The following is a 115,343-nucleotide window of genomic DNA, read 5'->3' as shown; positions in this document are numbered from 1 at the left end:
CCGACTGCGGCGCTACTAGCCAATATTACCACCTATCCAAGTTGGCAAGCTACTGTTCAGTTGCCTATTGGGACAACATTTGAGTATAAAGCAATCAAAAGAAACGGTAATAATGTTGTTTGGGAGAGCGGTGCTAATCGGACCTACACTGTAGAAGATAGGGATAATGATATCCATTTTAATTTTAATAACTAAAACCGAAACAAAGCGTTTATGTCTGTTGTCGAGCATAAACGCTTTGTCTAATGTATTGGTTAGGAGAGGAACAATTAGAGCCAAATGCGTGGTAAGAAAAGTGTGTAAAGTTAACTTCTTCGCTGAAGGACAAAGTAGCGGTTTGATGACCTGGAGTGAAAAAGGAGACAACTAAGCTAACAGACACTCGAACGGAAGCTTAACTTGAATAAAATCATCCTAGTATTTGGTTTAATTAAATGAGAATTGAGGAAGATACATATAATAAGTAAATAAAACGAAAGGAGTGAAAAGCGATGATGGATACGTTCAAAAAAGGGTTAGCATTAGGGTTAGGATTAGCCGCAACGAGCATTGAACATGCGGAACGTGTAATTGATGATCTTGTTAAAAAAGGAGAAATGACGAAGGAGGAATCAAAGGCGTTTTTTAATGAGTTTTACAAAAAAGGTCAAGACACCCATCGCAATATCCTAAGTGAATTAAATGTAGCAACCAAAGATGATATCAATCGGTTAGAGGCACGTTTAGCCAAATTAGAAGCTCAAATCAATCAAGAACAGTAATGTTGTTGTATTAAGGGGGAGATATGATGTTCGAAAAAAGAATGCGCCATTTGCAACGCTATAAAGATATTATTGTTGCTTTTTCCCGTAACGGTCTAGGTTTTTTACTAAAAGAATTAGGCTTAAGCGATTTACATCTGATTCCGAAACGGTTATATAAAGAACGAAATCCTAAAGCAGAGCAGAAAACATTAGGTGAACGCATCCGCTTAATTCTTGAAGAGCTAGGGCCAACATTTATTAAATTTGGTCAAATTGCTAGTACACGGCGTGATCTTTTCCCGGAAAATATTATTCAAGAGTTAGAGAAATTACAAAATCATGTCCCCCCTTTTTCCTATCAACAGGTCTATGCCATCCTTGAGCAAGAGCTTGGCTCCTCCCCAGAGCAACATTTTCTAGACATAGATAAAACCCCGTTAGCAGCTGCTTCAATCGGACAAGTGCATCTGGCTACATTGAAGACAGGTGAACGTGTGGCGGTGAAAGTACAACGTCCAGACATTGAAAATAAAATCGAAACTGATTTTGAAATTATGAAAGAAATGGCAACTTTAGCAGAGTTAAGGATAGAGTGGGCGGTACGCTATCGTGCCCGTGAAGTGGTTGAGGAATTTGCTAAAACAATTAGGGCAGAACTTGATTATATTAATGAGGCAAGGAACACCAACCGTATAGCTATGCAGTTTAGTGATAATGAATCTGTCTATATTCCAAGTGTAAATAGCGAATTAACGACGTCTAAGGTATTGGTAATGGAATATATAGATGGAATTAAACTAAAAGATTTAACCGAAGGCAAAGTAACAGGATATGACAAGAAGAAAATAGCTGAGCAATTAACACGAGCGACTTTCCAGCAAGTATTAATAGATGGATTTTTCCATGCTGATCCACACCCTGGTAATATTCTCGTTTTACCAGATGAAAAGATCGCTTTGTTAGACTTCGGAATGGTCGGGCGATTAACAGAAGAGATGAAACAGCAATTTGGGACGTTATTGATTGCCCTGATGCAAGAGGACACAGGGAAAATGGTTGATGTGATGTTGGAAATGGGTGTAGCACCAGAAGCAATTGATAAAGTGGCGTTAAAAGAAGATGTTGATTTGTTAATGGATAAATATTATCGTGTCGCTTTAAGTGAAATTAGTTTAGCTGATGCAATTCGTGAGCTATTTGAGGTTGCTTATAAACATAAAATTGAGTTGTCAGCGGACTTTACCTTACTCGGTAAAACACTACTTACTTTAGAAGGGACGATTGAACAATTAGATCCCGAACTTAGTATTGTTGAAATAGCTGAACCATTTGGGCGTAAAATGTTGCGTGAGCGATATCATCCGAAACGGATCATTCAAAATGCAGTCGATCAAGTATGGGCGTTTAGTGAACTTTTTACTTCCTTACCAAAGCAATTAAAGCACTTATCCTCTGTGATCAAGAACGACAAGATCCGCATTGAAATTGTACTCCCGGATTTAAAACTGTTATTAAAAAAGATGGATCGAATCAGTAATCAACTCTCTTTCGCCATCGTTCTATTGGCTTTTAGTATTATTATGGTAGGATTAATTATTGGATCAGCGTTATCAGGGCAAGGCTCATTAATTTGGAGTCTGCCTGCGATTGAAATTGGTTTTTTTGTAGCCGTATCGATGTTTATTTGGTTATTATACTCTATCTTTAAATCGGGGAGGTTTTAGTTTCAGGCAATCAAGTAAATCATTCAAAGCAATGTGATCATAGGTACGCGTTCGTCAAATGCCTCGCTCAAAATAGATAACAGAGCTTATCTATTTTGGCGAGAGATAACGGACGTTGAGATCCTGATTCACACATGAACGAATCGGCGGGCTAGAACGAAAATGTCGCCTGATTGAATGATCGTTATGTTTTTGAAGTTTCGCTTAGGAAGCGAGCGAGAACTTTTTAATGTAATTGAAAACAAGTAAAACCAAATGGTGCAAGTTTAACTGTTGCATTTGCTCCAAAAGTCATTTCATTTCCGGAAAAGCATTCTTTTACACGTTTCCCATTCAACGCCGCTACAGCTATCGTTTTAGCTTTTGAATCATTGTTTAAAACAATAATAACTTTTTCTTGCTTTTTTTGCTTCTCATAAGCAATGACTTTTTCTTGATCGTTTATTTGTAGAAAACGAAAAGTGCTTAAATTACCAAACGCTGCTATTTCTTTTCGCATGGTTATTAACTGTTGAATAAACTGAAATAGTTGTTGATCTTGTTTGGTCTCATCCCATTCCATGCACTTCCGGCAATCGGGTTCTTCGCCACCACTTAACCCTATTTCATCACCGTAATAGATGCATGGTGTGCCAATAAAAGAGAAGAGAAAAACATATATTAAGCGCATCCGTTCTTCATCTTCGTTTGCCAATGTTAGGATACGTGCGGTGTCATGACTATCTAACAAGTTAAAAGCTACTTCACTTACAGGCTCTGGATACATGTGCAATAGATCTGTGATCTGGTTAGCGAATTGAGTGGTCGTTATCTTGTCTTTAGCAAAAAAATCAATCACACTTGTTGTAAATGGGTAATTCATTACTGCGTCAAATTGATCTCCCTCTAGCCATGGCAGGGCGTCATGCCAAACTTCCCCTAATATATAAGCATCTGGTTTGACTGATTTAACCACGCTTCGGAAGTCGCGCCAGAAGTTATGATCAACTTCATTGGCTACATCTAAACGCCAACCATCAATATCAAATGCTTCAATCCAATAGCGTGCAACCTCAAGTAAATAGTTTTTTACTTCGGGATTTTCAGTGTTCAATTTTGGCATGTTTGATACAAAACCAAAACAATCATAATTAGGCGAGGGCTTTGTTTGCACGGGGAAGTCCCATATGTGAAACCATTCCTTATATGGCGACGCTTCCCCATTTTTCAGAACATCTTGAAAAGGTTCAAAATAATAGCCGCTATGATTGAATACCGCATCAAGCATGACGCGAATACCTCGTTGGTGACATTGCTTAACGAGCTCTCGAAAAGTGGATTTATCACCAAATTGTGGATCAATCTCCATGTAATCAATCGTATCATACTTATGATTAGAAGCTGCTTTGAAAATTGGACATAAATATATGCCTGTAATACCGAGTTTTTGTAAATAGTCGAGGTGATTGATAATCCCTTGAAAATCTCCCCCAAAGTAACTATCTTGTTTAGGCGTGATTGAACCCCATGGTAACGTATGCTCCGGATTTGTTGAAGCATCACCATTTGCAAATCGTTCAGGGAATATTTGATACCATACTGTTTCCTTTACCCATTCTGGCGCTTGAAATATATCTTTTTTGTGTAAATAAGGGAAGCAGAAATAGCTCTGTATATTATTCGTTATTTCAGTATGATAGCCTTTTTCTGTCACAATCACGACTTGGTTATGTTGATCGATGCATCGAAAACCATAGCGAAGCCTTCGATGTTTTGGTGTAAGGGTTAGTTTCCAATAGTCTTTTATTTTTGATTTACCTGTTTTAAGCAAGGGTAACGTATGATATTGCCATTTATCTTCTACAAAGTCATAAGGGTCACCAAATATCAATTCAACTGTTTTCATATCATCTCGACTTGTTTCTAGCATGATTTGAATTTCATTTTCATTTTTGCCATAAACATATGGCTGAATAGCTCTATGTTTAATACCTTCCATTAACAAATTACATTCTCCTTTTCTCCATTAAACAACCCCATTAATAGTTAATGGGGTTGTTTAGTTATTCAAACATTGCCTCTAGATTAGATTTAATTTCTCCATGTTGAAGTTAACGTATCTGTCCCATCAGTTGGCGTATCGTAGGAGCGATTAGTCCCACTCTCCCAAACTACATTTCCAAGCGCATCTTTCTTAATAAATTTGTATTCCAGTGTATAATCAGCCGGAACACTTATATCGTAGTACCATGTTGGATATTGCGCTATTATTTGATTGAAAAATGGCCCAATTGCTTTATCTGTATCCCAGTTCCCTAGCTCTTGTGTATTACCAACAAGATATACAGACGTACCGTAATCAGTTACGGCCTCTTCAACGATAAACCGAACAGGTATTAATTTATTTGTTAAGATCTCAAAGTCTGAGTAAGGGTTACTTTCCTTATTACCATTTGTTACGACTTCAATGTTATAGTGATTACCTGGTATATCAGGAACATTGACTACTATTTCTGAATCTCCCCAAGATACAATACTAGCTTGATCACTGCCGAACAGTACTGTGCCTTGTCCTTCGCCAAAGCCTTCGCCGCTTATCGTAATTTCATTTCCAGCTTGCCCCACCATTGGGCCGACATGACCAATTAATGGTGCGTTTGATTCGGCGGTTACTTCCCAAACTGCTACTTCATTTGCTTTTAATTCAAACGTGCTGGCTTGCCCTTTTTCATCTATCTGAAGAGCATCCCCACCCATTAAACCTTCTAATACATCGGGATGGGTACCTTCTAATAATGATGTCTGAAGATTATTAATGGTGTAACTTTGCTCACCACTATTTACAGCAGTAACCACGACATTGTCACCAAATTTTCTCTCAAATATATAGACGTCTTCATTAAGCCAACGTTCTGTTGTTGTACCATAACCTAAAGCTGGGTTTGATTGACGCAAATGTGCTAAGTTACTTATTATTTGATAAGCTGTTGTTGTTCGATCAAAACTGGGCATTGGCTTCCTGTTTTCTGGATCAGATTCACCTGTTAAATAGTGTTCTGTGCCATAATAAATCGTTGGCACCCCGCGAGAGGTAAGTAGGACAGCCAAGGCTATATCTGTATTGGTCTTCGCACGATCTTCTTTATGGAATCTGCTCATATCATGATTATCAATAAATGTGACTTGATCAATGACTTCGTTATAGCTATTGGATGTATCTTCAATCATCGTATGAAAATCGGTCCAATCATCTTCTTTAGACATAAGTACGCCTCTAATTTGTTGGCCAAATTGAAAGTCTAGCAAACTCATACCACTCTCATTGGCAAAATAGTGATTTCTTGGATCGATTTCATTTTCACCTAAAAACCATTCACCGAATGTAAAGACAGGTTGATAGGAATAAATGTGATTGGTTAGGGTTTCTTGCCAGCCCTGTGACATATGCTTTACGGCATCCACTCTTATGCCATCAATACCTTTGTCTAGCCACAACTCTATCGATTCTTTAAGGTATTGATCGATGGTTTGATTTTGTAAATCATAATCAGCTAGATCATATAGATTTCGATAAATACCATCTTCATAAGATGAAAAATCCGTACCACCGTTATGATGGAATAAATCCATATCATTTGAGTAATTACCAATTAATGATCCATTGTCATAAATAGCTCCGTTTTCTACATAATCACTATCCGTTTTCAAGGCTGGTGAAGAGTGATTGGGTGTAAAATCCATGATTATTTTAATGCCATGGCTGTGCGCCGTAGATATTAACTCATCAAAGTCATTAAAGCTTCCATAGAATGGATTGGTTTTTTTATAGTCTCTAGCCCAATAACCATGGTAAGAGGTATAGCCTTCAGGGTGAACAGCATAAACATTCTCAACAGGCTGGGAAATCCATAATGCAGTAATCCCTAGATCAGTAAAGTAATGATCTTCTATCTTTTCTGTTATCCCTTTCCAATCACCTCCCATGTATTTATGCAAATCTGTTTCGCTATACAATGCGCCATCAGGGTTATTAGAAGGATCACCGTCAAGGAATCGATCTGTCACAATTTGATAAATGGTATCTTTGGAATAATTCACTTTATTTAGTTGGCTAGCGGCATACACATCATTTGCTAACGCTAAAAAAACCACAAATACAATACCGACAAACGCAATCGCTTTCATTTTTAGAAAAAATTTATTAAGCATATTGTTCACAACCCTTCAATTTTTGAAATATGTTGAACGACAAACGATCCTCCTTTCTCAAAAAAAACAACCCCGACTTTTTATAAAAAAAGCCGGGGTTGTTTGCAATAATCGCAAAAGCAGCGCCCTCAATTTGCAAATTAAGTTATCACAAGGTTGTTACTCTCATTATTACAAGATCAATTGACAATGTCAATAACTATTAAAGATTAATTTAAAAGAGCAGTGGTATATTTTGACGAAATCGATTGCAATCCAAAAAATTGGGCGAGGGGGATTTTTGCTTTTGTTATCACAGATCACTGTCCATAAGATACCCACTTCAAAATCGAGAACGGAGGTAAATCCTATCGGTAGGTGATAACGGACGTTAAGGTCCTGACCCACGCAACAATCAGTAAGACCATAGACTAAAACCGCACGTCCTGTGGCAACGTCTGCATGACTTACATCCTGTAGCTCTTCGCACATGAAGGTTCGTTTTATTAGCTTTGGTATTAGGAAGCAGTAGCAAAGCTAAGCCTATTCACTATTGATTATGAATTAATCCATGATGAATGATGGCTCGATACATAATTTCGTCACGCTTTTAATATAATCTGACTAAATGAAGTATGAGGTTTAATTTAGCGCAGAGTACCATCCGTAAAACGTCCTTCACAAAATGGAGAGTAGAGTAAATCTAATTAGGTGGGAGCTAATGTTCTGATCCACTCAGCTACCAATCAGTGGGCGAATAACGAAACCGCCGACGGATTGAAGATGTGTTTCATGTTTTAAAATTTTATTTCGAAAAAACGCTTGCATAAATTAATTTTATTATATAAAATGATGGCACAACCTAGTTATTACTCAATTCTCAAATTGAGGGCGCTGCTTTTGCGATTATTGCAAACAACCCCGGCTTTTTTTATAAAAAGTCGGGGTTGTTTTTTTGGGGAAGGAGGGTTGTTTTACTTTAGACTAAAGATTTAAATGGTAGCGCTTGCGCAAAAATAAAAAGGAGTGGTTATTATGAGAAATAAAAGTATGCTTATTTTTTTGATCACATTATTAGTGGCACTATTGACATTAGGTGCATGTTCTCCTGACAGAGATGATCCTACCAATGTCGATTCTAATTCAGAAAATACAGATGGTGAGGAAGTGAACAAACCTGAAGAGTTAACGGTCTGGGCCAATGATGAAGAAGAACAATTAGAAGCTATAGAAAAAATTGCTTTAGATTATGAAGAAGAGCAAGGCATTAAAGTTAATGTCGTGGCAAAATCAATGTTAGAACAGTTGTCTGAATTAGCTTTAGCTGGGCCTGAAGGTCATGGACCCGATTTATTCTTTCAACCTCATAATCAGACAGGGGATATTGTCGCTCAAGGATTATCTCACCCCCTAGATTTAACAGATGAGCAATTAGATAAATATAGCTCGGCGTCTATTGAGTCGGTTCAATATGAATTTAATGGTGTTAACGATATTTATGGTATTCCGGCTGTTATTGAAACCTATGGAATCTTTTATAACAAAGATATCATTGATGAACCCCAAACCATTGATGATTTATTAGTAGCGCTAGATGAACATACTGACCCGTCGCAAGATCAATTTGGATTTCTGATGAAACCAGATGATATATACTTTGCTTACCCTTTCTTCAGAACACATGGGTCCTATATCTTTGGGGGAGAACCAGGTGATTATGATACGACAGATATTGGTCTTAATAATGAAGGAGCCATTGAGGGCGGGGAATTATTCCAATCCTTTTTTGAGAGAGGTAGAATACCGTCATCTACTACTATCGATGTTATTGATGGGTTGTTTACTGAAGGTAAAGTTGGCGCTGTAATTAATGGGCCATGGAGTATTCCGAGTTATACAGCAGCATTAGGTGATAGCCTTGGTTTTGCGCCATTTCCAGACATTAATGGTCAACCTGCCCAAACATTAGTAGGGACAAAAGCGTGGATGGTATCCTATTATTCTGAAAATGTAGCATGGGCCACTGATCTTGCATTGTTTATGACTAATCAAGAAAATCAAGAATACTATTCTGAAATAGCTGGAGAATTACCGACTAATAGAAATGCGCTAGAAGCCATTGAAGATCCGATTTTCGCTGCATTTAGTGAGCAGATTGCTAACGGTGTGCCTATGCCTAGTACGCCACAAATGTCTCAAGTATGGGAACCTATGAATAATGCGTTACAATTTTTAGCTGAAGGCGAGGATGTTTCCTCTGTTTTAGATGAAGCAGTAGAACACATTCATAATAACATAGAAGCAAGTGGTGCCCAGTAAAATGCCCTATACCGCACTGAAAACTTATCAAAGATAAGTGTCCGTAAAACGCCCGCCTCAACATAGAGAACAGAGAATCTATTTAGGCGGGCGCTAACGGATGCTAGTATCCTGATTCACTCAATGCCCAATCAGTGGGAAAAGAATGAAAACGCCCACTGATTGATGGTTGGTTTCATCGGTCTCAGAAGTTAGACGGATGATAAATTACTAAACAGGGAGTCATCAAAATGGATAATACATTAACAAATAAAAGGGCGGACAGACATAATCCAAACATTGCGACTGTACTGTCTATTGTATTTGCAGGGTTAGGTCAGCTTTACAATCGAAGATTTCTGAAAGGGATCATTTTTATTTTATTAGAAGTGGTTATTTTAATCACACTCATTGATTCGCTTAACTATGGACTTTGGGGATTACGAACGTTAGGTACAATTCCTGGCGAAGATCATTCGATAAGATTACTCGTTTTTGGTGTTTTGTCGCTAATTGGGAGTGTTATGTTGATAACGCTGTATGTCTTTAATGTAATAGACGCAAGAAATCAAGCGAGACAAATTAAAGCGGGTTGCCTTCCAAAAGGATTTAAAGCGTCAATTATCAGCTTTTATGATCATTCATTTCCTTATTTAATGACATTTCCAGGGTTGTTACTGATGATTTTTGTCGTCATCTTCCCATTGCTTTTTTCTGTGCTGTTAGCATTCACTAACTACAGTCTTTATACTTCGCCACCAAGAAGTCTAGTAGATTGGATAGGGATTGGAAATTTTAAAGAATTAGTTACTGTTCCCATTTGGCAGGATACGTTTGTGAGTGTTTTATCATGGACGGTTGTATGGACAATCGTAGCAACCACATTACAGATCGCCTTAGGAATGACTTTGGCATTAATGGTTAATGACCCGAGAATAAAATTCAAAAAACTTATTCGCACAATTTTAATTCTGCCTTGGGCTGTCCCTGCGTTTGTTACGATTTTAATCTTTTCAGCCATGTTTAATGATGATTTCGGTGCTATTAACAGAGATATTATCATTCCGCTGTTCGGTGGAGATGGGATACCTTGGTTAAGTGATCCACTCTATGCAAGAACAGCAGTTATTTTAATTCAAACATGGTTAGGTTTTCCCTTTATTTTTGCTCTATTTACAGGGGTGCTCCAAAGCATTTCTAAAGATTGGTACGAAGCGGCTGATGTCGATGGTGGATCGCGTTTTCAGAAATTCCGATTCATTACTCTTCCACATGTTTTGTTTGCTACGGCGCCATTACTCATAATGCAATATGCGCAAAACTTTAATAACTTTAACATAATCTACTTGTTTAATGAAGGTGGACCTCCGGTGAGAGGGCAAAATGCAGGGGGAACCGATATTTTAATTTCATGGGTTTATAAGTTGACCTTTGATACGAATAATTATGCTATGGCTGCGGCCATCTCCCTGATTATGGGGATGATCATCTCATGCTTTGCTTTTTATCAATTTAGACAAACCAAATCCTTTAAAGAAGAAGGTGAATTATAGTGAATCCCAAAAAGACCTCAATAGTAGAAGTGTCAATTATGTATCTGTTTATAACCATTACTTCTATTGCTATTTTTTATCCGCTTATTTGGACGATCGGGATGTCCTTTAATCAGGGTACGAGCTTATATTCATCTTCTATCATTCCAGAAAATTTTTCTTTGGATCATTATAGATGGTTATTTAGTATAAATAGTGATTATTTGCTATGGTACAAAAATTCTTTAATTGTTTCGGTGTCAGTAACGGTTGGCAGTGTGATTATAACATCGTTAGTTGCGTATGCTTTTTCTAGATATCAATTTGTAGGTAAAAAGAACGCACTTTATATCTTTCTATTGCTGCAGATGTTCCCAGTTATGATGGCTATGGTTGCATTGTATGTATTCTTAAATATGATAGGAATGCTAGATACGCTAACTGGATTGATATTTGTTTATCTTGGTGGACAGATTCCTTTTAATGCTTGGTTAGTCAAGGGCTACATTGATACGATCCCGCGCGAACTTGATGAGGCTGCACGCATTGATGGCGCTGGGCATCTTAGAGTTTTTTGGAGTATCGTTCTTCCGCTTGCTAAACCGATATTAGCGGTTGTTGCACTCTTTAATTTTATGATGCCACTTTTTGATTTTTTGTTGCCATCTATTGTTCTATCAAGCAAGGAAAATTATACACTTGCAGTTGGATTATTCAATTTTATTAACGATCAGTTTGCTAATAACTTTACAAGATTTGCTGCTGGATCAATCTTAGTTGCTATTCCTGTAGCGGCTGTCTATTTGTATTTACAAAGGTATTTAATATCAGGCTTAACTGCTGGTGGAACGAAAGGTTAAAAGGCAAGCACCTCAGTGACTGCTAATCAGTTGCTAGGCTATTTGTTTACACAGGTAACCGTCCGTAAACCACACGCCTTAAAATAGAGAGCGGAGCTCAGCTCAGCTATTTAGGCGGGAGCTAACGGACGTTAATGTTCCGATTCACTCAAACTTCAAACAATGGGAGAAGGGAGCCCCACTGATTGAAGGTTCGTTTTTTTAAAAAAATCATAATGAACGAAGTATTTAGAGGATGACTTGTTTATGGCTGTAACGATTAAAGATGTTGCGAAGAAAGCAAATGTTTCTCCGTCTACTGTTTCTCATGTCATTGCTGATCGTTCAAGGATTAGTTTAGACACTAAAAAGCGTGTCCAAAAAGCGATGAAACAGTTAGGCTACCATCCAAATATCAATGCAAGAAGCTTAGTTGTCCGCGCTACACAAGCAATTGGTGTGGTCATGCCTACAATTACTGAAACTATTTTTCAGCATCCTTTTTTCAGTGAATTATTACGTGGCGTAGGTTCTTTAATGCATCAAGCAGGGTATTCACTTTATTTATCTATTGGTGGGGATGTGCAACAATCATGCAAAGAAGTTAAACGAATGGTTTATGGTCATCAGGTCGATGGCATCATATTACTTTCTTCCTGTGAAGCTGATCCGGTGATCGATTTTCTGATGACTGCAAATTTTCCTTTTGTCTTAGTCGGAAAACCATCTATAGATGAGTGCAAAATGACTTATGTTGATAATGATAATATAACGGCAAGCAAAGATATCACTAACCATCTCATTGATTTAGGACATCAATATATTGCTTTTATTGGTAGTTCCATTGACATAGCTGTTACTGGTGATCGACTTCACGGATACAAACAAGCGTTAAAACTTGCGACTTTACCAACATCACCCGAATACATCGTTCATGTAGAATGTTTGAACTCAGGGGAGCGAAAAGCGGTGAAACAATTGTTTTCATTAAGAAATCCTCCTACTGCTATGGTGATTGCCGATGACATCTTGAGCTTTGGTGTGATTAACATGCTAGATGAAATAGGGATATCTTGTCCAGAGAACATTTCCATTACCGGTTTTAATAATTTATATCTATCTGAAATGACTAGACCACGCCTTACCACTGTAGATATTCATATATTTAACCTTGGTGTTCAAGCTGCAAAATGTGTCATTGAGAAAGTTAAAGACCAGGATGAACCGGCGAAACGGATTATCGTTCCCCACAAAATTATTTGTCGAAGCTCAACGAAACGCCTCGACAAACGTGTGTGAAATAACGATGACTTCGGGTGGTATAATACAAAAAGCACCCGCACCATCCTGAATAAAGAATGGTACGGGTTTTATTATTATAGTTAATTATTTGAGTCTAACGCATCGGTAGCGGCATGTTCTCCACCTAATCGTCCAGATGTAAACGCATAGCCAACACCAACACCATTCCCAACATACGTATCATTGAACATGACACCTTCAGATTCTAAACCGACAGCATACAAACCTTTGATAGGAATGCGGTTGTCGTCTAGTACTTGAAAATTTTTGTTGATTACTAAGCCGCCTACAGAACCTAAATTATTGACTTCTGCAGTAATCGCATAGTAAGGGCCTTCATCATATGAAAGTAAATAATCTTCAGATTTACCAAATTCAGTGTCTAGTCCTGTTTGGGTTGCTTCTTCATAAAGCGTAAATGTATCGGTAAATAGTTTAACATCCATTCCAGCATTTTTTGCTAACGCTTCAATGGTGTCCCCTTTAAATCCATCCCCATTTTCGACCATCTTATCAAAAACTTCTTGTGCGTCATTCCATGGGGTTTCCAATGTGAACTGATCAGCAAAATCAGCATAGAACTCTGGAGGCATACCTGGCAGTTTAGGTGCTTGCACACCGCTCATTCCATCGGCTGTTAATTTATCGATTTGTGTTTTGGATAAAATAACATAATGATAAGCACCTTGGAAAGCACTTGTATTGGCAGCGGCCACTGCAGTTAATGTCGCTTCTTCATCTCTAAATCTTGCGCCAGATGGGCCAACATTCATAAAGTTTGGTAGATAAGTTAGCATTAATGGGTAGCTTGCTTGAAAAGACTCATAATCTGTTTTTAAATCATGTGTTGCTCTTGCTAGTGTTTGATGGAGCATTTGTCCACCTAAATTAATCGGTACCTTAGCTCCAGCATCCCAGGCCATGTGTAACCCTTCGCCAACGTTTTGACTTAAACCGCCATTTGGACCCTCAAATTCAAAGTGTTCTTTAACCATTTCAGGATTACCTGCGTATCCTCCTGTAGCCATCACTACACTGTTGGCATTAATTTCTAGTGTTGTCCCGTCTTTTTTTTCAGCTATCACACCAACAACATTTCCATCTTTATCTGTAATTAGTTCTTTAGCTGTTGTTTCAGTTATAATCTGACCCTCATTCTTTTCAACGGAGTTAGCCAACATGGTTCTTAACAAGCCTTCACGTTCTTCATATGGAGGTAAGACATGAAGGGGTTCATCACTATAATTAAGGAAGCTTGTTTCATAGCCTTTTTCCTTTAACCAATCATAGGTTTCACCAGATTTAGTTACATATTCTCTAATGACAGAAGCGTCTACTCGCCAATGATTATTTTCTATCCAATCAGAAATTTCTGCTTCAACGTCAATTTCTAAGTCATTCTCTAGTGAAATAGAAGAATTATAGAATTTTCCTGCCCAAGAATAGTTACTTGCGCCACCAATGACGCCTGTTTTTTCAATTAAAATGACTTTTGCACCTTGATCTGCTGCAGAAATAGCTGCTGAAGTGCCAGAAGTACCCGCGCCGATAACGACTACATCAGCTTCTAACGCTTCCGTTTCTTTCTCTGACTGATCATTTTTTAATGCTAATATATTACCATTGGCTTGAGTAACTGCGTCTTCTACAGCCTGTAATACAGCGTCACTGGCAACTGTTGCTCCGGTTACTGTATCGACATCAAGTGATTGCTCATCAACTATTAAACTTGCGATGGTTTCCATAGCTTCATCGCCTAACCCTTCAGTTTCGAAGTGCTCAACAATGTTTACTTGCTCTATTTTGTCGGCAGAAAAAGTAACTTCCACTGTAATAGGTCCGTTATTTCCATCTATTTCAGCTGTATAGGTGCCAGGCTCAAATGAAAGTTTTGCCTCATCATTAGTTGTCTCTTTGTCTGAACACCCTGTTATGACCAACATGGTAAAGCATAGGAGTAGGATAAGTACGTGTTTGAGTGAACTTCTTTTCTTCATAAAAAATCCCCATTCTAGTTTGTCTGTTGGAATTGCTGTAATGACTTTACCTCTTTAAATATGTGATATAATTCACAAGTATTTAGATACGTATCTGATTAATAAGTAAAATGATTAGAGGTCATTTGTCATTTTAGAGATAAAAAGTAGCTACCTTTTTCTACTTCATCCTAAACCATCAAGCTATTGTATGGTCAATATGTTTTTTTAAATGAGTGGGTGCCAAATTTCAAAATAATATTGGTCTCCAATTTTTATGATACCCATCGATAATATTTCATTACTCGTTTGCAACCCGTGTTCTTTCTCATGCTGAAGAACCTTATTAATCCAGGTTTCATCAATGTATTGGTCAAAAGCTAGGTTACTAGTCATTACAGTATGAACGGCTCTACAAGACGGGAACTCCTTAATATATCCGTTATGCTCCAATTTGGCCTTTTCGGCATCTTTTGATGAGATGCAAAATCCAGGGATACTGGTAATTTCACCTTTGTTTAACACATAACGAGCGGATATTCTTGCGCTTGGCATTTGTTTTGACCAGCTGTACGCTGTATTTTTGTATAAAATATCTTTTTTGTCTTCATGGTTATATGACAACCATAAAGTTGATGGCTTTGTTTTAATTTGATACTTTCCAAGTTGATGATCTAATTGCTGTAACATGTGCTTTTGTTGGTGAATGATGTCAACTTGTTGCTTTAACTGTTCTATTTCTGTCTTAAGTATTTCTTCTTTGCTATTCAATTCGTTCAACATCGCCTCTTTTTCTTGCGAGTTAATCAAGCCAATAATTTCATCCAGAGAGAAGTTAAGCGAGCGATAGGATCTTACGACTCTCAGTGTGTTAACTGCTTCTTCATCGTAAAAACGATAATTATTATGAGGATTTCTATTAGACTTTATAATATGTAGCCTTTCATAATGCCTAATCGCTTCTTTACTCAATCCAAACAACTCAGCAATCTCTCCAATGCTATACGCCATGTCTCTCCCTCCTTTCTTGTAAGTAGCTGTTATATGCATGTAAACAAATAAAAAATATGCCTTCTAACTTATCAAACGCAAACCAAGAACTGAAAGCGATCGCATATTCATTATTGAATCATATTCAAGGTAATAATGGAAGTCGATAGCTGGCTTTTATCACAGTTAACCGTCTGTAAAACGCCCCTTGGAAATAGAGAGTAGAAAGAGTGAAGCTTTATCTAGTACGGATCGTGAGATGGGTAATGGAGGAATCAATCATTCTTGTAATCTGAATCAAGTCTTGCGCAAACAAATATTTGATACACTGTCACAATGATGCCTATTAATACCAAGAGAAACAGCACAGTTAACAAAAAATTTAATCTTTGTTGATTAACTAGTAAACTGATAATCGCAAATAAAAGGTTAGTCAGACCCATAAGCAAAAGGTTACGTCCGGCAATTCGACTCACTTTTGCTTTGTCATGTTTTTTAGGGTTAAAAAAATTTATCATATCACCTGCTTTGTAATAATAAATCACACTACCAAGGCTAATGAAAAACAATCCTGCTAGCGTTAATAAAATAAAGGTATCAATCATGTTCACAACCTTTCAAAAAATGGATTTAACACAGTATACCACTTCTTTCATTATATGGTATAATCATAAAAAAAGGTTTTGGAAATATTATGGAAGGGGCGGTATGTTCATGAAGAATGCTATATTTATAATATTGTTATTAGTATTGCTTTTTATTTTTTTTGGCATGAGATATATATTAAATTGGATTAGTGATTCTAGCCTTCAAATAATATTGTTATCAATGATAATTCTTACTGTAATTGTTAAAGAAAAATTAAATATAACTTTTTTCAAATAATTCTATCTATGGTTAAATCATCTATCCTCTAAAACCCTTTGTGTCTAAATGCACAAAGGGTTTTAGAATTGATTCACACTTTTACTTTCGTTAATTATACTTGGCTTTTAAATAGACCTATGAAAATTGAGATGATAAGAATAATGTAATCGTTAATGTTTTCGCTTTTTATAGTTTAATCAAAAAAATGTGCTCATTGTACTAATTATAATTAAACAGATGATCACCTTAAAAAATTACAGAACAAACTAAAAAACAGCTATTGAATGCGCTTACAATGAGGCTAAATCCCTAATATACTTAAAGAGCAAGTAAAACAAAGTTATTGAGAGGGGTAAACACATGTTTAAAAAGGGGAAAGCATTATGGTTTTTACTAGTCGCAGTATTGTTTGCATTTTTGTTAGTGGGTTGTACAGATGGTGCTTCTGGTGAGGCAGATGCATCAGATCCAGATGGGGCAGAAGATGTTGAAACGAATGGCGACGATACATCAAGTGATGCAATTAATGTTGGGATTGTGTTGCCAACACGTGATGAGCCTCGTTGGGTACAAGATGAACAGCGATTTCAAGATGCTTTAGCTGATTCTGATTACACTACAGAAATTTTATTTAGTCAAGGTTCATCAGCTAACGAATTACAAAATGTAGAAACACTAATTAGTAGAGGGATCGATGTCTTAATTATTAGTCCACATGATGGTGATGCGGCAGGTGCAGCAGCACAAGCAGCAGCTGCTGAGGGTGTAACGGTTATTTCTTACGATCGTTTGATTACGAATACCGATGCAGTAGATTATTATGTTACGTTTGATAGCTTTGCTGTAGGGGCTGCTCAAGGACAGTATTTAGTTGACCATGCGGAAGGAACAGAGGTGCCGCTTTATTTATATGCTGGTGCATCGTCTGATAACAATGCTTTCTTATTCTTTGAAGGGGCTTGGTCAGTGTTACAACCGAAAATCGCTGATGGTACTTTTGTCATTGCAAATTCAAGTGAGGCCGAGGCGTTAGCGGATCAGTCTGAATTGTCACGGGATGAAATGGGAAGCATTTTAGGGCAAGTGACCACAAATTGGGATCCGAATGAAGCGATTAATAAAGCCCAAACCCATTTAACGTCAGCTGGTGATGACCTTAAAGGAGACGTCGCCATTCTAGCACCAAATGATGGTACGGCTCGTTCGATTGCTGATACATTTGCAGCTGATAGTGATATAACTGCGTATGTTGTGACTGGTCAGGATGCAGAAATGGCTTCTATTCAGTATATTATCGACGGTAAACAATCAATGACCGTGTTTAAAGATGTACGTCGTTTGGTCGAGGATGCAATGGGTATGGCCATTAACGTTTTGGACGGTGAGACACCAGAAACAACTGGAGCATACGATAATGGTGCAAAAGATGTTGAAGCCATGCAATCAGAAGTTATTGTTGTAGATCAAGACAACGTTCAATCTGAATTAATTGATTCAGGTTATTATGAAGCAAGTGAGTTTACCGGACTAGAGTAAACGCATTTTAAATTAATTCGAAATAGTGATAGCATGCTATCACTATTTCGTACTTTAAATGGATGCGAAAAAGGTGGGATGATGATGGCGGATTATATTTTGGAGATGCATGACATCACGAAAACATTTCCAGGTGTCAAAGCATTAAGTCGTGTTAATTTCAAGGTTGAAAAAGGGGAAATTCATTGCCTAATCGGTGAAAATGGTGCAGGGAAATCAACATTGATGAAAGTACTTAGTGGCGTATATCCCCATGGTGAATATGAAGGCGATATTGTCTATCAAGGGAAGATTCAACAATTTAATAAAATTAGTGATAGCGTTGATGTAGGTATTTCTATCATCTATCAAGAACTTGCTTTATTCCCTGATCTATCTGTTTATGAAAATATTTATATCGGTAATGAAGTTAAACATGGTGGAGTGATTAATTGGAATCAAACGATTGTTAAAGCCAAGCAAATGCTAGATAAAGTGAAGTTAAAAGTAAACCCAGAAGTTTTAATTAAAGATTTAGGTGTGGGAAGGCAACAGTTAGTTGAGATTGCTAAAGCTTTAAGTAAACATGTTAAGTTGCTTATACTTGATGAGCCAACAGCTGCTCTAAATGAAGATGATAGTGAAAATTTATTAGAACTGATCAAAGCATTAAAGAGCGAAGGCATTACGTGTATTATGATCTCACATAAGCTTAAAGAGGTAGTTGCGATTGCAGATAAAGCAACCGTTTTACGTGATGGACAAACCATTTGCACATTAGATGCGAAAAAAGGTGAAGTTGAAGAACGTACGATCATAAAACATATGGTAGGTCGAGAAATTAATGATATATATCCAAAGCGACCTGATAAACAAATGGGTGACAACGTACTAGAAGTGCATAATTGGTCTGCTTACGATGCTCAATTGGGACGTTATGTAGTAAAAAAAGCAGATTTTCATTTGAGAAAAGGGGAAATAATCGGATTGGCAGGATTAATGGGCTCTGGTCGAACAGAACTGGCCTTAAGTATTTTTGGCAACCCGAAAAACTATAAATTGAGTGGTGATCTTGTTATAAATGGTCAGCCGAAAAAGTTAAAGCATACCAGTGATGCTATTAAAGAAGGCCTGGCATATGTGACAGAAGATCGTAAAGGAAATGGTCTTTTTCTTATTCAAGATATTACGCATAATGTCTCAGCGGCTAAATTAAATGGTGTCGCTAATAAGGGCATTATTAATGACAATGAAGAAATTAAAGTTGCTGAACACTATAAGCAATCCCTTCATATTAAAGCCTCTTCAATTGAGCAATTGGTTGGGAAGTTAAGTGGAGGTAATCAACAAAAAGTGTCACTGGGTAAATGGCTATTTGTAACCCCAAATGTGTTAATTTTGGATGAACCTACACGTGGCATCGATGTAGGAGCTAAATTTGAAATTTATTCTGTTATGAATACATTAATTGATCAAGGATTAAGTATTATTATGATTTCTTCAGAGCTTGGTGAAGTATTAGGGATGAGTGATCGCATCTACGTGATGGCTGAAGGAGAAATTAAAGGTGAAGTGTCAACAGATGATGCCAATCAAGAGAAAATAATGGAATTGGCAACGCAATAGGAGGGAATATAATGAAAATTTTACATGAAGCGGGCACATTGATAAAAGATAACATTCGTGATTATGGGATGTATATTGCCCTATTTGTCATCATGCTGACCTTTAATGTGATGACAAACGGTATGTTTATGTCATCAAGAAATATAAGTAATTTACTAGATTCTGCTGGTTATATTGCTGTGTTAGCGGTTGGAATGACACTAGTCATTGTTATTCGACACATTGACTTATCGGTTGGCTATGTGGCAGGATTTTTGGGGGCAATCGCAGCTATATTATTAATGCAACACGGCTTGCCTGTTTATATCGTTATCCCTGTTATCTTATTATTAGGTATTATTATAGGTTTATTTAATGGTTTTCTTATTGCACAGCTTGGTATTCCGGCCTTTGTTGCTTCATTAGCTGGTATGCTTATTTTCAGGGGAGCTTTACTACAAGTTACAGAAGGTACTGGAACCATTATTGTGCAGAATTCTACATTTAATGCACTTGGTAATGGATTTATCCCATCACTTACTCAATTAAATGATCTCCACTTGCTTACTTTAATTGTGGGCATACTCGGTATTGTTACTTATATTTATGGTGAAGTAAAGACAAGATATGATAAGTTAAAATATAACTTTGAAGTCGTTTCATTAAGCATTTTTATTCTGAAACTCTTTTTTGTCTCAGTCATTATTGGCTATATTACTTGGATTTTAGCCGGTTACAACGGTTTTTCTTGGACCGTAATGATTGTACTGCTGGTAACAATGATTTATCATTTTATCTCAAATAAAACCGTACTTGGTCGACAAATTTACGCTGTCGGAAGTAATCCAGAAGCCGCTCATTTAAGTGGAATCAATGTCAAGAAAATCACGTATATTGTCATGGCTTCAATGTCGATGCTCGCGGCACTATCAGGTATTCTATATACAGCACGATTGCAGTCAGCAACAACCACAGCCGGTATGTTATTTGAGCTCGACGCGATTGCTGCTGCATATGTAGGAGGTGTCTCATCAGCAGGTGGTGTTGGGAAAGTTTCAGGTGCTATTATTGGTGCGATTGTCATGGCTTCGTTAACAAATGGGATGAATTTGCTTGGTGTTGGTATTTCTTATCAATATATGATTCGAGGTGGAGTACTAGCCGGCGCTGTTATCTTTGATGTATTAACACGCAAAAAAAGCTAGGAAAATCCGCATTTCCTTGTTTTATGCACATAGATTTGCATTTGGCTTCAGTCTTTTCCTATTGCTGTACTACTTTCCGAGTGCATAAATAAGTTTCAACAGGCATGTTACTGTTGAATGTCCCTCAGTGAACCTACTGGGGGCACTTTATTAAGTGGACTAAAGTCCAGTAATATTAAATTTGAATAGCTTTCACTCTTCTGATCAATGGTCTGATCTCAGTTAGGGTTCGTTTAATGGTGTAACGCTCTGCCCAAGATAACTTGGATTTGAATGCAAGGGAACGTTTTATCGCAGCTAACCGTCCGTAAAACACCCGTCTTAAACTAGCGAATAGCAGGTACCTGTTTAGGGAGATGTTAACCGCTGATTTAAACAATCAGTGGGAGAAGAACGAAAATTATTGTTGATGGAAGATTTGTGTTATTGCTAACTGTTACAGAACAGTGATAAGATAAATTTACGATTGATCAACGAAAAGGGCAAGGAGCTAAGTAAATGCGTAAAATTGTAACCGCTTTAATTATAGGTGTATGCTTATTGTTAGCTTATTTTACGGTGACATCAGTTGAGAAAGTTGTTCGATCGGATTGGCAAGAGCCTTTACCATTAGACCAAACCGATCAATCTTATCGACTTGCTTTAATTACCCAAGACATTGATACACCCTTTTGGGATGAGGTGATTGAGGGTGCTTCTTTACAGGCAAGACAAGATGGAGTGATGCTTGAGCGTTTAGGCAATTATAGTCACAATGAAGATGATTTTTTACGCAACTTAGAGCTAGCGATTCATGCAAAGGTAGATGGTATTATTGTTCAAGGGCTGGATACAGATGAATTTAAAGAACTTACTAAAATAAAAGCAGCTTTTTATAGTATTCCAATTATTACGATAGCAAATGATGTACCGATGGAAGAAAGCTTAAGAAGAACTTATGTGGGCTCGCCACAGTATCAAGCGGGACAATTACTGGCAAGGCAACTCGTTGAAGATATGGGTGTGAGTGGTGAGGTTGTGCTTTTTTATGATCAATCAGAGCCCTATTTTCAAGAGCAGCGTAAGGCAGGTATTGAAGAGGTTCTAGAACAATACCCTGGCATTAGTGTCATTCCAGCAATGACCACTGAGCATATGGATGATGTATTAGCAACGACACAGGCTTTATTAAACCACTACCCAAACGTCGATAGTTTTATTGCTGTCAATGCAAATATTGTAGCTGGGATGGTCCAAGAAATTGGTAGGAGGAGGCAAGTTGATTCCCTATATATTTATACGTTCGACGATCATGCCGATGTTGCAAAGCTTTTAGAAAAAAACAAGGTGGATGCAGTGATTCGACAAGAACCAGAAGAGATGGGGCGATTAAGTGTTCAGCTTATTGTAGAATGGTTAAATGGAGAGACCGTGCCACTTGATTTTGACGGCTACTTCACAAATATTGATATTTTGAAAGCCATTGATGCGCCATGAATACGATTCAAAAGAAAATTTTACTATTGACAACCATCGTTATCGTAATGATGGTTATGATCTGGAGTGCACTCACCTATTATAATCGGCAAACACAGGAGCAGTACAATGCGATTCTTCAACGCTATTTGCTGTTAAACGAGATTAATGAAGTTAGTCAAAATATGATGACCGATTTAAATAATTTCTTAACACTATCTTCGGTGGACCATTTAATAAAAATCAATGACAGTCAAGAACAACTGGAAACTAAAAAGAAAGAGGCCTGGCAGCTTGGCCATCAAGAAAATGAATTTGAATTAATCAATTACATCAATTTAATTGGGAGCTTATCAGAAACTGTTGAGCGCTCGATTCGTTTACATGATCAACAAGATGCTGAAGCTGCTCGCAGTGAATTTAATGATGCCTCACGGATCGCTGATTATATTTCGGAAACGACTTTAGCATTAGTGGATAAAGAATTAAAAACATATGATGACTTTTATCGAAGTATTATCCAACAATCTGCCGAGTTGAATCAACTAGGTATTTGGCTGTTATTGTTGTTAACATTTTTTCTTATAATTGTTACCTATACGCTGTCGCGTAGTATAACGCAACCAATTAATCAATTAACAGAAGCGGCTAATCACTTATCACGCGGAGAATTTAATGTTGAGATTAAAGTGAATTCAAATGACGAAATTGCTTTTTTAGCGAGAACCTTTAATCGCATGCGTCTTAACATTAATGAACTTATCTCAGAAATTCACTTAAAAGCACAACTAGAAAAGGAGCTACAAGAAAATAAATTGTTATTACAAGAAAGCCAATTTCATAGTTTGCAAAGCCAAATTAACCCACACTTTCTTTTTAATACATTGAATACAATATCAAAAAAGGCATATCTAGAAGGGGCGGTACAAACCAGTGATTTATTAGTCAATATTGCCGGCCTATTACGATATAATTTAAGGCGATTGAATCGTTCGGTCACATTGCAGGATGAAGTTACCATTTTAAAACAGTATATTGATATTCAAAAAGCACGCTTTACCGATCGGCTTCAATTTACAGAGGAAATAGATGAGCAGCTTTTATCGGTGCCGATTCCAGCGCTTACGCTACAACCTATTATTGAAAATGCGATTATTCATGCGGTTGAGCCTAGGGAAAATGGGGGGACGATTCATTTTCGTGTCTATGATGAAGATGAATTTATTCAAATAGAGATAGAAGATGATGGTCCAGGTATGCCCAAACAGAAGGCTATCCATTTGGTGCAAGGCCTTCTGTCACCGGAAGAAGGTCATTCGACAGGCATTGGTTTCACAAATGTTGTCAAGCGTTTGCGAATTTTTTACGGACGGGATGATTTGGTACAAGTTGATAGTGAACGCGGTACAAAAATAAGCTTGCGGATTCCAAAACAAAAAAGGGGTGGCATGATGTGATCAAGCTACTAGTCGTTGATGATGAGGAAATAGAGCGTAAAAGTATGCTGATGATTCTATCGAAAGCCTTTAACAATATTGACATTAAAGAAGCGAAGAATGGCAAGGTGGCAGTTAATTTAGCTAAAACATACCGACCTGATTTAGTGTTGATGGATATTAAAATGCCAGGTATCAGTGGCTTAGAAGCGATTCTGGAGATCAAAAAAGATTTGCCAAAAGTCGAATGTATTATGGTAACCGCTTATGATACCTTTGCTTATGCCAAACAAGCGATTAAATTAGGGGTGAAAGATTATTTATTAAAGCCTAGTAAAGTGAATGAGATTATTGAGATAGTTGGTCAAGTGATTGCACAGATAGAAAATGAACAGCGTTTACATGCTGAACAGTTAAAACAAGAAGAACATTTTCAAAAAGCAAAACGTGCGGCAGAACGAGATATGGTTACACAGCTATTATTTGACCATGTTCATGATATCCATTTAAGTATGTTGGTCGATGCCCTTCATATCAAAACCATTGAGCATGTATTTGTTATTGTATTTTTGCTACCCGAAGGGCAAGAACGTCAATATGCTCCTATCGTTGAGCGAATTAAACAGAAGCAAAGCATCTGGGTAGGTCCGTTATATGGTCGCCAATTTCCTGTTATTGTTGGCTACGAGGGGAAACAAAGTTACCGGGCACGAGCGATTGCGATTATTCAAGATAGCTTAAAAGTAATCGACCACCATGCTGAACATCAGTGGCTTGTAGGAGTCGGTCAACCTTACCCATCGCTTAGTGATTTAAAGAAGTCATATCATCAATCGCTAATTGCTCTCGTTGATATGACAGGATCGAGTACCCATCGTTTTTATCAAGATATACCTTCAGGAGATAATGGGTGTGATCAGCAGCTTCGTAAGTATCGAACCCAACTATTTTTTGATCAGGTGCGCTTCGGTGAATGGGATCAAGTTATTCAAAAATGGCTGACATTTATTCAATGTTATAAGAATGAGGGAGCGCCTCTTCAAAAAGCGCAACAACGCATTTTGGAAATGGTTTGGATGATGAAAAGGATTCTGGAGGACTTACATCTTGAGTTTGAGTGGGAGCAGCTTACGTTTTACGGTCAGACGTATCAAGCATTTATTGATGAGGCCAAGCATTTTTTAACGCAAATGAAAAGCCAGTATATGACACACTACCAAGCATTGTCCCTCGATCGCATGCAGCAAGTCAAACAGTATATTATTGATCATGCTTATGAAGATATTTCACTTGAACGGCTAAGTGAGCAGGTGGGTTTAAGTCCAATTTATATTAGTAAGATGTTTAAGGAAAAACTCGGGGTTAATTATATTGAATTTCTGACAGAATGTCGGATAGAGAAGGCAAAGGCGTTACTTGCCGATCCAGAAAAAAGCATTAAAGCGATTAGCTTTGAAATTGGATACCATGATCCTAATTATTTTAGTAAAGTATTTAAAAAGATGACAAATGTATCACCAAAAACATATCGAGATAAATTATGGTTGAAAGAAAATGTTTCTCAGTAAACACATATTGGAGGAACGGAGATCATGCGAGTTAAAACTTATCGAATCTGGTTTTTTGTTGTCATTTTTAGTTTAGGCATCGTTGGCTGTCAAGGTCAAGGGTCTCATCAAGAATTCCCGTTAACTTCTTCACAAGTGGATGCTTCGGATGACACAGATGAGCCGATGACAAACAAAACAATAAAAATTGGCTTGTCTATGGATACACTAGTCGAAGAACGATGGGAAAAAGATCGAGATATGTTTAAACAAGCAGTGGAAGCGTTAGGTGCTCAAATTGAAGTTAAGGCAGCGAATGGCAATGATGCTTTGCAAATTGCGCAGGCTGAAACATTAATTAGTCAAGGTGTTGATTTATTAGTGTTGGTGCCACACAATGCTGAAGCTGCAGCAACAATTGTCGGGAAGGCGCAAATGGCTGAGATACCGGTGATTTCATATGATCGTCTTGTCAAAAATGCTAATATTGATCTTTATATTTCATTTGACAATCAAGCGGTTGGTGTCTTACAGGCTCAGGCCATTACTAAGCAGGTGCCTAAAGGTAAATATGTTTACATAGGCGGTGCTTCAACTGATAATAATGCACATTTATTAAAAGAAGGTGTTTTTAGTGTACTTCAGCCGCTAATTGAAGCTGGTGATATTACGGTCGTATATGACCAATGGACAGAGGCGTGGATGCCTGCTCATGCGAAAGAAAATATGTTAGCTGCTCTGGAAGCAAACGCTAATGATATTGATGCAGTCATTGCTGCTAATGATGCGACCGCGGGCGGGGTGATTGAAGCATTAAAACAGCATGGACTTAATGGGAAAATACCGGTAGCTGGCCAAGATGCTGAATTAGCAGGGATACAAAGAATTATTAACGGTGAACAGGAAATGACGGTCTATAAACCCATTAATGCTTTGACAGAACAAGCAGCAAAACTAGCCGTTAGCATGGCTAGCGGAGAAGAGATTAAAACAGAGACAACCATTAACAATGGCAAAAAAGAGGTGCCAACCATTTTCTTGACACCGATTGCCGTGGATCAAAACAATATTGAGGAAACGATTGTCGCAGATGGATTTCATCGGTTAGAAGATATTTTACAAGAGTAAGTGTACAAGTAACCATGACATCTCCCTGTAAATCCGCTATACTAAAGTAGTAAGTGCTATGTTTGACAGCATCAGACATAGTGCTTTTTCTATGGTTTAATGTTTGATTAGCTTTCCTGATTTTTAATAACTTAACGAAGAGAAAAATCGTGAAAAGGCGATTAAAATTCAAGTGTAGGGGGAGTAGTGTGGCGGAATTATTACTTATTCTAAGCGAAATTATTGGGCCAATCTTTGTGATGATGCTCATTGGTTATGTGTTACAAATTAAGTTCAAACTAGATTTGCCAACATTAGCTAAAATCAATATATACTTTCTGGCGCCAGGCTTTATTTTTAATGCTTTATATCATGCAGAATGGTCTGGTGAAGTGTTCGGCGGTGTCGTATTATTTTTTATTGTTTTTGTGAGTCTTCTATTTATCGTTGCTCGTTTATTTGGTAGATGGTTAAAAATGAATAAAGACAAACAAACGATTTTCACCAATAGTGCAATGTTTTTTAATTCAGGCAATTATGGTGTCCCTGTTAATGACCTCGTCTTTCAAGGCGATCCATATGCGATGTCTATTCAAGTTGTGGCGCTAACTTTTCAAAATATTTTTCTATTTTCATATGGGGTATTTTCATTAAGAGCGGCTAAAAAAGGGGCGCTACGGGCGATGCTTGGTTATTTTCGTATGCCAGTTCTCTATGGTTTATTAGCTGGGATATGTTTAAATATATGGCAGGTGGAGTTACCCGAATTGATACTGATCCCGGCTAATTATATTGCTGATGCGATGATTGCAACAGCACTGATGACATTGGGCGCACAAGTGGCGATGATCAAATTTAGCTCAGGTATGTCCAAGATTTACTTTAGTTTAATGATTCGGCTGATTATCGGTCCATTGCTTGCGTTAGTCATTATATATGTTGTACAGCTAGATGGAATTACTGCTCAAGCTCTTTTTATTGCTTCAGCAATGCCTACGTCGGTTAATAGTGCGATTATTGCACAAGAATATAGTGATCATTCTGACTTTGCTGCCCAGATTGTTTTATTTTCTACCTTGGCTAGTGCGGTAACGGTCACATTTGTAGTTTATCTAGCACGGATTTTATTTTGAACGTATATTTTACGGTATTACCTAGAATAAAGAAAAAGATAGGATGGTAAACAATGACACAAGTAAAAATAAACAACAAATTCGTCAATAAATTTCGTAATGGCTATCCCCATCTATTTAAAGAGGCTATTGTTGATATTGATCAATTACAAGAAGAAGGAACGATCATTGATCTTGTTGATCAACACGATCAATTTATTGGTCGAGGTTATTATGGACGCCAAAACAAAGGGTATGGCTGGCTATTAACCAATGATAAAGACGAAAAAATTAATCAGTCGTTTTTCATCCAGAAAATAAGTGCTGCTTTAGCAAGGCGATCTAACTTTTTTGCAAGTCAAGTGACCACAGCTTTTCGTGTGTTTAATGGGGAAGGTGATGGAATTGGTGGTTTAACGATTGACTATTATGCTGACTATTTTTTAATGACATTCTACAGTGATGGTATCTATCAATTCAAGGAAATTATTGTAAACGCCATACAGCAACTGACCGTATGCAAAGCGATTTATGAGAAAAAACGTTTTGATACAGGTGGAAAGTATATTGATGATGATGATTTTGTAACGGGAGAGCGGGCTAATTTCCCAATTATTATTAAAGAAAATGGCATTCATTTCGCTGTTGATTTAAATGATGGGCCCATGACGGGGCTTTTTCTTGATCAACGGGAAGTGAGGCAAAGGATACTTGACCAGTATGCAGCAGGGAAAACCGTATTAAATACCTTTTCTTATACGGGTGCTTTTTCTGTTTATGCCACAATGGGTGGCGCTGAGAAAACAGTTAGTGTAGATCTAGCTAATCGGAGTTTACCGAAAACAATTGAACAGTTTCAAGTGAATGACTTGGATTATACTAAACATGAGATTCGCACAATGGATGTCTTTAATTATTTTAACTATGCTGTTAAAAAACAGCTCACATTTGATTTAGTGATACTTGATCCACCAAGCTTTGCCCGTTCTAAGAAGAGAACTTTTAGTGTCGCAAAGGACTACGTCAGTTTGCTTACAGATGCGATTGCGATGACTAAAGATCAAGGTGTTATCGTTGCATCGACAAATTTTAGTGGATTTAATATCGAGAAATTTAAACAAATGATCACAAAAGCGTTTCGTGAAGTTGGTGAACAGTATCAATTTGTTGAAACTTTTCAATTGCCTGAAGATTTTCGATATCACCCGCAATTTGAAGAGGGTAACTATTTGAAAGTTGTTTTTATTAAGAAAGTGGCTAATCATTGATAAATAGGTTTAAAGACATGGTTAAATATAATTATTTAAAAGACTTCGAAATCGAAGTCTTTTTTTGAATAGCTGTTAAGAAAAAGCAGCTTTCTCACTAATAATAGCTTCAAATACTTAAAAGGAACATTTTTACAAATACGAATGTCTATGGTATGTTCACAACAGAAGGAGGTTAGAGGTATGAGTCATTTATTGGAAAGGGATGTACCAATCCATGTGATTTTTGAACAATTGTTTTGTCAAGAGCGCCCCATGCAACATCAGTTATTGATTGCATTTATTAATGCGGTATTAGAAGAAGGATGGTCAGATGGTGTGGAGGAGATCGTCTATACCCAACAAGAGCAACAAAATGATGTGTTAAAGGATTACCAATTTTGCTTAGTCGTTAAAGCGCGTACGGTACAGAAAAAACATCTTGATCTGAAGATACAAGTGCGTCACCAAGATTTTTATGATAAACAATCATTATATGAGTGGGAACCGCCCTATCTTAACGCATTATCGTTAGAGAAAAGTGATCCGTTCATTAGACAAAGCTTTGTTATTAATATTTTAAATTTTAATTTGCTCCAAGAATCAATGGCTTATCACAACCTCTATCAAGTCACTAACCAACATGAGTCTGCTCAGTACAAACCAAGTCTTAACATCCACTATTTTGAGCTACCTAAGCTCTTAAATTCATATCCGAAGAAACAGATTGAAAAATGGTTGTTTCTTTTCAAGTATCTTAGCAAAAGACAGAAGCCATCATTCTGGTCGCAATTAATCAAAGAAGATCGATTATTTAAATATGCCACGGATACAGTTGAATCATTCATGCTAGAGCCGTTAAGCGGGGATCATCGTTGTTGGTATGTAAAGAAAGTTAAGCAAGACCAAGCCATATTAAAGCAAGGTATTGAGAGCGGGCAAAGAATAGAGAAAGAGCGGTTAGCCTTAAAGATGATAAAAGCAGGTTTCCAATATCAACGTATTATTGATGTTACCGACTTAACTGAACAAGCTCTTGACGACCTTGCTTTAAAGCAATATTCAAAAATAATTAGGTAAGCGGTTAATCAGTGGGCCTGTTTGAACATGTGCTGTTGCTAGGATTCGGTTCGAGTACGAATAGACATTGACACCACTTAAGCTTTCCGATAAATTATTCTGGTGTGCTTTTTTATCACGAATAACGCCCATCTCAAAATAGAGAGGTAGAGATCAGCTATTTAGGTGGGAGCTAACGGACGTGAATATCCTGATTCGCTCAACATAAATCAGTGGGAGGGGAAACGAGAACGCCTATTGATTAAGGTTCGTTTTATACTGGTGATAGATATGATGGTTAAGCCATCGTCAAAGACCAGTTTGCGAAAAGTGTGAAAGTGAAAATGTTTAAGTCCCAAATGCACGTATTGCTAACATGTGAGTCTAATTAAAGATTTGCATGAAGTAGTGGTGGAGTAAGCCAGCAAAATGATTAAAGTCCAGCATATAAACAAATAAAGTCTTGGACGAGGACAAGTTAATAAAATGGGGGATAATTAAGGGATGCACAATCAAACAGAGATAAAGATTACAACAGCTGATCCATCAGCATTAGGATTGTTTGGGTTAGCGATGGTTACATTAGTAGCCTCATCAGAAAAATTAGGATTAACAGAAGGTGTCGCGAATGTTTTACCATGGGCTTTCTTTTTAGGGGGGTTGGCCCAATTGTTTGCAGCCGCACAAGATGCTAAGCATAATAATATCTTTGGCACAACAGCCTTTGGCGCTTTCGGTTTGTTCTGGTTTGGTGTCGGGATGACCTGGTTAATCGAGATGGGGGCCTTTGGTGAAACGTTGGCGTTAACAGCTGATGCGAAACAGTTAGGTGTCGCGTTTATCGGCTATTTAATTTTCAGTGTGTTTATGACAGTGGGAGCGATGGAAACACATAAAGTTTTGTTTTTTATTTTTGTTTTTATTGATCTATTATTTATTGGGTTAGCTTTAAGTGCATTTGGCATAATGTATGATTTTACACATATGCTTGCTGCTGTTTCAGAATTAATGATCGCATTATTATCATTTTATGGAAGTGCAGCAATTGTGTTGAATACACATTTTGGAAAATCAGTATTACCAATTGGCAAACCATTCGGTGTGTTTAAATAGCGAATATTTGTCGATTAAGAAGATGCTTTTTTTGTTACAACCTAAAAGAAAGAATAAGAACTCATTCACATGAGGGAGAGCGATTGTTATGTTGCTCTCCCTTTCCATATATAACTGTCCGTAAAATACCTTTCTCAGAATAGAGAGAAGTGTCCTGATTCACTCAACTAAAAAAACAAGTGTAATTCTTCATGATTTTGATGGGATTATGCTTGTTTTTTTGATGTCTAGAACATCCCAGCCCTTTGCTTTTTTGTCAAATTTCATTTTTATTTGACAAATGACACGGTGTCATATATGATTATCTCAAAAGAAATGACACTGTGTCACATCATTTGAAAAGGAGAATAGAAGCATGCCAAAACAAACCTTTTTTAATTTAGCTGAGCAGAAACAGACGCAATTGATTGAAGCATTAAAAGTAGAGTTTTCACGCGTGCCTGTGCATGATGCGTCAATTGCAAATATTGTGAAAACCGCACAAATACCAAGAGGGAGCTTTTATCAATACTTTGTAGATAAAGAAGATGCTTTTTTGTATCTGCTAGAATCTTACGGAGAACAAAACAAAGAGCGGTTTCTTATCAGTCTTGACCGGACAAAAGGAGATTTGTTTGCTTCATTCACAGAAATGTTTGAATGGATTATGCGTGAATTTGCTAATAAGGAGCAACACCAGTTTTTTCGTAATGTGTTTCTTAATATGAATCATAAAATGGAGCAGGCATTCACCCATAATAGGAAAAAAGAAGATTTTGAAAAAGTTTTCGAAGTTTTAGAAAAATGGTTATTGAATAATCATCTAGCCATTTCTACTAAAGAAGACTTGCAACATGTTATGAAAATATTGTTAGCAGTAACTTTACATAATATAATTGAAGTTTTCGCGAAGCAATTGTCAATTGAGGACGCATACGCCAATTATCAGCTACAACTAAAATTTCTAAAAAATGGGTTGATTAAAAGCTAAAGCAGCTGAATGGTTAACAAAAAGTGAAGGGATAGAGTTTATGAGTAAACTAAAATTAGTCAATATTGATAAGTCATATCAAACAGGAAATAGTTATTTAAATGTATTAAAGCACATATCACTTGAATTCAGAGAGAATGAATTCGTTTCAATACTTGGTCCTTCTGGTTCTGGGAAAACAACACTACTAAATATAATTGGGGGGTTAGATCATTACGATTTAGGTGATCTTATTATTAATGGAAATTCGACAAAGCATTTTAAAAATAGCGATTGGGATGCCTATCGAAATCGTTCAATTGGTTTTGTTTTTCAAAATTATAATTTAATTAGCCATCAATCAGTTTTACAAAATGTTGAAATCGCGATGACATTATCAGGTGTTTCTAGTTCTGAGCGTAAAGCGCGTGCTAAACATGCACTTGAGGAAGTCGGTTTAAAAGATCACATTGATAAGCGACCGAATCAATTATCAGGTGGGCAGATGCAACGTGTTGCTATTGCACGTGCATTAGTTAACAATCCTGATATTATTTTAGCAGATGAGCCAACTGGTGCATTAGATTCAAAGACAAGCACACAAGTGATGGAGATTCTTAAAGATGTTGCTAAAACGCGATTGGTTATTATGGTCACACATAACGAGGATATTGCTGAGGCATACAGTACACGAATTATACGCTTCCTAGATGGAGAAATTCAGTCAGATAGCGATCCATTAACGAGTAGTGGAGATGAACAACATAAACAGGTTTCGAAAGCCAAAAAACGCAATAAAACGTCGATGTCTATGTTCACTGCTTTATCACTCTCCTTTAAAAATTTGTTAACGAAAAAAGGACGAACTATTTTAACGGCTTTTGCAGGTAGTATCGGTATTATCGGCGTTGCACTTGTCCTAGCATTATCAAATGGTTTATCTAATCAACTTGATGTGATGCAAGGTGATACATTAGCTAATTTCCCAATTATGATCGATACAAATGAACAAGTTGTGGACTTTGAGCAAATGGGGCCACCAAATCAAGACGAAAGTGATGATTATCAAGAATATCCTGAGGAGACAATCATTTATCGCTATGATAATTCAGACAGTTTATCAGCACATACTAACTTTCTAACGGATGATTTTCTTGATTATGTGGAGCAAATGGAAGCGGAAATACCTGAAGCAATTGACAACATTTCTTATACACGTGGTGTCGAAGTTAATTTATTAGCACAGACGAATGATCAAGTGGTTAAGTTTGAAACGATATCACAGATGACGATGCCAGGGATGGCTAATATGACCGGTGATAGTGTGTATTGGCAGGAGATGCCAACTGATCAAGACTTTATTTTAGAAATGTATGATTTAATTGGTGAAAACAGTCGGTTGCCTGAGGCAAGTGATGAGATAGCACTTGTAATTGATAGCTATAACCGAATAAGTGCCGAATTCTTTGATAAACTAGGTCTTAACGAAGATGAAGAAAGTTATGAAGTAACAGATTTTATTGGAGAAACTATCTTAAAGGTTGTTCCTAATGATCAATATTATTTAGAAGATGAGAATGGTTTTTTTACAGCAGCCAATCCAAAAACTTATGAAGCGCTATTTGAAGAAGAGACTGGGAAAGATCTTGTTATTACTGGTGTTTTAAGAGTGAAAGAAGATGCAGCAACCAGTTATTTCTCAGAAGGATTTATTTATCCTGAAGCATTAACAAACTATATTGTTGCAGATGCACAAAGCTCTGAAATTGCGCAAGCCCAAGAGGAAGCCGATATTGATGTGTTGACAAATACCCCTTTTCAAAATGACGATGCAAAAGAACAGGCGCTGATACGTCTAGGTGCGATTACAACACCAACGGGTATTGATATCTATCCAACCCATTTTGAGGGTAAGGACGAAATAAAAGCCTATTTAGATGACTATAATGCAGGTTTAGATGAGGAAGATCAAGTTGTATATAATGATTTGGCAGAGATGCTAGGAGACATTATGACAGATATGATTAATACAGTAACTTATGTCCTTGTTGGTTTTGCTGCTATTTCATTAGTTGTCTCAACAATCATGATTGGCATTATTACTTATGTATCCGTTATCGAGCGAACGAAAGAAATTGGGATACTACGAAGTGTCGGTGCACGTAAAAAAGATATTTCTCGCGTATTTAATGCCGAAACATTGATTGTTGGTTTTGTGGCAGGTTCCTTTGGGGTTTTAACCTCATACTTGCTTATTTTCCCAATTAATAATGTAATTGAACAATTAACTGATATAGCTGATGTAGCAAGTTTAAATATGGTATCATCTCTCGTACTTATCGTTGGGAGTATGATTCTCACATTGATTGCAGGCGTGATTCCAGCACGTATGGCAGCAAAGAAAGATCCGGTTGAAGCTTTAAGAACAGAATAAGAATTCATTTACATGAGACATGAGGGAGGGCGATTGTTATGTTGCTCTCCCTTTTTATTTCATCCTTCGATATCTTCCTGGTGCTTCACCATAAACCTTTTTAAAGACCCTGTGAAAGTAAGGATAATTTCCAAAACCACAATTTTCCGCAATATGCTCCAATGTCATATTGGTATAGTTCATTTGATTGATGGCTGCAGCTAATCGGATCTTTTGAGCATAGCCAATCATCGTTTGATTCGTATGTTCTTTAAATAAGTGGACAGCACGAGAAACGCTTAATTCAACATCATCGGCAACATGCTGAATCGTGAAATGACCTAGCGCGTGCTCTTCGATATAGCGCATCATTCGAGTGACAACGAAAGGTCGATTTAAAGCGGTTTGAGCAACCATTTCTTGCTGGATAAGGAGGCAAATACTTTTAAAGAAATGTTCGATTAATTCTTGATTCTGTTCAGCTGAAGGACGCCTTAACTCAATAGAAAGAAAGCGCCAAAGCGTTGTTATTTGATCGACATTACTAATTTTCACATGAAATGGTTGAGTTAAATGATTCCACCAGTGATTAAGCCAATCCCCCTTCCCAAATAAATGAAAATCTCCACTCGGTACGCCTGATGGAATGATTAAACGATACAAGTGGTGGGCAGGTACAATAATGATATCGCCCTGCTCAATCGTATAGGTTTCAGTATCAATTGTTACCTCAGCGTGTCCTTCTGTTTGTAGACGAATTAAAAAGGAATCAAATCCTGCCTTTCTCGTTTCGTCATAGCCATCTGTGTGAAAAGAATAACCACAATGCCCGATTTCCATTCAATCACCTCTTTTAGCAAAATGAGATATGTTTTTATCATATCATCTATATAAAATTAATCAATATAACGTTAATATAATGGTGTAATCAAATTTGATTGAGCAAATTGAATAGTTGGAAGCGCTTAAGAAGGGAGTGGTATGAGATGAGGAAGTTTAAAGTAGGCATTATAGGGTGCGGTAATATCTTTCCAATGCATGCGGCCTCAATTGTTGAAAGAGAAGATGCTGAGCTTGTTGCTGTCTGCGATATAAAAAAGGATCGCGCTGAAGCTAAAGCAACTCAATATCATTGCAATGCGTATGTTTCTGTTGACACGATGTTTGAAAAGGAACAACTTGATGTGATCCATATTTGTCTGCCGCACCATTTACATGCGGAGGTAGCCATAGAGGCAGCCCAACGTGGCGTAAATATTTTAACAGAAAAGCCAATGGCGATTCGTTACCAAGATGCAGAGGCAATGGTCAACACGGCAAAGCAAAAAGCTGTTGCCTTAGGTGTCATTTTTCAGAATCGTTATAATCCAGGTTCTCAATTAATTAAATCCATGCTGGAAAGTGGAGAGTTAGGGCGGATCCAGGCAGGTAAGCTCTCGGTTACATGGGATCGTTCAGATGCTTATTATCAACAAAGCGACTGGAAAGGAACATGGGATAAAGAAGGTGGGGGTGTCATTATTGATCAAGCGATCCACACAATGGATTTGATGCGTTGGTTTATTAACAGTGACTTGAAATATATTGATGCATCGATCAGTAATCGAGCCCATGAATGGATTGAAGTAGAAGACGCTGCTGAAGGCGTTATTGCTTATCAAAATGGCGTAGTTACTGCTTTTCATGCGATTAACTATTACAGCTATGATGCACCTGTTGAAATTGAGCTCGCATGTGAAAATGGATTAGCTAAGCTATTTGCAGATAAGGCGACAGTAACATTGGATGATGGACGGACTTTTATCGCTGACCATAACCCTCTTGAATCATTCACTTATGATTCAGGTGTGAAAGGCTATTGGGGAGTTAGTCACGTAAAGCAAATTAATAATTTCTACGATGCCCTACAAGGAAAAGCCACGTTAGACATTTCGGGAGAAGAAGCACTTGTCACACAAAAAATGATTAATGGTATTTATCAATCTGGAAAAGAAAAAAGGCGTATTACTTTTTAATCTGAGAAGGAAGTAGTCATAGCGCTTATTGAAAAGAAAAGCCCAAACCTTGAAGAAGATTTACACAGAGGTAATAACGAAAGGAGTCGTTTAAATGGAAAAACTACGTGTAGCCGTTATTGGCTGTGGGAGTATTGCTAAGCATCGTCATTTCATTGAATATCATTTAAATCCAGATGTTAACATTGTCGCTGTCTGTGATAAGGTAAAGGTGCGTGCGAAGGAAGCCGCACAACAATATCAAGCACAAGCCTTTACTGATTATGAACTTTTATTAGCCCAATTGGATATCGATCTTGTTAGTATTTGTTTGCCTAATTATTTACATGCACCTGTTTCAATAGCTGCTCTTGAAGCTGGCTGTCATGTGCTTTGTGAAAAACCGATGGCAACCTCTTATCAAGAAGCACAAGCGATGATTGAAACCGCTGAAAAACACAATAAAAAGTTGATGATTGCACATAACCAACGATTTGTAGCCTCACATCAACAAGCGAAGGCATTGATTGAAGCTGGCGAATTAGGAAAGATTTACAGCTTTAGAACAGCCTTTGGCCATGGTGGGCCAGAAGGTTGGAGTGTGGATGGAGCGGATAGTTGGTTTTTTGACAAGGAGCAAGCCTTTATTGGGGCAATGGGTGATTTAGGTGTCCATAAAGCTGATCTGATGCGTTATATTTTAGGTGAAGAATTTACAGAAGTATCTGCATTGGTCGAAACAAACGCTAAAGCTGGGGCAACAGTTGACGATAATGCTGTATGTTTATTAAAGAGTCAATCAGGTGTGATTGGGACACTGACAGCAAGTTGGGCATACAACACAAGTGAAGACAACTCAACCATTATCTATGGAGAAAAAGCAACATTACGTATTGAAGACGATCCTAAATATAATCTGATTATTAACTATACAGATGGACGGACAATTAAATATCAATTAGGAAAAATCCAGTCTAACGATGCAGGCGGTCAAACCACTTCACAGGTGATTGATCATTTTGTTGAAGCTATCAAAGATAATCGCGAACCACTGATTACCGGAGCAGAGGGTCTACGTTCATTAAATGTTATTTTAGCAGCACTAGAATCAAGTGAAACGGGTCGCTTAATAACAATTAAATAGGAGGGTTCACAGATGAAATTAGGTGTATTTACCGTGCTCTTTTCGGATCAACCATTTGAAGAGATGCTCGATTATGTGAAATCAACAGGGATTGAAGCTGTTGAAATTGGCACAGGTGGCTATCCTGGAGATGCCCACGCTAAATTAGATTTGCTTCTTAAAAGTGAAGTGGAACGTGAGCGATACTTAGCAGAAGTTAAAGAGCGCGGTTTAACGATTAGTGCCTTTAGCTGTCATGGTAATCCGATTTCACCAGATACGACATTTGCACAAAAATCAGATGACGAGTTAATGAAAACTATCGAATTAGCAGGATTAATGGGGGTGCCAGTTGTTAACGCGTTTTCTGGAACCGCTGGAGATAGTGAGCAGGCAACATATCCGAATTGGCCAGTTACACCGTGGCCGAATGAATATAGTGAGCTATTAAGGTGGCAATGGGAAGAGAAATTAATTCCTTATTGGAAAAAGATAGCTACATTTGCCGAAAAACATCAGGTGAAAATAGGCTTAGAATTACATGCAGGTTTCCTTGTTCATACGCCACACACGATGTTGAAGTTGCGCGAAGCAACAGGAACTGCGATTGGCGCCAATTTGGATCCGAGCCATTTGTGGTGGCAAGGTATTGATCCGGTGGCAGCAATCAAAATTTTAGGAAAAGCAGGTGCGATCCACCATTTCCATGCTAAAGATACGGCTATTGATCAAGACAATGTAAATATGTACGGTCTAACAGATATGCAACCCTATGGTAACGTAAAAACGCGCGCTTGGAGTTTTCGTTCGGTTGGTTATGGGCATAGTCTTCAAGTCTGGAGTGACATCATTAGTGCGCTTCGAACCTACGGTTATGATTATGTAGTTAGCATTGAGCATGAAGATCCGATTATGTCAATTGATGAAGGTTTTAAGAAAGCAATCCAAAATTTGAAGGCGATCAATATTTCAGAGCAACCAGCTAATATGTGGTGGGTATAACTATAAAATGTGTGTCATTAAATAACACTGATAATTTAGCATCTTGAAGGAAAACTATCCTTAAAAAAAGGATGGTAGCTAATCATGCTAAATCAAGAATATAAAATAGGTGATCACGTTTATGTTATGTTGCGAAATCCCCATGTACAAGGTGCTGTTAATGTTCAAGAAGCGCAAGTCGTCTCAAAACCCGATTCGCCCAATGAATTAGCAATTTTCTTAAATGAAGAGTATTTTCCTTTACGGGATGATCTAGCCGTGTTCAAAGATTATTTTGAAGCCGAAATCGCCTATCGCGATGCCTTTGGTCAAGTAGAGAATGAGGGATATCATGGTTAAAGCATTTGTTCCTCAACTTGCTTATTTTGAGCCTAAAGCCCTCGAATATCCATTAGGAAAAGCATTATATGATAAATTTTCTAAAATGGATATAGAGATAAGAGAAACAACGTCACATAATCAAGTGCGTAACTTACCTGGGGATAATGATTTCCAAAAGTATCGTCATGCTAAGTCAACGCTAGTTGTGGGGTTGCGTAAAACGTTGAAGTTTGACACTTCCAAACCATCAGCAGAGTACGCGATTCCATTTGCAACGGGTTGTATGGGACACTGCCATTATTGTTACTTACAAACAACAATGGGTTCTAAACCCTATATCCGAACTTATGTTAATACGGAAGATATTTTTGAAGCTGCTGAGCACTATATGGAGGAGCGTCATCCAGAAGTGACACGATTCGAGGCCTCGTGTACGTCAGATATTGTTGGCATCGATCATTTAACACACACACTAAAAGAAGCGATTGAATACTTTGGGCAAAGCCAATATGGGTTATTAAGGTTTGTAACTAAATTTGCCCATGTTGATCACTTATTGGATGCTAATCATCAGGGCAGAACACGCTTTCGTTTTAGCATTAATGCTGATTTTGTGATTAAATACTTTGAACCCGGTACATCTCGGTTAGTTGAGCGAATTGAAGCGGCTAAAAAAGTAGCTGAAGCGGATTATCCATTAGGTTTTATCATCGCACCGATCTATCTTCATGAAGGGTGGCGCGAAGGTTATCAAACGATGCTAGAAAATTTAGCTGAGACCTTGCCAAGCAAGGCAAAAGCCGATTTAACATTCGAATTGATCCAACATCGCTTTACGGCTCCAGCTAAGCGAGTCATTCAAAAAAATTATCCAATGACAAAGCTAGAGTTAGATGAATCCAAACGAAAAACAAAGTGGGGGCGCTATGGGATTTGGAAATATGTCTATACCGATCAAGAGCAAGAAGAGATGAAAGAGCTTTTTATGACTCAGATCCCTAAGTTATTCCCTAAAGCAACCATTGAATATTTTACTTAATTGTAAAGCATTGTCCCCTGAAAGCACGCTGGCCTTTCAGGGGACAATTTATCAAAGCGCCTGCCGTAAAATAAAGAGCAGATTGCAGCTTATTTAAGCGGGAATTAACGGCCGCTAATGACCAGATCAATCAGTGGGAGAAGAACCAAAAACGCCTACTGATTGAGGGATTTTTTAGCCACAATAAATTGCTTCTAATTTAGCTAATATATTTGTTAGCGCCTCTAACATTTGATCGATATCTTGTTTCTCAATGACAAGCGGTGGTTGAAAGGCAAGCACATTTCGCTCTAAGCCATTTTTTCCAATTAAAAATCCTTTATCTTTCATAGCTTCGATAATTTGATCAGTAAGCTCAGCTCCTGTTAGTTTAGATGAAGGGGATTGGATTTCTACACCGATCATTAAACCGATGCCTCGTATTTCTTTAATGACTTTACTATGTAAAGTTGCTAATTTTCCTTTCAAATAGTCTCCCAATGTTTCTGCGCGCTTCACCAATTGATGGGTGTTTAGATAATCCAATACATGTAGAGCTGTCGTAGCAGCAACGGGATTAGCACCGAATGTTGAAGCGGAAGGTTTATTAAATGACGCTGCAATTGTGTCGTTTGTAGAAAAAGTAGAAATTGGGATACCATTCCCTAACGCTTTAGCCGAAACAAGGATATCAGGGATGACTTGATAATGTTCAACGGCAAACATTTTTCCTGTTCGTCCATAACCGGTTTGGACTTCATCGACAATCAGTAAGACATGATGCTTGCTTAGGAGCTGCTTAACTTGTCTTAAGTAGTCTTTAGGATACATAATGATGCCACCATTACCCTGAATCGGTTCGAGAATAAGTGCAGCAATATGTTCACCACGTGCTTCTAAAATAACCTTTAGTTGTTGTAAAGACGTTTCCATCGCCTCTTTAGCTTCTATTTCGGGATGGTGAGGCCGATCAATAAAATAAATATCATCCTCAACTAATTGATCGTCTAAACGCCACATTGGAATGCCTGTTACACTCATCGTTAAGTGTGTACGCCCGTGTAATCCACCTTTTAGTGCAATAAACCCCCGCTTTTGTGTATGCAGTCGTGCAAGTGCCATGGCACCTTCGTTTGCTTCCGACCCAGTTACACAAAAGAATGTACGGTTTAAGTTGCCAGGTAATACGTCTGCTAATTTTTCAGCTAGATCAACAATCGGTTGGGTTAAATAAATCGTTGATGTATGTTGTAAATTCTCGAGTTGTTTGGTTGTTTTAGCGATAAGGTCAGGATTGCTGTGGCCACAGTTCATCACTGAAACCCCTGCATAAAAGTCAACATAACGTTTATCTTCTTGATCAAATACATATTGCATACGCCCCTTCACAATGTGTGGAGGATCTTGATAAAAGTGTGCGGTCGCAGGCATTAAATAGTCTTGTCTCTTTTTTATAATTTCTGTTGCATGGATTGCTTTCAATTGAATGTCTCCTTTTTTATTATATTTAATCGTGTCCTTTTCCCTTAAGGCTAAATACAAGCCAGATGCTTAACTACTACGGTAGCTCTTTTGCCTACATACCACTAGTTTCTTGTTCCTTTTAGAGTAAGCCAGATGGCTATCGAACAGCATTTTTTTGTTTGTTGTCTATAAATGCTGATGGGTTAGGTGGAATTTCCAATTTTGTATAGTTTAATTTTATCAAAATTATCCTTTTTTTCAATTGATTTTCTTTACATATGTGAAGTTTTTAACTTAACCGCTTTTTAAACGTCTTGTCATATCGATTTAAGTACCTCTATTAAAGAGTTTCTTAATGAGAAACGGATAAGAAAAAATTTTTATTCGTAATGTAAAACTTTCTCAAACTAGAAAGCGTCTAAGATATGAAAGGATTAAAATTCCATCCAGATGACATATAACAGTAGGCATTCTAATATTCTAATATTTTATCACTGACATCCGTCCGTACAACGCTGTCCAAAACTAGAGAGCTGTCATGATTCACTCGAAAATGAGAAAAGCGAACAGACTAATTGAAGGTTGCTTTCATATTTTCATAGTTTGGTTCTATGGTATATCTTAACATGGTAAATTTTAATCTTTTTGTGGTAAAAAGTTGATGTTACTAGATTTATAATTATATAATATATGTAGTTTAAGGAAAAATTTGTGTAACATACCAAAGTGGTGAGAAGGGAGTTTAGTCGTTTCAAGGAGCATTATTATATTAATCAATTTTTTATAATTTGAGGGGGTTTGAAATGAATTTCATTAAACGTGGGTTATTAGGTATTACAAGAAAAAAAGGGAAGTCACTGATTTTATTGGCAGTTATTTTTATACTAGGAAATCTTATATCAGGAGCGATTTCGATTCAACAAGCAACCAATAATGTTGAATCTACCATCAAAGAAAGACTGGGAACCGCAGCAATGCTTGAGGTTGATTATGAAGAAATAGAAGCGATGAGTGAAGAAGAGTGGATGGAGTTAGAGATTTCGAATATAGATATTGACCTCATTAAACAAATTGGTGGGCTTTCATATGTAAAATATTATGACTATAGCATGTCTACGGCTATAGGCTCAGAAAGTCTTGAAAGTTATCAAGGAGAGGAGACGGAAGAAGAACATATTATTTGGGATGGTCCTAGCATGGAGTTTACCCTCAAAGGGATTAATTATGCTCCTGTGGTTGATTTTGAAGAGCAGAAAGGAAAACTTGTTGACGGCCGTGTTTTTACAACAGATGAAGTGGAAAATGGTTCTGCAGTAGCGATTATTTCAAATAAGTTAGCAGAAAAAAATAATCTTAATGTCGGAGACACCTTGACGTTAAATAATGCAGTTTATGATTACTCAGAATCTGGAGAAGAAGAGTTAATTGCTTCTCGTGATGTTATATTAGAAATAATTGGTTTATTTGAGCCTCAATCAGCTAAAGAAGATAAAGGGGAATCGTCAGATGGTGGTATGATGGACTTTATGGACATCGACTATCAAAATACCGTGTATGTACCTAATGAAGTGGTTTCAAGTGAAGAGCGGTATTATTGGGAAGAATATGTGAAATTTGATAATGACTATGCTGACATGCTGGTGGAGGATGATGATTTAGAGTATTACACCCCGATCTTTTTCTTAAATAACCAAGAAGATACGGAAGCATTTAAGGAAGAAGTCATGCCATTGTTACCAGAGTTATATTTGGTAGTGAATGCTAGCGATCAATATGAAGATATTGCAGGACCGATTGAATCGATGTCTAAAATATCCGGTTATGTTCTACTCGTTGCTGTTATTGCAACGGTACTGATCATTGGCTTAGTTGTCTTGTTGTTTTTGCGTGATCGTAAACGGGAATTAGGTATTTATTTATCGTTAGGCGAACGTCGGAGTCGTGTGGTCGGGCAAATTTTAATTGAAGTCATGATTATCGGGATGATCGGCATTAGCTTATCCTTGTTCACTGGTAACTTTTTGGCTCAAGGCGTATCTGAGACAATGCTCGAGGCTGAACACGACCAATTTCAAGAAGATATGATGGTCTATAATGAGTTTGAAATAGATTTAACAACAGATGATGTATTGGAGTCTTATGAAATCCAACTCAACTCTAATTATATCGTGATGTTCTATGTGGTTGGTCTCTTAACCATTCTTGTATCTACTGTTATACCGTTAACTTATATTGTACGCTTAAATCCTAAAAAAATAATGATGTAATAGAGAGGTGAGAATATGATTTTAGAAGCGAAAGATTTAAATTACTTTTATCAAGATGGAGAAAATCGTCGTTATATCTTAAAAGATACATCTGCTTCGTTTGAAAAGGGGAAATTCTATACGATTTTAGGCCAATCTGGGTCAGGAAAGACATCATTTTTGGCGTTGCTGAGTGCTTTAGATTCACCACACAGCGGTACCGTTTTGTTTAATGAACAAGACATTAAACAAATAGGTTATGAAAAGTACCGTCGTAACAATGTGGGGATTATATTTCAAAGTTATAACTTGATACCAACGTTAACAGCAGTCGAAAATGTGTTGGTCCCTATGTCCATTACTGAAAACGAGTTGCCAGAAGATAAGAAGACAGTGGCATATAATTTATTGGATTACATCGGCATTGTGAAAAGTAAAGCGGACCGCTTCGTTAATAAATTGTCTGGTGGAGAACAACAACGTGTTGCCATTGCGCGGGCTTTAGCAACAAATGTAGAATTAATTCTTGCTGACGAACCGACAGGAAATCTTGATGAAGAAATGGAACAAGAAATTATTGATATCTTTAAAAAATTAGCTCACGAACATCAAAAATGTGTCATCGTAGTCACCCACTCCAATGAGATTGCTTTACAATCTGATCAAACCTTCAGTCTCAAGAAAGGTGTATTGACGGCTGATGAGTGATTTTTTATCAAAATTTAACAAAAAAAACTACGATGATTTAATAGATGAGCAAGAGGAAAAAAAAGATGATAAACCGGAAGAACCACAAAAACAAAAAGCAGTAGAAACAGCATCTGCTCCAGCAAGTGAATCAGCTACTGCATCCTCAACGTCTTCAAGGCTTAGCCGACGAGACGATGCAGCAGAGGAAGTTGAAATTGATCCGGGCTATCAAAAGAGAAGAAAACGTATGATTGGCTTAATTATTTTGGGATCTTTGTTGATTTTTACCTTAATGGCCTTTGTTTATTATCAAGCTGTTCATGCAGAAGTAGATGATTTTGTAGGCAATCCAGTTTCAGATGCTCGTGCTTGGGCAAAAGAAAACGACATAACGATTGAATTGTCAGAAGAATACAGCATGGAATATGAGGTCAATCAGATTACGTCACAAAATGTAGCTGCTGGAAAAAAGTTGCGTAAAGGGAAAGATATTCAATTAGTGAGTAGCTTAGGCCCCGATCCGGAGGCTGTGCTTCCACTACCTGATTTTTCAGAAATGAATCAAATGGAAGCCCAAAATTGGATCGAAGAGAACAAGGCGGAGAACCTTCAACTCGTGGAAGAATATAGCGATGATGTTGATGAAGGTGAATTTCTGCAACTAACCTTCAGGGAAAGTGACGTTGATGAATCAGAGTACCAACGAAAAGACAATGCCGCTGTATACTATTCAAAAGGGCAAGAAGTCTTTGAAAAGAACATCACTATACCTGATTTTACCGGAAAGCCCAAAAGTGAAGTGGAACAATGGGCAGAAACAAATGAAATCGAAATGTCTTATAAAGAAAAAGATTCTAATAGTGTCGAAGCAGAAATGATTATTAGTCAAAGTGAGGAACCAGAAGAAAAAATCGCCAAAAGAGACAAAATGGAAGTTGTTGTTTCTTTAGGAAAAGCGACAGAGGTCCCGAACTTTGGAGAGATGACTGTAGAGGAAGCGACGACGAATTACCCGGATTTGGCTGTGTTAGTGAAGCAAAGGTTTCATGCTGATGTGCCATATGGCAGCCTAATTTCGCAATCGGTTGAAGCAGGTACTAAGTTAACAGAAAACGACAATAAAGAGATTACGGTTACTTATTCAGAAGGGCGTCCATACTTAGGTGATTTTCGCGGCCAACTTGAAGGTGACTTACCAAGGCTGTTTTACGATGAATATCAGTCTAAAGGTGCTGATATAAAGTATACGGTTAAGTATGTCAACGCACCTGAGGTAAAAGGTACCGTTGTGGATATGAGTAAATTTAATGAATTTGTGTCAATGACTTACACTGTTGAAATAAAAGTGAGTAATAATGCTTCAGCCGCACCCAATCCACAGATAGACTTTGACAATGAAGATGATCTGTTTGACGACGATTTAGGCAACGTAGATGATGATTAATAAAAGCATCATTTTAAACAGCTAGTCAATGTGACAAAAAAAGAAGTCGAAAAATCGGAGCGTTCCGCATAAAAATGCAGGTAAAATACATACGATGCCTGCCTTATCCGATGTGAACAAATCATTTTGTTGGGGCGAGCAATTAATGGCCCAGCACGAACTAAAAATCCCCTGTATGCAGTGTTGTTTTGCATACAGGGGATTTTAAACTAAATTCGTATTTTATGTTTTTCAATACGATGATGTTTTGTTAACCCCGCTAACTAATCATGTCTTAGCACTTTGGCTGAACGGTCTGTTTACCATTTTGATATTGGTAAGCCAATGCACCTAAAGTGTATCCAGCAGGATCGGTAGTTAACTGTTCAAATAAATCACCTGCTATTTCTGGTTGAACAATTGCTTGCTGATAAGTTAGAATAATCTTCTTTAAATGATCGAGTGCGTATGTTTGACCTTCAATTCTATACCGTTTGATTTGTGGTGCCTGTAAATGATGGAAAGCAGGTAGCAAACAAAATGTCTTCATTGTCAATAAGTGATTCTTACCAAACTGGTCACGATAAACCGGGTTTTCTCCTTTATCTGTTTGTAACGTTAAAATATGATTTGCTACATAACGGTTATCTTGCTGTTCGATTGGATCAAGTACTTTCGTGTTGTCGTACAGATCGAGATCTAAATACATTACTTTTAGTGGACCATGTGCAATCATCTCGATTGGTAACTGGCTTCGCGCAATAAATTGGCCAAGCTGGTCTGCTTTGGCTTCAATTGAAGTAGTTAATTCATTGATGCCAAGTGTCTTATAAAATTGGCTTGCTTTTTGATTATAAATGTTAACATTATAATCAGCGACAACGTGAAAGTTCTTACCGTATTTATAGATAGATCCTAAATTGGTAACGAGTAATCCATCAAATAAATCACCATATAGATGTAGAAATTGATCGATTTGTTCAACTTGTGATTGATTAACCATTTGTGGAAAAGCGAAAAAAACTTCTGATGCTTGTTTAATTTGAACAAGCTCTTTGATTTGTTTAATCGTAAACGGCTGATCAGGGAAAAAGACATCGGCTGCTAAATAAATGCGGTCAACGCCTAATGTGATACAAAGTTTTGCTTGTTCCATGTTATTTACTTTAACCGCTAACCTCGGTAATTCGCTTTGTTTATTACTGCTATTAGGTAGGCTGTCAGCTATTTTTTTAATAAAATGCGTGTGAAGTTCAGGTTCTTCAGTGGGTGTTGAGAACATCTTTCCAGTTGAATAGAATTTTCCTGTTCCTTCATAGCGTCTGTTGATAAATTCAAGACCTGGATTGCCAAAGGCATAAGCAGTCGTGAAGTCGCGCTTTCGATTGTTAAAAAGATGTTCTGCTTGCTCTTTACGATCATATCCGATTGGATCAGCAATGTATCGATCAATCGCATCAGCGTATGTATTAACAAGGTCAACAATAAAATCAGTTTCACGCATCCGCCCTTCAATTTTAAATGAAGTGACGTTTGCTTCAATAAGCTCAGGTATATGTTCATACATGTACATATCTTTTGCTGCTAATGGATATTCAGTAGGGTACAGATAGCCGTCTTTTTTGATGCGATATGACCAACGACAAGGCTTAAAACAGCGTCCTCGATTTGAGCTATTTCCCCAAATAGTTGAACTAAAATAACAATTGGAACCATTAACGGTACACATATCACCATGAACAAAATATTCGGTTTCAATCCCTGTTTGACTTTGAATATATTTGGCAGTTTGCAAGTCCATTTCCCTTGATAAAACCACACGTGTTACACCAGCTTCCTTTAGTGCATTGACATAATCAAGGTTATGGACATTCATCATCACGGAGGAATGAATCGGCAAACTTAGCTGATGTTCCTTACAAACTTCCACAATACCAAGATCTTGAACGATAATACCATCTACTTCTGTTGATGCTAAAAAAGACAAATAATCAAGTGCTTCTTCAATTTCAAGGTCGTGTAAAAGATTGTTTACCGTCACATAAACCTTCTTATCTACTGCATGCGCTTGCTTGATTGCTTGTTTAATTTCATTGTTCGTAAAGTTAAACCCTTTTCTGATCATCCGCATATTAAACGTTTTCCCACCTAAATAAATAGCATCACATCTCGTTTGAACAATACTTGAGAATATCTCGAAATTTCCAGAAGGTGCTAATAACTCGATTGTTTTACCATTAAAATGACGCGTCATTTTTTCAACTCCAATACATGTGATTTTTTTCACAAAAGATATTATATGTAGATATTCCTTTATTTTAACATAAGATAATTAGCAGCTTTTTTAAAAATATGACAATTTAATTACAAATGCTATTAAATAATCAGGGATGGGCAGTGTAATACGAAATTAACGTTGTAGATTTTTGTCGAATAAGATATAATATTTAGAATTTAAAATATTCTGATAAAAAGACGCGGAAGGGTGAGGACTTTGATTAGTAAATTAAACTTAGGGATAAAGTTAAATGGATTAGTTATTTGTCTGGTTATGGCTGTTTCTGTAAGTTTAGCGAGTGTAGCTTATTATCAGATTAGTGAAGGGATTAAGGAATCAGCCATTGCAAAGGCGGAATCTGATCTGGAATTAGGCTATCAATATATTGAAGCGAGATATCAAGGCGCATGGCACATTGAGGACGAGACATTGTATAAGGGAGAGACTGAAATTAGCGGGCATTTTGAATTGGTTGATCAAATTGGCGAGATGACCGGTGGGACGGTGACAATTTTTTTAGGTGATACGCGCGTGGCGACAAATGTTGCAATTGATGGTGAGCGCGCGGTGGGTACAAAAGCTTCACCGCAAGTGATCGAGACCGTGTTAGAGCGTGAAGAACGCTATATTGGTGAAGCAGATGTAGCTGGTCATATGTATCAAACTGCTTACCAACCAATTAGAGATGTGAACAATCAAGTGATTGGCATGTGGTATGTGGGTGCATCCCAGTCACTAATTGATTCAACAGTTGCCAAGACTATTCAAGGGTTTTTAATTGCCCTTGCAGTCGTGATTGTCCTTGCAGTTGTTGTAACATTAGCATTCACAAAACGTGTAACGACAAGGTTGAAACATGTGGCAACAGCAATGGAGGCAGCTGGAAGTGGTGATTTTACTACAGATATAAATGAACGATCCGGCGATGAAATTGGCCAATTAAGTCGGAGCTTTAATCAGATGAAGGAAAATTTGATTGGTTTAATCGCTGACATTCAAAAAACATCTGAGCAAGTGGCAGCTTCTTCCCAACAATTGCTGGCGAGTGCTGAAGAAACGAATCATTCTTCAAAAAGTATTTCGGCTGCCATTGATCAAGTCGCTTCAGGTTCTGAGCAGCAATCGGATGCATCTGATCAGGTGGCTGATATTGTACAAGATATTACTCAAGGAATGAATCAAATTGTTAGTAGTATCGAACAAGTCAATAATAGTGCAATGACGACAAATCACCATGCTCAACAAGGTGGAAGTGCAATAAAAGATGTCGTTGAACAGATGAATCACATACATGTAAAGACAAGTGTAACAGCTGACCATGTCAATAAGTTAGGCTATAAATCAAAAGAGATCACTGACATTATTGTATTAATTAATCAATTGGCCGAGCAAACCAATTTGTTAGCCTTAAATGCAGCGATTGAAGCAGCAAGAGCAGGTGAACAAGGAAAAGGTTTTGCTGTTGTCGCAGAAGAAGTCCGCCACCTAGCCGAACAATCAGGTCGTTCAGCTAATAAGGTGAATACGTTAGTAAACGAAATTCAGCAAGAAGTTGACCATACAGTTGATGCAATCGAGGAAGAGCGCAAGGCAGTCAATCAGGGTATAGCTTTAGTAGATCAAGCGGGTAATAGCTTTACCACTATTAATCAATCCGTTGAAGGTGTGGTTGCTGAAGTGGAGGAAGTCTCTGCTGCCATTGAAGAAATTACAGCGAGCATTGAATCAGTAAATGATATCGCTAGTCAATCTGGTCAGTTAACAGATCAAGCTTTAACACATACTAAACAAGTGGTGAGTGCCGTTGATCAACAACATTTAGCCATTGGTGAGATGCATTCTGCGGCAAGCTCGCTTAGTCAGGTTGCTCAGAATTTAGAAGAGGCTGTGAAAACTTTTCGAGTGTAACATACGTTCAAGATGATTTATAAATTGAGCACTAAAAGCTAATCGATTGGCGCATGATACAGGTGATCGAATCTCATACTATGTTTAGTCAATGATCAAGGTAGTATGGGTTGAAATAATCACTATACTTGCAGTGAAATGTCAAGCACGTTATGTTGGAAATAATCAAAGTTATAATAACGAATAAACGCCTGTAAAACGCCCGCCTCAAAATAGAACGCAACGATGATCTATTGAGGCGAGGGGTAACGGAGATTCACTTAACGACCAAGTGGTGGGAAGATCGTAGACTAAGACCGCCACGTCCTGTGGCAACATCTGCATGACCAGCCCTCCGCTCAGTGGTTGAAGGTTTGTTTTATAGATGGGTAGCTTACTTTGGTCACATGAATAAATCGACATCATGAAGGAGCAATTGCTTTGGAAAAGCTAAAACTCGTTAATATTAATAAATCGTACCGAGCAGAGACCCAATACTATCATGTCTTAAAAAAGATTTCACTCGACTTTAGAGACCGTGAATTAGTGACGGTCTTAGGACCATCTGGAACAGGTAAGACGACTTTGATTAATATAATTGGGGGATTAGACCAATACGATTCAGGCGATTTATCAGTCTGTGGTCAATCTACTAAGCATTTTCGTCATCAAGCCTGGGATGCATACCGTCACCGTATGATCGGTTTTGTACGTCAGAATGAGCAGTTGCTGATGCATCAGTCTGTCCTCGAAAATGTAGAATTAGCTATGGTATTGTCCCGAGAGGCACGTACTGAACGGGCTAAGCGAGCTGAGCAAGCTTTAGTAAAAGTAGGTTTAGAAAAAGAGATCAATCTGATGCCGAAGCATTTAACAAAAGTGCAAGTGCAACAGGTGGCTATTGCCCGGGCAATAGTTAATGATCCAGCCATTATTGTAGCTGATGAACCGACTGGTGCTCTGGATTCAAACGCGAGCAATCACATCATGGCGCTATTACGTGACTTAGCTGAAACACGACTTGTAATTGTGGCCACACATGATCAAGTGATCGCTGAGGACTATAGTACGAGAATAATTAGCTTAATAGATGGTAACGTTCAATCGGATAGTCACCCCCTTACGGATCAAGTGGAGTCATCTTGTCCTGAGCCATTGAAAAGTCAGACGACAAATAAGCCGTCCCTGTCCATATACACGGCAATTGTGTTAGCTTCTAAACATTTATTAGCGCAAAAATGTTTAACGTTAATGATGGTGGTGATCGGCAGCTTGGGTGTGTTTAGTTTAGCGTTAGCTTTTGCTTTCTCTGGTCTTTTTACGAATGCAATCGAACCCAATCAAGCACCTAGTAGCCTTCTTATTTTAGGATTTGCACTGCTTACATTTATGATGACGATGATCATGCTCGGAGGTAAAATTTATTTATCTGTGCTCGAACGAAGAAAAGAAGTGGCTATTTTATATAGTATAGGAGCACGAAGAAGAGACATCTCTCGCCTTTTTATCATGGAAACGTTCATCATTACAGTGATGATAAGTTTGTTAGGACTAGTTATGACCGACTCAATTATTTCTAAACTGAATCAGATCGCTAGTCCACTCATCCAATATATAGAACCGTTAAGTCTACCAACTGTGGCTATTTTAGGTTCAATTATCGTCGTGATCATGTTAATAACCGGCATTATCCCAGCGAGAATAGCGGCAAGGAAAGCGCCCGCTTTAACTTTAAAAATGAAATAACATTGTTAAATAGCTAACCTTGAATGACTCTATTATTTAAAGTTAGCTTTTTTAGCTTTTAACATGTGAATAAAGAAGTGTGGAACGATGAAGGGAACATTTTAATCATGAAGTATGTAAAATGATCGCATTTCCTTGTTCCCGACACGTCCACCTCGTTCCTTAAGAAAAAGGATCAGGTTTTTTTTAATGTAAAAACAATTGGGTTAACTCACGAAAGTGATCGATGTGTGTTTTATCATAGTTATTGACAATGATAATCATTATCATTTATTATTGGTGTTAAGTTTGTTATTTAGTAAGGAGGATATGATTATGCTTGTTCAATTAAGGAAATTTGAAGTAGAAAAAGGTTATAGCGATCAAGTTGTTGAGAACTTTTCTGAAGAAAGCCCAGTAGATCAGTTTGCCGGTTTAATCGATCGCTCGGTTATGGTGAATAAACGTCTTAAAGACCATGAAGAAGTGGTGATGATGATTAGATGGCAATCAAAAAAAGACTGGAAAAACTGGGAGAAGAGTGATGTTCACCTTCAAGGCCATCGCAACAATAAAGGGAAAGAGCGTCCGAGTTATATATTGAATGTTGAAGTGAAGATGTATGAAGTCGAATCTTATCATAAAGGCAAAAATTAATGAAAGCGAACCTTCAATCAGCGGGTATTTTCGTACTTCCCCCACTGATAGGGGTGTGAATGCATCAGGAGAATTAACGTCCGTTAACGCCCACCTAAATAAATTAGCTCTATACATTCGATATGTTACCGTTATTTATCCGATTGCTGTTAAACGGGTGGGTAAATACAAACCGTTTGAATTTTTTAAAAAAGAAAAGAATTGAAATTTCATAAATAACCCATCACATCTGTTAGTAAGACAGATGTTTTTTTGCGTCCTGTTAAAATAGATAAGTATTGCGGCTAAAGTATGATAAGCCACTAAAATGATGCCGAATTTTGTCGATAATAGAATAGAGACGTCTCTGAAAGGCACTAGTGTATGACATTGGAAAATTCAATTACTATATATTTATTTAATTTAAAAAGGACATAAGTAATGAATGATAGTTGTGTATTCATTAAGTATACCTAATTTTAGTTAATTGATGAGTATAATGAACTAGCTTTGAGTTGAAAGGGGACGACTATAATGAAAAAAATTAAGACTTTAAAAGCGAAAATGATCTTACTATTTACACTTTTAGTAGTAGGAGTAGCTTTATCATTAAGTGTATTGTCGATGTGGGGGAGTAGAACAGCTATTAGAGAACTAGCTGAAGAATCTTTATATAATTTAGCTGATGAAGCAGCCAAACATATTAGTGCTACAAGAAATAAAGAGTTAATTTATATGGAAACATTGGCACGAGCAGATATTCTAGAAGCAGATAATAGGTCGGAATTAGTAAGCTTTTTCAATAATGAACAAGATGCTACTGGTTATATGGGATTTGGTTATGCTGATATGGATGGTGTAGGTCATCTGTTTAATCAACAAGAAACGGAACAAGACTTTTCAGGAGAAGATTTCTTAACGACCGTTTTAAATGGAGAATCCACTATATCTGATGTGATAGTAGAAGATAACTTTGAACAGCCCTATATGGTTATCGCAGTGCCCGTTTTCGATGGCAACGCGCAAACAGGTTTTTTATATGGTTTAATTAATGCACTATCTTTCAGTGAAACCGTTAACGAGATCACTTATGGTGAGACGGGGCGTTCGGCTATTATTGATAGTGATGGTAACTTTCAAGCGCACTCTGAAACGATGTTGATTGAAATGCAAATGAACATTTTTAGTATCGATGAGGAGTCTGAAGGTACTGAATTAGAAGAGTCAAGAGAAGATGAAGATACAAGTTTAGATGAGCTGTTAGCATTATTTGAGACAGAGATGGTTAATCGTGAGGTCGGTGTTGGTGAACACACTTTTGCGGGAGACGCTATTTATGTTGGTTATGCACCCGTAGCAGCAAGTGACTGGATCTTTATGATTGAAGTTGATCAAGATGAAATATTTGCAGGATTAAATCAATTAAATAGATTTATAATTTTGGGATCTGTTCTATTTACAGCATTAGCTGTTGTGGTTACTTATCTGATTAGTCGAAGCATTACGAATCCGATCCAAACGGTAACACACTCATTAAATCGAATTGCTAATTATGACCTTCGAAAAGATGAAAGTGATAAACGATTTGCAAAAGTATTAAACAGAAATGATGAGCTTGGTGATATTGGTCGATCGAATGAAGCGATGCGACAAAATTTAACTGATCTGATTGCGACAAATGCTCGATTAGCTGAACAAGTGTCTGCCTCTTCTGAGGAATTAATGGCAACTAGTGAACAAGCGGCTTCTGCTGCTGTTGAAGTATCAAAGGTGATTGAGGAAATTTCAAGTGGAGCGACAGAACAAGCAAAAGATACTGAAAATGGCGTTGAATATATGCAAGATTTGCATGCCAAAATGAAAGATGATCAATTGTTAGTTGAGAAAATGAATCAATCCAACCAAGCTGTAGCCGAACGTAAAGATCAAGGTTTAGTAAAAATGAAAGAGTTAAGCGAAAAATCTCAACAGTCGGTTACATCAGCTAAAGAAGTTAAGGATATTATTCATTTAACAAATGAAAGTGTAGAGAAGATTTCACAATCAAGTGAGAAAATTAGAGATATTGCAGAACAGACGAACTTACTCGCCTTAAATGCGGCAATTGAAGCGGCTCGTGCTGGAGAGGCTGGACAAGGATTTGCAGTGGTGGCTGATGAAGTTCGTAAGCTAGCGGAGCAATCGAATCAATTTACCGGTGAAATTGTTGCAGTTATTCAGGAGTTAGCAGCGAAAAGTGCCCAAGCTGTGGATGCGATTGAACAGGTTGATACAAATATGAATGATCAAGTAGCGATTGTTCGTGCCACTAATGACCAATTTGACGGTATTGCGGCTAAGTTAGAAGACATGAATGTAGCTGTAGAAAATCTTACCGAGTCCGGAAAGTTGATGCAAACAACAAGTGAACACATCTTTGAGGTGCTTCATAGTTTATCGGCTGTGTCTGAACAGAATGCTGCAAGTACACAAGAAGCGTCAGCATCTGTTACTGAACAAACGAATTCAATGAATGAAATTGCTGAATCAAGCGAGTCTTTAGCAGAGCTTGCTCAGGATTTGCAAGAGAGTGTTATAAAATTTAAGCATGATTAAACAAGAGGCTGGGACATAACTAGCCTAAAATGAAAGAAAAAGCATTTGATCACCGATTCTTGGTGATCAAATGCTTTTTTGTCCTTGCCTTTTGAATTGTTTGGGGATTGGCTGTTGTCCGAGGCAGTGTATTTCCTCAAATTCACTGCCATGAACGCGAAGCCCATTTCATTTTTCACCTTTTCGTTTCCTCTTACGGAGAATCGGGTGAACGCCAAATTAGCCTTCAAGAATCCGAAGACTGGCTCTACATCAATCTTTCGCTTGCCGTAGATTTCACCCGTTTTCTCTTCTGAAAGCTTTTCTCGAATATAGGCTTTTTGGTTCTCCCATGTTTCATTAATATACAGTCTCCGGTTATTTCCTTCTTTCGCTTTTGTACACCGGTCACGCAGTGGGCAGCCAGAACAATCTTCACATTCATAGGTTTTGAAATGACGTATGAATCCATATCTATCTTTTCTTGTTGAAGGATGACAGAACGAGAGCGTGCGATCGTTCGGACAAGTAAATGTATCTGTTTCCTCATCATATGCCCAATTGGCTGTATTCAAAGGGTTATTCTTAACCTTCTTTTTCTTCTCTTTCCGATATTGGTTGTAGGTGATCAAAGGGGAGCGATCTCTATTATTCACGACATCCATGTAATTCTGTTCACTGCCATAGCCGGCATCCGCTACAATATATTCGGGAAGATCGAAAAAGTCTTTTTCGATTGTATCCAGGAAAGGAATGAAGGTGCGTGTATCCGTCGGATTTGGAAAAATATCATAAGCAAGCGCATACTGGCCTTCGGTTGCCAGTTGCACATTGTAGCCGGCCTTAAGCTGTCCATTTTTCATATGGTCGTCTTTCATGCGCATAAAGGTGGCGTCATGGTCCGTCTTAGAATAGCTGTTTCGGCCGTCAAAAATCTCCATATCCACACGGTATTTCTCTTTGCGTTGTAAAAAATTTTGGAACTGTTTGCGATACTGCTTTGGTTCCTTGCGCTCCGAGCGTAACTCTTTTCGTACAGCAGCATCCTCACTTGCTTCAATTTTCTCATCATATGCCTGGACTGTTTCATCCAGGTTTTCAATAATGCTGGATAGCTCTTGTTCAGAAAGTGCGTCCCAACTTTCCCTTTCTAGCTCTGGGATAATCTCTTTTTCCAGAAGCTCTTCGTACATACGATTCGACCGTTCCACCAAACTGGCACTGTATCCTTCGACCGACTTTTTCCAGACGAATGTGTACTTGTTCGCGTTCGCCTCAAGTTTTGTTCCGTCTATAAAAATGGCTTCTTCCTCAATTTGTTTCTCCTCAACCAGTTTACAGCGGAACTGTACAAAGCACTGACGCAACAGTTCATTCACCTCAGGATGAACCCGGAAACGATTGATCGTACGATAGCTTGGCTCATAACCCTGGGCCAGCCACATCATACGCACACTGTCCTTCAGTAGCCCTTCTATCTTTCTTCCGGAGAACACAGACTGGGTATAGGCACACAGAATAATCTTCAACATCATGCGTGGATGGTACGCTGGGCAGCCTGTTGCACGCAAAAAGCCTGCGAAGGCTTCTTCAGGAATCGACTCCGTGAGCTCATTCACAGCGTAAGCAATATCATTTTCCTGCAATTTCATCTCCATATCGAGCGGTAAAACAACCTGATTTATGTTATAATCTTTAAACATAGGGAGACCTCCTTTGGATTAGGTTGTGGTGACTTTAATTCTAACAGAAGGTTTCCCTATTTTCCTGTCTAAAACATCAAAAAAAACGGATCTGAAGGAGATTTCTTCAGAATCCGTTTTTTTCTTTTAGTGGGTTTTGTCCCAGCCTCTTTCGTTTTGGAAAGATATTGCTCTGTTCCGATTAGTTGTTTTCTTTAATGCGCTGTACGGTTTTGGTTAAGTCACTAACCATTACTTCAAGCTGCTTACTTCCTGAGGCACTTTGATCAATGGTTTCTGTTAAACTATCCATAGAGGCAGAGACTTCTTCAGCACTCGCGGCATTTTCCTCAGCTATCGCAGCGAGGTTTTGAATCATGGCTAAGAGCTCTTCCTTTTTATTAGTCATTTGCTGACCTGAGCTATTAATTTTTTTGATGCGTTCAGTTATTCCAGCAATGGTATTCGATATGGTCTTGAACCTATCATTCGTATTTTTAATCTGAGCGGATTGCGTTTCAATGATTGTGGTTAAATCTTGCATTGAATGATGTGTGTCTGCTGAACGGTTGTCAAGTTCTCGAATATCTATATTGATCTGTTCAGAGAAAACTTTGGCATTCTCAGCTAACTTTCTAATTTCTTCAGCAACAACAGAGAAACCTTTGCCAGCCTCACCAGCACGAGCCGCTTCGATTGATGCATTCAAAGCAAGTAAATTGGTTTGTTCAGATATATTATTTATTTCCTCACTCGCATGCTTGATTTTCTCCGTACTTGAGGCGGTTTCCTCAAGGTTTTCAGTTAACTCTTGCATCGCTGTAACAGTTTGTTTATTTTGTTCAGCGAGCGTATTGAATGTTGTTGTACTTTCAACGGTTGATTGCTCTATGTCGCTAATGTCAGTTGTTAGGTCAGTTACTTCTTGCTGTTCTTCTTCCATAATTGAGCCTAGATGTTCCATTTGTAGTGCCCCGTTCTCTGTGTCATTGGCTTGATCGGTAGCACCTCGGGCGATTTCCTCAAAGGCTCTTGTCACTTCATCTGAAGCTTCATTTGCGCGTACAGTTACCTGTTTAAAACTTTCGGTACTCGCAGCGATTTGATTAACCGTTGACTGAAAGAGATCGATCATTTCGTCGTAATCTTGCTTGATCGCTGCGACGAGTGCATAGGATTCTTTCCCCACCTTCCCCTTTTTCGCTAAGCTTGATAAAAGGTGATCCATATCAAAACCTTCTTCACGGTTGAAATCAATTAGGTTTCGTTTTAAATCTTTAGCAGATCTTAGTTGAATATCAATACCAATGACTCCAATCACTTCACCTGCTCTTTTTAAAGGTAATGCGATGGTTGTCATTAAAATGTCTTCACCATTGACTGGAAATGTAAACGGATCAATGACTGTGAGCTGTCCGTCTTGTTTGGGAAGGTAATAAAATGCTTCTTGATCGATTTGTGGGATATGCTCAATGGTAATGCCTTGTTCTGTTCTTACGACATAGGCAATGAAACGCCCTGTTTCATCATAATGTTGCTGATTTTTGTATGTCATATCATCTTGATCAAAGGCGTTTGGTTGGTAGGCAACCCAAGTGCCTAAATAATGTGGATGATCAACTAGCTCCTGTTTGAGCAGTTCTATCACTTCATTCCGTTTTATTTGATTGGCTTTAGTGATCTTAAGCTCAAGGTCCGTTGTCGAATGGATGGCTTGATCGATGATACGATAGTCTTTTAAAATAACAGCTTTTACACCAGCAATTAAATGTTTGTGAATATTTTTTAATCGATAATGGCCGTAAATAGTGATAAGGATTAACATAAATGCGATTAAACTGATAAGAAAAGACTGTTCAACGGAGTTAATGAATATTGTACTACCGAAAATTATAATGCCGAAGATGCCACTTAAATGGTATAGGTCTATTTTTTTAACCATTAAATTCCCCCCTTTTTGATATGTAAGAGCGTATTAAGAAAATGCGTGATTCCAAAGTTGGAGAACCATCATTTTTCTTGTCTCCTCTCTCAACCTCTATACTATACCCATGGCTGTATAAAGGTAAACTGGGAATTTTTATCGTTTTTCACAGTTGAAATGCTTTTCTAACTTAAAAAAAAGAGTTTGAGATAAATAAATGTCTTAATATAATAGCCGAACAAAAATAGTATATCAACTATTTTTGTTCGGCTAATTATCTGTATATACCACACGTTCTATAGCAATTGAAATAGAGGAGACTCTTGCGGAAATAGCACGCGTCCGAAGATCCACTGAGTGAAGTGTACTTCTTCACACAGTGGAGGAATGTTAGACTAACCCCGCCCCATCCTGGGACAACGTCTAACTGACCTACATCCTGTAGGCCCGAGGCCGTGCCCGCAGAAAGCGAGTCTATTTCACATTGCAATGACTTTTTGAAAGAACCGTTCGTGTTTTAGACAATCATTTTTGTTTCGTTCCAGTTTCCTCTTTATAACAATTAGTCTATGGTTTCTTTTGATAATGCTTTTATTGCATCTTGAACAGTAAGGTATGTACGAAGTTGGATGAGGTGATCACCAATATCTAAAGTTTTAATAGCTAGTTCAGGTCTGATACCCGTCAAAACAAGTTGTGTGCCAATAAGTTGAGTTAAATCATTTAGTTTGAGTAATGAGGCGGCAACATAAGTATCGACTTCATAAAGGCCTGATAAATCAAGGATTAAATAATCATCTTTTGATCTCGCCAAGTAGTGAGATATTGCATTTGTCAATTGTTCTAGCCGTGCTTGTGTAATCGAACCAATTAACGGTAAGACTGATATGTGGTTAGTGATTGGGACAATGGGAGTGGACAGTTTCTCCATTTCGTTAAGTGCGTCTTTTAATAGGCGTTCCTTTTCTTTTAATTCAGTTACGTCTTTTTGAACACCGACAAAATAAAGCTTGGTCTCCCCATTTTCTTCAATGCGCATCGGATCAATCGTTAACTCGTTCCAAAAACCAGTACCATTCTTTGTATAATTGTATAGTTGAACAGTAATTGATTCTTCCTTATCAATGGCCTGACGGATCGCATTTGTCGCTTCTTGTTCGGTTTGGTCACCTTGGAGGAAACGACAATTTGTACCGATGATTTCTTCGGCTTGATAACCAGTCATATTGACAAATCCTTGATTAACATAAATAATTGGGTGATCGGGTAGGCTTGGATCGGTGATAATAAGGCCTACATTTGTATGGTTTAGAGCATCGCGAAAGAGATGTTGGTTTTCTTCATTTAACACAGCATTCACTCCTTATATACGAAATTATGTCATGATCAAAATGATAAATCAATGTTAAATCCGTTCGTTTTATTATTTCTTTATTTTTATATGGGCTATATTTTATTATAGATAAACGTCTGTAAAATGCCCACCTTAAAATAGAGCGTCGAGCACATCTATTTGGGCAGGCGTTAATGGATGCTACCAACGACCAATCAGTGCGAGAAAAATGATACTTCTCACGGATTGATGGTTCATTTTATTATTTTTTTAGGCAATGGTCCGATAAATTATGTTAGACTAATGATAATTTGTTTAACAACAAGGGGTATGCCATTCTTTTTGAGACCCGGTATCACGATTTAATTCATTGACACACTGTTTACCGCTATTAGTGCGATGAATGTCACAGGTTTAACAGTTGTACCTACCGAATTGACCTTTAATACTGGTGGTTATTTCGCGCTTGCCTTTATTTTGCAATTTGGTGGAATAGGCATTATGACTCCATAGACAACCATTTATATACTACTTAGGAAAAAAATGTAATAAGTAGGCGACAACTGATTTCCGTTGATCAAAATCGCTCGACATTATCAGGTCTTGTATGGCTGATGCTCAAAATTCTTCAAACCGTATTAATCATTGAATTTGTAGGTACAGTTGTATTAAGTATCCATTATTTAAATTATTTTGATACATGGCAAGAAGCTTGGCTACAAGGTTTCTTTGGTGCTGTTAGTGCGACGACCAATGCGGGTTTTGATATAACGGGAGCGTCTTTGGAGCCATTTGTAAATGATTACTTTGTTCAGACGGTTAATATGATCTTACTGGTTTTAGGTGCGATCGGTTTTCCGGTGTTAATTGAATTGCAACAGTGGCTATCAAAAAAAAGACCTAGCCAGTCTGGCTTTAGATTTAGTACGTTTACGAAATTGACGACAATGACTTTTTTTCTCTTAGTCATATTCGGTGCTGTGATGATTTACCTCATTGAAAGAAACCATTTCTTTAGTGATAAAAGTTGGCATGAAGCACTATTTTATAGCTTGTTTCAATCGATTACGACACGTAATGGTGGACTAGCTACAATGGCCATGACCGATTTCAGCCCGCCTACGTTGATGATATTATCTTTCTTAATGTTCGTTGGTGCGTCACCGAGTAGTGTGGGGGGCGGAATTAGAACGACAACGTTTGCGATCGTCTTATTAGCGATTTACCATTATGCGAAAGGACACAGCGCAATCAAGGTCTTTAAACGTGAAATTGTCCAACTGGATGTGATGCGTGCGTTTATTGTTGCAATTACAGCCTTTTTACTATGCTTAACGGCGATCTTAATTATGTCGATTACTGAGCCATTTACTAATATGGAAATTGCTTTCGAAGTGTTTTCAGCTTTTGGTACAACTGGCCTTAGCTTAGGTATTACAGAAGAATTATCGTATATTGGGAAAATGGTAATTATGGTCATGATGTTTGTCGGACGGATTGGCATCTTTTCATTTTTGTTCTTAATTCGGGGTAAGACGACAAAAGATTTGTATAAATACCCTAAAGCAAAAATGATTATTGGTTAAATGATTAGATCTTAATTATAAATAAGGAAAAAGAGACGTTTTTTGTTAAAAATTGTCTCTTTTTCTATTTAAACTATTTCATTTTAGTAGAAAAAAATATAGTATAGTAAGAGAATGACTGAAAAGAGAAAATGGAGGCTCGAATGATGATTGAAACACAGCGATCGATTCATGAGGTGCTAACGAATATAGAAAAAGTAATTATAGGTAAGCATGAAGTCACAACATTAAGTTTAGCAGCATTATTGGCAAAGGGTCATGTATTACTTGAGGATGTCCCAGGTGTGGGAAAAACCATGCTAGTTCGAGCATTAGCAAAATCACTTGATTGTTCCTTCAACCGCATTCAGTTTACACCAGATTTGTTACCATCTGATGTAACTGGGGTATCAATTTATCATCCGCACACACAGCAATTTGAATATAGAAAAGGTCCAATTGTTGGTGATATAGTATTGGCTGATGAAATTAATCGAACATCACCAAAAACACAATCAGCATTATTAGAGGCCATGGAAGAGAGCAGTGTAACCGTAGATGGGGAAACGGTTATGATTAATCAACCGTTCTTTGTTATGGCAACACAAAATCCAATTGAATATGAAGGAACGTATCCACTTCCAGAGGCGCAGCTAGATCGTTTTTTAATTAAACTGGAAATGGGCTATCCAACAGAGGATGAGGAGTTGAAAATGTTAAGCTTAACGGGTGGTCTCCATCCAATCGAAGCATTGACCGCTGTTATTGACAAACGAAATGTCGTTGCGATGCAAGAAGATGTCAATCGGGTTTATATTGATCCTCTCGTGCAACAATACATTATTAAGCTTGTTCGCCAAACCCGTCAACATGATGCGGTCCAATTAGGAGTCAGCCCTCGTGGGGCAATTGGCTTGATGCGTGTTGCCAAAGCATATGCCTATATTCAGAACCGTGATTATGTCATTCCAGATGATGTTGTCTATTTGGCACCTTATGTGTTGGCTCATCGATTGATTTTAACGCATGAGGCGAAATATGCTAAGATGACCGGAGCACAGGTGATACAGACTGTGTTAAATCAAATTGATGTTCCGGCTCGAAAGGATTTTAACTAATGTTACGAATGGCTAATCTAGTCATGAAATTACTCCTCTTAATGGGTTTGTTTGTGGTTTTATTTAGTTATGCCATGTTCCAAGGAGGATTTGTCAGCTGGTTTCTTTTTTATGCGACATTACCCTTTTTGATTTATTATTTATGTTTTATTTTTTATCCGATAAGTGATTGGAAAGTTGATCGCATTTTACCGATCTCATCGATTCAAGCAGGCGATTCGATGAGCGTCCGGTTGGTAATGAAGCGACGTCTGCCCATGCCCTTTTCGTACTTGATGATTCAAGAGTGCTTACCGTCTTCTTTAAATTTTCGTTTTGTTGTACAGCAATGGTCGAACATGTTGTCGAATCAAAGCTTATATCAAAGGAAGGAAACGTTTAAAAAGTTATGCTTTCCTTTATTTAGTCGAACAGTTTATTTTGAATATCAAGTTAATGATTTACCACGCGGTGTTCATACATTTGAGCACGTCCAGTTATCGATAACTGATTTGTTCGGTTTTGTTACTAAAACGATGGTTGTACCTCTAGAGTCGGTTCTTCTTATTCGTCCACGTTATCTTGAGGGCAATATCCATTGGTTCAGCCGAATTCAACAGTTGGGTGAAGCATCTACTTCAATGATTCAAGCGGAAAACTCAAATGTGGTAACAGGTGCAAGAGAATACGTGCCTGGTGACCGCGTCTCTTCAATTCACTGGAAAGCAACAGCCAAAACGGAAACGCTAATGACAAAAGAGTTTGACCAAGAACAGCATAGTGATGGTGTTGTTGCATTGGCTGGCAGTCATGCAGGGGCCGGTTTTGAATGGAACCTTGCGGTGGCATTTGCACTGATCCAAAACTTGACGGATAAAGGCCATCAGATTGATTTTTGTCATTTAGCTGAACCTGGTTATTATTTATCGGTCGAACATCGGCTTGCAGATTTGCACCGATATTTGACTGTTTTGGCACCAGATCAATCTGAAGAAGGTATAGCACCTAACCTCCATACCCAAGTGAGTCACTTGAAAACAGCGAGCTTTTTGGTTGTGTTTACTGATCAATTGACTATAGAATTAGCTGAGTATATGAGAGAATTGGCGCGTTATGTTAAAGTTATTCGATTGTATTGGGCGAAAGCAGAAGCTCAACAGTCTGAAATGGAAAAGCAACAACGACAACATATGCAAAGCTTTGGCGTTATTGTCGATACAATTACTGAACGGGAAGTAGCTCAAAACAGATGGGTGGTGAGGATCTAGTGGAAGGCAATAGGCGCATGCAACAAGGTGAAGCATTTCTTAGCTTTTTATTATATGTAGGCGGTCTGCTTTTAGCACTGGAATGGCTTAGCCCTTTACATGATTTAACAGATTCGGAGCCCTTTTCTTTATTTGTTATTTATGCCATATTGTGCTTTGGTTTAACGTATTTGCAGTTGTCTAGCTTGTTATCATTCTTTATTAAAATGATGGGTTTGCTTTTTATTATCGATCGAGCTTTTTTACCTCGACCAGCATTTGGATCGGAGTGGTTTCAGCAGATTCAATGGGAAGGACGCGTAAATATAAATGCCTTATTTAATCAAAATTGGCATCAACTAACTGACTTGTTCCAAACGTTCCTTCTGTTAATTTTAATTGCTTTAATGAGTTATTTACTTTATTTTTGGTTAATAACCATGAAACGGGTTTTCGTCTATATCGTATTAACGATTGTTTTTATAACAGTGATGGACACGTTCACGACCTTTCAAGCAGATCTAGCTATTATTCGTTTGCTGATGGTTAGCTTGTTTATGTTAGTGATTGGCAACTATTTAAAGCGTGTTAAACAACAGGGACTAACCTTTGAGGTTGGATTATGGTTCGAAAAAGTCGTTGTACCGCTTTTTGTTATTGTGGCTATTGCTGTCTTTGTGGGATATTATGCGCCAAAATCAGAACCCGTTTGGCCAGACCCTGTCCCTTTTCTAACAACCACAGCTGAACGGCTAACGACTAATGATCAGAATCGCCAGGTCGGTTATAGTGAGGATGATGCCCAATTAGGGGGTTCGTTTGAACAAGATGATACACCAGTGTTCAGAGCAAATACACCGGTTGAGCATTATTGGCGGATTGAGTCGTTAGATACTTATACCGGGCACAGCTGGGAACGGTCCACAGAACTAAGCTATCAATCCTTTCAAGATGATGCACTTGATCTGATCTATAATCAGCAAGATCAAATGTTACAAAATGCAACCATCGATTATTTAGATGGTGCAAACTTTGATCGATTGGTCTATCCTCAAGGATTATCTCAAGTCAATCAAACAGAAGCGTTAAGTCTGCAATTTGATCACGAGACAGGTATTATTGAACCAACCAATGCCAACGACTCGCTCCATTCAGAGCCGATTGAGTTGTCATTTCGGGACCCGGATTTAACTGTAGACCAGTTGAGACGAGCTAATGGTCCGACGCCAGCTGATATCACTTCATTGTATTTACAGTTGCCAGACGATTTACCGGATCGGGTCAGAGAACTAGCTGAGGAAATTGTTAGCGAAGAATCGACACGTTATGATCAAGCAGTAGCAATAGAACAATACTTCAACCAAGGTGATTTTACTTACCAAACCCAGAATATCCCGGTTCCAGAGGATGACCAAGATTATGTTGATCAGTTTTTATTCGAAACACAAGCGGGTTATTGTGATAACTTCTCAACATCGATGGTGGTCATGCTTAGATCGGTTGGCATTCCTGCACGCTGGGTAAAAGGCTTTACAAGTGGCGAACAAATAGAAGATTTATCTACCGCCGATCAGGAAATGTATCAGTATGAAGTCACGAATGGTAATGCTCACTCATGGGTGGAAGTCTATTTCCTAGAAATTGGTTGGGTTCCTTTTGAACCAACAATAGGGTTTAGTGGAAATGAAGTTGTCTATGAAGATAGTGAAGAAGAAGGCGATCAATCTGATTCATCATTAGATGAAGAAGAAATCGAGCAGGAAGACCAAGAGGAAGAGGAGTCATTAGCTGAAGAGCAGGAGCAAGAGCAACAAGAAGAGCAAGAAGAAACAGCGGCGGAGACCGAACAAGCTACAAGCCAATTCAACATTTGGCCTTGGTTCATTGGACTCGTTGGCCTCAGCCTCATCATAGCTGCTATTCGTTGGAAATGGTTACTTAAAAAAGCGATCTTATGGCGCTGGTCACATTTTAAAGAACCTAAAGATTTGCAAAAAGCCTATCACCAACTTTTGAAACTGCTGGCATTATTTCGAGTCAAAAGAGCGGCTAACCAAACATTACATGACTTTGCCCAAGACGTTGATCAACTATTTGGAATCACTTCAATGTCCAAGCTAACCAACTCCTATGCTCGTCTCTTATATCGTGATGATCATTCGCTCGATGACGACCAAGCACTCGTGCAATATTATCAAAATGTGGTGGAAACAATATTATCTTGACCCCCGTTAACACCACTGTTAGAATAGAAACATTATTATAAGATTACCTCTGTATATCCTCGATAATATGGTTCGAGAGTATCTACCGGGAGTCCGTAAAGCTCCTGACTATAGAGGCAGATTTATTCTGCCTCTGTCATTGTGACAGAGGTATTTTTGTGAAAAATGCGATCGCATGGAAAGTGATTAGTTCGCATGAAAGCTATGCGCGATCGCACGAAAAGAGAAAATATCGCATGAAAGCAGTGCGCGATCGCACGAAAAGAGAAAAATTCGCATGAAAGCAGTGCGCGAACGCATGAAAAGAGAAAAGTTCGCATGAAAGCTATGCGCGATCGCACGAAAAAAGAATAGATCGCATGAAAGCTATGCGCGAACGCATGAAAAAAGAAAAGTTCGCATGAAAGTTATGCGCGATCGCACGAAAAGAGAAAATATCGCATGAAAGTTGTACGCGATCGCACGAAAAGAGAAAATATCGCACGAAAAATGAAATTAACGCTTGATCATGACCGCGGTCTGGTCGAGGTTTCTAATTAAAACAATGTTTTTATAAATGGTAGGGAAAAAGGAGTGGCTAGTGTGCAAGTAGATAATGAAATGATTTTAGTCCTTGATTATGGTAGTCAATATAATCAATTAATAACAAGGCGTATTCGTGAGTTTGGCGTTTACAGTGAACTCCATTCACATCGTATGACTATTGAAGAGATTAAAGCAATTAACCCAAAAGGAATTATCTTATCTGGAGGTCCGCATAGTGTCTATGGAGAAAATAGCTTCCGTGTCAACGAGGCTATTTTCGATCTAGATATTCCTATTCTAGGCATTTGCTATGGAATGCAATTAATTACCCAGCATTTCGGTGGAACGGTCGAGCGTTCAAGTCATCGCGAATATGGGAAAGCTGAGATTGATGTGACCAGTGGTGCTCATCTCTTTACGGGTACACCACATGATCAAACAGTTTGGATGAGTCATAGTGACAAAGTGATTCAAGCACCTGCTGATTTCACGGTTGAAGCGACCAATCCATCCACACCAATTGCGGCTATGCGTCATCACAACAAGCCAATTTATGGGGTGCAATTCCATCCAGAAGTCCGTAATACAGTTTATGGAAATGACATTTTGAAAAACTTTGTCTTTCAAATTAGTGGTTGCTCGGGGAATTGGACAATGGCTAACTTCGTGGATCAAGAGGTTGAAAAAATACAGAAAACAGTAGGCGAGCGTAAAGTACTGTGCGCATTAAGTGGTGGTGTCGATTCATCAGTAGTTGCTGCACTTATTCATAAAGCAATTGGTGATCAACTAACATGTATTTTTGTTGACCATGGTTTACTTCGAAAACATGAAGGTGACATGGTAATGGAAACTTTCCGCGATGGATTTAAAATGAATATCATTCGTGTTGATGCAAAAGAACGTTTTATGAGCAAATTGAAAGGCATTAGTGATCCTGAGCAAAAACGTAAGATTATTGGTAACGAGTTTATTTACGTGTTTGATGATGAAGCTGCACGCTTGAAGGAAATGGACTTCCTTGCACAAGGCACACTATATACGGATATTGTTGAATCCGGTACAGAAACAGCTCAAACGATTAAATCACATCATAACGTAGGTGGATTACCAGAAGATATGCAATTTGAGTTACTAGAGCCATTGAATACATTATTTAAAGATGAAGTACGCGCACTCGGTCTTGAGTTAGGCGTACCTGAAGCTGTCGTATGGCGTCAGCCGTTCCCAGGTCCGGGTCTTGGTATTCGCGTATTAGGTGAAGTAACAGAAGAAAAAGTAGAGATCGTGCGCGAGTCTGATGCGATCTTACGTGAAGAAATTAAATTAGCTGGACTAGATCGTGATATTTGGCAATATTTCACTGTACTCCCGGATATCCGTAGTGTCGGCGTGATGGGTGATGCACGTACTTATGATTACACGATCGGTATTCGCGCCGTCACATCAATTGACGGAATGACTTCTGATTGGGCTCGGATACCGTGGGATGTATTAGAAAAAATATCGACACGGATTGTAAACGAAGTCGATCACATTAATCGTGTCGTCTATGACGTAACGAGCAAGCCACCTGCTACGATTGAGTGGGAATAATTCACTAACGGCATTTGAAGTGAAAACGTTGATTTGACTGCATTTTGATGGTGCGTAAAATGGATAAAACAATCAAAAATGAATAGGTTCTCCGCCAAGATTCCGCCAGAGGAAACGGAGAAAAATGAGGGATATTGTGTAAAAGCAGTATCTCTTTTTTTATTCTAAATTTAGTTTTAAGCCGTTATTTATTAGTGTTTGTCGCACATGTGTGATTAGAAAGTGATAAGAATAAAATTAAATAAATAATTCTATTTATAAATGTCTCTTGAGGATTGTTTCCGCCAAAATGGTACTTTTACAGTTGTGACTAAGCTTTGACTTTGGAGTGGTAAAAGATGAAATATAACATTATATATACTGATCTACCATGGCAATATAGACAAAATAAAGGACGTGAAATGGTAAGAAATTGATAAGTGATATCAAAATCTATATTCTATTTTTCACAACCAATCCTATGCACGTTGAGTTGGTAGCGTTGTTGTCTAGAGTGGATGAATAGGGATAGTTGAAGTGTTAATATAACAAGGTTTTCCAGTGATTTGGGAAGATGCTAATCCTGGGGGATCTTATTTTTATTTAAGAGAAAATGGAGCGGGAGATTGAAAGAGAAATATAATATGAATATCGGATAAGGCATGGGCTTTTGTTTATGTTAAATTGACCCAAGATTCATACCCATATACAATGATGTTAATAGAATTATATGACGGTCAATTAAAAATATAATCGAGGGGATAATTATGTTAAGTATTGAGGAATACATTGCAAGAAGAAAAAAAGAAGATAAGTTAAATGAATTTGATATTGATGCTCGTATACAAAATATGAAAATTTGTGTTGATTATATATTTGAGTATTTTAATAATTACCTGGATATCACGGAAGCTGAAGAAAAAACAGTATTACATAATGAAAGGCTAGAGAAATATCGAAAGCAACTTAGGGAGTATGACCCTGAGGTTAGAGAATGGCTTGTTGGTATTTATAATGATTATGGAAAGCAAGTGCATAGACATACGGGAAACATTTTGAAGGAGAATAAGCTATTCTTTCTATGTAGTACTGATAATGAATTTAGAAATGTTTCTTATGATTGTTATTCACAGCTTATTAAAAAGTTGCCATTTTTAAAAAATCAGACTGAAATGCTTTTCTTTTTAATAAAAGATTATCACAGGGTTGAAAGCGAGCAAAGGTTTAATTTTGGAATCCCTGCAATATCTGAAGAGGTTACTGAATGGATTGAAAAAACATGGGCAAAGCGACAAGTAAATTTACTGGCTTTTGCCTATGCGTGGATAAATTACTTTTTTGAAAATGAAGATATTTGGCCGACAACGCATAGAAAGAAAAGTCAACACACTTGGAGAAAATATGATTATGATTATAAGCAGAAAAGTAATCTCTTTAATCTTGATTCATTATATAGAAAGATGCCGAAAAAGGTTTTCATTAAAGGGAGAAAACAAGAGTTTGAAATACTAATGATGTACTATTGGCTTCATGATATGGATAGTGATGTTGATTACTGGCAGGAGTACTTAGAGGTAGTTTCGCCTGCATTAAAGATAAAGTAGCGCGATTCTAAAAATGAAATGTTAGTTTTACATTGGATGATATCGGAAAAAATATTACAGGACTGCGGGTGACAAAATGGACAGTGATAAAAAAGTTATTTATGATGATTTATACAAATACATAGTAGGTGAATTAGCAAATTGTATTGATGTTGAAATATTCTCTATCGCTACAATTGAAGAACTAGGTGAATTCTATTATAAAAAAACTTTAGCACAGGTCAGCGGAGCAACAGATACATTTCTTCAATACGTAATTCGATTTATGGTTTATGAAGAAACCGTATTTGAAAATATAGCTGATTATTATAAAAGTCTATGTAAGATTATTAGTATAAAAAAGTTACCGAGCAATATGTTGAGAGAAGTGGAAACAGAATATGATGAAGTTTTTGTTCGGAAATACAATTTAGTTTTACAGAAAGCTAATGAAGCAAAAGAAGATATTAATAATAGACTTCAAAGCCTTAAGACGTATAGTGATTCACTAAAGACAGTTTCAACAAATCAATCATTTATGCGGGATTTAAGTAGTGATGAGTTAAGATTGCATAGATATGGAAATGAATGTAATTTATTGAGGACAAGAAAAGAAATGATTGAATACTCAGTAGAGTATATGACGAAAAAATTAATGGAGTTTTGCGATATACATGATGTAAATAGTGTTGAGATAGCAATACGAGAAGAAGCTCTGAAATTGTCAAAAAGTGATATAAAGGAAGCAACGGTTTCTTTTATAACATATAAAGATGTTATAGAAATTACTGAAGATAATCTTGATAGGGCGTATGCATTATTTTATAAAACAAAATTTTACACTGCCATAGAAAAAGCCAGAAAAATAATTTATGCATCACAATATAACTTAAGTGAAGAGGAAAGCGTTAGACAGTATGAAATAGAAATAGATAAGATTCCAAAGATAAATGACTTACAATATCAAAAAGAAAATGACCAAGAGGCATATTTAATATCCTTGAAGGAATTTATGTCTGAAAATCTAATAATAGAAGATTTAAAAAAGATGGTAGCTGAGAGTATATGCTTACGAGATAGAAAGGATATATTAACAAAATGTATAGAGTTATATAGTGTAGGGGAATTCGAGATTTTAGGAAATATTGCACCGATTCAAATAGAAGGTATGTTTGCGGACTTCTTAAAGGATACAACAATATTCAGGCGATTTACAAGGTTAGAACTTTATGCTGGAGCTGTTTTGAGAGAAAAAATCAAATATTTACAAGATGTAAATAGTGATATATATCCAGAAGCAGTTGAATATTTTATGTTTTATTTTAATAATATTATTAGGAATAAGGTAGCTCATGGTAACTATAAAAGTATATTTAAAGATAGTACACAGGCAGAAATTTTTGCTATAGAAGTGATTTTAGACATGAATATGATTGTTTATATGCTATCTAGAAAAAGTGAAGCAGAAAAAATGTATCGTTTTATAAGTGGGTATCAAAATTATTATAAAAAGGTTATTAAGTCTGAGCATCTCTGCTTTGGTGCATTGTTAAATGATTTGATAGGTGACAAAATTATTTCAAATTATGATTCTATTGAAAAATACCGTCCAATCCAAGTTGCATATTGGATAGTTAATCCGTATTACGAGAAAATTTATGAAACAGTGGGGAATAAAAAGGAGTTGCTTGAACTGAGAAATCAGCTTCTCAGTAAAGAATTTTGGATATATGTTTTAAATGTATTAAATGATATTATTGAAACGGGATATGATTACAAAAGAATTAATATGGAGTTTATTTCTATTGTAAATGGACTTTTTCGTTGTAATATTACGAATGAAGTTAAAGGAATTTTAGGGGAAGTCAATGCGGCACTTCATCGAATTAAAGCTTTGGAAAATAATATATTGGTAGGCGATTCTTAAGAAGTAGACATGTTCCCACGAACGTACAAAATAGTCGATATGTTTCCACATACGACCATTTTGTTAAAAATCGCAAATACATTAATTCTATCAAATCGTCCCATGTAGAGTGTGTATCGTTGCTACAAAGAGAAACTATATAGAAATCCTTAGTTTTAAACACTTTCACAAGCATTTCGTGTTTGTAGGAGAAGGTGAAAAAAACTAGAAATAAAGTACTGAAAAACCACATTACCGTTTCAGTGGTAATTGATCTGGGGTGTGGGAACATAATAGAATAAAAAATTGTAAGGCGTTCAAATAAAATGAACGTCTTTTTTTACGCCTAAAATCGGAGAATAGAAGGTGGAATATGACAAAACTAACTTTGGGAAGTTTATTTGATGGTATTGGTGTATTTACATTAGCTGCTTCCCGTTATGGGATTCAACCAATATGGGCAAGTGAAATTGAAAAAGCTCCCATATCGATTACGAAACGACATTTTCCTAACATCCATCATTTAGGAGATATTACAAAAGTAAATGGTGGAGAAATACCACCTGTTCATATCATTACATCTGGTTCCCCTTGTGAGAACTTATCCAATATTGGTAAACGAGAAGGTCTTACAGGAAGTCAATCTAGTTTTATTTTATCATGCAATTCGAATTATAGAAGAAATGAGGTGTGCAACGAATGGAACATATCCAGTTATCGCTGTTTGGAAAAACGTCATGGGAGCTTTTTCATCAAATAACAGGCTGGATTTTAAGGCCGTGCTTGAATCGTTCACAAATACCGAAATTCCAATGCCTGCTTCTGAAGTCTGGGCAAACGCTGGAATGGTCCAAGGGATGATGTTAATGTAGCCTGGCGATTGTTGGATGCCCAATATTGGGGAAGGCCCACACTTGCTCAAAGAAGAAGACGTATCTTTCTCGTGGCAGATTTTGGAGGATCACGTGCCACAGAAATATTATTTAAAGCCCGTGATTTGAAATCGGTTTTTACGTCTTGCGGAGAAAGCAGGCAGTCCTCCACCATTACCAGTAGAATATCTTCTCAAAAAGCAGGGGGGAAAATACCCATCATCCGTCCCTTTCAAGAAAGACGTATGCGAAGTACGGCAAAGGAAAGAAACGAAAAAGGGTTTCACGGCAGTTTCGGAAGAACAGGAGATCCTTTTCCCACTTTGCTCGCAGGATCCGTAAATTATTTTTCATTTTGGTATGAAGGAGAAGAAAAAGAAGGATTTATTCGTCAGCTTACTCCATTAGAATGTGAACGTTTGATGGGATTACCAGAGGGATGGACAGCCTTTGGATATAGAGATGAAGCTATAAATGATTATGCTAGATACAAAGCAATTGGAAATGCGATAGCCGTACCATGTACGGAATATATTATGGCTGGTATTGCAGAAGTATTATAGATAAAAAACTAACGTGTGTAGACATTGGTAAATTGAACTGCAGATTTTTTGAGTTGAGCCTATTAGGGAATGTTAAATTGGTATAATTTTCTTGGTATGAATATAGAAGTCAGTTACTTTATGATAGACTTATATTAACTATTATATTGATAAGGAGACTGACAAATGTATTTATCCAACTTACAAATAAGGAATTTCAGAAATTATAAGTCCGAAATTTTTGAATTTATAAAAGAAACTAATGCTATTATTGGAGAGAACGATGCTGGAAAAACCAATGCTCTTACAGCTTTACGAATTTTATTAGATGATAGTTATTATTACAGCAATAAAACACTAAAGGAATCAGACTTCTTCAGTGAAATTGATGGTGGTTGGCGAGGAGAATGGATAATTATTGCAGCTACCTTTGAAGGAATCACTGAGGAAGAATTGAACAATGAGGTTTTTGCAAGTCTATCTGTTAATTCAGCGAATAAAATAGATGATGTAGAAAATACGAATGCTTTACGGGGGTTAATTTCAAATACTTCAGTAGAAAAAGGAAGCATTAATTTGTATATCAGACCCAATAAAAATATACGAAAGCAATTATTTAATGCTAAAGATGATACTATTCTTTTTGATGAAATAAGAAGTTCTATACGTTTAACTGATTATGAATTTTTCTATACTTCAAAATCAAATTTAGATTTTTCACATGATGATAATTATTATCAATTAATGGGAGACTTGAACTCGTATGAGGCAACGGATCCAGATGATGATGACGAGGCTTTATTAGGGGCGAAAATTGATATGGCTGATGTTTTTAAACATATATCTGTTGTGTATATTGATGCACTTAGAGATGTTCTTCGCGAAATGAAAAAACATAGAAATCCAGTGAAAAGAATTGTTGAAACAATTGAATCTAAAATATCTGTGGAGAACATTGATACCCTAAAATTAATTATTCAAAATTTAAATACAACAATCACGAATGTACCAGAAATCAAGAATATTGGAGAAAATTTAAATCGCCAATTAAATGGTATATTAGGGTCAGTATATTCTCCAAATCTACTTTTATCATCTACCTTATCAGATGATATGAGTTCTCTTGCTAAGTTTCTTTCAATGAGGCCAGAGGAAGATATTGATTTAGACTTGTTAGGATTAGGTCATTTAAACATGATTTATTTAGCTTTGAAAATTGTTGAATTTGAAGCTTGTCGATCAAGAGAATTACTAAATATAATGTTGATAGAAGAACCAGAAGCCCATATTCATCATCATATTCAAAAGACTTTGTTTGAGGGGTTGAGCCTTGAAAAAACTTATACCCAAATATTGATGACTACTCATTCAGTTCATTTAGCTGAGGCATCTGAAATATCCAAAATGAATATCTTGAAATCTTTTAATAACAGTACGATTGTTATGCAACCATCAAAATACCTCAACATTTTTGCTGAACAACGACTTGAAAAAAAGAATTTAAATTTGATAAAAGCAGTAGAACGATATTTAGATGTAAAGAGAAATGGCCTACTTTTTTCAAAAGGTGTTGTTTTAGTTGAAGGTGATGCGGAAGAAATAATAATACCCGAAATTATTAAAAAAGTTTTTGGCTTAAATCTTGATGAGCTAGGAATTGGTTTGATTAACGTGGGAAGTACGGCATTTGAATACGTTGCCAGTTTATTTCATGATGATCGTATAAAAAGAAACTGTGCCATCGTTACCGATCTAGATAAACAAGTTATCCCGGAGACAGATTCTCTATATAAAAAAACTGCTGAAGATAACGGTCTGAAGAGAAAAGAGAAACTAACTCGATTATTTGACGATAATAAGTGGATTAAAACATTCTACGCTGATACAACTTTTGAATTGGAATTTCTTGAAAGTAATAAGAACATTACGAAGTATGTTAAATCTATATTAGATGACACATTTGACCGACCAACCACAGTCCAGAAATATATCAGTGAATTAGAGGGACAAGATGTTTTGATGCGAAACTTAGCGATGTTGAAGCTAGCTAGAGAAGTTGGAAAAGGGTGGTTTGCAATAGAGCTTGGCCAAAATTTAGATATTGCAGCTAAAATTCCTCATTACATTATAGATGCAATTGCTTTTGCTTGCCAAGAATCTGTAGATATTTCAATTTATAAAAAAATAGCACTATACACGCTTAATTACTACGATAAAGAGAAAGACTCAAAGATAGCCCAGATAACAAATAAAATAGATTCAAATAATGAATATGAAATTAAAGAAGGCATTAATGAATTTTTAGATTGTTTTTTTGAAGAAGATGAGGATAGTGTTCGTTTTATCAATCAAATGGATAATTATCTTAACATTTTAGGTACAGAGGTTTTAACATGGTAGAAGAAATTACTCGATATTTAAAAGATTTAAATGCCGAGCAGAAAAGTGTAGTTCAAAGCAATGATAATCTTTATGTTACTGCTTGTCCTGGTAGTGGAAAAACTAGGGTACTAACTAGGAAAATTGCGTACCAAGCAACAAAATATAAAGATTCATTAAAAAAAATTATTGCAATTACTTACACTAATAGAGCCGCTAATGAAATTAAGGAACGGTTAGAGACCTTGGGAATAGAAGAGAATAATGTATGGGTTGGAACGATTCATCAATTCTGTTTGGAGTTTATAGTATACCCATTTAAAATGAATTTGGATAGAATCTCAAAAGGATTTACAATTATTGATGATTATACTAAAAGAGAATATCTCAATGAAATAAATGAAATCTTGAACTTGAAACTAAAATCATTTGAGCTTGAGAAAATAGATTTATCTCTTTCATTGGACCATGAAATTGTTGAAGAAGAATATCCAAAAGTTTCCGAAATATACCATGAAATTCTAAGGGAAAATAAAGAAATAGACTTTGATATGATTCTACTCTTAGCCTACAGGATTTTATTTGAAAATAGTATTGTTACTATTAATATCGCTAACAATATCCGAGCAATTTATGTTGATGAGTTTCAAGACACCCGAAATTTACAATATGGAATAATTGGAAGTCTTACAAGGAGAAATAAATCAATTCAAACTTTATTTGTTGGTGATATTGATCAAGCAATATATGGTTCTCTAAACGGAATAGCAAAATCAATAGAAGAACTTGAAAAGGTTACCATCCAAACTTTTATTCCAAAAACTTTACATGGATGTTATCGTTCTACCCAAAGGTTAGTAGACTTTTATTCAAATTTTCAAAGCATGCCCTATCGAATTGAGAGTCGAGGATCTAATAGAGATGAGATTGGGATTATTAAGTATAATTTCAAAATTAATAAGCAAGACTTACCACAGAAAATTAAGAAAGTTATACTAGAAAGATTAGAAAATAATGTTTCGGAGGAAGATATTTGTGTAATATCTCCCCAACACTATCCTCTGTTTGCTTTGAGTGAATATTTAAAAAAGGAATTGCCCACTTGCAATTTTGATGCCATTACTGTATCGCCAATTAAAGTAAATGATCATAGTGCTTTTTTTAAACTGGCTGTCTTATATTTTACAGAGCCCGGAATAAAGGTTCGAAAAAGGAAATTTATTGCGAATGAAATCCTAAATATTTTTACAAATGAATTTGGTATAGAAATTGGAGAACAATTTATTAATCTTGATCTGTTAAAAATAATTAACTCAGCAAAAAAGAAATTTATTGAAAATGACGGAGTAGAGCTATATAAATTTGTTACGAACTTATTATTTACTCGGCTCAAAATCAGTAAAGAAATAAATCCTACTATTTTCAAACAATATGAATTGTTTCTTAAAGATATGATTCAAAGAATAAATAACAATTCTCTATCAAGAGATTTAGGCAGTTTTTATAGAATGTTTAAGCAAAATAAAGGAATTACTATTACGACAGCACATAAAGTTAAAGGAGAGGAATACGATACCGTTATAGCTATTAATCTTTTAAAAGGCAAGATTCCTCATTGGGAGGAAGTGATTAATGGTTATGATCAAGGGGAAAATTCCGCAAAGAAATTATTATATGTTATTTGTTCTAGGGCTAAAAGGAATTTATATTTATTTTCGGAAGAAGGATATTTAACTACTAGATCCGGCACACCTTTGATTCCAACTCCTTTATTAAAAAATGTAACTTTTAACTATAATAAATAATTTTAATAGCTATTAATTCCAGCTCTTTTAAAACAAAAAGGGTCAGAGTTATCAAATTTCTAATGATAAATTTTAAAGTTTTTTCTCTAGAATATTAAATTAATTGGTGGTATTACTAAAAAAATTATTTCAGGACGTTCAGAAATGGATGTCTTTTTTCTTGCTTAAATTTAGTTTTTTATACAGAAAGGGGTTGATATTATGGTACAAATCAGAAAAGGACGATCTCCCCCACTCCGAGTTAAGCATCATACGTATTTAAAATTCAATCAAATTATTAAAAAGAAGAGAGGTAAAAAATATGGAACTAAAATATGTGATTCCGAATATGGAAAAAACATTTGGGAATTTAGAATATGCAGGAGAAGGTAAAGTCGAACAACGTCGTATTAATGGACGTATGACAACACTTTCTCGCAGTTATAATCTGTATTCCAATATTCAACGTGCAGATGATATTGAGGTGATCTTGCCACAAGAAGCTGGAGAAAAGTTTTTTGAACATGAGGAAAAAGTAAAATTAGTGAATGCAAGAATAACCGCAGAAGGCTATAAAATTGGTGATCGCGGATTTGCAAAATATATCTTACATGCAGATGACATGGTCAAAGCATAAGGAGGAATAACACATGAGATTAGCACAAGGTATTGTCATTGATAAGGAAAAAACGTTTGGTTTATTAAAATTTTCGGCATTACGTCGTGAAGTGTTTCTTCAAAATGAGGATGGCACGGTATCATCGGAAGTCAAAGAACGCACGTATGATTTAAAGTCTCATGAACAAGGTCGCATGATTCAAGTAAGTATTCCTGCTTCTGTGCCTTTGAAAGAATTTGATTACAATGCGGAAGTAGAGCTTATAAATCCTGTCGCAGATACCGTCGCAAATGCGACTTTTCGTGGTGCTGATGTCGATTGGTACATCAAGGCAGATGATTTAGTCTTAAAGGGAAAAGCGACAACATCGACTAGTCATGTTTCAAAGTCTACTCCTGATAAGGATAAATAATGAATATTTTCAAAGGACGAGGGAAACGCATTAAGGAAAAAGATGCTTCCCTCGTTTTTCAATTTATATTCTTTGGGCTGGTTGGTATATGGCTCGTTTCCTTTATTCTCTTTCATCTGCCCTTTTTACTCTCTACCACATGGCAATTGGATGACTTTCAAGGACACTTTATCAGCACCTATGGATTGGTGACCTTGTTAATTAGTCTTGCCTTGACTGCTGGATGTGCATATCTCTATTATCGCTATCGGTATGACAAAATAAAACAAGTCATTCACCGTCAAAAGCTCGCAAAAATGATTTTGGAGAACGGATGGTATGAAACAAAACAACTTACACAAGAAGGCTTTTTTAAGGATATTCCATCCAATAAAACGAAGGAAAAAATCAGCCATTTTCTAAAGATGTATTATCGGTATGAAAAAGGATTATTGTATATTCAAGTGGAAATAACGCTTGGTAAATATCAAGAACCCCTTTTACATTTAGAAACCAAATTAGAAAGTGGTCTGTATTGTGAATTGGTATCAAAAGAGTTACATGATTCCTATGTGGAGTATGTACTTTTCTATGATATGATTGCGAACCGTATTTCGATTGATGAAGTTGTTGCACAAAATGGACGCCTAAAGCTTATGAAATCAATGGATTGGGAGTATGATAAGCTGCCACATATGTTAATTGCTGGTGGAACAGGCGGAGGAAAAAGCTATTTTATTCTTACATTGATTGAAGCGTTACTCAAAACAGATGCAAAATTGTATATTTTAGATCCGAAAAATGCCGATTTAGCCGACTTAGCTACTGTGATGCCTGATGTGTACTACAAAAAGGAAGATATGATAATCTGTATCGATGAGTTTTATGAATTTATGATGGCCCGTAGTGAAGAAATGAAACAGATGCCTAACTATAAAACAGGAGAAAACTATGCTTATTTGGGCCTATCTCCCCACTTTTTAATTTTTGACGAGTATGTAGCATTTATGGAAATGCTTGCTTCTAAGGAAAATACAGCGGTGTTAACCAAACTAAAACAGATTGTTATGTTAGGGCGCCAATCTGGATTCTTCCTTATTCTTGCTTGTCAACGTCCAGATGCAAAATATCTTGGAGATGGAATAAGGGATCAATTTAACTTTCGAGTAGGATTAGGTAGAATGGGTGAACTCGGATATGGTATGCTTTTCGGCAGCGATGTACAAAAACAGTTTTTCTTAAAACAGATTAAAGGCCGAGGGTATGTTGATAAAGGGGATAATGTCATTTCTGAATTTTATACACCTCTTGTCCCAAAAGGTCATGATTTTCTAAAAGAAATTGGAAAGTTAGTGTCATAAAGGCTGCCCAGTGCGGTGGCGTGCAACGCGGAAGCCGCCGTGCTGGGCGAAGCCTGCGTGGCTTTAGCCACGCTTTACCCCCCGTTTCTAACAGGGGGGTAGAAAAACAATAGGAAACTGTTTCAAAAACCCATGAACGCCTGATGGCACAAGGGTTTGAAATACATGAGAAAGGTGTCAACTTTTAAGCTCTAGTTGACATCTTTTTTAGTTGGGAGGAATGCAAATGAATCCAATTTCTTGGTATCAAGTATTAAAAGACAGACGATTAGAATACGGTATATCACAAAATAAGCTGGCAGTACACGTTGGCATTACAAGGCAGTATGTAAGTGAAATCGAGACAGGAAAAGTAACGCCTTCCGATTCCCTACAAACTGCTTTGTTTGAGGTGCTGGAACAATTTAATCCAGGCGCTCCATTGGAAATTTTATTTGATTATGTGCGAATCCGATTTATCAACACAGACCCTATTCCAGTCATTGAAGATATTTTACATTTGAAAATGGAATACATGCTGCATGAGGACTATGCTTTCTATTCGTACCTTGAACAATATGTCTTTGGCGATATTGTGGTGATGGTTTCGCCTGATGAAGACAAAGGTTGTTTGCTCGAATTAAAAGGCAAAGGATGTCGTCAATTTGAGAATTTTCTACTCGCCCAACAGCGAACATGGTTTGATTTTTTTGTGGATGTATTTCGTGTTGGTGGCGTCTTTAAACGTATTGACCTTGCGATAAACGATAAGACAGGCATATTAGACATCCCATTTCTCACAAAAAAGTGCCACAACGAGGAATGTATTTCTGTTTTCCGAAGTTTTAAAAGCTATCGTTCTGGTGACTTAGTGCATGGTGAGGATAAGCCAGATATAGGAAATACTCTTTATATTGGTTCTCTGAAAAGTTATGTATATTTTTGTATCTATGAGAAGGACTATGAACAATTCGTTAAATATGGTATTTCGCTGGAAGATACAGACGTGAAAAACCGCTTAGAAATCCGATTAAAAAATGATCGTGCCTATCATGCAATTGTTGATTTAATGAGCTACGAGGACGCTGGACGAACCGCTTTTTCGATCATCAATCGCTATATCCGTTTTGTAGACAAAGATGAAAAGAAGCGTCGCAGCAATTGGAAAGTCAATGCAGCATGGCAGCGTTTCTTAGATTTAGGAGAAAATCGAAAAATATCGTTAACCACAAAACCTGAACCCTATACCTTTGATAAAACATTACGGTGGCTGGCAAGACAGGTGGCACCCACTTGGAAACTGGCAACGAAGCTGGATGAAGTCAATAATACAACGGTGATGAAGGACATGTTGAAACAAGCAACCTTAACAAAACGTCATCAAAAATTGCTTATGCAGCAGGCAATGGCGACCGAAGATGTGATTCGAATTTTTAAAAATGAACTATAGAAAGGAGCCACGTACATGAATTTTGGACAAAATTTGTATAACTGGTTTTTGGACAACGCTCAATCCTTAGTGTTAATGGCAATTGTGGTCATTGGGATTTATTTAGGATTTAAGAGAGAGTTTTCTAAATTAATTGGATTCCTCGTTATTGCTTTAGTGGCTGTTGGACTAGTCTTTAATGCAAGCGGTGTAAAAGATGTGTTATTAAACTTATTTAACAGAATCATAGGGGCTTAATATTACTCGAACTTTTATAAAAGCTGGGTCTAGCAAGAGCGATAACGCGGTAATAATGTGGCACTTAATTAATCAGAACATTATAGTATGCGAAAATTTTTCTTAAACTTCCTAAAATGATATAATTACTCTTATATTGTAAAGATATGAGGGGGGAATATAATTGGCATTTGAGTTTAAATTACCAGAAATTAAACCTTTATTGTCGGACATGGGTAAAAATAATACAAAGATGGATAAATTTAAATTCAAATTCAATAAAGTTGAATTTGAAGTTATAATCTTTATCGATAGAAAACCATATGAATTACTTTTTGGCATAGTTGATAGAAACTTTAGCTTTATTCTATATTTAGAAAAAGGCTATAAACTTTCAAATTTATCTAAACAAGATTTTTATAAGTTATGTGAAATACTCAATCTAAAGCCAGGTAAAGAAACATTTACTTCATTTAAGTTTTTAAAACATTTTGCTAAACAGTTACCCATTCAATATAGTAAAAGTAATATTGAACCTCATGAAATTGCCTGGTATAAAGCTAAATATGTTCCTGAACCTGATAAGATTTATTTTCGTGGTTGGCGAACTTACAGCCCAGATAGTCCACATTCGGCCAAAAACTTTGAAAAAACACGAGAATTTTTAGGTGAAGAGACCTACCAGTTTTGTAAGAAAAATAATATCAGTTCTCGATGGACTGCTGAACCCAAAAAACGGGTTGACTATTATCCACCCGATTAATAAAAAATTTAAAGTATTCAAAAACAGCTAACTGTTTAAAGTTAGCTGCTTCAATATTTTTGCCTATTTAAATTTATCCGCTTAGGGTGAAACTTAAATCCAACCGTTTTCGGGAATTCATTGTTCTCTTCATCAATTTTAACTTTCAAATTTGAAATAGCATAAATTTTCTTATTAAACTCTTATCCACAGAATCGCTCCCGTTAATGGAGAGTAAAGAATACTATTGAAAAGAATGACGAAAATAACCATTCCATCCTTATCTATTAGTACCACTCTATAGGTTCATTAACAAAAATAAGCGTTCTTCTCTAATTATTGGAGAGTACCTCAACAATAATTTCTTCAATTTCAGTTTGCAACCGGTTGGTATATTCAAAATCTATTTGCACGTTTTGTAACATAATTAAAGTAAACTTATTATCCAAATAGCGATTATATGTTGTTGTATATCCAGGCCAACCTCCGCCGTGACATACGATGTTTCCTAACTGGTCGTTCTTTTCGAGCAACCAGCCAAAACCATAATCCTCGATTTCACCATTATTTAACTTCGTTGGTTTAAACATTTCATGCCGTAGTTCTGCCTCAATGAAGGAATCGTCATATAGTGATTGATCAAGGCGTAGTAAATCATAAACGGTACTATGCACCATTCCATCCCCTTGTATGCCATCCAAAAACTTTACAAAGTTAAGATCAGGTAATTCGTCAGGCAATACAAAAGAGTTACTGTCCGTATCATAAACATAACCCCATGCATAATCATTAGGGATCTCTTTTAAGTTCACCCGGCGATTATATACTTTTGTATGTTTCATGCCCAATGGCTGAAAGATTTGATCTTTTAAAAACTCTCCAAACGGCTGACCACTAATTCGCTCAATTAAAATTGCTAGTATAACATAGCCAGTATTGCTATACATCCATTTTTCATTGGGTGCAAAATAAGGATCAGGCTTATATTGCTCTAACGCATCTAGCACATCTTTATTGGTCGCAATATGTTCAGGATTCCAAACATTTGCAATCAATTCCATGTAATCAGGTAATCCAGAAGTATGAGTGAGCAAGTGTCGTATATTTATGGATGGGTATGGTAATTCGGGTAACCACTTAGATACCATGTCACTCCAATCTAATTTACCTAATTGGTACAAACGAATAATTCCCAAAGCAGTAATTGGTTTTGAAACCGAAGCAAGATCAAAAATGGAAGACGTAGTTAACCAACGCGTGTCTTTAATTTCTGCTAATCCCATTGATTCACAAAGTAATATTTCTCCTTCATGTGCTACAAGAATAACCCCATTAAACCAATTCAATTCTTTTATTGAATTTATGTGCGAATTTAACTTTAATCTGAGTGCAGTATTTATAGTATTTTCCATAGACTGTTCTCCTTCCAACTCCATCATCTTTTATTATGGTCTAATCCCCTTGGTAAACAAGGGGTTAAAACCTTTTCAAGTTAAGATATTGCTTGAACATTATTATTCATATAACAACCATACAAGCTCCTTCAGTTATTTCCACAGATAGTTAATTCAAAAATAACTTTGCCGCCAATAAAATATGTCAACTGCTTGATCGGTTCTAATAACATACCCTTGTCTCCTTAATTGAGGGAATCAAAAAATCCCTCCGTCATAATAACGGAAGGAACAGTCTATCGCTATCCAATTATCCCATGAATCAAATGAGTAGAGGTATCTTTTTTATTCAGTAAAATACTAAATTTACTAAATTATTGTAAGATACCCGAAAAAGAACTAATGCGATCTAGTTAAACGCTCATTAGGGGATAGACATTCAAAATGGACAGACTATTCCTGTTTTCCGTTCGAATCAATGCATTACATTTACGGAATTACAAGATTAGTTGATCATCGTCCACCCGTCAGTCCTTTCCCTTTTAATTACATACAGTATACGATTTCTCATACAACCTTGCAAGTAAAAAATGACTATAAGGATTTTTACTGTTCTTTTTACTAAATTAAGAGTCAACGTGTTCATATAGTGCCATTATACAATTTTTTTGCAAAAAAAATTGATGTTCAAATTCTCCTCTTTACCATCCATTCAACCTCACTCCTAACGCTCTAATCTTTGTTTAACTGCATGGGTAAGGTCCGTTTGTTGAATAAGTAATGCTATAATCTCTTATATGATAATTCAATCATGCACAATAATCCCTATTGATTATCTAAGCACCTATGATCCGATTAAATAGGTTTAACAATACGTCTTTCACTCCACTTGCATTAAAGACTAATCCCACCGCAACCAAAGCAATAATTAAAAAACCAATCAGTTTAGAAAACTCTCGTTTAAAACCTAAATAAATTCCAATTACGACGATTGCCATTAATACTAAAGATTGTGCATTACTAAGAAACCAATTGTACAAATTTTGCCCAAAATTCATTTGAATTTCTCCCTTCATAAATTAATCAATCGTTGCTTGACAATGGTTGAATCACTTTCTCTATGGGAATGGTTTGTTGCATGAGTATCTTTTGATGACGTTCAGATAACTCTACCTGTTCCAACATATCCTTGATTACACTGGTTTGATTAAGTTCATCTATCTTTGTCGCTAGTTTCCAAGTAGGGGCAACTTGGCGCGCAAGCCACCTTAATGATTTATCAAACGTATAAGGTTCAGGTTTTGTCGTTAAAGAAATTTTTCTATTCACGCCTAAATCAATAAATCGTTGCCATTCCTTATTCACTTTCCAACTGCTGCGACGTTTTTCCTCGTCTTTATCGACAAAACGAATATACCGATTAATAATCGAAAAGGCGGTTCGCCCAGCGTCTTCATACGTCATTAAATCGACAATCGCATGATAAGCACGATCATTTTTTAAACGAATTTCAAAACGATTTTTCACATCTGTATCTTCGAGTGATGTTCCATGTTTCACGTATTGTTCGTAATCCTTCTCATACGCACAGAAGTACACGTCACTTTTTAAAGAGCCAATATATAAGGTATTTCCCATGTCAGGTTTTTCTTCATTCTGTACAAGTTCACCAGAGCGATAGCTTTTAAAACTACGAAAAATAGAGATACATTCTTCATTACGGCATTTGTTAGTTAAAAATGGAATATCCAATATGCTTGTCTTATCGTTTATCGCAAGATCAATTCGTTTAAAAACTCCACCATTCCGAAACACCTCCATAAAAAAATCGAACCATGTTCGTTGTTGGGCTAATAAAAAATTTTCAAATTGACGACATCCTTTCCCTTTGAGTTCGAGTAAACAACCTTTATCGTCATCAGGAGAAACCATAACCACAATATCGCCAAAAACGTATTGTTCCATATAAGAGTAAAACGCAAAATCATCATGTAACATGTACTCCATTTTGAGTTTCAAAATATCTTCAATGACAGGCTTTGGGTTTGTCGTTAAAAATCGAATCCGTACATAGTCAAATAAGATTTCGAGTGGAGCCTCTGGATTAAATTGTTCTAGAACATTGAACATAGTATTTTGTAATGTTTGAGTCGGAGTCACTTTACCAGTTTCAATTTCACTAATATATTGTCTTGAAATTCCAATATGAACAGCCAGTTTATTTTGCGACACACCATATTCCAATCGTTTTACTTTTAATTGTTGATACCAAGGTACTTGATTCATGTGCATTCCTCCAAACTAAAAAAAGATGTCAACTAAATCGTAAAAGCTGACATCTTCTTCATATGCTCCAAACCGTTGTGCCATCAAGTGTTATAGGCTTTTGGAACAGTTTCTTATTGTTTTTCTACCCCCCTGTTAGAAATGGGGGGTTAAGGCGTGGCTAAAGCCACGCAAGGCTTAGCCCAGCACAGCGACTTTCGCTTCGCACGTCGCTGCACTGGGCAGCCTTTTAGCTAGATAATTTACCAATTTCTTTTAAAAAGTCATGTCCTTTTGGGACAAGGGGAGTATAAAATTCAGAGATCACACTATCCCCTTTATCGACATATCCACGTCCTTTGATGGGCTTTAGGAAAAACTGTTTTTGTACGTCCGATCCGAAAACCATGCCATATCCTAGTTCTGACATGCGTCCTAAAGCAACCCTGAAATTAAAATTATCCCGAATTCCATCTCCAAGATATTTTGCGTCTGGTCGTTGACAGGCGAGGATCAAGAAGAAACCCGCTTGTCGTCCCAACATAACGATTTGTTTCAGCTTACTCATGACTTTAACGCTCTCTTTCCCAATCATTTCCATAAACGACGTGTACTCGTCAAAGATTAAAAAACGAGCAGGCAAGCCTAGATAGGCATAGTTTTCACCTGTCTTGTAGTTCGGCATGTTTTTCATTTCTTCATTGCGTGTCATCATGTCCTCATAAAATTGGTCAATACAAGCAGTCATATCTTCCTGTTTGTAATAGACATCGGGCATGACAGCGGATAAGTCCGCTAAATCAGCATTTTTAGGATCGAGAATATATAGTTTTGCGTCTGTCTTTAATAAGGCTTCAATGAGTGTGAGAATAAAATATGATTTTCCACCGCCTGTTCCACCAGCAATCAGCATATGCGGCAGCTTATCATATTCCCAATAGAAGGATTCCATGAGTTTTAAGCTGCCATCTTGTGCAATGACTTCATCAATGGAAATACGGCTCGCAATCATATCATAGAAAAGCGTGTACTCCACGTAGGAATCACGTAATTCTTTCGATACTAATTCACAGTACAAACCGCTTTCTAACTTAGTTTCCAAGTTTAGTAATGGTTCTTGAAATTTACCGAGCGTAATTTCCGCCTGAATATACAGCATTCCTTTCTCAAAACGATAATAGATTTTAGGAAAGTGGCTGATTTTTTCCTTTGCTTTATCAGAAGGGACGTCTTTAAAGAAACTTTCTTTGGTGACTTGTTTTGTTTCATACCAGCCATTCTCTAAGACCATTTTGGCGAGTTTTTGACGGTGAATGACCTGTTTAATGTGATCATAACGATAACGGTAATAAACAAAGGCACAAGCTGCTGTTAAAACCAGACTGATTAGCAGCGTCACTAATCCATACGTGCTAATAAAATGTGCTTGAAATGTATCAAGCTGCCATGATGTAGAAACTAAAAAGGATAGATGAAATGGCGTAAAAAAGAGAAACCACATTCCAAATAACCGAGTAAATACAAATTGGAAAACGAGGGAAGCGTCTTTTTCTTTAATCCGTTTTCCTCGTTTTTTTAAGAGCTTCATATTTATTATTCCTTATCGGCTGGCTTTTTTACTGATTTATCACCAACTGGTGCAGCTTTTTCTTTTAAGACCAAATCATCTGCCTTTATGAACCAATCGACATCCGCACCACGAAAAGTGGCGTTTGCAACGGTATTAGCCACAGGGTTAACCATTTCCACCTCTGCATTATAATCAAATTCTTTTAAAGGAATAGAAGCAGGGATACTGACTTGAATCATCCGACCTTGTTCTTTCGATTTTAAATCATAGGTGCGTTCTTTGACTTCGGATGATACCGTTCCATCTTCATTTTGTAGAAAGACCTCACGTCGTAATGCAGAAAACTTTAATAATCCAAATGTCTTTTCTTTATCTAGGATAATGCCTTGTGCTAATCTCATGTGTATCCTCCTTATGCTTTGACGATGTCGTCAGCATGTAATTTGTAGTTTGTAAAACCACGATCTCCGATTTTATAACCTTCTGCGGTAATACGTGCATTGACTAATTTCACTTTATCTTCATGTTCAAAGAATTTTTCCCCAGCTTCATTAGGAAGAACGACCTCAATATCATCTGCTCGTTGAACATCTGAATACAAATTATAGCTGCGGGATAATGTTGTCATTCGTCCATTAATCCGTCGTTGTTCGACTTTTCCTTCTCCTGCATATTCTAAGTTACCAAATGTTTTTTCCATGTTCGGGATTACATATTTTAATTCCACGATACAGACCTCTTTTCTTATTTTAGTTTTTGATTCATTATTAATAATTAGGCATAAAGGGAGTGGGAGGGGAACGAGAGTTAAAAATCTGCATGATTCATCGCTCCTTATGCGTCTTGAAAACGATAATCTACTCGTCCATAAATCACACACCAAAAGACAACCATTGTTTCATCTTGTTTATCACGCACCAATTTTCCATGAAGAAAAAATGGGTAATCTTCAATTTCAACCTCATTCATGACGAAATGATCTTCAATCCATTCCAAGACCTTATCTTCGTATATTTCCTGTTCGTTCATAGACATCATGTAGCGTTCTCTTTTTTATTTAATTTGGTCAAAACAACTGTCTGTTTCTAAATAATTACACAAAAAATAGACACCTCAATTTGAAGTGTCTATCTATTTCGTATTTAATTTTCATAATGGAAGTATCTTTTATTGTTCTTAACTTTTCTAGGATGTATAGTCGTATCAAGACTCATTCAAAAGTAGTAAATTAGTGGTAAAACGGATTACTTAATCCTAGAAAGGCATTAATAAATCCAATGTTTATGCGCATAATCTGATTTTTATACTATTTTTATTTAATTATACAGCAACTAATTCCGCTAATTTAGCCGCAACTACTTCTATTGGCTCCTCAATAGTGCTTAAGCCACTTCGCGAGCCAAGTAACGGACTAACTTCACGTAAATCTTCAAAAGTCGTATCATGTACAATTGGTACAAGCAAATCACGAGCAAGCAAAGCTGAAAGTTCTTTATCTGCTACTCCTTCTCCCTTAACACGTTCAAGAAATGAGGGTGTGACCAATACAATACCGACACGAGATTTTACCAATCCTTTATCAATTTCACGGAGTAATGACGAACCTAAAAGAACATCCTTTTCACTGAACCAAACAGTTACACCTTTAGATTCAAGTATGTCGTGTAATTCTTTGGCTGCACCTTTACGGTCGTCCCAAGCGTGACAGAGAAAAACATCTCGTAAATCTGGAAATTCCGAACGCTTTTCAACATTTTCTCGTACAGGAGTAAGCGTTCGAATTTCCGCAGGGGTATATAAAATAGTAGAGCCTGCTGATGACCAACGTGCTTTCGTCCTAGTTTGTCCGCCACCACTGCTACGGCTTGTCGAACTGTTTGATAATGAGGAGTATGAGGAAGGATACGAGGAATAAGAGTTATAACCTCGGTAGCCACCTCCGCCACAAGCTGGACAGTTTGCTCTTCCACTTGCTGTACGATGACCATTAACTGGTGCTGTGCATCTTGCCATAATTTTAACCCTCCTAATTTTAAAGAAAAATTTATTCATCTGATTGTTATTAAAATTTCGATTTCTAACTTCTGTTATTATACCACTTGTGCAATTACAATTCTATTTCTTTTGCCAGTTCTGCATATTTCTAGAACTGAGAATTTGCCACTAGTATAATGAGTCATGCGAACAGTAGTAAGAAGTGTTCAGAAGTGGAGAACTGTTATCAAAGTGGTGCGTTAATAAAAACAATGTGAGTGGCAGTCCCATTCAATTTCCGATTTAACTAGTGTCTGCTTAACAATGATGATAAGCTACCTTCTGTCCAAGTAATACTCCAGTCTTTTTTCCATAGATATGTTCTTTTAAATTGTATAAAATTATTATTAATATAAGGAGGTTGGAACTAAGAATGAAAATTGGCAGTGGGTGCAATAAAAGCTTTTTAATAGCAATGACAATGTCATAGATTGATTTAAACATCTCATTTTTCTTTTCAAATAAAACTGTTAGTACAATAATAATAAATATCCAAATTAATATGGAAATTTCTCTTGTGCTTACTAGTCTCTTCCTTAATTCTTTTTATAAATATATCATTATTTTTGTAATAATTGCCGTTACAGTATACAAGAGAAAATAAAAAGCCGAAATGATTTCTCATTCCGACTTTCCTATTTATTAAAATCAGTGGCACACTTTATGGCAATTTTCATGTTTTTATAGTTTTTGATATATCCTGAAATCCTATCATATCAACGATATTGCACTATATTGTATTGGCGAAGTATTGAGTGGGAGTAATCTGCAAGGGCCAAATTCCTTTAATGATAAGAGATTTGGCCCTCTTTTATTGTGCTTTTGCTTCATTTTTAATTCAGTTTATAGGCATTGATAGCATCCAAATACCTCTATTTCACTGTATTTTAGTGTTGTACTCTTAAATAGAAATAGTGATAGAAAAAAGTATACTTATGTGAGTATTACAACGTATACTTTTTAAAAAAATCTATTATAAACTTTTTTCCGTATTTTCCTTCTACTTCTTTAGAAATAAGGATTGATAGTCTATCTAAAGATCTTGTTAGTGCAACATAAAGTCTATTTTTTGTTTTATTATCAGTAGTTTTCTCTAAAAAAAGATAGGGTGCTAAATCGGTTGTTAATACAAACAGACAATTAACACCTTCTCGTCCTTTTATACTGTCAATAGAAGATAAAGATATTTGATTTACATTCTCATTGTTGTCATCTTTTAAGGCCGTTATTATTTGAGCGTACATTTTTTTATCATCATTAATCCAGCGATTAATAACTTTCATTGCCTCTTTTTCATTGCCAGTTTCTTCGTATTTCAATATTAGTTGATTTGCTAAGTAGTATGCTGCTTGTTTAATAATCAGTTCATCTCCATCGACAAAATTGTGATTTAACATATTAGTGATTTCATAAAACAATGTTTTGAATTTTACATTTTCGTCACTAATTTTTGATGTTGAATATCTATCATTTTTTTCAGAGATATATTTTAAATCAAAAGTATTTGAAATAAAAAAGTCTGTTATGTTGATATCCGTTTCAAAAAGTAAAGAAATTTTCCCGTATTTTTTTTCAGAATACTGTCTTTCATCTTTCATAACCAAAGTATTTGAAATATCTAAGTGATTTTGAGGACATCTATGACATATTGTGATGTGCTTTATATCATCATCAAATTCTTCTATCAATATTCTTAGTGAATTCGTACCTTTTAAATCTTGTTTTGGATCACCAATTAAGTCTAGTGTGATGGACAGTTCATCTAATTTTCTTAAAATTTCTAGTAAGTTCTTATCTATATCTTGAGCCTCATCGATAAAAATATGACCGCAATATTTTTTGAAATTTTCTAATATAGTTAATCGGGTTTCTCTTTCTTTTTTCTTATCCGTAGACTTTTTATGAATAACCCATTTTGCTCGTTCTGAAAAAACACTAACATGTAAAATATCTTCTTTCTCAAGTTGAGAGATCTTAATTCTTTTAAATGTAGGATTGGAACTTAATTGAATACTTGACACTTGAGTATATTGTTTATTAAATAATAGATAATAATATGGTTTAATAATTTCTTGATTTAAAAAAGAGTGAATGGTGCTTAATTTAATGTTTAGGGGAATACTTCCAAAGTGTTTAACTAGTTTTGATTCGATACTTTCAACAGCATTATTTGTAAAGGTAATACAATATATATTTTCATAACTAGGGATCTTTTGGTATCTATCAATAATTCTTTCTGCCATTTTTGTAGTTTTTCCTGCACCTGCACCCGCTATTTTAATTTTCATTATCTGCTACCTCTTGACTATCAGAAGTTTCTTCATTTTGTTTTTTTTGATCTTTAGACAAAAAATCAATTACGTCTTGTATATGTTTTGGCATTTTTAGTTTTATAAGATTTTGGTCTGCAATATCTTTACATAGTCTAAGCATAACAGATGATTTGGCGTTTCTCCATTTGTCAGAAAGTTCTTCTGGGGTTGTACAATTCCAATCATACAATCTATGAAAATAATCATTTAGTAAATCATAATTATTATCAGTAGTTACTATTTCTGGCTCAAGAGTATACTCGCTTGTAGTCTTAACTTGGATATTCTCATATTCATTATATTTATGGTGGTCATCTCTTGCTTTTGGTTGATCGTCATAATCACGAATAATACCCAATCGATTATCTGTATTTTGATTTATACGCAACCATATATCCATTATGTTCTTAAATCCTTTATGGAATGAAATTACTTCAATATCATTAAGTTCTTCTTTACTGTTAAAGTAAGCACGTATCAATAATTCTTCTGTCAATCCTTCAACTAAGATACATTTTTTAGAGAAGAATAATTTATACAAGTCTAGATTCGGATTTTTAGATAAATAATCTTTATTGTCATCGTCTAATTCTGTAGAAAGAGAGAATGCGTTTCCATCATTTACAATTATAATATTATTGAAATCGAGCTTGTTTACAAATTCAGTACTATGTGTTGAATAAAATAGTTGGACTGAATTGTCTTTATTAGCGAAGTAGTTCATATAACTTGCCATAAGTTTTTGATTATTTGAACATAAGTGTGCTTCTGGTTCTTCCAAAGTAATTATTGAAAACGCAGTGTCAGTTTTCTTTTCAACAAATGAATTAAGAAGAACAAGAAGTAATATCAGATTTCTATATCCTAATCCTTGAGAAGCTAAATGTTCTCCGGAATATCCTAATCTGATACTATTGAGCAATGAACTCATATTTGGCATATTAGGGAGTATTGATATTTTTTCAAAAAAATCTTTTGCATTATCTATTTTTGAATTTTCTTGCCAATTAATTATGTTCTCCATGTCACTTAAACCTTTAAGTTTTTCAAAAAATTTAGTGTATTCTTTTTCAACAGTAATTTTTGATGAAGTATCAAGCTTCATTTCTAACAACTTTACCAAAGATTTAGATCCTAACTTTTCTGAGGATTGAGAGAAATCATCGCGTTCTGCTACAAGAGAAGTATATTTAAATAATTTTAACGAATCATAAGATACACTTAGATTTTTACCTGGAACTTCAATTGTATGCGAATATAAATCAATAGGTAACAAGTTCATTTTTATAGTTTCAATGGATGATTCATCTAAATTCGAGCCATTCTCATAAGAAATAAGAATTTCTTTAACTCGCTCCAATACATCTTTTACGTTTTTGGGAGAAAAGTTATAACTAATCCCATAATTAATGTTACCATCTTGGTTGATTCCAGTTGCTAAATCCTTTACGAAGTAAAGCTCTGTATCTTTTACTTGGAAGTGGACTTCAACCGTAACAGTAGGTATGACTTCTGAAAAATCTTCAATAGCTAAACATTCATTCAAGATATCCTTTTGATTTTCTAATATGAATTTATAATATTGGTCTTTAACTTCATTGTTTATATCAAACCATGATAAATTTTTATTGTTATAACCAACTTCATTTGATAAGAATGGAAGTGTAATCGCTCGTAATACATTACTTTTTCCGCTGTTGTTTTCTCCAATGAAGGACACAATATTACTTAATTTAATATTTATATCTTTGATGTTACGGTAATTCTTAATAATTAAATTTGAAATTTTCACTTACTCCCACATCCTTTATATATATGATTAACTTACATTATATTACAACTTTAATAGTTATTAAATATTAATAGAAAAGACGCTCAATTTTGAACGTCTAAACAAAGTGAATATTAGATTTAGGAAGTAGCCATCTCTAGAGTGAGAAACAAGTCTAATTAAGTGCAAACAATTGCACTTTAATTGCACTTTTTGAATTTTTTAATACGTTTTACATGCTTTGATAGTATCTCAAACTACTTGATAGTACAGTATTTTCGTTTATTTGCCGTACTCTTAAAACAGAGTGGGAATAAGTCATTAAGGGCGTTAGAAGTGAAAACGTTGATTTGACGGCAATTTAAAGGTACGAAAAATGAATAAAACAACTAAAGATAATAGGCTCTCCGCCAAAATCCCGCCAGAGGAAGGGGAGAAAAAAGAGGGATATTGTGTGAAAAACAATCTCTCTCTTTTTAAAGGCCTGTTTATCAGAATTATTGCGATTCTTAAGTTAGTAATATTAATTTTTATCAAAATTTTAGTATCATCTCGTTTCAAAAAAGAGATAGAAAAAACAGTAAACCCATAAGGGATTACTGCTTGAATATTGGTATTAAACTTGATCGGAAAATTGAGTTTTTCTATTTTCCACTAGGGAAGTATACTTGAGACATGATTCTTATTATTGGTTCCTCTGGGTTTTCTACTTGAATATCCAGTATCTCTCTCATTAAAGCCATACAGAATTTTGTTCCTACTTCTTCAGTGATAATATCTTTTAAATAAATAATATTATCATCATATTTTTCGGGAAAGTTCACATCAAAATAGGTCATTTTTTGTTTTTTTTCTTCCCATATTCTATATTTCACTGTACCTTTACCATCAATTTTTAGTTTAATACACTTGTTTAAGAATTTATCTATTTGTCCTACTTTACTCCATGTAGCTAAGTTTTTATTTATATATACTTCATCCCAAGTATCAAAGATGGGGAAATGCAACAATAAATTCCTTATAAAACTAAATAAATCATCTGCAATAACACCTTCAAAATGAGGTCTTCCACCTTTTTTCATCCATTCAAGATAGATTTTTATTGGCTCATAGCTTAATAGTTCTTTGTATATTGAGAAAGCTTCCCTCAGTTTAAAAAATCTTGCATTTGCTTCTTTATTGAGAAAGTCATCATTAACAATTTCTTCAAATAAATTATAGAATCTATTATAAAATAGTAACAATGCTTCTTTTTCTTGTTCATTAGGTTTTATTGACTCTATTTTGCTCCCCTCCTTGCAGATTTTAACTTATCTTTGTTGCCTAATATCCATACTAGCTAATAATCAATATTTCAATAACATTAGGTTCCAATAATTTTAACGGAATGGTAGTATAGATTTTCGATTAGGAGAATTTCATATTGAAGAATTTTTACCAAGTAACAGTAACTCTAATGGCGTCTTTCCACCCACTGTTGTACATCTATCAGTGAAATTTGAGAGAATGAAATCTAAAAAAGGGACACATTCTTGTATCGATTTCCCTATTTTAGGGGAGAATCTAATGATCACACTGTTTTCTCAAAATTGAACGGTTATTAGTTTAAAGCTTTTAGAACCATAAAAAAACGTACAAATATAAAGACCTTATCTATAAAAATATTTTCATTTATTGATCTGATGAACTATATAGCAAAGAGCTAACTAGTTGTTCTTCTGTGCGGAGGTTTTCTAATTCTTTATAATATCTATCTTTAGTAATATTCATACATGCAATTCTATTATCAAAAGTCCTTGTAGTTAAACCATGATCATTATAAAACAAAGTAAAATCATGAATTGTTCCTGCAAGCCCTGAACAAGCTAAGGACCAATTTTTTAATTCTTTGGGAGGGAGATCAAGTTCTGATACTGCAAAACACCATTCATCAATAAAGGGTACTAGTTTGTTCAATTCTTGCACAAATTCATCCTCCGTTTTTGTTTCATTTAAAAACTCATTATAATTTCTAATAACCTTTTCTGATAAAGAGATTAGATTGCTAATTATTTCTTTAGTTTGTGATATGACAGAGATTTCTTCTCCTGTATTATCTTGTTGAAATATTTTTAAGGTGTTGTAGTAAGTATGGAAATTAAAATGTATGTCATTTATAATTTCGCATTTTCCAGATAATCTATACCACCAATTTTTGTCTTGAGTTTCATCTACCCAAGTTGTGTGACAAATATAATTAGTATTAGTTATATCAAATTCATCTCTACCAAAATAGGAGAAGATAATATTTGGTGTTTTATTTTTCCATTTATTTTCTTCACGTTTACCCTTATATATTTCTAACCCACTTACTCTTTTAACTATTTCATGATTTATATTAGAAATTTCTTCAAATGAAAAAGGGCTTTTTAGAATTATTTTAACTGAGTATCTTTTTGCTATAGAGCTATGCGATGGTTCTACATCATAAATAATATAATCCTCAGATTCATAATAATAAGTTTCTGATTGATAAGGGGTGTATGCTTCGACGGGAAATAGAATTGTTCCACCTATATTTGCCCTGAAAATAGGTTTCTGCATTATATCTGGATTGTTTTTATTCCAAACATCCAAGTATAGAAAAAGTAATTTTTGAATATCATACAAAGATTTGTTTCCCTTTTTGATTAATAATCTATCTGTGAGAGCTTCACATAGAAAACTTGTAAATAAGCTAAGTGGTTTAGCTGGGTGTCCCCAAGAATATTGAGTAGCATTACTTGAGGAAATAACTGCATACCCTGTTCCGAAAAAATCAATAACGTTTGCGTTTAAATCAAAAACAGAAGTTTCTTCAACTCTAAAATTTCCAGACATGCAACTATCTAAAATTATTAACTTATTTTTAGAAGATATAGAGTCTAAAAATTTAATAATTACTTGTGTACTAATTGGTTTGTCGCTAAATAATAAATGGTGCTCATCAGGTAAGTTTCCTCCATGACCAGAGAAGTACAAAATAAAAGTATCATCTTCTTTAATGTTGGCTATCATAAGATGGAGTGTTTCAATAAAATCTGATGTATTAACAACACCTTCATTACCTAATGTGAAAATATTTTCTTTTTCTACTGATAATCCATCAATCAAAGCTTTAGTAACAGCTGCTATATCATTAACACAAAAGGGAAGATCGCTTTGCCTGATAGCTGAATAATCACTCACTCCAACAACTAATGCTTTAATCGGCATAAAATATCACCTCCAGAGATTCTATATATGTTAATATTATAGCACGTTGATTATAGAAGAAATATAGTTTTCACTATTGAAAAGACGCTCAAAATAAACGCCTGATTTGGTTTGTCTTCTATAAGATAGGGGAGAAGTGATAAACCTTTATTTAAAACGAAAGCTGAAATAAGAAATCATTCCAGCTTTCCGATTTATTAAAATCAGTGGCACAGTCGTGGCACACTTTATATCAATTTTCATGTTTTTATAGTTTTTGATATTTCCTGAAATCCTATCATATCAACGATATTGCACTATATTGTATTGGCGAAGTACTGAGTGGGAGTAATAATAGGTACCCTAAAAGCCTTGGTAACAAAGGATTTTAGGGGCCTTTTTATTCTTCATGGCACAGTTGTGGCACAAATTGAAATTTGTTGAACAGCGGATAATTTTGTTAGATTATGAATGGAAAATTAATGAATCTCCAACTTACTATAGCTCTTTTTTTAATTCACTGGCTCTATCCACGAGTGATATCGTAAAGGCTGCCCAGCACGGCGCCGACATGCTGGGCAAAGCCTACGTGGTGATAGCCACGCATTCCCCCATTTCTAACACTGGGGGGAGAAAAACTTTGGAAAAAGCAATAGAGAAAAAAGTTGAAAAGCCGAAATGATTTCTCATTCCAGCTTTATAATTTATTAAAGTCCATGGCACATTCCAGTCTTGGCACACTTCGAAAAGTCCTTCTCACAAATTGGTTACTGCTGTAATGTTCAATTTGTGTATCCTTGTTTGTTTTGAACTGAATTACATTACTAACCTATTCTCAACTTGAAAGTTACTGTTTGTATAAAGGTGTCCATAAGTCCCTATGGTGGCCTGTAAATCTTCATTTCCCAATTACTATGGAAAGCGCGTTATTGATGGTATTATAAAATCCAAGAAGGTAGAAGAAAATTAAATACTATTCATCTAAAATATAAAAATATGAACGTTCTCATCAAAATACCTTATAGAAACACTTACCCTTGCTTAATTTTCTGTTCAAGTTTCCTTATCCACATTCGCTTTTAAGCCCCGATTCCACGATTTGGATTTTTTTAAGGCAATAGAGTCTTCTAAAATATCATTTGGGTAATTCCCCTTACCAATTATATAATCAACAAATTCAATTCCTACATAATCAAAAATATAATTGAATTGCTGAATTAGGGGCAATGAAGTAATTTTAGGATCAGGATTTTCTCCAACGACAATTACATATGCACGCTTTTTCATCATTTCTTTTGTAAAATCAAAACGGTCGTCTCTTAAGTATTGGCTCCATCGATCAAAGAATATTTTCATTTGGCCAGACATGCCAAACCAATATAAAGGGGTAACAAAGAAAAGTGTATCATGTTTTAAAAAATCCGAAAATAGCCTTTCATAGTCATCATGAACAGGACTGAAACCTTCAGTTACATGCCTCTGATCCACGATAGGAAAAATGTTATTTTCTAATAAATATATTTTTTCATGTTCTATTCCTTGTAAAGCAACATTTACTAAGTGTTCTGTATTACCATTTCTTCTTGAGCTTCCTAATAATACTAAAGTACTCATCTATTCACATCCTCTTTTTATATCACTTGAATATAGCTTATTTACAGTTTAAAATAAGAAACGCTATCAGTAAAATAGTTATTTCAGATTAATTAGTTCGGTAAAAATGATAATAAAATAGGAAGAGGGTTTTACAGTGGAGCTTCGTCATCTTATAACGTTTAAAACTATTGTGGATACAGGAGGATTTAAGAAAGCTGCTAATGAATTAGGATATGCTCAGTCATCTATTACTGGACATATAAAAGAACTAGAAGAAGAATTGAAGAAGCCTCTTTTTGATCGTCTTGGAAGGAATATATCATTAACTCAAACTGGCAAAGACTTTCTTCCTTATGCTTTGGAAATTATAAAACTTTACTCTAAATCGCAAGAAGTGATACACACATCAGATGGTCCTTCTGGTCAGCTGATCATTGGAGCAAGTGAGTCATTAATGATTTATTGGTTGCCTACTATTATTATGGATTTTATGGAGAAATACCCAAAGGTAGAGCTGACAATAAAATCAGTGAAAGACGGCAATCTTTCTTCTCAATTGAAAAATAATGAAATTGATGTTGCACTTTTCGTTGACTTACCTCATTGGCAATCAAAAGAATTAACAATAGAAAAAATACAGGATACTCGACTTTCCTTTATACAATCTGCCAAAAAACAAAACCAGCATTTTTCAGGAAAAATGCTGGTAACCGAATACTCATGTAGCTGGAGACCAGCAGTAGAAGAAAATATAAAAAATGAAGAGTATGGTTCGTTAGCGAAAATTGAATTGCCCAGTGTAGAGGCAATCAAAAAGTGTGTTCTTTGCGGACTCGGAAAATCTATACTTCCACATTTTGTTGTTAAAGAAGAGATAGATAACGGAATGCTGGAAGAATCAGAAGTTACTGGACGATATAAATTATTGAATATATACACCGTGACTCATAAAGATAAGTGGATATCATCAAACTTAGAAGCATTTCTTTCCCATTTAGTTGAATTGAAATAATGCCGACTGAATTGAAGAAAATGAGGAATAACAAAAATAGTAAAAAAGCACGTATTCAAGATAAATTAACAAGAATACGTGCTGCTTGGTTTTCACTCTGCGACAGTTATCAATAGAGAACACACCATCGTCAAAGTCAATATCTTCCCACTGAATTGCAGTGGGTTCTCCAATCCGCATACCTGTCGTAGATAAAAATCATAACGAAATAAATAAAAAATGTTGATAGTAAGCTTCCCAATAAAAAAGAGAAGTTCTTTTCCTAATTATTCCTTTTATTTTTTATCACATTTCCACCAACTTTCGCTGGATTACTTTCAGTTAGTCGTAAAACAATAGCTCGATCCATTGATACGAATTATCGCTTCAAATGGCTTTCTCTACAATTAAACTGCGAATAAAAGAGGTGTGTAATTGAAAAGAAGCATAACGAGGACTATTGCCTTTTGCGTTTTAAACATAATATGTGCAGTTGTTTATGTACTCTCGGTGTTTTTAAGATTGGATATTCTTGAGTTTTTAACCTTTTATGGGAGCTGGCTTCTAATATTGCTTAGCCTTATTTATTATATTAATCTTATAGTAGTTACTAAGCCTTTAAAATTTCCAAACAAGGTTGTGATAAGAGCACTAGTTTTTCTTTTATTAGCTACTTCTATTTATTCAAATTATTTTGCTGTGAATAGAACAGTGACAATATCTATTATAGTCGCAAAGTTGGCTGAAGAGCATGGTAACTTTTCTTTTATTTTAGAAGACCCAGAAACAGGGCGAAGAGACGTTATAGATAGAGAACCAGATAATGACCAAAAAATAGTCTTTACACATGATTTTATTGATGACTACAATTCTAATGAACAGTATGCAGTCTTTTTCACATATATTAACCTAGGTGTGTTTGGTTTTCATTATAAAGTGCACTCAGTTTCCTAGTTGTGAAATGAGAAGATCGCTAATTTTAACATAAAAGTCATATAATATTGCGTCATTGTATTCTAATAAGCTCCTGTTCTTTGCTCAAATGAGTATTAGTATTACAGCAAAACAGCACCTTTAAGGGCGAGATAGCTTTGAATTTAATCATAAGTTATATTGAGAGATTATTTTCATATGTGTATGATGAACTTGCGATAAGCAATCAAATGCATACACCTCACCTATCATTTATTACGGAATAAGGGAGATTTTATTGTGGACACTTTGTTTCTTGTTTTTAATATGTTTATAGCTGTTTTCGTTATTATCCTGCTTATATTTACTTCCATAATCATCTATATAAAATTACTAAACAATAGGCACTATCTTTATTCCTTGCTGCTTTTGTTATATCCATTTTCGTTCACAGCTGCAGGAGTTTTCTTATAGCTCGTGGTTCAGCAACAAACCGTGAGGACTTAAATTCTCGTTTGAAAGCTGGTGAAGATATCCATATTCTTTCCGCTGATGCTGGATTTGACTTTACTTTTTGGGGTTATGTTTCCTTGGCAACAGCATTAATTTTATTACTCATAGTCGTAATCTTAATTATGGCTAGATTAGTGCAAAGCTATAAGAGTTAGTCGTTTCAATAAAAAGAAGCTAACTATATGTTTTAGCGTCAAAATTAGTATTTTCTTCATTGTATACTTGGGAAGGGCAAATAGCTTGATGTTTTGAGGTTTAATCATCAAGCTATTTTCTTTAGGCGCTATAATATTTGTGTTAGGATTCAGATTAACTTCTGAGAAGTATTGGTTAATTAAGTTTACATTTTCTTAAGATTTTCTTCGCTACACTACATGTGCCCGATTAAATTAAATATTAAAATCCCTGCAACCAAAGACACGGCAAATAGCGTTGCTCCCATCCACTTTAATATAACGCTTTGGTTTTTAAAACCTATAATAAACATAATGATGGAAAGAAGAAAGACAATTCCTATTATCGAAGATATTCCCATGATATACCTCCTTTCAGTTTAATCTAACTTTATTAACATGATTTGCACGACTTGATCATTATAATATAAAAATTCTATTTTTATATTATTTTCCTTATCTTTATATAAAAGGATGTTTCCAAGTTCGCCAGTTTTATTAATATAATTTTCCCCATAAAGCTCTTTGACTTTTGTAAGTGAATCCCCTACTTTTATGCCTCTATCAGTGAATGTTTTTTCATTTTCACTCACTATAGCAACGACACCTTCTTCTTGTAACTTAATGTGTAACTTGTTAAAATTCAATTCTTTTTGGTATTTAATAGACTCTAAAACTATGACATTGTTAACCTTTTGTTGTGCACCAAAGTCTGTCTCAAGTTTTTTAATATCATTTGAAATAATTTTTTGATCTATTTCAAGTGTACCTAACGAGCTATTTAAGAGCAGTGTGTCTTTCAGAAAATGTTCTTTGACATCATCCTTGTAGAAAAAAGCAATACCTATTAATATGAAGCAGAGAATAATTATTAGAGTTACTTTTATACTCATATATTTATAAACAAACAATGCAATCAAAATTATTAAAATGATAACAGCAAGCAGTAAGTTAATAGGACTTCGCTCCTCACATCAAAATTTTTCAGTTCCAAAACCTATATATTCATTGATTTTTTTATTATTTGAGGTCATAGTTATTAATTTTTGAAATATCTCTACGGTAGAAATCTTCTATTATTCTAGCTACAATACCTGATAATATAGCAGTGGAAAATGACGTGCCTTCTACAACATTATTATTAGGATCTAAATTAGTTCCAGATAATATAAAATCTAATCCAAATCCATAGCTCGAATATTCCCATCTTTAATAGTTTTGTCCTAGAGCACCAACTCCTATAACAAACTCTGATGAAGCAGGAAAGTCTACTGTGTTACTCCACTATTTCCAGTAGCAGCTATAACAATAATATCTTTGGATAACAGGTGTTCTTATCGTTACCTTAAGGTGTCTATATTTATATAAACAATGGATGAAACATCTCCAAGCGAATTGTATATCAGTCCCAAAGGAAAGTGTAGCACAATATCATCTCCAAAAACATATGAAGAAGATGAATATTAGATCATCGATAGAAATAGTGTTTTGTCGGATAAATATTGGCCCTTTTATTTGCGGGATTTTCAAGCCGATGATAGTGTTACCGATGTATGATATTCCCTATGATGAGTTAGACTTGATTCTTAAACATGAGCTGATTCATTATAAGAAAAAAGATTTATGGATAAAGAGAGCAATGTTACTTGCCAAGGTTCTGCATTGGTACAATCCATTTATTTATATCCTGCAAAAGGAAATCAATAAATGGTGCGAGATGTCTTGTGATGAAGATGTTGTGATTAACATGTCTCGTGCAGAAAGAAAAAAATATGGTGAAACCATCTTAAATACGATGTATAAGTCTAGACAAGATACAAATTCTTATTTTCTAGGGGCATTTTTTTCAACAGGGCAAACGGAGCTTAAACAGAGATTAATGAGCATGTTGGAAGTGAAAAAAGTAAGCAAATCTATTGTTGCTTTATCTGTTGCTATCTTATTTACCATGGGAGGTATTGGAATGGTAAGTGCAAATTTTGCTCATCCCAACATATCTATCATTTCAAAAGAGCTACTGCTAAAAGTAGATAACAATAAAGCAATAGATATTTTAGATAATGAACTACAAAAAGAATCTAGAGGTTATTATGAAATAACTTCTGTAAAACAATTAAATGAATCCAAATTTTAGGGGGGATCTTGTGGAGGATTTCTGAAACAAGTGGAAAACAATGAAGTTATTTTAGAAGAAGGGTAAAATTATCTATGAAACATAACTTTTCTTATTCAAATGGAAAGTTTTTCTCTCAAAATATATATTAATTGAATTTTCTGCACATAAAAAGACTTGTGTTCAGATTTTTATCATTAAAACGCTCACCTCAAACTAGAACGTAGAGCAAACCGGCGCTCATGGCACCATCACCAATCAGTGGGGGAGCGCAAACACTCACTAATTGGTGGTTTGTTTTATATCCCCTTCATCCAGGTAGAATAGATCATCTATATGATAGACACCATAAGGTAGCGTTGAATAAATGAATTGTTTAACAACTAAAACGGTTATATAAGCTGTCATCAGAGCTTCATTGTTCGCATACCAGATCTGGTGCGTTTCGTTTACGCGATTGTCTTCGCTATTCATAGCTTCTACCTTTATTGCACATATATCTGAACTTGACGTAATATAGCGAAAGCTTTGAATGATTTTAATCAACCCATGCTTTATCCAGTCGTACTTGAGGAGCGACGTTATTCTGCAACGATGAAGAATGGCTAGCAAACGATTAACCAACTCCACATCAAATGTAAGGTAGGTTTGTATCTCACTAAGAGGCATCTTTCGTTGCAGAACATGCTGATCTGAAAAATTAAATAGATAGCTACTTTTTTTGCCTAACTTATTAAAATAAGTAATCTTTTTTTCTGAAAAATTTCTGACAGTTTGTGTAGCGCCATTCTTTTTAATCGTGTAAGATTGATTCATTTGGTCAAGCAACCATTCAATCGCTCCGACGCCATGTTTCTTGCCTAACCCCAATAAAATAGATATATGTAATGCCTCAATAGGTTCCATTTGATCCATAAGGTGTTTAGCAAGTAAATTAGAAAGACCTGGAGCAAAACCTACGCTCATGATAACGGTAGATTGTTGCGCCAAAGGTTCAAGCTGCTCGATTTGCTTGTGAAAAGCAAAATGAGCGGTTATATCAATATAGTGAATATGGTGCTCTAAGCAATACTGCACTAAAGCTGTATGCTTCTGATCGATACACATGATAACTAAATCTGCTTGTAGGATGGTTTCATAACTTTTGGGTTGTTGTATATCCATCTCCACAGGATGAGCCTTGGGCCCAAGTTGCTGACAGAAAGATTTAGCTTTTGCTAACTGTCTTCCAGCAATCAACATTTGTAAGTCTGTTGATTGTGCTAGTTGCCTTGCGATATTACCGCCTACTTCACCATAACCACCGATAATCATTACAGCATTTATCATGTTTTTGCCCCCCTTTTTGCTACATATCCTTCAACGGCATAGCTTTTGAAATAAGGAATAATGGTTTCGTAGCCATTTCTCTGTAAAACTTTTTGCAACAGAGAAGGAGATAGCGGATGTGTTGTCTTGTTAAACGACGTAGCGAAACGTTCACAGTCAGCAACTGAAATATTGTAAAACTTCATATGTTGAAGCCAAAATGGAATGGTCTTCGTTTTCTCTTCTTCCATAATTGCTGAAATAAACAGAAGTCCTCCTACTTTTACTTTTTTACTGATTTCCTCTAAAAATGCTTCTTTCTCTTCTTTTAAGAAGTGGAGCACTAAATGGCAAGTCACTACATCATATTCTTTTTTGTCGGAAAGATTATCTAGTGTTGTTTCTTGCCAATCTACTTTTAATGCAACATGGCTTATTCTTTTTCTAGCAAGTTCTAGCATAATTTCGGAAGGATCTAAAGCTGTATAGAAAGCTTGTGGATAACGATTTCCTAGTATAAGTAATTCCTGTCCCCCTCCAGCTCCTACAACCAGTACTTTCTTAGGTGCCAAGCTCGCCTCAATAATAGCTAACATTTGTTCATAGATTAAATCGTATCCAGGAATTTTATTGCGAATGGCTTGTTGATATTTTTTAACGGTTGGACTGTTCCAATTAGCACTTTTCATTTGTTTTTCTCATCCTGTCCTGCCTTTTTTTCTGGGGCGGTCTGTTTGCCAATTTCATTATTACAAGCTGTTAAACCAAATATCAGCGATAACGTTCTCTTCACTTCTAATCCTCCTACTGTTATAATTTATATTGATAATCATTATCAATTATAGAGTGTTATCATATAAAAACTATCCCATGAATAAGGGGGGACTTAATTGTTGCAAGCTATCGGTTATTGGAAGGAGAAGTCAAATAGTATTTGGCGTAGTAGTCCGGATTCTTATCTATATAGAAAAAGCATGATGAAGCGTTTAAAGCAGCAGATTTCTTTCGATGCGTATTGTTGTACAGCAGTAAATCCAATGACATTAACGACAGTTGGCGCAATAACAGAAAGCTCTATTGAACCTATTCATCAAAAATTATTAACTGCTGAATATCTTAAAGATGATGTACACTTATATCGAGATTTAGTAGAATCTTCTGTTAAAGTTGCTCGATTAAGTGATACCTTTGGTATACAGGAAAGTAAACGTTATACCGATATATTACAGCCACAGCAATTCTCCGATGAAATGCGTGTCACTTTAATGTATAAGAAAAGATGTTACGGGTTTTTAACACTGTTTAAAAAAGAGGGAAAGCCAAATTTTACTGATAAAGAAATGTTACTTTTAGAAGGCTTATCTTCAATTATGGGGAAAGCATTAAGAGATTACTTTTATATGGAATTAGAAAACAACTCAAAGTTCCTATACACTGATCCCGGCGTAATGATTATAGATCAGCACTTATCACTACAATCAATGAATGAAGCCGGTAAACGATATATCACCTTACTGCAAGAGCTTGAACATGCTGAACAGCTAACGCGTCTTCCTAAACCGATTCAGGCTATGTGCTTTAGACTTCTAGCTCGGAAAGAAAAAACGCTGAGACTTTTTATTCCGATAGCAAATAAAATACACTTGGTAGCATCGGCGTCCTTTTTGCAAACCGATGTTTCAGAAAATGAAGCCATTGTTATCATCATAAATAGAGCTTCTGCTAGAGAAATGCTAGAACATTTACTAGAAACATATGCTTTGACAGATCGAGAGCAGCAGGTAGTAAGAACGAGTTTACAAGGATATACTACAAAAGAAATTGCAAAAGAGCTTAATATTTCCTCCTACACGGTTCAAGATTACTTTAAAGTTATTTATGATAAGGTTGGTGTGACCACTAGAAATGAATTAGTTTGGAAATTATTTGCAAAATATCAATGAAGTTCAGCTAATGTAGGTAAGAATGTCTTGTCTCAACTATATGGGTAGAGTTACTGTAGTGTTAGTTCCAATGACGAAACGGATTATCATTTTCTTTGTGAAATATTCATCCTAGATAACCGTCTATTGGATTCATTTTATCATTATAAAGGATTTTTTATGGTGGTTTATGTAGATTGATGTAGATATATGGTTAAAAAGAAACTTTAATGTAAAAAAATAGGGAATGGTTTTAATTGACAGGATTCAAACGGTTAATTAGTATATAATTGTAAATGTAGATATTTTATAGTTTGTACTTAGTTATTTTTTAGGTAATTCAAGCTCGGTTCTTTATAAATTCCATTATTTTATAAAGACAGTCTCGACATAATTGTAAATATTCTTAATGTATCTGCATTTAACACTCGGATGAAAGGAGTGAGACCATGACTAAGATTGTAGGATTAATCGGTTGTAGTATGCAAGCAGCTGGTGTTATTTTAGCTGTTCTAGATGTTGCAACAGTTATTTCTGTACTAGTCTCCTTGACAGGCATAGGTGCCGCGGCTGGCGCGATCATTATAAGTTATCGTGCAGCTATTATGGCAACTGCAAAGGCAGTAGGAAAACAAGCAGCCAAAGCTATGTAGAGTAGGTAACGTAGAATTAAGTTACTAGAATCCCTTTAAAGGGGTTCTAGTAACCATTTTTCTTATTGTATCAGAATTATGAAAACTTTATTTTAAATAAACAGAATTCTGTGAATGGAGAAGATAATGATAAGTAATAGTAGCGTGGATAAAGATAAATTAAATTTTTACATGATTTTAATGGTATTTCTTTTATTTCTCATATTAACATCTATAGTTCAAACAGATTACATTGTAGAAAGTAATATGAGTTTCTTTGTAGATGAAATAGATTTAGTTCAAGATAATATCCTTTTCATAAAATTAATTGCTGTCATTATTCAAGTTATTATGGCACTGCTAAGTGTTCTATTGGATATTGTAGTTCTTACTATACTGACATACTTAGTATTAAGAAAAAAAACGCTTTTCAGAATCTATAAAACGCCCGTATTATTTGGGAATTTTATAGCTGTAGTCATTACTCAGTTATTAATATTTTTAGTCAATGATTTTAATTTTATTACTTTGCAAAAGCTCAGTGTTATTCCATTAGCATTGCTTGCAAAAGTTATTTTTATTTTTTGTTATCTATATAAAACCAATGATACCTTTGATAAAAAAGGTAGTATCATTATCTCAACAATTTACTTTGTTGGATCATTTCTGTTGTCTTTAATTAATGTGTTTACAATATGAATAAAACGAGGAGAAAGAATATGACGAAGGAACAACGAAAAGTGTTTGTTACGGTTATGGTAATTGGAGTAATTACCATAGTAATTGGCATAATGAACATTGTCTACGTTTCTTTTTTTAGGTGATGATAAATGAGAGAAGATAATTCATTAAAGGTTTATGCAAAAATGAATCGTATTCAGAAGAAAAGGGAAAGAAAATATCAATTAAGAGTCACGCTAAGAAAGTTTATATCTTTTTTTCATGAAGAAGATGTTGACAAAGTTATTAAATTCTTAAACATTGTTTTTGAACTATCTCGTCACATAGGATCGATAATCATAATGCTTATATATATTGTGATTAATTACAAGTTCTCATCAGTTCCGCTTGCTTTTGGGGCAGCTACATTGTTTTCTTTTCTACTTTTCTTCTATGAATATAGCCCTGAAGTTATAAAAGAAATGATCAGAGAACTAACATTCATAAATATTAATCTTAAAAAATTTAACTTAAAAAATAATAGCAAGTTATTTCTGTATAAATGGAGAGTTTTGTTCGGTAATAAAATCTTAATGGCAAATATGTTTTCTTTTATGACGCATATTTATAAGGGAACCCCTGTATGGTTGTCAGCTTTAGGAACCGCAATTATGAGCGGCATATTAGTCTTTATAACAATTGTTTTCTTATACATAAAGTTATTTAAAGCAGAAGGCCACGTACCTATAAAAGGGAAAGATCAAATTAAATCTCTTGCATATAGAATTGATGGACTTGAGTACAGACAGTCTCCCTTTAAAAGAATTAGTAATCTCTCTGAGCTTATTCATACGAGCTTCTATCGATCAGATTATAAAAAAACGGTTAATGTATTGGTTATTATAATTTCTTTATTAATGATCACAACATTTATTTATTCACTTCTTTCAGAGGATGCAATAAATTATATTAGTGTCGTTACTTTTTCAGTATATCCAACTATTCTAAATCTTTTTTTTGTTAGAATACTGGCTAATGCTTTCTTGTCGGATAATATAAAATACGCAAATTTTTATTTGATTAAAAAATTTAACTTACAAAAAGAATACGACAGAATCATTTTGAAAGTTCTATTAAAAAATACTTTCCCTATAGTGTCTTTATGGGTTATCTTCTTACTAGCGGTCAATCGCTGTAATTTATTTAGTGTGGTACTTTCGCTGTTAATTTGTGTTCAGTGGATAGTGATCGCTACTATATTAGTTAAACGATGTGTCAAATCTTATCAATATGATTTTGATGATCTTCAATTAAATCTAAATAGTTTAGCTATGAATAATGTTTTGGAAGATTATTTTCTTTTTGGGCTCCCTATTATACTTTTAAGTTATTTAATCGTATTAGTACACAGATCACAGTCTTTGTATATGTTTACAGTGTTCATGTTTTTATACACCATTGCAGCTGTCTTATATTTATTGTTATTATACGCAATTGAAAGAAGGGGAAAATTTGTACAACATAAGTAATATTTCTAAGAAATTTGAGAGTAAAACTGTTTTTGAAAATATAAGTATAATGATTCCCGATAAGTCAATTGTTTCTCTGATCGGAAAAAATGGAGTAGGAAAAACAACATTATTGAATATCCTTGCTGGGATATCGAGGATGGATGGAGGAGATGTGAATTATAACGGGCTATCTATTGTAGATGATTATGATAAGTATATGAAGCAAGTGACTTTAATTAATAATAGTAACTTTCTTTTTGAATTCTTAACGCTAGAAGAGCATTATGAAGTTGTTTGCTCCCTATGTGAGGACTTGGATAAAGAAGAAACAAAAACTCTATTTCTTCATCTAATTTCCATTATGGAAATGGAACCTTATAAAGATACAATAATAAGAAATCTCTCGCTTGGTACAAGACAAAAGGTTTTAATTATCATTAGCCTGATAACCTTTCCTAAGATTATCTTATTTGATGAACCTTTTGTGAATTTAGACCATTCATCCGTAAACGCCTTACTAATTTTTCTCACAAACTATATCGAGGATAAAGCTGGTATTATTATCTTTTCTACGCATTCTAGTGATCAGAGGTTAACTAAATTCACTTCACATATTCTGGAGATAGAGGAAGATACCAAAGTTACATTTAAGATACAGGAGAAATCAAACTAATGAAAAAGATATTATTTAAAATCTACCTATGTTTGTTCATTTTAGCGAGTATTTCATTCTTGTTAGGATATATGATTAATATCCCTTTGGAATATTCTCCTAATCTACAATTGACCTTTTCGGAGATACTTGTTAACAATATGTTTGTTAACTATCGTGCAATATTTTTAGCTGTTTTATCTCTAGGAATTTATTCTCTTATATTTGTTGTAAATGAATTACTTTTTCTTGGTGTGGTTATTAAAAGCCTAGCCGTTGAACAATCTTTAGGGTATGCCTTTTCATTTATTGCTTTTCATGGAATTGTCGAAATACCAACAATCATACTTGCGGCCACTATAGGTGTGAATATTTGGATAAATATTATCATGTTAATCAAGAAGAAGATAACACTACATAAACTTCTGAAATTTAACGGTTTTCTTTTACTTTTACTTATCGGATTTATAATTCTAGCGGCACTAATGGAGTCATATGGAACGACATATATTCTAGAAAAATTTATTTTGTAAAGAGTGGTGTAATATGATACTAGAACTAAAGAGTGTTTCTAAAGAATATGGGAAAGAAATATTGGTGCGCAATGTAAATATGAAAGTGAACGAAGGTGAGATTGTCGGATTAATTGGTCCTAATGGTGCCGGAAAAACGACAATAATGAAAATGATGTGTGGAGTCACGAACCCGAGTGAGGGAGTTATAGAAATAAACCAAAAAAGCATTGACTACTGGAAGTCTTTAGGCGAAATACCTGTCAATTCTATTATTGAAACTCCCACTATGTATAACCACCTTTCTGGTTACTTAAATTTAGAAATTGAAGCGCTTATGAAAGGAATAGAAAAAACAAAAATCAGAGAAACTTGCAATCGTGTTATTGCTGATGTGGGGCTTGATGTACAGAAAAGAAAGAAAGTAAAAAAGTATTCATTAGGAATGAAACAAAGGTTAGGTATTGCAATGACAATGATTAACTCACCAAAACTTGTTATCTTAGATGAACCGATAAATGGCCTAGATCCCGAAGGAATTAACTACGTTAGAAATTATATAAAAAAATTGTCAGAACAAAAGGTGGCAGTAGTTATTTCTAGCCATATTCTAAATGAATTAGAAAAAGTTTGTGATAAGCTGTACTTTATCCAAAAAGGAGAAATAGTTAAGATGATCTATAAGTGCGATTTTAACAACAATCTAGATGAACTATATGAACAAATAATAAAATATAAAGGTACCGATAATGAATAATATAATGAATTTACTAAAGTGTGAGTATAGAAAATTAGTTGATCTGAAGAGATTGGTTGTTATTGGTTCTTTGACAATATTACTTATATCGCTTTATTCACTTTTGTTTTCGAGTGAACCTATTTCAGAATGGAAAGAAAGTGCTGGAGAGATAAGGGTTTTACAGAAAGATGCGATTGAAGCGCTCGGCCAGCAGTCGGATGATTTAGAACAAAATGAGACGGTTAATACACAAATAATTAGGACTATAGAAACTGAAATAGATTTAATTGATTATAGTATTAAGAATGATATCCCTTATCGGCCTTCTAATGTATGGTTTTTTATGACTAAACTTGAGATGTTAACACTTTTTATTATTTTTACGAGCCTACTATTAGGAAGTAGGGTTCTGGCGGTAGAGGATGAGAATAATACATGGATAAATATTATAAAGAGTTGTAATAATCGTAGCAGTATCATAGCTGCCAAGGTAATTAGTGCCATTATAACAGTGGTTACTTATTTTCTATTATTCTATATTATCGGTTTTATTATAGGGTTAATACGATTTGGAATTAATGGAAATGATTTCGTTACAGTTAGATGGGTTGACGGAAGTTTTGAAATGGAAAATATGATTGTTTCCTTTATTAAAACCATTGGATTAGGTATGACAAAGGCGATATTCTATACGGTTTTGATTAGTGCTTTAAATATTGTCATAGGAAAAAACAAAATTTGTGTTTTTATTGGCATTTGTCTAGTAGTATTTAATGAATATATAAGTGCATTTCTGGCTAACTACAAATTAAATTCTATATTTCCATTTAAATATTTGGCTTATAACGTGGATCACTTAAACACTATACAAGAACTTGTGCCTTTTCTGCTTGTTCTCGGATCATATGCACTTGGTTTTATTCTAATAGCAACTTATTTATTTAAGAAAAAAAGTTTTTAGTGTCTAATCTTAGAAGCATGAATTATCCATTTAATCAAGTTTGAACCGCGCTCTGCATAAAATATTTTTACCGTTTCTAATGGTTGCTTTACGGTTGCGAAGGCAGGTTGAACTAAAGTTTCGTCCTTGTGCTTTCCGGCACTATAACCAACGATTTCCCTGTTATATAAATCTGGTAAGCAACCATAGTCCCAATACTTGCCTACTTTAACATGTGTTAAATCACTTACCAATACAGACATCGCTTCATCGATATCAAATTCCTGTTCTAACAGGTTTGTAACCGCTTCTTCATTTGGCTGAGTTTATAGGATGCCTCTGCATAGTAGAATTTTTCTGACGAGTTGACAAATATACGAAATATCAAGTAAATTCTATATGTAAAGTAATTACCGCACCAGTGGATCATGAAAGTCGTTAAAGAGTGAAGGATTAAACCATGATGCGTGTATATTTTACTGAAAATAAAATGCTGGGTAGAATCTATAGGATAATATCGGTATGATTTTGTACCGGAATTCACCAAAAGTACAAAAAGACATGATCAATACCCAAAGGAGAATCGCGATGGCAAAGAGTAAAGCAAGAAAGACAAGGGAAAAGTTGGTCAGAGAAGGTTATCGAGATCCTGCTAAAAACAGGGGGATCTATGCCTTAGGAGATTTAAGAACAAGGAAGAGTAAAACAAAGCATGAAAAGCAATATCAAAACAAATATGGAGAGCTGTCACCCATTGATAAAAGTCAAGTGGATGATAGCTCTTTTTTGTTATCTTACATTTACATAAGCTTAGTAAGATTTTGTAGAATGAGCGAAGGCACTCACTCAAATCCATCTAGGCTCAAACGCATGATCATGCGAACGGAAAATGAGGGAATACTAGTGATCCACTTCATTCGGGCTCAATCTTGGTTGCGCTGTTGTAACGCCCATTCTTTTTTTAGAATGGCATATTGATATGTATTTTCATATTTCGGTGTACCATCGGCATGATTAACAAAGGATATAAATTCCTGAAAACATCCTTCCTTGCGCATGCCTAGGCGTTCACACAATTTTTGGGATGGAAAGTTGTCATCCTCAACATAAGCATAGATTCTTCGTGCCTCTTTTTGGTCAAATAAGTATGTAAAGAGTGCTGAGGCTGCTTCTGTCGCATAGCCTTTCCCACCGTAGTTTTCATTAAATTGCCAGCCGACTGCGTATGTATCAGGTTTTTTAAAATCTGCAAACACATGGCCAATTACTTTATTATCCTGACTTAATTCTATCGCAAGTTGAAACGCGTCGTTACTTCTTTTTTTTGCCTCTGAAAGGGCTTCTTCTAATGTATTTATCTTTTCTTTTGAAAAGCAATTTACGCTTGGTTTAGAAAGGTAATCAAATAAATCTTCTGCATCTTTCTCTTGGAAATTTCTCAATATTAAACGCTCTGTTGTTATTTTTGTCATGATAAGTGGTAACACTCCTTTTTCAGATAGTGTTATTTAGGATAGCACTATAGTTAAAATAAATCAAAATTTATACATTATGATTAACCTTTATTCTTAAGGTTATCAAATCCTTGTTGATGTGCAAGGGAGGTGAGTCAAACGTCCGCCTCAAAATAGAAAGCAAAGCTCATCTATTTAGACGGGCGTTAATGGCCTATTGATTCAAATGCCTATTGGATGTTTGAGTGTTTTAATTGAAATATATCTTCAAATGATCTATTATGGATATTAGTTATCCATAATTAAAGGTGCTTTGGAAAAAGGAGGGTGGATAAACATGCAGTTTTCTAAAAGCACTGATTACGCTCTACATGCTTTAATTCATTTGGCTCAGGTAGAGGGTCGTAATAACATTGGGGTTAAGGAGTTATCTGCAATACTTAGTGTGTCAGAAAGCTACTTATCCAAAATTATGTCTAAGTTGAGGAAAGAAGGTATCGTACGTGCAGTATCCGGGGTGAAAGGTGGGTATGAGCTTGCCAAGACAGCTGAAGAGATTACCTTTCTTGAAGTAATTCAAGCCATTGAGGGAAGACAGCAAATGTTTGAATGCTCTAATTTGAATTCAAAACAGCATCAGTTATTGGCTGAACTGCATCATATTGAGGCAAAGGTAGCTGATCGGGGTGAATGTTTGGTGAAGAAGGTGATGGATGGTGCTGAACAGCATCTACATCAATATTTACGGGAGCATACGATTCAGTTTATCTTGGATCAGGCGACTAAGCGTTGTAACTATTCGATAAACAAGAAGTAATACACTTCTTGCTTTTTAATTATGGATATTAAAGATCTGTGAAAGGTGAGATTAATGATGGGAAAACAAATGCTTGATGTAGCAATTATTGGCGGTGGTCCAGCAGGATTAAATGCAGCTTTAGTTTTAGGGAGAGCAAGGAAGAAGATTGTAGTCATTGATGAGGGTAGTCCGCGTAACATGGTCACGCATGCCTCTCATGGATTTCTTACTCGAGACGGTGTAGCTCCAAGTGAATTTCGAGCGTTGGCTAAGGAAGAGATCAGCGTATATCCATCCATAGCGTTTATCAAAGATATGGCGATATCAATTGAAGGAAGTGACGGTCAGTTCCGAATTACAACTAAGCACGGAGAAAGTTTTATAAGTAAAAAAATACTATTTGCGGTCGGTATGAAGGACCGTCCACTCACTATACCTGGGTTGGCTGAGGTCTATGGTAAAAGTGCCTTTGTCTGCCCATATTGTGATGGATGGGAATTACGAGATGAACAGCTAGTCATTATTAATAAAGGAGCAGAGTTGATGCATGCTGCTCCACTCATATCAGGATGGACGAACCAGGTGACGATTTGTACCAATGGTCCGGATCAATTAACTGATGACGAGCGAAAGGAGCTCGAACAGCATCAAGTATCTGTGTTTGATTCGGTGATTAAACAGATTGACTCAAATGACGGAATCGTTGAGCAAGTTGTTCTCGAAGATGGAACAGTTATTGCATGTAGAGGGATCTTTTTTAAGCCGGACCTCGTTACAGGCTCGGCGTTGCCTCAAGCATTGGGATGTGAAATTACAGAAGCAGGAATGATAGTGACTGACGATTTTGGAAAAACCACTATTTCAGGTGTATATAGTGCAGGAGATGCAGCTTCAAAGCTTTATCAGACGATTGCAGCTGCTTCGATGGGGGCATTAACAGCAGTAGCTATTAACAATGAACTCAATATTGAGACGTGGAAGCGTGCTAAATAAAATGAAAAATCAATAAAAAATAATAAAGGTGGTTGAATGCTATGAAGGAAATAGATAGAAAGTTTGCTAAAAAGGTTGAATTCCTTGATAATCCAGAAAAAAGAGGAGACTTATCACCAGAAAAGCTACTAAATCTACTCCCAATTAACAAACATGATAAAGTATTAGATCTGGGGGCAGGCACCGGCTATATTACCATCCCAACTGCTAAAATGGTAGAAGGACCTGTTTACGCGCTAGATATAGACGCAAAAATGCTAACCATCATCAATGCTAAAGCAAGAGATGAGAATATTACTAACATCCAAACACTAGAAGGTAGTATTAATGATTTTCATCTGCCAGATCATTCGATTGACTTGGTTCTGGCTTCATTAGTATTACACGAGGTTGAACCATTGTCTCTTGCCCTTAAGCGTATTAAACAAGTATTGAAAGCTGATGGTCACTTTGTATGTGTAGAATTTGAAAAGGAAGAAAACCCTAACCACAGTCATCCTAGAATTGCTTCTCCTGTTATGGAAAAAGAAATTAAGAATGCCGGACTAAGCATCACGAAAAAGTTACAGCCGAAAGATGGTATTTACATCATTATTGCTAGGAAAAATAAGTAGTATTTATTAGCAGGGTGTGCATCATCATATGAGTAATCAAGCATGTCGAACTAAATAAAATGGGAGAAATTTAATCTATCTTTAAGGCGGTAATCTTGTAATTGTTATGGCATCTCGAACATCATCCAGGGCATCTCTATTTTGTTTGATGCTAGTAAAAGGGAAACACAG

General features: G+C 35.8%; 94 protein-coding genes, 2 pseudogenes and 1 riboswitch (1 of these 97 running past the window's edge). Of the genes and pseudogenes, 65 read left to right on the top strand and 31 right to left on the bottom strand.

Annotated elements, in window-relative coordinates; genetic code table 11:
- From B494_RS19605 to B494_RS0115350, 3 genes are all read left to right on the top strand, one after another.
- Window positions 1-195, top strand: the end of a protein-coding gene (locus B494_RS19605) for a carbohydrate-binding module family 20 domain-containing protein (RefSeq protein WP_144032264.1). It extends 1,524 nt beyond the left edge of the window; the window shows 195 of its 1,719 coding nt (coding positions 1,525-1,719); its start codon lies beyond the left edge, outside the window; its stop codon occupies window positions 193-195.
- Between the two features lie 296 nt (window positions 196-491).
- Window positions 492-761, top strand: coding sequence for a phasin family protein (locus B494_RS0115355; protein ID WP_017473270.1), 270 nt, complete (start codon window positions 492-494; stop codon window positions 759-761).
- Window positions 762-787: 26 nt separating this feature from the next.
- Entirely contained in the window at window positions 788-2,467 is a 1,680-nt protein-coding gene (locus tag B494_RS0115350; protein ID WP_017473269.1) for an ABC1 kinase family protein, read from the top strand.
- Between the two features lie 226 nt (window positions 2,468-2,693).
- Here the strand turns inward: B494_RS0115350 and B494_RS0115345 are convergent, their stop codons facing one another.
- Complete coding sequence (locus tag B494_RS0115345) at window positions 2,694-4,451, bottom strand: alpha-glycosidase (protein ID WP_017473268.1); 1,758 nt, start codon at window positions 4,449-4,451, stop codon at window positions 2,694-2,696.
- An 86-nt stretch (window positions 4,452-4,537) separates the two neighbouring features.
- A complete protein-coding gene (locus B494_RS0115340; RefSeq protein WP_017473267.1) occupies window positions 4,538-6,655 on the bottom strand; it encodes an alpha-amylase family glycosyl hydrolase in 2,118 nt (705 codons plus the stop codon).
- Between the two features lie 1,014 nt (window positions 6,656-7,669).
- On the opposite strand from B494_RS0115340, the gene B494_RS0115335 reads away from it, so the two are divergent.
- The 4 genes from B494_RS0115335 (at window position 7,670) to B494_RS0115320 (ending at window position 12,602) form a co-directional block, all read left to right on the top strand.
- Complete coding sequence (locus tag B494_RS0115335; protein WP_017473266.1) at window positions 7,670-8,953, top strand: sugar ABC transporter substrate-binding protein; 1,284 nt, start codon at window positions 7,670-7,672, stop codon at window positions 8,951-8,953.
- Between the two features lie 230 nt (window positions 8,954-9,183).
- A complete protein-coding gene (locus B494_RS0115330) occupies window positions 9,184-10,485 on the top strand; it encodes a carbohydrate ABC transporter permease (RefSeq protein WP_017473265.1) in 1,302 nt (433 codons plus the stop codon).
- Complete coding sequence (locus tag B494_RS0115325) at window positions 10,485-11,324, top strand: sugar ABC transporter permease (protein ID WP_017473264.1); 840 nt, start codon at window positions 10,485-10,487, stop codon at window positions 11,322-11,324. The genes B494_RS0115330 and B494_RS0115325 overlap by 1 nt, the downstream gene beginning before the upstream one ends.
- A 246-nt stretch (window positions 11,325-11,570) precedes the next feature.
- The gene (locus tag B494_RS0115320) at window positions 11,571-12,602 is read left to right on the top strand and encodes a LacI family DNA-binding transcriptional regulator (protein ID WP_017473263.1); all 1,032 of its coding nucleotides are present in this window, start codon (window positions 11,571-11,573) and stop codon (window positions 12,600-12,602) included.
- A gap of 83 nt (window positions 12,603-12,685) precedes the next feature.
- On the opposite strand, the gene B494_RS0115315 is transcribed toward B494_RS0115320, so the two are convergent.
- The 3 genes from B494_RS0115315 to B494_RS0115305 form a co-directional block, all read right to left on the bottom strand.
- Window positions 12,686-14,602: an FAD-dependent oxidoreductase gene (locus B494_RS0115315; protein ID WP_017473262.1), complete on the bottom strand. Its 1,917-nt coding sequence runs from the start codon at window positions 14,600-14,602 to the stop codon at window positions 12,686-12,688.
- A gap of 207 nt (window positions 14,603-14,809) precedes the next feature.
- Entirely contained in the window at window positions 14,810-15,592 is a 783-nt protein-coding gene (locus tag B494_RS0115310) for a MerR family transcriptional regulator (protein WP_017473261.1), read from the bottom strand.
- A 254-nt stretch (window positions 15,593-15,846) separates the two neighbouring features.
- The gene (locus B494_RS0115305; protein WP_017473260.1) at window positions 15,847-16,176 is read right to left on the bottom strand and encodes a DUF3784 domain-containing protein; all 330 of its coding nucleotides are present in this window, start codon (window positions 16,174-16,176) and stop codon (window positions 15,847-15,849) included.
- Between the two features lie 622 nt (window positions 16,177-16,798).
- Between B494_RS0115305 and B494_RS0115295 the strand changes: the two genes are divergently transcribed.
- From B494_RS0115295 to B494_RS0115235, 13 genes are all read left to right on the top strand, one after another.
- Window positions 16,799-17,974 (top strand): sugar ABC transporter substrate-binding protein, encoded by a 1,176-nt coding sequence (locus tag B494_RS0115295; RefSeq protein ID WP_017473258.1) that lies wholly within the window; start codon window positions 16,799-16,801, stop codon window positions 17,972-17,974.
- Between the two features lie 84 nt (window positions 17,975-18,058).
- Window positions 18,059-19,579 carry a sugar ABC transporter ATP-binding protein gene (locus tag B494_RS0115290; RefSeq protein ID WP_017473257.1) on the top strand — a complete coding sequence of 507 codons (1,521 nt, stop codon included), beginning with the start codon at window positions 18,059-18,061 and terminating at the stop codon, window positions 19,577-19,579.
- A gap of 11 nt (window positions 19,580-19,590) precedes the next feature.
- On the top strand, window positions 19,591-20,763 hold the full coding sequence (locus tag B494_RS0115285) for a sugar ABC transporter permease (RefSeq protein ID WP_017473256.1): 1,173 nt from the start codon (window positions 19,591-19,593) through the stop codon (window positions 20,761-20,763).
- A 498-nt stretch (window positions 20,764-21,261) separates the two neighbouring features.
- Window positions 21,262-22,239 carry a sugar ABC transporter substrate-binding protein gene (locus tag B494_RS0115280; RefSeq protein ID WP_017473255.1) on the top strand — a complete coding sequence of 326 codons (978 nt, stop codon included), beginning with the start codon at window positions 21,262-21,264 and terminating at the stop codon, window positions 22,237-22,239.
- Entirely contained in the window at window positions 22,236-23,675 is a 1,440-nt protein-coding gene (locus B494_RS0115275; protein ID WP_017473254.1) for a sensor histidine kinase, read from the top strand. The genes B494_RS0115280 and B494_RS0115275 overlap by 4 nt, the downstream gene beginning before the upstream one ends.
- Window positions 23,672-25,222, top strand: coding sequence for a response regulator (locus tag B494_RS0115270; RefSeq protein WP_017473253.1), 1,551 nt, complete (start codon window positions 23,672-23,674; stop codon window positions 25,220-25,222). The genes B494_RS0115275 and B494_RS0115270 overlap by 4 nt, the downstream gene beginning before the upstream one ends.
- Before the next feature lie 24 nt (window positions 25,223-25,246).
- Window positions 25,247-26,329, top strand: coding sequence for a sugar ABC transporter substrate-binding protein (locus B494_RS0115265; protein WP_017473252.1), 1,083 nt, complete (start codon window positions 25,247-25,249; stop codon window positions 26,327-26,329).
- A gap of 188 nt (window positions 26,330-26,517) precedes the next feature.
- Entirely contained in the window at window positions 26,518-27,441 is a 924-nt protein-coding gene (locus B494_RS0115260; RefSeq protein WP_017473251.1) for an AEC family transporter, read from the top strand.
- A 53-nt stretch (window positions 27,442-27,494) separates the two neighbouring features.
- Window positions 27,495-28,688 carry a class I SAM-dependent rRNA methyltransferase gene (locus B494_RS0115255; protein WP_017473250.1) on the top strand — a complete coding sequence of 398 codons (1,194 nt, stop codon included), beginning with the start codon at window positions 27,495-27,497 and terminating at the stop codon, window positions 28,686-28,688.
- Between the two features lie 183 nt (window positions 28,689-28,871).
- Window positions 28,872-29,747, top strand: a complete 876-nt coding sequence (locus B494_RS0115250) for an Rpn family recombination-promoting nuclease/putative transposase (RefSeq protein ID WP_017473249.1) — start codon at window positions 28,872-28,874, stop codon at window positions 29,745-29,747.
- Window positions 29,748-30,230: 483 nt separating this feature from the next.
- Window positions 30,231-30,839, top strand: a complete 609-nt coding sequence (locus tag B494_RS0115245; RefSeq protein ID WP_017473248.1) for an acetate uptake transporter — start codon at window positions 30,231-30,233, stop codon at window positions 30,837-30,839.
- A gap of 355 nt (window positions 30,840-31,194) precedes the next feature.
- The gene (locus B494_RS0115240) at window positions 31,195-31,809 is read left to right on the top strand and encodes a TetR/AcrR family transcriptional regulator (RefSeq protein WP_017473247.1); all 615 of its coding nucleotides are present in this window, start codon (window positions 31,195-31,197) and stop codon (window positions 31,807-31,809) included.
- 40 nt (window positions 31,810-31,849) lie between these two features.
- Window positions 31,850-34,222 (top strand): ABC transporter ATP-binding protein/permease, encoded by a 2,373-nt coding sequence (locus B494_RS0115235; RefSeq protein WP_017473246.1) that lies wholly within the window; start codon window positions 31,850-31,852, stop codon window positions 34,220-34,222.
- Between the two features lie 54 nt (window positions 34,223-34,276).
- Here B494_RS0115235 and B494_RS0115230 read toward each other — a convergent pair whose 3' ends face one another.
- Complete coding sequence (locus B494_RS0115230; protein WP_017473245.1) at window positions 34,277-35,041, bottom strand: helix-turn-helix domain-containing protein; 765 nt, start codon at window positions 35,039-35,041, stop codon at window positions 34,277-34,279.
- A gap of 146 nt (window positions 35,042-35,187) precedes the next feature.
- Here B494_RS0115230 and B494_RS0115225 point away from each other — a divergent pair, with 146 nt between their 5' ends.
- The 5 genes from B494_RS0115225 to splB all read left to right on the top strand — a co-directional run bounded on the left by B494_RS0115225 (window position 35,188) and on the right by splB (window position 39,680).
- On the top strand, window positions 35,188-36,216 hold the full coding sequence (locus B494_RS0115225; RefSeq protein WP_017473244.1) for a Gfo/Idh/MocA family protein: 1,029 nt from the start codon (window positions 35,188-35,190) through the stop codon (window positions 36,214-36,216).
- A gap of 94 nt (window positions 36,217-36,310) precedes the next feature.
- Window positions 36,311-37,339, top strand: coding sequence for a Gfo/Idh/MocA family protein (locus B494_RS0115220; RefSeq protein WP_017473243.1), 1,029 nt, complete (start codon window positions 36,311-36,313; stop codon window positions 37,337-37,339).
- A 12-nt stretch (window positions 37,340-37,351) separates the two neighbouring features.
- Entirely contained in the window at window positions 37,352-38,320 is a 969-nt protein-coding gene (locus B494_RS0115215) for a sugar phosphate isomerase/epimerase family protein (protein WP_017473242.1), read from the top strand.
- A gap of 84 nt (window positions 38,321-38,404) precedes the next feature.
- On the top strand, window positions 38,405-38,659 hold the full coding sequence (locus B494_RS0115210) for a transcriptional regulator SplA domain-containing protein (RefSeq protein ID WP_017473241.1): 255 nt from the start codon (window positions 38,405-38,407) through the stop codon (window positions 38,657-38,659).
- Complete coding sequence (splB, locus tag B494_RS0115205; protein ID WP_017473240.1) at window positions 38,652-39,680, top strand: spore photoproduct lyase; 1,029 nt, start codon at window positions 38,652-38,654, stop codon at window positions 39,678-39,680. Before B494_RS0115210 ends, splB begins: the two co-directional genes overlap by 8 nt.
- Window positions 39,681-39,854: 174 nt before the next feature.
- Here the strand turns inward: splB and B494_RS0115200 are convergent, their stop codons facing one another.
- A complete protein-coding gene (locus B494_RS0115200) occupies window positions 39,855-41,141 on the bottom strand; it encodes an aminotransferase class III-fold pyridoxal phosphate-dependent enzyme (protein WP_017473239.1) in 1,287 nt (428 codons plus the stop codon).
- Window positions 41,142-41,926: 785 nt separating this feature from the next.
- On the opposite strand from B494_RS0115200, the gene B494_RS0115195 reads away from it, so the two are divergent.
- Genes B494_RS0115195 through B494_RS0115185 form a run of 3 tightly spaced genes read left to right on the top strand, consistent with a single transcriptional unit; the run spans window position 41,927 to window position 45,503 of the window.
- Window positions 41,927-43,390, top strand: coding sequence for an ABC transporter permease (locus tag B494_RS0115195; RefSeq protein WP_017473238.1), 1,464 nt, complete (start codon window positions 41,927-41,929; stop codon window positions 43,388-43,390).
- Between the two features lie 15 nt (window positions 43,391-43,405).
- Complete coding sequence (locus B494_RS0115190; RefSeq protein ID WP_017473237.1) at window positions 43,406-44,077, top strand: ABC transporter ATP-binding protein; 672 nt, start codon at window positions 43,406-43,408, stop codon at window positions 44,075-44,077.
- Entirely contained in the window at window positions 44,070-45,503 is a 1,434-nt protein-coding gene (locus B494_RS0115185; RefSeq protein WP_017473236.1) for a PASTA domain-containing protein, read from the top strand. The genes B494_RS0115190 and B494_RS0115185 overlap by 8 nt, the downstream gene beginning before the upstream one ends.
- Window positions 45,504-45,777: 274 nt before the next feature.
- Here the strand turns inward: B494_RS0115185 and B494_RS19600 are convergent, their stop codons facing one another.
- The gene (locus B494_RS19600; RefSeq protein ID WP_017473235.1) at window positions 45,778-47,736 is read right to left on the bottom strand and encodes a U32 family peptidase; all 1,959 of its coding nucleotides are present in this window, start codon (window positions 47,734-47,736) and stop codon (window positions 45,778-45,780) included.
- A 240-nt stretch (window positions 47,737-47,976) separates the two neighbouring features.
- Here B494_RS19600 and B494_RS0115175 point away from each other — a divergent pair, with 240 nt between their 5' ends.
- The 4 genes from B494_RS0115175 to B494_RS0115155 all read left to right on the top strand — a co-directional run bounded on the left by B494_RS0115175 (window position 47,977) and on the right by B494_RS0115155 (window position 54,603).
- Complete coding sequence (locus tag B494_RS0115175) at window positions 47,977-49,668, top strand: methyl-accepting chemotaxis protein (RefSeq protein WP_017473234.1); 1,692 nt, start codon at window positions 47,977-47,979, stop codon at window positions 49,666-49,668.
- A 420-nt stretch (window positions 49,669-50,088) separates the two neighbouring features.
- Window positions 50,089-51,393, top strand: a complete 1,305-nt coding sequence (locus B494_RS19595; RefSeq protein ID WP_020379891.1) for an ABC transporter ATP-binding protein/permease — start codon at window positions 50,089-50,091, stop codon at window positions 51,391-51,393.
- Between the two features lie 315 nt (window positions 51,394-51,708).
- The gene (locus B494_RS0115165) at window positions 51,709-52,029 is read left to right on the top strand and encodes an antibiotic biosynthesis monooxygenase (RefSeq protein ID WP_017473233.1); all 321 of its coding nucleotides are present in this window, start codon (window positions 51,709-51,711) and stop codon (window positions 52,027-52,029) included.
- Window positions 52,030-52,542: 513 nt separating this feature from the next.
- The gene (locus B494_RS0115155) at window positions 52,543-54,603 is read left to right on the top strand and encodes a methyl-accepting chemotaxis protein (protein ID WP_017473231.1); all 2,061 of its coding nucleotides are present in this window, start codon (window positions 52,543-52,545) and stop codon (window positions 54,601-54,603) included.
- Here the strand turns inward: B494_RS0115155 and B494_RS0115150 are convergent.
- From B494_RS0115150 to ytvA, 3 genes are all read right to left on the bottom strand, one after another.
- On the bottom strand, window positions 54,600-56,285 hold the full coding sequence (locus B494_RS0115150) for an IS1182 family transposase (protein ID WP_017473230.1): 1,686 nt from the start codon (window positions 56,283-56,285) through the stop codon (window positions 54,600-54,602). The two genes, B494_RS0115155 and B494_RS0115150, sit on opposite strands and share 4 nt — an antisense overlap.
- 181 nt (window positions 56,286-56,466) lie before the next feature.
- A complete protein-coding gene (locus B494_RS0115145; protein WP_017473229.1) occupies window positions 56,467-58,206 on the bottom strand; it encodes a methyl-accepting chemotaxis protein in 1,740 nt (579 codons plus the stop codon).
- Window positions 58,207-58,750: 544 nt separating this feature from the next.
- The gene (ytvA, locus tag B494_RS0115140; RefSeq protein ID WP_017473228.1) at window positions 58,751-59,539 is read right to left on the bottom strand and encodes a YtvA family blue-light photoreceptor; all 789 of its coding nucleotides are present in this window, start codon (window positions 59,537-59,539) and stop codon (window positions 58,751-58,753) included.
- Between the two features lie 231 nt (window positions 59,540-59,770).
- On the opposite strand from ytvA, the pseudogene B494_RS19995 reads away from it, so the two are divergent.
- The 17 genes and pseudogenes from B494_RS19995 to B494_RS20250 all read left to right on the top strand — a co-directional run bounded on the left by B494_RS19995 (window position 59,771) and on the right by B494_RS20250 (window position 81,600).
- Window positions 59,771-61,107: pseudogene (locus B494_RS19995) on the top strand (TrkH family potassium uptake protein).
- A 146-nt stretch (window positions 61,108-61,253) separates the two neighbouring features.
- Window positions 61,254-62,204, top strand: coding sequence for an AAA family ATPase (locus tag B494_RS0115130; RefSeq protein WP_017473226.1), 951 nt, complete (start codon window positions 61,254-61,256; stop codon window positions 62,202-62,204).
- Window positions 62,204-63,451 (top strand): DUF58 domain-containing protein, encoded by a 1,248-nt coding sequence (locus B494_RS20255; protein ID WP_017473225.1) that lies wholly within the window; start codon window positions 62,204-62,206, stop codon window positions 63,449-63,451. The genes B494_RS0115130 and B494_RS20255 overlap by 1 nt, the downstream gene beginning before the upstream one ends.
- Window positions 63,451-65,655, top strand: coding sequence for a transglutaminase TgpA family protein (locus tag B494_RS0115120; protein WP_017473224.1), 2,205 nt, complete (start codon window positions 63,451-63,453; stop codon window positions 65,653-65,655). Before B494_RS20255 ends, B494_RS0115120 begins: the two co-directional genes overlap by 1 nt.
- Window positions 65,656-65,684: 29 nt before the next feature.
- Window positions 65,685-65,786: riboswitch (purine riboswitch) on the top strand.
- Window positions 65,787-66,255: 469 nt separating this feature from the next.
- Window positions 66,256-67,776 (top strand): glutamine-hydrolyzing GMP synthase, encoded by a 1,521-nt coding sequence (gene guaA / locus B494_RS0115115; protein WP_051128283.1) that lies wholly within the window; start codon window positions 66,256-66,258, stop codon window positions 67,774-67,776.
- A 746-nt stretch (window positions 67,777-68,522) separates the two neighbouring features.
- The gene (locus B494_RS0115110) at window positions 68,523-69,359 is read left to right on the top strand and encodes a hypothetical protein (RefSeq protein WP_017473222.1); all 837 of its coding nucleotides are present in this window, start codon (window positions 68,523-68,525) and stop codon (window positions 69,357-69,359) included.
- Between the two features lie 76 nt (window positions 69,360-69,435).
- Entirely contained in the window at window positions 69,436-71,265 is a 1,830-nt protein-coding gene (locus tag B494_RS0115105) for a hypothetical protein (protein ID WP_017473221.1), read from the top strand.
- A gap of 352 nt (window positions 71,266-71,617) precedes the next feature.
- A complete protein-coding gene (locus tag B494_RS21510; RefSeq protein WP_241211435.1) occupies window positions 71,618-72,004 on the top strand; it encodes a DNA cytosine methyltransferase in 387 nt (128 codons plus the stop codon).
- Window positions 72,005-72,073: 69 nt separating this feature from the next.
- Window positions 72,074-72,679 (top strand): DNA cytosine methyltransferase, encoded by a 606-nt coding sequence (locus B494_RS21505; RefSeq protein ID WP_338131638.1) that lies wholly within the window; start codon window positions 72,074-72,076, stop codon window positions 72,677-72,679.
- A gap of 165 nt (window positions 72,680-72,844) precedes the next feature.
- The gene (locus tag B494_RS0115095) at window positions 72,845-75,058 is read left to right on the top strand and encodes an ATP-dependent nuclease (protein ID WP_017473220.1); all 2,214 of its coding nucleotides are present in this window, start codon (window positions 72,845-72,847) and stop codon (window positions 75,056-75,058) included.
- Window positions 75,052-76,842, top strand: coding sequence for a UvrD-helicase domain-containing protein (locus B494_RS0115090; protein WP_017473219.1), 1,791 nt, complete (start codon window positions 75,052-75,054; stop codon window positions 76,840-76,842). The genes B494_RS0115095 and B494_RS0115090 overlap by 7 nt, the downstream gene beginning before the upstream one ends.
- 301 nt (window positions 76,843-77,143) lie before the next feature.
- A complete protein-coding gene (locus tag B494_RS0115085; RefSeq protein ID WP_017473218.1) occupies window positions 77,144-77,458 on the top strand; it encodes a YdcP family protein in 315 nt (104 codons plus the stop codon).
- Window positions 77,459-77,471: 13 nt separating this feature from the next.
- The gene (locus tag B494_RS0115080; RefSeq protein WP_017473217.1) at window positions 77,472-77,852 is read left to right on the top strand and encodes a YdcP family protein; all 381 of its coding nucleotides are present in this window, start codon (window positions 77,472-77,474) and stop codon (window positions 77,850-77,852) included.
- Window positions 77,852-79,192, top strand: coding sequence for an FtsK/SpoIIIE domain-containing protein (locus B494_RS0115075; RefSeq protein ID WP_017473216.1), 1,341 nt, complete (start codon window positions 77,852-77,854; stop codon window positions 79,190-79,192). The genes B494_RS0115080 and B494_RS0115075 overlap by 1 nt, the downstream gene beginning before the upstream one ends.
- A 211-nt stretch (window positions 79,193-79,403) precedes the next feature.
- Window positions 79,404-80,621: a MobT family relaxase gene (gene mobT / locus B494_RS0115070; protein WP_026065276.1), complete on the top strand. Its 1,218-nt coding sequence runs from the start codon at window positions 79,404-79,406 to the stop codon at window positions 80,619-80,621.
- 15 nt (window positions 80,622-80,636) lie between these two features.
- A complete protein-coding gene (locus B494_RS0115065) occupies window positions 80,637-80,858 on the top strand; it encodes a hypothetical protein (protein WP_017473214.1) in 222 nt (73 codons plus the stop codon).
- A 163-nt stretch (window positions 80,859-81,021) separates the two neighbouring features.
- Window positions 81,022-81,600: a DUF6037 family protein gene (locus B494_RS20250; RefSeq protein ID WP_017473213.1), complete on the top strand. Its 579-nt coding sequence runs from the start codon at window positions 81,022-81,024 to the stop codon at window positions 81,598-81,600.
- Between the two features lie 311 nt (window positions 81,601-81,911).
- Here B494_RS20250 and B494_RS0115055 read toward each other — a convergent pair whose 3' ends face one another.
- From B494_RS0115055 to B494_RS0115005, 10 genes are all read right to left on the bottom strand, one after another.
- Entirely contained in the window at window positions 81,912-82,991 is a 1,080-nt protein-coding gene (locus B494_RS0115055) for a serine hydrolase domain-containing protein (RefSeq protein ID WP_017473212.1), read from the bottom strand.
- An 818-nt stretch (window positions 82,992-83,809) separates the two neighbouring features.
- Window positions 83,810-84,031, bottom strand: coding sequence for a hypothetical protein (locus tag B494_RS0115045; RefSeq protein WP_017473211.1), 222 nt, complete (start codon window positions 84,029-84,031; stop codon window positions 83,810-83,812).
- Window positions 84,032-84,056: 25 nt separating this feature from the next.
- The gene (mobT, locus tag B494_RS0115040; protein ID WP_017473210.1) at window positions 84,057-85,259 is read right to left on the bottom strand and encodes a MobT family relaxase; all 1,203 of its coding nucleotides are present in this window, start codon (window positions 85,257-85,259) and stop codon (window positions 84,057-84,059) included.
- Between the two features lie 229 nt (window positions 85,260-85,488).
- Window positions 85,489-86,826 carry an FtsK/SpoIIIE domain-containing protein gene (locus B494_RS19570; protein ID WP_017473209.1) on the bottom strand — a complete coding sequence of 446 codons (1,338 nt, stop codon included), beginning with the start codon at window positions 86,824-86,826 and terminating at the stop codon, window positions 85,489-85,491.
- A gap of 5 nt (window positions 86,827-86,831) precedes the next feature.
- Window positions 86,832-87,209, bottom strand: coding sequence for a YdcP family protein (locus B494_RS0115030; protein ID WP_017473208.1), 378 nt, complete (start codon window positions 87,207-87,209; stop codon window positions 86,832-86,834).
- Window positions 87,210-87,220: 11 nt separating this feature from the next.
- Window positions 87,221-87,535: a YdcP family protein gene (locus B494_RS0115025; RefSeq protein WP_017473207.1), complete on the bottom strand. Its 315-nt coding sequence runs from the start codon at window positions 87,533-87,535 to the stop codon at window positions 87,221-87,223.
- Between the two features lie 107 nt (window positions 87,536-87,642).
- Entirely contained in the window at window positions 87,643-87,846 is a 204-nt protein-coding gene (locus tag B494_RS0115020) for a hypothetical protein (protein ID WP_017473206.1), read from the bottom strand.
- A 282-nt stretch (window positions 87,847-88,128) separates the two neighbouring features.
- Window positions 88,129-88,821, bottom strand: a complete 693-nt coding sequence (locus B494_RS0115015) for a toll/interleukin-1 receptor domain-containing protein (RefSeq protein ID WP_017473205.1) — start codon at window positions 88,819-88,821, stop codon at window positions 88,129-88,131.
- A gap of 965 nt (window positions 88,822-89,786) precedes the next feature.
- Window positions 89,787-91,130, bottom strand: coding sequence for a UvrD-helicase domain-containing protein (locus B494_RS0115010; RefSeq protein WP_017473204.1), 1,344 nt, complete (start codon window positions 91,128-91,130; stop codon window positions 89,787-89,789).
- Window positions 91,120-92,946 carry an ATP-dependent nuclease gene (locus B494_RS0115005; RefSeq protein ID WP_017473203.1) on the bottom strand — a complete coding sequence of 609 codons (1,827 nt, stop codon included), beginning with the start codon at window positions 92,944-92,946 and terminating at the stop codon, window positions 91,120-91,122. The genes B494_RS0115010 and B494_RS0115005 overlap by 11 nt, the downstream gene beginning before the upstream one ends.
- A 355-nt stretch (window positions 92,947-93,301) precedes the next feature.
- Here B494_RS0115005 and B494_RS0115000 point away from each other — a divergent pair, with 355 nt between their 5' ends.
- Window positions 93,302-93,517 carry a hypothetical protein gene (locus B494_RS0115000; RefSeq protein ID WP_017473202.1) on the top strand — a complete coding sequence of 72 codons (216 nt, stop codon included), beginning with the start codon at window positions 93,302-93,304 and terminating at the stop codon, window positions 93,515-93,517.
- 52 nt (window positions 93,518-93,569) lie between these two features.
- On the opposite strand, the gene B494_RS0114995 is transcribed toward B494_RS0115000, so the two are convergent.
- Window positions 93,570-94,169, bottom strand: coding sequence for a hypothetical protein (locus B494_RS0114995; RefSeq protein WP_017473201.1), 600 nt, complete (start codon window positions 94,167-94,169; stop codon window positions 93,570-93,572).
- Between the two features lie 427 nt (window positions 94,170-94,596).
- Window positions 94,597-96,159, bottom strand: coding sequence for a caspase family protein (locus B494_RS0114990; protein ID WP_017473200.1), 1,563 nt, complete (start codon window positions 96,157-96,159; stop codon window positions 94,597-94,599).
- Between the two features lie 388 nt (window positions 96,160-96,547).
- Here B494_RS0114990 and B494_RS0114985 point away from each other — a divergent pair, with 388 nt between their 5' ends.
- Window positions 96,548-96,820: a hypothetical protein gene (locus B494_RS0114985; RefSeq protein WP_017473199.1), complete on the top strand. Its 273-nt coding sequence runs from the start codon at window positions 96,548-96,550 to the stop codon at window positions 96,818-96,820.
- A gap of 371 nt (window positions 96,821-97,191) precedes the next feature.
- Here the strand turns inward: B494_RS0114985 and B494_RS0114980 are convergent, their stop codons facing one another.
- A complete protein-coding gene (locus B494_RS0114980; protein ID WP_017473198.1) occupies window positions 97,192-97,752 on the bottom strand; it encodes a flavodoxin family protein in 561 nt (186 codons plus the stop codon).
- Window positions 97,753-97,888: 136 nt separating this feature from the next.
- Here B494_RS0114980 and B494_RS0114975 point away from each other — a divergent pair, with 136 nt between their 5' ends.
- Window positions 97,889-98,746, top strand: coding sequence for a LysR family transcriptional regulator (locus tag B494_RS0114975; RefSeq protein ID WP_017473197.1), 858 nt, complete (start codon window positions 97,889-97,891; stop codon window positions 98,744-98,746).
- Window positions 98,747-98,854: 108 nt separating this feature from the next.
- Here the strand turns inward: B494_RS0114975 and B494_RS21500 are convergent.
- Window positions 98,855-99,101: pseudogene (locus B494_RS21500) on the bottom strand (site-specific integrase); the annotation flags it as partial.
- A gap of 59 nt (window positions 99,102-99,160) precedes the next feature.
- On the opposite strand from B494_RS21500, the gene B494_RS21355 reads away from it, so the two are divergent.
- Window positions 99,161-99,679 (top strand): hypothetical protein, encoded by a 519-nt coding sequence (locus B494_RS21355; protein WP_017473196.1) that lies wholly within the window; start codon window positions 99,161-99,163, stop codon window positions 99,677-99,679.
- Window positions 99,680-100,520: 841 nt separating this feature from the next.
- Here B494_RS21355 and B494_RS21030 read toward each other — a convergent pair.
- Both B494_RS21030 and B494_RS0114960 read right to left on the bottom strand, forming a co-directional pair.
- A complete protein-coding gene (locus tag B494_RS21030; RefSeq protein WP_017473194.1) occupies window positions 100,521-100,685 on the bottom strand; it encodes a hypothetical protein in 165 nt (54 codons plus the stop codon).
- An 18-nt stretch (window positions 100,686-100,703) separates the two neighbouring features.
- Entirely contained in the window at window positions 100,704-101,216 is a 513-nt protein-coding gene (locus tag B494_RS0114960) for a hypothetical protein (protein ID WP_017473193.1), read from the bottom strand.
- A gap of 428 nt (window positions 101,217-101,644) precedes the next feature.
- Here B494_RS0114960 and B494_RS19565 point away from each other — a divergent pair, with 428 nt between their 5' ends.
- The gene (locus B494_RS19565) at window positions 101,645-102,457 is read left to right on the top strand and encodes a M56 family metallopeptidase (RefSeq protein ID WP_083855808.1); all 813 of its coding nucleotides are present in this window, start codon (window positions 101,645-101,647) and stop codon (window positions 102,455-102,457) included.
- A gap of 261 nt (window positions 102,458-102,718) precedes the next feature.
- Here B494_RS19565 and B494_RS19560 read toward each other — a convergent pair whose 3' ends face one another.
- Window positions 102,719-103,765 (bottom strand): saccharopine dehydrogenase family protein, encoded by a 1,047-nt coding sequence (locus B494_RS19560; RefSeq protein WP_017473191.1) that lies wholly within the window; start codon window positions 103,763-103,765, stop codon window positions 102,719-102,721.
- Window positions 103,762-104,433: a class I SAM-dependent methyltransferase gene (locus B494_RS0114945; protein WP_017473190.1), complete on the bottom strand. Its 672-nt coding sequence runs from the start codon at window positions 104,431-104,433 to the stop codon at window positions 103,762-103,764. Before B494_RS0114945 ends, B494_RS19560 begins: the two co-directional genes overlap by 4 nt.
- Before the next feature lie 201 nt (window positions 104,434-104,634).
- Here B494_RS0114945 and B494_RS0114935 point away from each other — a divergent pair, with 201 nt between their 5' ends.
- The 8 genes from B494_RS0114935 to B494_RS0114895 all read left to right on the top strand — a co-directional run bounded on the left by B494_RS0114935 (window position 104,635) and on the right by B494_RS0114895 (window position 111,333).
- Window positions 104,635-105,687, top strand: coding sequence for a helix-turn-helix transcriptional regulator (locus tag B494_RS0114935; RefSeq protein WP_017473188.1), 1,053 nt, complete (start codon window positions 104,635-104,637; stop codon window positions 105,685-105,687).
- A 428-nt stretch (window positions 105,688-106,115) separates the two neighbouring features.
- Window positions 106,116-106,319, top strand: coding sequence for a hypothetical protein (locus B494_RS0114930; RefSeq protein WP_017473187.1), 204 nt, complete (start codon window positions 106,116-106,118; stop codon window positions 106,317-106,319).
- Between the two features lie 126 nt (window positions 106,320-106,445).
- On the top strand, window positions 106,446-106,997 hold the full coding sequence (locus tag B494_RS0114925) for a hypothetical protein (RefSeq protein WP_017473186.1): 552 nt from the start codon (window positions 106,446-106,448) through the stop codon (window positions 106,995-106,997).
- 131 nt (window positions 106,998-107,128) lie between these two features.
- Window positions 107,129-108,487, top strand: a complete 1,359-nt coding sequence (locus B494_RS0114915; protein ID WP_017473184.1) for a hypothetical protein — start codon at window positions 107,129-107,131, stop codon at window positions 108,485-108,487.
- Window positions 108,471-109,142, top strand: a complete 672-nt coding sequence (locus B494_RS0114910; RefSeq protein ID WP_017473183.1) for an ATP-binding cassette domain-containing protein — start codon at window positions 108,471-108,473, stop codon at window positions 109,140-109,142. The genes B494_RS0114915 and B494_RS0114910 overlap by 17 nt, the downstream gene beginning before the upstream one ends.
- Window positions 109,142-109,654, top strand: coding sequence for a stage II sporulation protein M (locus B494_RS0114905; protein ID WP_017473182.1), 513 nt, complete (start codon window positions 109,142-109,144; stop codon window positions 109,652-109,654). The genes B494_RS0114910 and B494_RS0114905 overlap by 1 nt, the downstream gene beginning before the upstream one ends.
- A gap of 13 nt (window positions 109,655-109,667) precedes the next feature.
- The gene (locus tag B494_RS19555) at window positions 109,668-110,390 is read left to right on the top strand and encodes an ABC transporter ATP-binding protein (RefSeq protein WP_017473181.1); all 723 of its coding nucleotides are present in this window, start codon (window positions 109,668-109,670) and stop codon (window positions 110,388-110,390) included.
- A complete protein-coding gene (locus tag B494_RS0114895; protein WP_017473180.1) occupies window positions 110,383-111,333 on the top strand; it encodes an ABC transporter permease subunit in 951 nt (316 codons plus the stop codon). Before B494_RS19555 ends, B494_RS0114895 begins: the two co-directional genes overlap by 8 nt.
- On the opposite strand, the gene B494_RS19985 is transcribed toward B494_RS0114895, so the two are convergent.
- Both B494_RS19985 and B494_RS0114885 read right to left on the bottom strand, forming a co-directional pair.
- Complete coding sequence (locus tag B494_RS19985; RefSeq protein ID WP_017473179.1) at window positions 111,330-111,575, bottom strand: hypothetical protein; 246 nt, start codon at window positions 111,573-111,575, stop codon at window positions 111,330-111,332. The genes B494_RS0114895 and B494_RS19985 overlap by 4 nt on opposite strands.
- A 660-nt stretch (window positions 111,576-112,235) precedes the next feature.
- Window positions 112,236-112,784, bottom strand: coding sequence for a GNAT family N-acetyltransferase (locus B494_RS0114885; RefSeq protein ID WP_017473178.1), 549 nt, complete (start codon window positions 112,782-112,784; stop codon window positions 112,236-112,238).
- Between the two features lie 319 nt (window positions 112,785-113,103).
- On the opposite strand from B494_RS0114885, the gene B494_RS0114880 reads away from it, so the two are divergent.
- The 3 genes from B494_RS0114880 to B494_RS0114870 are packed head-to-tail and all read left to right on the top strand — an operon-like array spanning window position 113,104 to window position 115,172.
- Window positions 113,104-113,583: an RrF2 family transcriptional regulator gene (locus tag B494_RS0114880; RefSeq protein WP_017473177.1), complete on the top strand. Its 480-nt coding sequence runs from the start codon at window positions 113,104-113,106 to the stop codon at window positions 113,581-113,583.
- A gap of 57 nt (window positions 113,584-113,640) precedes the next feature.
- Window positions 113,641-114,558, top strand: coding sequence for an NAD(P)/FAD-dependent oxidoreductase (locus B494_RS0114875; RefSeq protein WP_017473176.1), 918 nt, complete (start codon window positions 113,641-113,643; stop codon window positions 114,556-114,558).
- A 41-nt stretch (window positions 114,559-114,599) separates the two neighbouring features.
- Complete coding sequence (locus B494_RS0114870) at window positions 114,600-115,172, top strand: class I SAM-dependent methyltransferase (RefSeq protein ID WP_017473175.1); 573 nt, start codon at window positions 114,600-114,602, stop codon at window positions 115,170-115,172.
- Window positions 115,173-115,343 lie beyond the last annotated feature (171 nt).

Origin of the sequence: Amphibacillus jilinensis Y1 (assembly GCF_000306965.1) — a bacterium.
GTDB lineage: Bacteria > Bacillota > Bacilli > Bacillales > Amphibacillaceae > Amphibacillus_C > Amphibacillus_C jilinensis.
The sequence above is the reverse complement of the archived record's forward strand: the minus strand, read 5'-3'. Positions and strand labels throughout refer to the sequence as shown.

What these genes read in the sequence shown, in the direction of transcription:
- B494_RS0115355 (WP_017473270.1), top strand. Translation starts at nt 492, where the DNA reads ATGATGGATACGTTCAAAAAAGGGTTAGCATTAGGGTTAGGATTAGCC.
- B494_RS0115350 (WP_017473269.1), top strand. Translation starts at nt 788, where the DNA reads ATGTTCGAAAAAAGAATGCGCCATTTGCAACGCTATAAAGATATTATT.
- B494_RS0115340 (WP_017473267.1), bottom strand. Translation starts at nt 6,655, where the DNA reads ATGCTTAATAAATTTTTTCTAAAAATGAAAGCGATTGCGTTTGTCGGT.
- B494_RS0115335 (WP_017473266.1), top strand. Translation starts at nt 7,670, where the DNA reads ATGAGAAATAAAAGTATGCTTATTTTTTTGATCACATTATTAGTGGCA.
- B494_RS0115330 (WP_017473265.1), top strand. Translation starts at nt 9,184, where the DNA reads ATGGATAATACATTAACAAATAAAAGGGCGGACAGACATAATCCAAAC.
- B494_RS0115320 (WP_017473263.1), top strand. Translation starts at nt 11,571, where the DNA reads ATGGCTGTAACGATTAAAGATGTTGCGAAGAAAGCAAATGTTTCTCCG.
- B494_RS0115315 (WP_017473262.1), bottom strand. Translation starts at nt 14,602, where the DNA reads ATGAAGAAAAGAAGTTCACTCAAACACGTACTTATCCTACTCCTATGC.
- B494_RS0115310 (WP_017473261.1), bottom strand. Translation starts at nt 15,592, where the DNA reads ATGGCGTATAGCATTGGAGAGATTGCTGAGTTGTTTGGATTGAGTAAA.
- B494_RS0115305 (WP_017473260.1), bottom strand. Translation starts at nt 16,176, where the DNA reads ATGATTGATACCTTTATTTTATTAACGCTAGCAGGATTGTTTTTCATT.
- B494_RS0115295 (WP_017473258.1), top strand. Translation starts at nt 16,799, where the DNA reads ATGTTTAAAAAGGGGAAAGCATTATGGTTTTTACTAGTCGCAGTATTG.
- B494_RS0115290 (WP_017473257.1), top strand. Translation starts at nt 18,059, where the DNA reads ATGGCGGATTATATTTTGGAGATGCATGACATCACGAAAACATTTCCA.
- B494_RS0115285 (WP_017473256.1), top strand. Translation starts at nt 19,591, where the DNA reads ATGAAAATTTTACATGAAGCGGGCACATTGATAAAAGATAACATTCGT.
- B494_RS0115280 (WP_017473255.1), top strand. Translation starts at nt 21,262, where the DNA reads ATGCGTAAAATTGTAACCGCTTTAATTATAGGTGTATGCTTATTGTTA.
- B494_RS0115275 (WP_017473254.1), top strand. Translation starts at nt 22,236, where the DNA reads ATGAATACGATTCAAAAGAAAATTTTACTATTGACAACCATCGTTATC.
- B494_RS0115265 (WP_017473252.1), top strand. Translation starts at nt 25,247, where the DNA reads ATGCGAGTTAAAACTTATCGAATCTGGTTTTTTGTTGTCATTTTTAGT.
- B494_RS0115255 (WP_017473250.1), top strand. Translation starts at nt 27,495, where the DNA reads ATGACACAAGTAAAAATAAACAACAAATTCGTCAATAAATTTCGTAAT.
- B494_RS0115250 (WP_017473249.1), top strand. Translation starts at nt 28,872, where the DNA reads ATGAGTCATTTATTGGAAAGGGATGTACCAATCCATGTGATTTTTGAA.
- B494_RS0115245 (WP_017473248.1), top strand. Translation starts at nt 30,231, where the DNA reads ATGCACAATCAAACAGAGATAAAGATTACAACAGCTGATCCATCAGCA.
- B494_RS0115240 (WP_017473247.1), top strand. Translation starts at nt 31,195, where the DNA reads ATGCCAAAACAAACCTTTTTTAATTTAGCTGAGCAGAAACAGACGCAA.
- B494_RS0115235 (WP_017473246.1), top strand. Translation starts at nt 31,850, where the DNA reads ATGAGTAAACTAAAATTAGTCAATATTGATAAGTCATATCAAACAGGA.
- B494_RS0115230 (WP_017473245.1), bottom strand. Translation starts at nt 35,041, where the DNA reads ATGGAAATCGGGCATTGTGGTTATTCTTTTCACACAGATGGCTATGAC.
- B494_RS0115225 (WP_017473244.1), top strand. Translation starts at nt 35,188, where the DNA reads ATGAGGAAGTTTAAAGTAGGCATTATAGGGTGCGGTAATATCTTTCCA.
- B494_RS0115220 (WP_017473243.1), top strand. Translation starts at nt 36,311, where the DNA reads ATGGAAAAACTACGTGTAGCCGTTATTGGCTGTGGGAGTATTGCTAAG.
- B494_RS0115215 (WP_017473242.1), top strand. Translation starts at nt 37,352, where the DNA reads ATGAAATTAGGTGTATTTACCGTGCTCTTTTCGGATCAACCATTTGAA.
- B494_RS0115210 (WP_017473241.1), top strand. Translation starts at nt 38,405, where the DNA reads ATGCTAAATCAAGAATATAAAATAGGTGATCACGTTTATGTTATGTTG.
- splB (WP_017473240.1), top strand. Translation starts at nt 38,652, where the DNA reads ATGGTTAAAGCATTTGTTCCTCAACTTGCTTATTTTGAGCCTAAAGCC.
- B494_RS0115195 (WP_017473238.1), top strand. Translation starts at nt 41,927, where the DNA reads ATGAATTTCATTAAACGTGGGTTATTAGGTATTACAAGAAAAAAAGGG.
- B494_RS0115190 (WP_017473237.1), top strand. Translation starts at nt 43,406, where the DNA reads ATGATTTTAGAAGCGAAAGATTTAAATTACTTTTATCAAGATGGAGAA.
- B494_RS0115185 (WP_017473236.1), top strand. Translation starts at nt 44,070, where the DNA reads ATGAGTGATTTTTTATCAAAATTTAACAAAAAAAACTACGATGATTTA.
- B494_RS19600 (WP_017473235.1), bottom strand. Translation starts at nt 47,736, where the DNA reads ATGACGCGTCATTTTAATGGTAAAACAATCGAGTTATTAGCACCTTCT.
- B494_RS0115165 (WP_017473233.1), top strand. Translation starts at nt 51,709, where the DNA reads ATGCTTGTTCAATTAAGGAAATTTGAAGTAGAAAAAGGTTATAGCGAT.
- B494_RS0115155 (WP_017473231.1), top strand. Translation starts at nt 52,543, where the DNA reads ATGAAAAAAATTAAGACTTTAAAAGCGAAAATGATCTTACTATTTACA.
- B494_RS0115150 (WP_017473230.1), bottom strand. Translation starts at nt 56,285, where the DNA reads ATGTTTAAAGATTATAACATAAATCAGGTTGTTTTACCGCTCGATATG.
- B494_RS0115145 (WP_017473229.1), bottom strand. Translation starts at nt 58,206, where the DNA reads ATGGTTAAAAAAATAGACCTATACCATTTAAGTGGCATCTTCGGCATT.
- B494_RS0115130 (WP_017473226.1), top strand. Translation starts at nt 61,254, where the DNA reads ATGATTGAAACACAGCGATCGATTCATGAGGTGCTAACGAATATAGAA.
- B494_RS20255 (WP_017473225.1), top strand. Translation starts at nt 62,204, where the DNA reads ATGTTACGAATGGCTAATCTAGTCATGAAATTACTCCTCTTAATGGGT.
- guaA (WP_051128283.1), top strand. Translation starts at nt 66,256, where the DNA reads ATGATTTTAGTCCTTGATTATGGTAGTCAATATAATCAATTAATAACA.
- B494_RS0115110 (WP_017473222.1), top strand. Translation starts at nt 68,523, where the DNA reads ATGTTAAGTATTGAGGAATACATTGCAAGAAGAAAAAAAGAAGATAAG.
- B494_RS0115105 (WP_017473221.1), top strand. Translation starts at nt 69,436, where the DNA reads ATGGACAGTGATAAAAAAGTTATTTATGATGATTTATACAAATACATA.
- B494_RS21510 (WP_241211435.1), top strand. Translation starts at nt 71,618, where the DNA reads ATGACAAAACTAACTTTGGGAAGTTTATTTGATGGTATTGGTGTATTT.
- B494_RS0115095 (WP_017473220.1), top strand. Translation starts at nt 72,845, where the DNA reads ATGTATTTATCCAACTTACAAATAAGGAATTTCAGAAATTATAAGTCC.
- B494_RS0115090 (WP_017473219.1), top strand. Translation starts at nt 75,052, where the DNA reads ATGGTAGAAGAAATTACTCGATATTTAAAAGATTTAAATGCCGAGCAG.
- B494_RS0115085 (WP_017473218.1), top strand. Translation starts at nt 77,144, where the DNA reads ATGGAACTAAAATATGTGATTCCGAATATGGAAAAAACATTTGGGAAT.
- B494_RS0115080 (WP_017473217.1), top strand. Translation starts at nt 77,472, where the DNA reads ATGAGATTAGCACAAGGTATTGTCATTGATAAGGAAAAAACGTTTGGT.
- B494_RS0115075 (WP_017473216.1), top strand. Translation starts at nt 77,852, where the DNA reads ATGAATATTTTCAAAGGACGAGGGAAACGCATTAAGGAAAAAGATGCT.
- B494_RS0115065 (WP_017473214.1), top strand. Translation starts at nt 80,637, where the DNA reads ATGAATTTTGGACAAAATTTGTATAACTGGTTTTTGGACAACGCTCAA.
- B494_RS0115055 (WP_017473212.1), bottom strand. Translation starts at nt 82,991, where the DNA reads ATGGAAAATACTATAAATACTGCACTCAGATTAAAGTTAAATTCGCAC.
- B494_RS0115045 (WP_017473211.1), bottom strand. Translation starts at nt 84,031, where the DNA reads ATGAATTTTGGGCAAAATTTGTACAATTGGTTTCTTAGTAATGCACAA.
- mobT (WP_017473210.1), bottom strand. Translation starts at nt 85,259, where the DNA reads ATGAATCAAGTACCTTGGTATCAACAATTAAAAGTAAAACGATTGGAA.
- B494_RS19570 (WP_017473209.1), bottom strand. Translation starts at nt 86,826, where the DNA reads ATGAAGCTCTTAAAAAAACGAGGAAAACGGATTAAAGAAAAAGACGCT.
- B494_RS0115030 (WP_017473208.1), bottom strand. Translation starts at nt 87,209, where the DNA reads ATGAGATTAGCACAAGGCATTATCCTAGATAAAGAAAAGACATTTGGA.
- B494_RS0115020 (WP_017473206.1), bottom strand. Translation starts at nt 87,846, where the DNA reads ATGATGTCTATGAACGAACAGGAAATATACGAAGATAAGGTCTTGGAA.
- B494_RS0115015 (WP_017473205.1), bottom strand. Translation starts at nt 88,821, where the DNA reads ATGGCAAGATGCACAGCACCAGTTAATGGTCATCGTACAGCAAGTGGA.
- B494_RS0115010 (WP_017473204.1), bottom strand. Translation starts at nt 91,130, where the DNA reads ATGAAAATTAAAATAGCGGGTGCAGGTGCAGGAAAAACTACAAAAATG.
- B494_RS0115000 (WP_017473202.1), top strand. Translation starts at nt 93,302, where the DNA reads ATGAATAAAACAACTAAAGATAATAGGCTCTCCGCCAAAATCCCGCCA.
- B494_RS0114990 (WP_017473200.1), bottom strand. Translation starts at nt 96,159, where the DNA reads ATGCCGATTAAAGCATTAGTTGTTGGAGTGAGTGATTATTCAGCTATC.
- B494_RS0114985 (WP_017473199.1), top strand. Translation starts at nt 96,548, where the DNA reads ATGGCACAGTTGTGGCACAAATTGAAATTTGTTGAACAGCGGATAATT.
- B494_RS0114980 (WP_017473198.1), bottom strand. Translation starts at nt 97,752, where the DNA reads ATGAGTACTTTAGTATTATTAGGAAGCTCAAGAAGAAATGGTAATACA.
- B494_RS21030 (WP_017473194.1), bottom strand. Translation starts at nt 100,685, where the DNA reads ATGGGAATATCTTCGATAATAGGAATTGTCTTTCTTCTTTCCATCATT.
- B494_RS0114960 (WP_017473193.1), bottom strand. Translation starts at nt 101,216, where the DNA reads ATGAGTATAAAAGTAACTCTAATAATTATTCTCTGCTTCATATTAATA.
- B494_RS19560 (WP_017473191.1), bottom strand. Translation starts at nt 103,765, where the DNA reads ATGATAAATGCTGTAATGATTATCGGTGGTTATGGTGAAGTAGGCGGT.
- B494_RS0114945 (WP_017473190.1), bottom strand. Translation starts at nt 104,433, where the DNA reads ATGAAAAGTGCTAATTGGAACAGTCCAACCGTTAAAAAATATCAACAA.
- B494_RS0114930 (WP_017473187.1), top strand. Translation starts at nt 106,116, where the DNA reads ATGACTAAGATTGTAGGATTAATCGGTTGTAGTATGCAAGCAGCTGGT.
- B494_RS0114925 (WP_017473186.1), top strand. Translation starts at nt 106,446, where the DNA reads ATGATAAGTAATAGTAGCGTGGATAAAGATAAATTAAATTTTTACATG.
- B494_RS0114915 (WP_017473184.1), top strand. Translation starts at nt 107,129, where the DNA reads ATGAGAGAAGATAATTCATTAAAGGTTTATGCAAAAATGAATCGTATT.
- B494_RS0114905 (WP_017473182.1), top strand. Translation starts at nt 109,142, where the DNA reads ATGAAAAAGATATTATTTAAAATCTACCTATGTTTGTTCATTTTAGCG.
- B494_RS19555 (WP_017473181.1), top strand. Translation starts at nt 109,668, where the DNA reads ATGATACTAGAACTAAAGAGTGTTTCTAAAGAATATGGGAAAGAAATA.
- B494_RS0114895 (WP_017473180.1), top strand. Translation starts at nt 110,383, where the DNA reads ATGAATAATATAATGAATTTACTAAAGTGTGAGTATAGAAAATTAGTT.
- B494_RS19985 (WP_017473179.1), bottom strand. Translation starts at nt 111,575, where the DNA reads ATGTCTGTATTGGTAAGTGATTTAACACATGTTAAAGTAGGCAAGTAT.
- B494_RS0114885 (WP_017473178.1), bottom strand. Translation starts at nt 112,784, where the DNA reads ATGACAAAAATAACAACAGAGCGTTTAATATTGAGAAATTTCCAAGAG.
- B494_RS0114880 (WP_017473177.1), top strand. Translation starts at nt 113,104, where the DNA reads ATGCAGTTTTCTAAAAGCACTGATTACGCTCTACATGCTTTAATTCAT.
- B494_RS0114875 (WP_017473176.1), top strand. Translation starts at nt 113,641, where the DNA reads ATGGGAAAACAAATGCTTGATGTAGCAATTATTGGCGGTGGTCCAGCA.
- B494_RS0114870 (WP_017473175.1), top strand. Translation starts at nt 114,600, where the DNA reads ATGAAGGAAATAGATAGAAAGTTTGCTAAAAAGGTTGAATTCCTTGAT.